The 114,883-nt window shown below is 47.2% G+C and carries 104 protein-coding genes, 2 pseudogenes and 1 other annotated feature; of the genes and pseudogenes, 70 read left to right on the top strand and 36 right to left on the bottom strand.

Features of this window, described 5'->3' with window-relative positions; all coding sequences use genetic code 11:
- Positions 1-105: 105 nt before the first annotated feature.
- Complete coding sequence (locus AC1DN5_RS16200) at positions 106-348, top strand: DUF2651 family protein (protein WP_016936891.1); 243 nt, start codon at positions 106-108, stop codon at positions 346-348.
- A gap of 54 nt (positions 349-402) precedes the next feature.
- On the opposite strand, the gene hpaB is transcribed toward AC1DN5_RS16200, so the two are convergent.
- The 6 genes from hpaB to AC1DN5_RS16230 form a co-directional block, all read right to left on the bottom strand.
- Positions 403-1,848: a 4-hydroxyphenylacetate 3-monooxygenase, oxygenase component gene (gene hpaB, locus AC1DN5_RS16205; protein ID WP_016936890.1), complete on the bottom strand. Its 1,446-nt coding sequence runs from the start codon at positions 1,846-1,848 to the stop codon at positions 403-405.
- Between the two features lie 150 nt (positions 1,849-1,998).
- A complete protein-coding gene (locus AC1DN5_RS16210) occupies positions 1,999-2,424 on the bottom strand; it encodes a hypothetical protein (protein WP_045926326.1) in 426 nt (141 codons plus the stop codon).
- 72 nt (positions 2,425-2,496) lie between these two features.
- On the bottom strand, positions 2,497-4,671 hold the full coding sequence (locus tag AC1DN5_RS16215) for a glycoside hydrolase domain-containing protein (RefSeq protein WP_366970016.1): 2,175 nt from the start codon (positions 4,669-4,671) through the stop codon (positions 2,497-2,499).
- Positions 4,672-4,771: 100 nt separating this feature from the next.
- Entirely contained in the window at positions 4,772-5,773 is a 1,002-nt protein-coding gene (locus AC1DN5_RS16220; RefSeq protein ID WP_016936887.1) for an ADP-ribosylglycohydrolase family protein, read from the bottom strand.
- 142 nt (positions 5,774-5,915) lie between these two features.
- Positions 5,916-6,314 carry a ribonuclease toxin immunity protein CdiI gene (cdiI, locus tag AC1DN5_RS16225; RefSeq protein WP_016936886.1) on the bottom strand — a complete coding sequence of 133 codons (399 nt, stop codon included), beginning with the start codon at positions 6,312-6,314 and terminating at the stop codon, positions 5,916-5,918.
- 13 nt (positions 6,315-6,327) lie between these two features.
- Positions 6,328-8,304, bottom strand: a complete 1,977-nt coding sequence (locus AC1DN5_RS16230) for a T7SS effector LXG polymorphic toxin (protein ID WP_441397070.1) — start codon at positions 8,302-8,304, stop codon at positions 6,328-6,330.
- 146 nt (positions 8,305-8,450) lie between these two features.
- Here AC1DN5_RS16230 and AC1DN5_RS16235 point away from each other — a divergent pair, with 146 nt between their 5' ends.
- From AC1DN5_RS16235 to trhO, 8 genes are all read left to right on the top strand, one after another.
- Positions 8,451-8,921 carry a helix-turn-helix transcriptional regulator gene (locus AC1DN5_RS16235; protein WP_016936884.1) on the top strand — a complete coding sequence of 157 codons (471 nt, stop codon included), beginning with the start codon at positions 8,451-8,453 and terminating at the stop codon, positions 8,919-8,921.
- A 72-nt stretch (positions 8,922-8,993) separates the two neighbouring features.
- Positions 8,994-10,061, top strand: a complete 1,068-nt coding sequence (locus AC1DN5_RS16240) for an iron-containing alcohol dehydrogenase family protein (RefSeq protein WP_366970014.1) — start codon at positions 8,994-8,996, stop codon at positions 10,059-10,061.
- 82 nt (positions 10,062-10,143) lie between these two features.
- The gene (gene purT, locus AC1DN5_RS16245; RefSeq protein ID WP_095241839.1) at positions 10,144-11,298 is read left to right on the top strand and encodes a phosphoribosylglycinamide formyltransferase 2; all 1,155 of its coding nucleotides are present in this window, start codon (positions 10,144-10,146) and stop codon (positions 11,296-11,298) included.
- Between the two features lie 478 nt (positions 11,299-11,776).
- The gene (gene pssA, locus AC1DN5_RS16250; protein WP_269775384.1) at positions 11,777-12,310 is read left to right on the top strand and encodes a CDP-diacylglycerol--serine O-phosphatidyltransferase; all 534 of its coding nucleotides are present in this window, start codon (positions 11,777-11,779) and stop codon (positions 12,308-12,310) included.
- Complete coding sequence (locus tag AC1DN5_RS16255; protein WP_016936880.1) at positions 12,301-12,789, top strand: DedA family protein; 489 nt, start codon at positions 12,301-12,303, stop codon at positions 12,787-12,789. Before pssA ends, AC1DN5_RS16255 begins: the two co-directional genes overlap by 10 nt.
- A complete protein-coding gene (locus tag AC1DN5_RS16260) occupies positions 12,782-13,597 on the top strand; it encodes a phosphatidylserine decarboxylase (protein WP_016936879.1) in 816 nt (271 codons plus the stop codon). The genes AC1DN5_RS16255 and AC1DN5_RS16260 overlap by 8 nt, the downstream gene beginning before the upstream one ends.
- Positions 13,598-13,639: 42 nt before the next feature.
- Complete coding sequence (locus tag AC1DN5_RS16265; protein ID WP_366970012.1) at positions 13,640-13,915, top strand: hypothetical protein; 276 nt, start codon at positions 13,640-13,642, stop codon at positions 13,913-13,915.
- Between the two features lie 106 nt (positions 13,916-14,021).
- Positions 14,022-14,990 (top strand): oxygen-dependent tRNA uridine(34) hydroxylase TrhO, encoded by a 969-nt coding sequence (gene trhO, locus AC1DN5_RS16270; RefSeq protein ID WP_016936877.1) that lies wholly within the window; start codon positions 14,022-14,024, stop codon positions 14,988-14,990.
- A 36-nt stretch (positions 14,991-15,026) separates the two neighbouring features.
- Here the strand turns inward: trhO and gltP are convergent, their stop codons facing one another.
- Positions 15,027-16,277, bottom strand: coding sequence for a glutamate-aspartate/proton symporter GltP (gene gltP / locus AC1DN5_RS16275; protein WP_342007325.1), 1,251 nt, complete (start codon positions 16,275-16,277; stop codon positions 15,027-15,029).
- A gap of 367 nt (positions 16,278-16,644) precedes the next feature.
- Here gltP and AC1DN5_RS16280 point away from each other — a divergent pair, with 367 nt between their 5' ends.
- A complete protein-coding gene (locus AC1DN5_RS16280; protein WP_016936875.1) occupies positions 16,645-17,712 on the top strand; it encodes a branched-chain amino acid aminotransferase in 1,068 nt (355 codons plus the stop codon).
- A 40-nt stretch (positions 17,713-17,752) separates the two neighbouring features.
- Here the strand turns inward: AC1DN5_RS16280 and AC1DN5_RS16285 are convergent, their stop codons facing one another.
- The 4 genes from AC1DN5_RS16285 to AC1DN5_RS16300 all read right to left on the bottom strand — a co-directional run bounded on the left by AC1DN5_RS16285 (position 17,753) and on the right by AC1DN5_RS16300 (position 22,778).
- On the bottom strand, positions 17,753-19,156 hold the full coding sequence (locus AC1DN5_RS16285) for an amino acid permease (protein WP_366970011.1): 1,404 nt from the start codon (positions 19,154-19,156) through the stop codon (positions 17,753-17,755).
- Positions 19,157-19,269: 113 nt separating this feature from the next.
- Complete coding sequence (mmuM, locus tag AC1DN5_RS16290) at positions 19,270-20,217, bottom strand: homocysteine S-methyltransferase (RefSeq protein WP_045926318.1); 948 nt, start codon at positions 20,215-20,217, stop codon at positions 19,270-19,272.
- 116 nt (positions 20,218-20,333) lie between these two features.
- Positions 20,334-21,770, bottom strand: a complete 1,437-nt coding sequence (locus AC1DN5_RS16295; RefSeq protein WP_045926317.1) for an alanine/glycine:cation symporter family protein — start codon at positions 21,768-21,770, stop codon at positions 20,334-20,336.
- Positions 21,771-21,794: 24 nt separating this feature from the next.
- Positions 21,795-22,778, bottom strand: a complete 984-nt coding sequence (locus tag AC1DN5_RS16300) for a glutaminase (RefSeq protein WP_016936871.1) — start codon at positions 22,776-22,778, stop codon at positions 21,795-21,797.
- Positions 22,779-23,022: 244 nt separating this feature from the next.
- Here AC1DN5_RS16300 and glnK point away from each other — a divergent pair, with 244 nt between their 5' ends.
- The 4 genes from glnK (at position 23,023) to AC1DN5_RS16320 (ending at position 27,030) form a co-directional block, all read left to right on the top strand.
- The gene (gene glnK / locus AC1DN5_RS16305) at positions 23,023-24,315 is read left to right on the top strand and encodes a two-component system sensor histidine kinase GlnK (protein ID WP_327816027.1); all 1,293 of its coding nucleotides are present in this window, start codon (positions 23,023-23,025) and stop codon (positions 24,313-24,315) included.
- Entirely contained in the window at positions 24,315-25,262 is a 948-nt protein-coding gene (gene glnL / locus AC1DN5_RS16310; RefSeq protein WP_366970010.1) for a glutamine utilization two-component system response regulator GlnL, read from the top strand. Before glnK ends, glnL begins: the two co-directional genes overlap by 1 nt.
- Before the next feature lie 296 nt (positions 25,263-25,558).
- Entirely contained in the window at positions 25,559-26,479 is a 921-nt protein-coding gene (locus tag AC1DN5_RS16315) for a macrolide 2'-phosphotransferase (RefSeq protein ID WP_366970009.1), read from the top strand.
- A 48-nt stretch (positions 26,480-26,527) separates the two neighbouring features.
- Positions 26,528-26,777 (top strand) — a binding site (T-box leader).
- A gap of 88 nt (positions 26,778-26,865) precedes the next feature.
- Positions 26,866-27,030: a tryptophan RNA-binding attenuator protein inhibitory protein gene (locus AC1DN5_RS16320; RefSeq protein ID WP_016936867.1), complete on the top strand. Its 165-nt coding sequence runs from the start codon at positions 26,866-26,868 to the stop codon at positions 27,028-27,030.
- Positions 27,031-27,398: 368 nt separating this feature from the next.
- Here AC1DN5_RS16320 and AC1DN5_RS16325 read toward each other — a convergent pair whose 3' ends face one another.
- Complete coding sequence (locus AC1DN5_RS16325; RefSeq protein ID WP_016936865.1) at positions 27,399-28,292, bottom strand: cation diffusion facilitator family transporter; 894 nt, start codon at positions 28,290-28,292, stop codon at positions 27,399-27,401.
- Positions 28,293-28,720: 428 nt separating this feature from the next.
- Here AC1DN5_RS16325 and AC1DN5_RS16330 point away from each other — a divergent pair, with 428 nt between their 5' ends.
- The 4 genes from AC1DN5_RS16330 to AC1DN5_RS16345 all read left to right on the top strand — a co-directional run bounded on the left by AC1DN5_RS16330 (position 28,721) and on the right by AC1DN5_RS16345 (position 31,341).
- Positions 28,721-29,341: a nitroreductase family protein gene (locus AC1DN5_RS16330; protein ID WP_016936864.1), complete on the top strand. Its 621-nt coding sequence runs from the start codon at positions 28,721-28,723 to the stop codon at positions 29,339-29,341.
- Between the two features lie 24 nt (positions 29,342-29,365).
- Positions 29,366-30,304 (top strand): ring-cleaving dioxygenase, encoded by a 939-nt coding sequence (locus AC1DN5_RS16335; protein WP_047476121.1) that lies wholly within the window; start codon positions 29,366-29,368, stop codon positions 30,302-30,304.
- A 129-nt stretch (positions 30,305-30,433) separates the two neighbouring features.
- Positions 30,434-30,823, top strand: coding sequence for a DoxX family protein (locus AC1DN5_RS16340; protein ID WP_007609195.1), 390 nt, complete (start codon positions 30,434-30,436; stop codon positions 30,821-30,823).
- A gap of 179 nt (positions 30,824-31,002) precedes the next feature.
- Positions 31,003-31,341: a thioredoxin family protein gene (locus AC1DN5_RS16345; RefSeq protein ID WP_045926308.1), complete on the top strand. Its 339-nt coding sequence runs from the start codon at positions 31,003-31,005 to the stop codon at positions 31,339-31,341.
- A 64-nt stretch (positions 31,342-31,405) separates the two neighbouring features.
- On the opposite strand, the gene AC1DN5_RS16350 is transcribed toward AC1DN5_RS16345, so the two are convergent.
- Positions 31,406-31,789 carry a YndM family protein gene (locus tag AC1DN5_RS16350; protein ID WP_045926307.1) on the bottom strand — a complete coding sequence of 128 codons (384 nt, stop codon included), beginning with the start codon at positions 31,787-31,789 and terminating at the stop codon, positions 31,406-31,408.
- A 151-nt stretch (positions 31,790-31,940) separates the two neighbouring features.
- Here AC1DN5_RS16350 and AC1DN5_RS16355 point away from each other — a divergent pair, with 151 nt between their 5' ends.
- From AC1DN5_RS16355 to tatC, 4 genes are all read left to right on the top strand, one after another.
- Positions 31,941-32,369, top strand: coding sequence for a cell wall hydrolase (locus AC1DN5_RS16355; protein WP_029575244.1), 429 nt, complete (start codon positions 31,941-31,943; stop codon positions 32,367-32,369).
- A gap of 261 nt (positions 32,370-32,630) precedes the next feature.
- The gene (locus AC1DN5_RS16360) at positions 32,631-34,382 is read left to right on the top strand and encodes an alkaline phosphatase D family protein (protein ID WP_016936858.1); all 1,752 of its coding nucleotides are present in this window, start codon (positions 32,631-32,633) and stop codon (positions 34,380-34,382) included.
- A gap of 12 nt (positions 34,383-34,394) precedes the next feature.
- Positions 34,395-34,592: a twin-arginine translocase TatA/TatE family subunit gene (locus AC1DN5_RS16365; RefSeq protein WP_003156681.1), complete on the top strand. Its 198-nt coding sequence runs from the start codon at positions 34,395-34,397 to the stop codon at positions 34,590-34,592.
- Between the two features lie 61 nt (positions 34,593-34,653).
- The gene (gene tatC, locus AC1DN5_RS16370; RefSeq protein ID WP_047476126.1) at positions 34,654-35,382 is read left to right on the top strand and encodes a twin-arginine translocase subunit TatC; all 729 of its coding nucleotides are present in this window, start codon (positions 34,654-34,656) and stop codon (positions 35,380-35,382) included.
- On the opposite strand, the gene pcp is transcribed toward tatC, so the two are convergent.
- Positions 35,379-36,026, bottom strand: a complete 648-nt coding sequence (gene pcp / locus AC1DN5_RS16375; RefSeq protein ID WP_016936856.1) for a pyroglutamyl-peptidase I — start codon at positions 36,024-36,026, stop codon at positions 35,379-35,381. The two genes, tatC and pcp, sit on opposite strands and share 4 nt — an antisense overlap.
- 71 nt (positions 36,027-36,097) lie before the next feature.
- Here pcp and AC1DN5_RS16380 point away from each other — a divergent pair, with 71 nt between their 5' ends.
- The gene (locus tag AC1DN5_RS16380; protein WP_327816015.1) at positions 36,098-37,225 is read left to right on the top strand and encodes an aminotransferase class V-fold PLP-dependent enzyme; all 1,128 of its coding nucleotides are present in this window, start codon (positions 36,098-36,100) and stop codon (positions 37,223-37,225) included.
- Between the two features lie 34 nt (positions 37,226-37,259).
- Here the strand turns inward: AC1DN5_RS16380 and lmr(B) are convergent, their stop codons facing one another.
- Positions 37,260-38,699: a lincomycin efflux MFS transporter Lmr(B) gene (gene lmr(B) / locus AC1DN5_RS16385; protein ID WP_032864767.1), complete on the bottom strand. Its 1,440-nt coding sequence runs from the start codon at positions 38,697-38,699 to the stop codon at positions 37,260-37,262.
- Between the two features lie 37 nt (positions 38,700-38,736).
- Entirely contained in the window at positions 38,737-39,303 is a 567-nt protein-coding gene (gene lmrA / locus AC1DN5_RS16390) for a transcriptional regulator LmrA (protein ID WP_016936853.1), read from the bottom strand.
- 176 nt (positions 39,304-39,479) lie between these two features.
- Between lmrA and AC1DN5_RS16395 the strand changes: the two genes are divergently transcribed.
- From AC1DN5_RS16395 to AC1DN5_RS16410, 4 genes are all read left to right on the top strand, one after another.
- Entirely contained in the window at positions 39,480-40,595 is a 1,116-nt protein-coding gene (locus tag AC1DN5_RS16395) for a type II asparaginase (RefSeq protein WP_327816012.1), read from the top strand.
- A gap of 195 nt (positions 40,596-40,790) precedes the next feature.
- The gene (locus tag AC1DN5_RS16400) at positions 40,791-41,435 is read left to right on the top strand and encodes a lipase EstA (protein ID WP_016936851.1); all 645 of its coding nucleotides are present in this window, start codon (positions 40,791-40,793) and stop codon (positions 41,433-41,435) included.
- A 136-nt stretch (positions 41,436-41,571) separates the two neighbouring features.
- A complete protein-coding gene (locus AC1DN5_RS16405) occupies positions 41,572-42,642 on the top strand; it encodes a helix-turn-helix domain-containing protein (protein WP_366970005.1) in 1,071 nt (356 codons plus the stop codon).
- 130 nt (positions 42,643-42,772) lie between these two features.
- Positions 42,773-43,705 (top strand): aldo/keto reductase, encoded by a 933-nt coding sequence (locus AC1DN5_RS16410; RefSeq protein WP_327816010.1) that lies wholly within the window; start codon positions 42,773-42,775, stop codon positions 43,703-43,705.
- Between the two features lie 43 nt (positions 43,706-43,748).
- Here the strand turns inward: AC1DN5_RS16410 and AC1DN5_RS16415 are convergent, their stop codons facing one another.
- On the bottom strand, positions 43,749-44,744 hold the full coding sequence (locus AC1DN5_RS16415; RefSeq protein ID WP_198698331.1) for a DUF5105 domain-containing protein: 996 nt from the start codon (positions 44,742-44,744) through the stop codon (positions 43,749-43,751).
- 128 nt (positions 44,745-44,872) lie between these two features.
- Between AC1DN5_RS16415 and AC1DN5_RS16420 the strand changes: the two genes are divergently transcribed.
- Both AC1DN5_RS16420 and AC1DN5_RS16425 read left to right on the top strand, forming a co-directional pair.
- Positions 44,873-46,273 (top strand): YcdB/YcdC domain-containing protein, encoded by a 1,401-nt coding sequence (locus AC1DN5_RS16420; protein WP_366970035.1) that lies wholly within the window; start codon positions 44,873-44,875, stop codon positions 46,271-46,273.
- 200 nt (positions 46,274-46,473) lie between these two features.
- Positions 46,474-47,832 carry a YcdB/YcdC domain-containing protein gene (locus tag AC1DN5_RS16425; protein WP_366970004.1) on the top strand — a complete coding sequence of 453 codons (1,359 nt, stop codon included), beginning with the start codon at positions 46,474-46,476 and terminating at the stop codon, positions 47,830-47,832.
- Here AC1DN5_RS16425 and AC1DN5_RS16430 read toward each other — a convergent pair.
- Positions 47,829-48,332 (bottom strand): M15 family metallopeptidase, encoded by a 504-nt coding sequence (locus AC1DN5_RS16430; RefSeq protein ID WP_045926298.1) that lies wholly within the window; start codon positions 48,330-48,332, stop codon positions 47,829-47,831. The two genes, AC1DN5_RS16425 and AC1DN5_RS16430, sit on opposite strands and share 4 nt — an antisense overlap.
- A 110-nt stretch (positions 48,333-48,442) precedes the next feature.
- Here AC1DN5_RS16430 and AC1DN5_RS16435 point away from each other — a divergent pair, with 110 nt between their 5' ends.
- Together AC1DN5_RS16435 and AC1DN5_RS16440 are read left to right on the top strand one after the other, a co-directional pair.
- Positions 48,443-49,564, top strand: a complete 1,122-nt coding sequence (locus tag AC1DN5_RS16435; RefSeq protein WP_016936844.1) for a response regulator aspartate phosphatase — start codon at positions 48,443-48,445, stop codon at positions 49,562-49,564.
- Between the two features lie 113 nt (positions 49,565-49,677).
- Entirely contained in the window at positions 49,678-50,454 is a 777-nt protein-coding gene (locus AC1DN5_RS16440) for a glucose 1-dehydrogenase (RefSeq protein WP_366970003.1), read from the top strand.
- 3 nt (positions 50,455-50,457) lie between these two features.
- Here AC1DN5_RS16440 and AC1DN5_RS16445 read toward each other — a convergent pair whose 3' ends face one another.
- The 4 genes from AC1DN5_RS16445 to AC1DN5_RS16460 form a co-directional block, all read right to left on the bottom strand.
- Positions 50,458-51,696: an MFS transporter gene (locus AC1DN5_RS16445; protein ID WP_045926295.1), complete on the bottom strand. Its 1,239-nt coding sequence runs from the start codon at positions 51,694-51,696 to the stop codon at positions 50,458-50,460.
- Positions 51,697-51,770: 74 nt separating this feature from the next.
- Complete coding sequence (locus AC1DN5_RS16450; RefSeq protein ID WP_016936841.1) at positions 51,771-52,028, bottom strand: hypothetical protein; 258 nt, start codon at positions 52,026-52,028, stop codon at positions 51,771-51,773.
- 15 nt (positions 52,029-52,043) lie between these two features.
- Positions 52,044-52,667, bottom strand: a complete 624-nt coding sequence (locus AC1DN5_RS16455; RefSeq protein WP_029575243.1) for a dTDP-4-dehydrorhamnose 3,5-epimerase — start codon at positions 52,665-52,667, stop codon at positions 52,044-52,046.
- Position 52,668: 1 nt separating this feature from the next.
- The gene (locus AC1DN5_RS16460; RefSeq protein ID WP_029575242.1) at positions 52,669-53,310 is read right to left on the bottom strand and encodes a dTDP-4-dehydrorhamnose 3,5-epimerase family protein; all 642 of its coding nucleotides are present in this window, start codon (positions 53,308-53,310) and stop codon (positions 52,669-52,671) included.
- Between the two features lie 222 nt (positions 53,311-53,532).
- Between AC1DN5_RS16460 and AC1DN5_RS16465 the strand changes: the two genes are divergently transcribed.
- The 4 genes from AC1DN5_RS16465 to AC1DN5_RS16480 all read left to right on the top strand — a co-directional run bounded on the left by AC1DN5_RS16465 (position 53,533) and on the right by AC1DN5_RS16480 (position 57,896).
- Entirely contained in the window at positions 53,533-55,215 is a 1,683-nt protein-coding gene (locus tag AC1DN5_RS16465) for a glycoside hydrolase family 13 protein (RefSeq protein ID WP_095241802.1), read from the top strand.
- 180 nt (positions 55,216-55,395) lie between these two features.
- A complete protein-coding gene (locus tag AC1DN5_RS16470) occupies positions 55,396-56,349 on the top strand; it encodes a metal ABC transporter substrate-binding protein (RefSeq protein WP_045926294.1) in 954 nt (317 codons plus the stop codon).
- A gap of 54 nt (positions 56,350-56,403) precedes the next feature.
- On the top strand, positions 56,404-57,099 hold the full coding sequence (locus AC1DN5_RS16475) for a metal ABC transporter ATP-binding protein (RefSeq protein WP_045926293.1): 696 nt from the start codon (positions 56,404-56,406) through the stop codon (positions 57,097-57,099).
- Positions 57,057-57,896 carry a metal ABC transporter permease gene (locus tag AC1DN5_RS16480; RefSeq protein ID WP_016936837.1) on the top strand — a complete coding sequence of 280 codons (840 nt, stop codon included), beginning with the start codon at positions 57,057-57,059 and terminating at the stop codon, positions 57,894-57,896. The genes AC1DN5_RS16475 and AC1DN5_RS16480 overlap by 43 nt, the downstream gene beginning before the upstream one ends.
- A gap of 43 nt (positions 57,897-57,939) precedes the next feature.
- Here the strand turns inward: AC1DN5_RS16480 and AC1DN5_RS16485 are convergent, their stop codons facing one another.
- Complete coding sequence (locus tag AC1DN5_RS16485; RefSeq protein ID WP_099744970.1) at positions 57,940-58,935, bottom strand: LLM class flavin-dependent oxidoreductase; 996 nt, start codon at positions 58,933-58,935, stop codon at positions 57,940-57,942.
- A gap of 275 nt (positions 58,936-59,210) precedes the next feature.
- Between AC1DN5_RS16485 and AC1DN5_RS16490 the strand changes: the two genes are divergently transcribed.
- The 10 genes from AC1DN5_RS16490 (at position 59,211) to AC1DN5_RS16535 (ending at position 69,297) form a co-directional block, all read left to right on the top strand.
- Positions 59,211-59,807 (top strand): TerD family protein, encoded by a 597-nt coding sequence (locus AC1DN5_RS16490; protein ID WP_003156649.1) that lies wholly within the window; start codon positions 59,211-59,213, stop codon positions 59,805-59,807.
- Positions 59,808-59,830: 23 nt separating this feature from the next.
- Positions 59,831-60,412, top strand: a complete 582-nt coding sequence (locus AC1DN5_RS16495) for a TerD family protein (RefSeq protein ID WP_016936834.1) — start codon at positions 59,831-59,833, stop codon at positions 60,410-60,412.
- A gap of 32 nt (positions 60,413-60,444) precedes the next feature.
- Positions 60,445-61,023 (top strand): TerD family protein, encoded by a 579-nt coding sequence (locus AC1DN5_RS16500; protein ID WP_003156645.1) that lies wholly within the window; start codon positions 60,445-60,447, stop codon positions 61,021-61,023.
- Positions 61,024-61,061: 38 nt separating this feature from the next.
- On the top strand, positions 61,062-61,835 hold the full coding sequence (locus AC1DN5_RS16505; RefSeq protein WP_003156644.1) for a TerC family protein: 774 nt from the start codon (positions 61,062-61,064) through the stop codon (positions 61,833-61,835).
- Positions 61,836-61,908: 73 nt separating this feature from the next.
- Positions 61,909-63,531, top strand: coding sequence for a YceG family protein (locus tag AC1DN5_RS16510; RefSeq protein ID WP_366970000.1), 1,623 nt, complete (start codon positions 61,909-61,911; stop codon positions 63,529-63,531).
- Positions 63,532-63,537: 6 nt separating this feature from the next.
- Positions 63,538-64,626, top strand: a complete 1,089-nt coding sequence (locus AC1DN5_RS16515; RefSeq protein ID WP_064777966.1) for a toxic anion resistance protein — start codon at positions 63,538-63,540, stop codon at positions 64,624-64,626.
- 114 nt (positions 64,627-64,740) lie between these two features.
- Positions 64,741-65,943, top strand: a complete 1,203-nt coding sequence (locus AC1DN5_RS16520; RefSeq protein ID WP_099744968.1) for an MFS transporter — start codon at positions 64,741-64,743, stop codon at positions 65,941-65,943.
- Positions 65,944-66,310: 367 nt separating this feature from the next.
- Positions 66,311-67,567, top strand: coding sequence for a glycine/proline betaine ABC transporter ATP-binding protein OpuAA (gene opuAA / locus AC1DN5_RS16525; RefSeq protein ID WP_016936830.1), 1,257 nt, complete (start codon positions 66,311-66,313; stop codon positions 67,565-67,567).
- A complete protein-coding gene (opuAB, locus tag AC1DN5_RS16530; protein ID WP_003156639.1) occupies positions 67,568-68,416 on the top strand; it encodes a glycine/proline betaine ABC transporter permease subunit OpuAB in 849 nt (282 codons plus the stop codon).
- Positions 68,416-69,297 carry a glycine betaine ABC transporter substrate-binding protein gene (locus tag AC1DN5_RS16535; RefSeq protein ID WP_099744967.1) on the top strand — a complete coding sequence of 294 codons (882 nt, stop codon included), beginning with the start codon at positions 68,416-68,418 and terminating at the stop codon, positions 69,295-69,297. The genes opuAB and AC1DN5_RS16535 overlap by 1 nt, the downstream gene beginning before the upstream one ends.
- A 34-nt stretch (positions 69,298-69,331) precedes the next feature.
- Here AC1DN5_RS16535 and AC1DN5_RS16540 read toward each other — a convergent pair whose 3' ends face one another.
- A complete protein-coding gene (locus tag AC1DN5_RS16540; RefSeq protein ID WP_366969999.1) occupies positions 69,332-70,453 on the bottom strand; it encodes a M20 peptidase aminoacylase family protein in 1,122 nt (373 codons plus the stop codon).
- Positions 70,454-70,586: 133 nt separating this feature from the next.
- On the opposite strand from AC1DN5_RS16540, the gene AC1DN5_RS16545 reads away from it, so the two are divergent.
- The 4 genes from AC1DN5_RS16545 to AC1DN5_RS16560 all read left to right on the top strand — a co-directional run bounded on the left by AC1DN5_RS16545 (position 70,587) and on the right by AC1DN5_RS16560 (position 75,989).
- Complete coding sequence (locus tag AC1DN5_RS16545; protein ID WP_016936827.1) at positions 70,587-72,020, top strand: YfcC family protein; 1,434 nt, start codon at positions 70,587-70,589, stop codon at positions 72,018-72,020.
- 92 nt (positions 72,021-72,112) lie between these two features.
- The gene (locus tag AC1DN5_RS16550) at positions 72,113-72,601 is read left to right on the top strand and encodes a DUF6773 family protein (RefSeq protein WP_016936826.1); all 489 of its coding nucleotides are present in this window, start codon (positions 72,113-72,115) and stop codon (positions 72,599-72,601) included.
- A gap of 215 nt (positions 72,602-72,816) precedes the next feature.
- Positions 72,817-74,796 carry an alpha-amylase gene (amyE, locus tag AC1DN5_RS16555; protein WP_045926285.1) on the top strand — a complete coding sequence of 660 codons (1,980 nt, stop codon included), beginning with the start codon at positions 72,817-72,819 and terminating at the stop codon, positions 74,794-74,796.
- 239 nt (positions 74,797-75,035) lie between these two features.
- The gene (locus AC1DN5_RS16560) at positions 75,036-75,989 is read left to right on the top strand and encodes an L-lactate dehydrogenase (RefSeq protein WP_016936824.1); all 954 of its coding nucleotides are present in this window, start codon (positions 75,036-75,038) and stop codon (positions 75,987-75,989) included.
- A gap of 41 nt (positions 75,990-76,030) precedes the next feature.
- On the opposite strand, the gene AC1DN5_RS16565 is transcribed toward AC1DN5_RS16560, so the two are convergent.
- On the bottom strand, positions 76,031-77,563 hold the full coding sequence (locus AC1DN5_RS16565) for an MDR family MFS transporter (protein ID WP_016936823.1): 1,533 nt from the start codon (positions 77,561-77,563) through the stop codon (positions 76,031-76,033).
- A gap of 113 nt (positions 77,564-77,676) precedes the next feature.
- Between AC1DN5_RS16565 and AC1DN5_RS16570 the strand changes: the two genes are divergently transcribed.
- The 3 genes from AC1DN5_RS16570 (at position 77,677) to AC1DN5_RS16580 (ending at position 79,654) form a co-directional block, all read left to right on the top strand.
- Complete coding sequence (locus AC1DN5_RS16570; RefSeq protein WP_016936822.1) at positions 77,677-78,138, top strand: MarR family transcriptional regulator; 462 nt, start codon at positions 77,677-77,679, stop codon at positions 78,136-78,138.
- Between the two features lie 63 nt (positions 78,139-78,201).
- Positions 78,202-78,831 carry a LysE family translocator gene (locus tag AC1DN5_RS16575; protein ID WP_014469715.1) on the top strand — a complete coding sequence of 210 codons (630 nt, stop codon included), beginning with the start codon at positions 78,202-78,204 and terminating at the stop codon, positions 78,829-78,831.
- Between the two features lie 67 nt (positions 78,832-78,898).
- Complete coding sequence (locus tag AC1DN5_RS16580; RefSeq protein ID WP_016936821.1) at positions 78,899-79,654, top strand: YqcI/YcgG family protein; 756 nt, start codon at positions 78,899-78,901, stop codon at positions 79,652-79,654.
- Here AC1DN5_RS16580 and AC1DN5_RS16585 read toward each other — a convergent pair.
- A complete protein-coding gene (locus AC1DN5_RS16585; RefSeq protein WP_016936820.1) occupies positions 79,649-80,977 on the bottom strand; it encodes an amino acid permease in 1,329 nt (442 codons plus the stop codon). The two genes, AC1DN5_RS16580 and AC1DN5_RS16585, sit on opposite strands and share 6 nt — an antisense overlap.
- A gap of 123 nt (positions 80,978-81,100) precedes the next feature.
- Here AC1DN5_RS16585 and AC1DN5_RS16590 point away from each other — a divergent pair, with 123 nt between their 5' ends.
- Positions 81,101-81,697 (top strand): DUF1989 domain-containing protein, encoded by a 597-nt coding sequence (locus tag AC1DN5_RS16590; protein ID WP_011996295.1) that lies wholly within the window; start codon positions 81,101-81,103, stop codon positions 81,695-81,697.
- A gap of 134 nt (positions 81,698-81,831) precedes the next feature.
- The gene (nadE, locus tag AC1DN5_RS16595; RefSeq protein WP_016936819.1) at positions 81,832-82,650 is read left to right on the top strand and encodes an ammonia-dependent NAD(+) synthetase; all 819 of its coding nucleotides are present in this window, start codon (positions 81,832-81,834) and stop codon (positions 82,648-82,650) included.
- 47 nt (positions 82,651-82,697) lie between these two features.
- Here the strand turns inward: nadE and AC1DN5_RS16600 are convergent, their stop codons facing one another.
- Complete coding sequence (locus AC1DN5_RS16600) at positions 82,698-82,982, bottom strand: antimicrobial peptide LCI (RefSeq protein ID WP_016936818.1); 285 nt, start codon at positions 82,980-82,982, stop codon at positions 82,698-82,700.
- Between the two features lie 131 nt (positions 82,983-83,113).
- Complete coding sequence (locus AC1DN5_RS16605; protein ID WP_016936817.1) at positions 83,114-83,902, bottom strand: sugar phosphate isomerase/epimerase family protein; 789 nt, start codon at positions 83,900-83,902, stop codon at positions 83,114-83,116.
- Between the two features lie 214 nt (positions 83,903-84,116).
- On the opposite strand from AC1DN5_RS16605, the gene AC1DN5_RS16610 reads away from it, so the two are divergent.
- The 9 genes from AC1DN5_RS16610 to AC1DN5_RS16650 all read left to right on the top strand — a co-directional run bounded on the left by AC1DN5_RS16610 (position 84,117) and on the right by AC1DN5_RS16650 (position 94,886).
- On the top strand, positions 84,117-85,427 hold the full coding sequence (locus AC1DN5_RS16610) for an MFS transporter (RefSeq protein ID WP_016936816.1): 1,311 nt from the start codon (positions 84,117-84,119) through the stop codon (positions 85,425-85,427).
- Positions 85,428-85,521: 94 nt separating this feature from the next.
- The gene (locus AC1DN5_RS16615) at positions 85,522-86,082 is read left to right on the top strand and encodes a shikimate kinase (protein ID WP_099744958.1); all 561 of its coding nucleotides are present in this window, start codon (positions 85,522-85,524) and stop codon (positions 86,080-86,082) included.
- Between the two features lie 177 nt (positions 86,083-86,259).
- Positions 86,260-87,216 (top strand): cephalosporin C deacetylase, encoded by a 957-nt coding sequence (cah, locus tag AC1DN5_RS16620; RefSeq protein WP_016936815.1) that lies wholly within the window; start codon positions 86,260-86,262, stop codon positions 87,214-87,216.
- Between the two features lie 65 nt (positions 87,217-87,281).
- On the top strand, positions 87,282-88,067 hold the full coding sequence (locus tag AC1DN5_RS16625; RefSeq protein WP_366969998.1) for a nucleotidyltransferase domain-containing protein: 786 nt from the start codon (positions 87,282-87,284) through the stop codon (positions 88,065-88,067).
- A 187-nt stretch (positions 88,068-88,254) separates the two neighbouring features.
- The gene (locus tag AC1DN5_RS16630) at positions 88,255-89,166 is read left to right on the top strand and encodes a proline dehydrogenase family protein (RefSeq protein ID WP_099744976.1); all 912 of its coding nucleotides are present in this window, start codon (positions 88,255-88,257) and stop codon (positions 89,164-89,166) included.
- A gap of 17 nt (positions 89,167-89,183) precedes the next feature.
- Positions 89,184-90,731: an L-glutamate gamma-semialdehyde dehydrogenase gene (gene pruA / locus AC1DN5_RS16635; RefSeq protein WP_366969997.1), complete on the top strand. Its 1,548-nt coding sequence runs from the start codon at positions 89,184-89,186 to the stop codon at positions 90,729-90,731.
- A gap of 91 nt (positions 90,732-90,822) precedes the next feature.
- Positions 90,823-92,277 (top strand): sodium/proline symporter PutP, encoded by a 1,455-nt coding sequence (putP, locus tag AC1DN5_RS16640; protein ID WP_016936811.1) that lies wholly within the window; start codon positions 90,823-90,825, stop codon positions 92,275-92,277.
- A 157-nt stretch (positions 92,278-92,434) separates the two neighbouring features.
- Positions 92,435-93,670: a proline utilization transcriptional regulator PutR gene (gene putR / locus AC1DN5_RS16645; RefSeq protein WP_016936810.1), complete on the top strand. Its 1,236-nt coding sequence runs from the start codon at positions 92,435-92,437 to the stop codon at positions 93,668-93,670.
- A 205-nt stretch (positions 93,671-93,875) separates the two neighbouring features.
- Positions 93,876-94,886, top strand: a complete 1,011-nt coding sequence (locus AC1DN5_RS16650; protein ID WP_366969996.1) for an NAD(P)/FAD-dependent oxidoreductase — start codon at positions 93,876-93,878, stop codon at positions 94,884-94,886.
- A gap of 33 nt (positions 94,887-94,919) precedes the next feature.
- On the opposite strand, the gene cobA is transcribed toward AC1DN5_RS16650, so the two are convergent.
- The 4 genes and pseudogenes from cobA to AC1DN5_RS16670 all read right to left on the bottom strand — a co-directional run.
- Positions 94,920-96,359 carry a uroporphyrinogen-III C-methyltransferase gene (gene cobA, locus AC1DN5_RS16655; RefSeq protein WP_366969995.1) on the bottom strand — a complete coding sequence of 480 codons (1,440 nt, stop codon included), beginning with the start codon at positions 96,357-96,359 and terminating at the stop codon, positions 94,920-94,922.
- Positions 96,360-96,406: 47 nt separating this feature from the next.
- Positions 96,407-96,727 carry a nitrite reductase small subunit NirD gene (nirD, locus tag AC1DN5_RS16660; protein ID WP_064777951.1) on the bottom strand — a complete coding sequence of 107 codons (321 nt, stop codon included), beginning with the start codon at positions 96,725-96,727 and terminating at the stop codon, positions 96,407-96,409.
- A gap of 20 nt (positions 96,728-96,747) precedes the next feature.
- The gene (gene nasD, locus AC1DN5_RS16665) at positions 96,748-99,165 is read right to left on the bottom strand and encodes an NADPH-nitrite reductase (RefSeq protein ID WP_064777950.1); all 2,418 of its coding nucleotides are present in this window, start codon (positions 99,163-99,165) and stop codon (positions 96,748-96,750) included.
- A gap of 119 nt (positions 99,166-99,284) precedes the next feature.
- Positions 99,285-99,413, bottom strand: a pseudogene (locus AC1DN5_RS16670) (hypothetical protein); the annotation flags it as partial.
- Between the two features lie 147 nt (positions 99,414-99,560).
- On the opposite strand from AC1DN5_RS16670, the gene AC1DN5_RS16675 reads away from it, so the two are divergent.
- The 5 genes and pseudogenes from AC1DN5_RS16675 to AC1DN5_RS16695 all read left to right on the top strand — a co-directional run.
- Positions 99,561-100,763, top strand: coding sequence for a GTP-binding protein (locus AC1DN5_RS16675; protein ID WP_366969994.1), 1,203 nt, complete (start codon positions 99,561-99,563; stop codon positions 100,761-100,763).
- A 63-nt stretch (positions 100,764-100,826) separates the two neighbouring features.
- Entirely contained in the window at positions 100,827-101,963 is a 1,137-nt protein-coding gene (locus tag AC1DN5_RS16680) for a zinc-dependent alcohol dehydrogenase (protein ID WP_029575240.1), read from the top strand.
- A gap of 16 nt (positions 101,964-101,979) precedes the next feature.
- On the top strand, positions 101,980-102,414 hold the full coding sequence (locus AC1DN5_RS16685) for an RDD family protein (protein ID WP_016936803.1): 435 nt from the start codon (positions 101,980-101,982) through the stop codon (positions 102,412-102,414).
- 117 nt (positions 102,415-102,531) lie between these two features.
- On the top strand, positions 102,532-102,810 hold the full coding sequence (locus tag AC1DN5_RS16690) for a YckD family protein (RefSeq protein ID WP_436627812.1): 279 nt from the start codon (positions 102,532-102,534) through the stop codon (positions 102,808-102,810).
- Between the two features lie 54 nt (positions 102,811-102,864).
- A pseudogene (locus tag AC1DN5_RS16695) lies at positions 102,865-103,008 on the top strand (family 1 glycosylhydrolase); the annotation flags it as partial.
- Between the two features lie 153 nt (positions 103,009-103,161).
- Here AC1DN5_RS16695 and comJ read toward each other — a convergent pair.
- The 4 genes from comJ to hxlA all read right to left on the bottom strand — a co-directional run bounded on the left by comJ (position 103,162) and on the right by hxlA (position 105,565).
- The gene (gene comJ, locus AC1DN5_RS16700; protein ID WP_047476185.1) at positions 103,162-103,560 is read right to left on the bottom strand and encodes a competence protein ComJ; all 399 of its coding nucleotides are present in this window, start codon (positions 103,558-103,560) and stop codon (positions 103,162-103,164) included.
- Positions 103,561-103,581: 21 nt separating this feature from the next.
- Positions 103,582-104,019 (bottom strand): NucA/NucB deoxyribonuclease domain-containing protein, encoded by a 438-nt coding sequence (locus tag AC1DN5_RS16705; protein WP_047476187.1) that lies wholly within the window; start codon positions 104,017-104,019, stop codon positions 103,582-103,584.
- A 356-nt stretch (positions 104,020-104,375) separates the two neighbouring features.
- A complete protein-coding gene (hxlB, locus tag AC1DN5_RS16710) occupies positions 104,376-104,933 on the bottom strand; it encodes a 6-phospho-3-hexuloisomerase (RefSeq protein WP_366969992.1) in 558 nt (185 codons plus the stop codon).
- Positions 104,930-105,565, bottom strand: coding sequence for a 3-hexulose-6-phosphate synthase (hxlA, locus tag AC1DN5_RS16715; RefSeq protein ID WP_016936796.1), 636 nt, complete (start codon positions 105,563-105,565; stop codon positions 104,930-104,932). Before hxlA ends, hxlB begins: the two co-directional genes overlap by 4 nt.
- 232 nt (positions 105,566-105,797) lie before the next feature.
- Here hxlA and hxlR point away from each other — a divergent pair, with 232 nt between their 5' ends.
- Together hxlR and srfAA are read left to right on the top strand one after the other, a co-directional pair.
- Entirely contained in the window at positions 105,798-106,160 is a 363-nt protein-coding gene (gene hxlR, locus AC1DN5_RS16720; protein WP_016936795.1) for a transcriptional activator HxlR, read from the top strand.
- A gap of 591 nt (positions 106,161-106,751) precedes the next feature.
- Positions 106,752-114,883: surfactin non-ribosomal peptide synthetase SrfAA (gene srfAA / locus AC1DN5_RS16725; RefSeq protein ID WP_476961513.1), on the top strand; the 8,132-nt coding region annotated here is incomplete at its 3' end.

The following is a 114,883-nucleotide window of genomic DNA, read 5'->3' on the forward strand; positions in this document are numbered from 1 at the left end:
GAAGGGAATATCAGCGTGAGAGCGAAAGGATTTGAAGTACTTGTTTTTGTACTCAGGCATAAGATGTGGTAGGCCGATTTAAGAAAAGGGAAAGGAGTGCCTCTGTTGATTGATGAATTGGATTTTGCGTTCGGTGTTCTGCCGCTTTGTATTATCATCTTGTCAGTCGCCGGAACATATCTGTTTAAAAACGCGTTTATTATGCCGGCTGCCGCTTTGGCCGTTTGCCTTATATGCACTTTTACTGTATTGAATTTCTCGTTTATCGGATGGGCCGCTGTGTACACGCTTGTCTCTTTCGCGTTATCGCATATTACGATGGTGGTGATCAGTCAAAATAAAAAATAGGATCGGCGGCAGCCGATCCAGCTATGATAAGCAGAGATGAGGCTCTGCTTTGTTTTATTTATGAATGTTCAGGAAGTCCTTGATGACAGCGGTCTGTTCTTCTTTCGGATAGCTATTGTACAGATGGCTGGCTAAGCGGACGGGGTCACCGAAGAAGTACCGCTCATATTGTGTCTGTCTTGTTCCGAAGGGGCTCATGGTCAAATCCCATGCCAGACGGAACACTTTCACCCGATCCTCGGCATTCAATTCAGTTGCCTGTAAATATTGGTCAAGGTCTCCTCTGATGTCTGAATGAAACGCTTTTTCAGTCGGCAAAGTCACCATTCCGCTTGCCCCGATCAGCTGAATGATCTCTGTGAAGCGCGGGTAGATGTCAGGGAAAATCGCGCTGACCACACGAAGCGGAGTGACACTCGGCCGCATATATCCCCATTCATCTGTTTCGGCATCATTCTCCGACTTTTCCAATAGAGCTTTCATCGTTTCCAGACCGGTGATGATTTCAGCCATCTTAGCCTGAATATGCTGAAACTCGCTGACATCTATCGCATCGACGAGCGTTTGGGCGAGACCCAGGAGAAACTCCGTCTTTACAATTTGTCTCGTGATGACTTGGTGAAATGCGAAAGCGTTAAAAGAGCTTTTCATATTGAAATCATAAGCCGCCTCGTAATTATCATAAAAAAATACGCGTTCCCAAGGGACTAAAACGTTATCGAATACAACGATGGAATCCATTTCTTCATATCTTGAGCTGAGCGGATAATCAAATGATGATTTTCCCAGTACGAAAGATTCCCTGCAGATGAATTTTACGCCCTTTGTATTGGAAGGAATGGAAAAAGCGAACGCTTCATCTGATTCAAAATACATCTTAGGCAGGGAAACCACGAGCACTTCATCCGTCAGGCCGCCTTGTGTGGCCAAAATCCGGGCGCCGTGAATGACGAGGCCTTTTTCATTTTTTTCGACGACTTTTGCGGAGATCGGTGTTGGTGATACGTTTACATCCATTTGTGAACGATTCACCTGAGGGGTGATAAACGTGTGCGTAAAAGAAAGATCCTGTGTGACAGCGCGTTCGTACAGCGCCTGAACATGTTCCGGAAAACAATGCTCCCGGTCTTTCAAAAGCGCGGCAGAGGAGGCGAAGCTCATCAGGACAGTATTCATGTAATCCGGGCTTCGTCCCATCATTCCGTGCGTATGCCTGGCCCAATGCTCGAACATCTTTCTTCTTCTTTTAACGTCTTCTTTCGTTTTCGGCTGCAGGTATGAAAGCCCGGCCCGCTCTTTTTTACCGGGGAGACTGTATGTCATCTCGTCTTTCATGCCCGGTTTCGTTTGCAAATCATAAAGAGAGCGCTTCGTTTCCAGAAGGCCCTTAAATGCGGGATGTTCAGAAATGAGTCCCTCGATCTTTTCACCGTCAAGCCAAATCTCATTTTTAAGCTGGTTCAATCGGTCAATATACATTTTGCCATTAATGATACCCATCATGTAGCCCTTCTTTCTTTACAGATCCACTACCACATTATATTGAGAATGAAATTGGGTGTTCCGGTTATTTCCAGTGGGGAAGAGCCTTTTTTGGCAAGGGGGATGAAAGGATTGCATAATAAAAAACCCCTTAAGCGGAGGGGTTTCTTAACTGATCATGTCTTTGTATCTTTGTTCGAGGACGAAGTCTATCATTCCGGTAATACGGGTGTTTTCAGATTTTTGTCTGAAACGGTCAGACACTTGGATTTTCCTTGAAAACGGGAATACGGCAAAAATCCAAACAAGGCCGGCCAGACCAAAAACCATTTGCAGCGCCATTTCAATCAAATCATTAAAATGAGTGCTGAAAAAAAAGATATATAACGTGATGAAAGTGACTGTGCATACAATCTTGACTGTATGGTTGAAGGTGAGCTGCGGTTCAGTGAAACACATTTTCATTTGATTGAGTGTGAGCGAATCTTGTGTCGTTAAATATGTAAGCAGTTCTTTGTCATTTTGACTTCGCGGAAGCAAATCGCTTTCTATTTTTTGAACGGTTTCCTTGTATGTCTGCATGTCAATCTTCATACGAATCCTCCTTAAAAAATAACTCCAAGAATACTCATTGAGCATTCCCGGAGCAAGGAGCTGCCTGTTCAATTATAGAAATAGTGATAAAACCGTGCTGAACAAGGCTGCAGCTCCCCCTAATTCAGGCGCTAAAACGACTAAAGCACCGATACCTACAATAACAATAATTCCTGCGCCTGCAATGGCCATGGTATTCACGACAGAATCCCAATCCGGAGAGTAAACCTCTTCGGAATCCGGCAGTCTGAAGCTCTTTTGTTTTATTTTAAATGTAATGGTCGTTGTTAGTCCAGTTGTAGCACTGTCACCGACCGGAATATCAGGTGTATAGATTTTAAATTGAATATTCAGCGATCCCGCAGCCGGATTGACGTATACTTCTAAATAACCGTTGCGGACTGACAAGCTCAGACTATTAAGCAGGTTTTGATAGGAATCAATTTGTGATGCTGTAAAAGAGACTTGTGAATCTCCCATCAGACCGGTAATATAAGCTCCCGGTTTGCCATTTGTAATGGTAACTGTGTTGGGAGAACCTTCACTCGGCACTGTTGCCAAAAGTGAAGTTGATAAAAGAATATCCATTTCAGGTGATGCATAAATGGTTTCAGTCTTGTCGAATTCAAACATGGCATTCGCAAGATTCGGTACATTTTCTAAAGCGGGAATGGTTGTTAAAATGTCCGTCAGTGTACGCAGTCTTGCGTCATACACAGGATCAGAAGGCGGATGGACGCTGCTTACACCTGAATCTTTTCCGGAGTAACCGTCTTTGTCAATGGCGACTTTTCCCGCTCCGCTTCCGATCGTTCCTTCATAAAATTGATCAAAAGCCCAGTTTTTCGGCATCGGGTATCCGAGGTTGCCGCTGAATCCGGTCGACATGTTAGCTGTAAAGCTATATTTGGTCAGACCTGCTTCTGCCGTTCGGATACAAATGTTTCTCGGTCCGTATACCCCGATTTCATATTTCGGCGCAGTTGAAAACGCCTGCATTTTCATAAAAGCTGACTTGATTTCTTGAAAGTAAGGGATGATTTTATTTGTGACTTCATAATCATACGCATCGAAATCGACGGCAAAGTAGATGGTCGTGCCTGACGGAAAACCTAATCTTCGGGCGGCTGATGCAGCGCTGTACGCATCTCTCGTTCCTTGATCTTTTACAAAATAAGAAGATTCATAGCCGCCGTCCTGATAAATCGGAAAAACGCTTAAGCCGGCATCGAAAATAGTGGAAAGCTCTTTTGACGTCAAGGCTTTCGATGTCAGTCCGCTGCTTGTCCGCACATTCCCGGTCAAATATCTTCCCACGATTTTATAGCCATTCTCACGTAAAGTTTTAGCGGTATCTGCCGTTATAATTGCAGCAGTGTCACAAGCCGAAGCAGCCCGCGTTGTGTCGCCTGAGCTTGATAATAAAGCTTTAATCGTCGGCATGTCCGCATAACCTGTTTGCGGCAGGCACATAAACGCTTGGAAAGCTTTCACTGCCGATACAACGCCGACGCCGTATTTTCCGTCGAATTCACCGGGGTCAAATGATTTCCCATTACAGTAAAGCGCGTATTGAACAATCAAAACAAAGCCTGTCCGTGAATCGCCGGGAGTCAGGGTAGGACATAAGCTGGTCGTTCCGTTCCCGAAAAATCCATTGGCGACGCTTGTGCTCATGCCTTCTTCTTTTTGGAGGGCATAAATGAGAGCCTTGTTTGTATCGCGGGCATATAAGCCGTCACAAGGCATCAAGCCGATGTAGTCATTGTAATCCCTGTTCAGGTTCTGCTGGATTTGGCGGATTTTTTTGTCGCCGCCCGCTACTAACCGAAAAGCGCTCATATCCAGCAAGGCTTTCATAATGAGTGCCGTGACGATGCCGTCTTGCTTAGTGAGCCCGGCCGCTTTTTGAAACTCTTTCACAGCGCTTTCGGTATTTTCATAGAAAACGCCAGAAAATCCGCCCGGGTTAAATCCTTTACACCACAGCGCCCCTTGCAGAATGTAATTCATGTTTGTCGGCTTAGAATCGGGAGCCTGCTTTTTCAACGGTTTAAACAATCTTTGTGTCGTCGGTCCGAAGTTATCGGCAGGTTCAGAAATACCAAGCTCGATTTGAAGCGCCCGTGTCAGACCGTAAATGGTATCCCAGCCCGTTTTTCCGTTTTCCGGCACTTTGTTGTACCCGTGTCTGCCTTTGTACGTCTCATTCAGCCATTGCTGTGTTTCCAGGACCATTTCGTCCATTGCAATCCCTCCATTACATGTAGTGTGCGTTCATTAATAGGTGGCAAACGTATGACGAGAAAAAAACAGATCGCCATCACGATCTGTTTATTGCTTAAATCTATTGAGCCGCTCTCTTATAACAATATTGAAAAAATCTTTCACATAGGTCTAAAATATCTTGTTTTCTTGTCAGTTTATTAATCCACTCTTCTGGAATACTATTGATCTCATAGCACATGCCGGCTAACGTACCTGTAAGAAAAGCGATAGTATCTGTATCTCCTCCCAGGTTAACTGCTTCTAAGACTGCATCCCTATAGTTTGTATGTTTAAAGAAACACCACAATGCAGCCTCAAGAGAATGCACAACATAGCCGTCAGAGATAATATCTTCTTTTTTCGCATCTAAAATAGATTGATCAAACACGCGTCTGTAATGTACCAATTCATCTCTATATTTTATATCCTTGGATAGTTCTGACCTGCAGGTTCCTGTTGCTCGTTCAAATGCCCGAGCTGGAGTATTATTATTAAATAAATGGATGAGAAATTGTATATAAACAATACAGGCTAGTGTAGATCTTGGATGCGCATGTGTTAATTCCGCCCACCGTTCAATTTCCCTTTTTCTTGTCGTGAAGTCTTTCTCATTGCATAAGATAAAAACTAAAGGAGAAATGCGCATTAACGCGCCGTTGCCGTTATCAAACTCAGTGATTCCGCCGCATTGACGAACGTTTTTCTCTTTTAAAAAGCGCTCAATGGCTTCATCAGTTGTTCGACCGATATCAAACATATGGCCGTGCGGTGTCCAATAACCATCTTCCCGGTATGAGGTGAATTTTTCCATCAATTCAATTTCGCCATTTTCCTCAATTAAATTTTCTATCAAGCATAATGTCAATGATGAATCATCTGACCACGTCCCCGGGGGCTGATTGTAAGTACCGTATCCGGTCATGCCGTTTACTTCTAAATTCCTGTCCTTGAATTCCACGGGTACACCCAGTGCATCCCCGACAATACCTCCCAATATCGTTGGGAAAAGTTTCTCTTTTATAGATAAGCCTAGGTAAATACGGTCATCGTCGTTCCATCTGTCTTTCATTTTTCTTCTCATTGGTTTGCACCTACTTTTTAAATAGATCTAATGCGAGAAGTAAGAGAATTTATTCACTTGTCATAAGCTTTTCCCAAAAATGTGTGCTGTTTTAGATTATCTAGTTTACTAGTGCTTGATTTAACTATATCACCAACAGTTTTCATGACTCTTGATATTTTGCTTTTATTTGTAACAAGAGATTTTCAGTATCTGCAGATTGTTCGGGATGTCTTTCAATATAAAATTCACATGCCGCTTTTACGTATTTGTATAGTTCTTCGTGTGTTACGATATCTTCTCCATCTTCGTCTGTACCGTAGTAGAATAAGACTTTATTTTCACCGAAGTACTCTTCATCATCTTTATCGAACTCACTTGAGAAGACCACTCCGATTGTATCTCGCCTTACGACATCTTCTTTAAGAAAACCTTTAAGAATGTTTTGAAAATCGTAAAGGAAAATAAATTCTACCAAAACATCTATTACATGACTTTTATGTAGATTTCGTTTTTTGAAGTATTCAATACATAATTTGCTATCCTGAAAAATATGGTCCACAGTACTTGCTCCTTTATTTTTCGAATTCGATTACTGGAAAAAAGTTATCAATTTCTCCAGTTTCAATATTTCTAATCCCTTCAAATTTAAGCCCTTCGCTTGAAATTCCATATATTTTCTCTTTTTTTTGTGTTGTTAAAGCTCTTTTTCGATTATTGTTTAATCCTTCTTTCATTGCTTCCTTCCCTAACCTCACGATTTCCTCGTTAGAAATTACTTTCGGGTCGTAAACGGTTTTTTTAAGGGGCGTGACCCCTTCTTTAGGAACAAATTTAAAATCACCAGTACCTTGTCCCCGATAATCTTTTATTTCAACTTTCAACCTGTATTCAATATCATATACACCTTTAATTTCGGGGTGCTCAAGTTTTCGAATTTCCTCTAATCTGTATTGTCCATTGTTGTGGAAGTACTTTTTGAATTCATCATAGTTATGTCCGCCGCTTACACCATGGCGTTTGGTGCACTTTTTTACTTCTCCGGTTAGATGTTCTACATAATACCCCTCTTTATATGCAAGGTTTCCATTCTTTTTAAACCCATCCATACCGCCATCAATCCGCATAACACTTTCCTGCTTCTTATCCAATCCATTTCCCATCTTCAGAACTGAAGACTCAATACCTCCTGCTCCTTGTGAAACCATGTTCAGTTGAAAGACATTTGGTTCTTTGAGGTAGGGTTTTGTTTTTTCAGCAACAGTTTTAAACGTTCTTTTCTGATCCGCAATAAAGGTCTTCGCTTCCTTCGTCACAAATCTCCCGGCCCTTGTCACTCCGGTGACTTCTCCGGCGCCTTTTGCTCCTAAGAGGGAGACAGCAGCGTAAGCGATATAGTGGGTGCGGCTGTAGGTGTCACCGTGAATGATGTTTTCATTCCATGAAGTTTTGAAGGATTGAACCATATAATCGAATGTTTCCGGTGCATTGTAAATGGCGCCGATGAGTTCTTGTCCGGCTTTGGCCTGTTCTATTGTTCCTGCGTGTCCTTGTGCTCTTTGCAGCCAGATTGCGAAATCGTAAGCGCCGATGACGGCGTCTTTTCCTGCATCCCATATCCCCAGCGTAATGCCTTTTGCCCCGTCGACGAGCATTTGTCCGGCTTGGCGCATGACTTTTAGCTGGACGAGGCTTGAGTAATATTGTAATTGTTCGGCGCTCATGTTGTCAGCCCCGAGTTTTTCTGCAATGTTTATATATTCATCCGGGTCAGAAATGCGGTCCAGTTTTTTCTGTAAAAAGGCGGTTTCTTCCTGCTGTTTCATTTTGATGTATTGATGGGCTTGTTTTTGTATGCTGTCTTTTCTTTTATATACGTCAGTATCGTGAAATGCTTTGGTGTTAAAAGATTGCGGACCTCCTGCCTTACTTGTTAAGTCGGCCAGCGCCCGGAAGAAGGCTTCAACTTCGTGTTCAAGCGCTTCAGATTGAGCGTACTCGTGAACCAGTTTTGCGTCGAGTTTATGTAAGTGTTCTGCTGTTTGCCGTTTTTTGTGATCGGAGGCATCAAGTTTGCCGGTAACCGAAGATTTGTCAAACGGTGATAAGGACAAAATGTCGTCAATTGATCCTAAAATTCGGCTGATCTCATCATGCTGGCCATCAATGATATGGTAAGCTCTTTGCCCGGCATGCTTAAGCTCACTATCAAGAAACGATTCTTCCAGCAAGTCATGCCGGCCGAAGCCCGCCTGTTCTATTTCTCTTGGGATGCTTTTGAAAAAAGTAATTTTCATGTCGCAGAGATCAAGCCAAAGCTCTGCTCCGGCGGCCTGTTCAGTATAGAAGGCTTTAATGGCGTCCGCGCCTTTCCCTGACATGGCGTCCGTATTTGCAATGCCGTGAAACTGCTGTTTTAAAGCAATCATGTCATCTTTCGTTTTTTGATAAGCTTTCAGACGGCTGTTTGCTGATTGAATGAGAGTATTGGTTTCGAGTAATTTCATATACAGTGTCCTTTCGCCTGATTTTCTCCGACCGTATTTTACCATGAGGATGCCAATTTCTGTTCGTAAATTGAGAAAAAGAGGAAAATGGTACTTTTTTACCACTTCTTTTGATTCATTTAAAAATGTACCGATATAAAAAAGGCGTCACGCGGTGTAAAATGGCTATATTGATAAATATGGAGGTTGAGATGGATCAAGATTATATGACTGAGCTTGTCTCGGTCCAGCTGAAGAAAATCCGGTCGGAGAGAGGCTATACGCAAGAGAAAATGGCGGATGTGATCGGTCTTTCCAAAAAGGCGCTGGTGCAGATTGAGAAAGGGCGGGCGCTTGCGGAATGGCCGCATGTTGTGGCGGTTTGCGCGCTTTTCAGATCAAGTGAAACACTGCAATCCGTATTAGGAGATGATCCGCTGGAGGTCATTGAAGCGGTTGCCCATCGCACAATTGACAGGCCGAAGGGGAAGACGATGGGCGGCAAGGTGTGGTGGAAAACCATCGAGAAAAAAGGTGAGTTCCGCTTGCAGCAGCATTTGATTTCCCACCATTACCGCATCCTGGATTCTTATGATGATCTGTGGTTCAGCAGTTTTGAAAAGGCAGAGGCTTTGGAGCGGCTTGATGAGCTGTTTTTGGAGGCGGAGGAAGCGAAGCGCTGATGCACCTCCGGTTGATGTATTTTCTGACAAGTGAGAAAATATATATAAATTCCAGCCAGAGGAGAGATTCGAATGAAGCCTGAAGATATCGTGCGAAGCGGCCCGAATCAATATATATGTAAGGAAGGAATCGCAAAAGAGCTTCCGGGGCTGCTGGAGATATTCAGAAAACCCGTGATTGTGACCGGAATCAAATCCTATCAGGCGTTCTCCGATTACAGCGGCGGTTCTTCCTGGGATGTGATTCAGCATAAAGGATACTGTTCACCTGAGGCGGTGCGTAAGGTCTGTGAGCAGGCGAAAGATGCGGATGTGATCATCGGTATCGGAGGCGGCACGATGTTGGATTTGGCAAAAGCGGCGGCAGACCGGCTTGATATTGAGACTGTGATGGTTCCTTCCATCGCGGGAACGTGTGCCGCAAGTACGCCGTTAAGTGTCATGTATGATGAGAGCGGCAATTTTATCAGAGTGGATTATCATAAGCGTTCAAGCTATTTGACGCTTGTTGATCCGCTGTTTTTACTTTCCTCTCCCATTGAATATATGAAAAGCGGGATCGGTGATACGCTGGCGAAATGGTATGAGGCCGAAGCGGTCATCAGAAATACGGGGACGGCGCCGCTGATGGCTCAGGCGGGGCTGAGGCAGGCGGAATATATTCGTGATCTGTTATTGCGTTACAGTGAAGCAGCCGTCGTAAGCATGGAGAAAGGTGAGCTGTCAGTACCGTTCATCCAGACGGCGGAAACGATTATTATGCTCGCGGGAACGGTCGGCGGCTATGGGGGCCGTTTGTGCAGGATGGCAGGGGCGCATGCGGTGCACAACGGACTCAGCTTTATTCAGGAGACACATCAGGTGCTGCACGGTCAGAAGGTTGCTTACGGCATATTGGTGCAGCTTGCGCTTGAGAATCGGAGACATGAGATTGAAGAGCTGCTTCCGTTTTACCGCCGGCTCGGATTTCCCGTCAGTCTCCAAGATCTCGGCATCCGTGACATGCATGAGGAAGCCAAGCGCCGCATCTCTTCTCACGCCTGCCGGGCGGAAGAATCGTTATGCTTAATGGGGCAATATGGCGAGAAGGACGTGTCAGCGGCGATTGAATCGCTCGAATCAGCGCAAAAGACAGGATAGAGCTTGGTTATCTGTCTTGTCTTTATTTTTTGAATATTTCCGTTATAATGAGGGAGGTATAGAAAGGGAGGGGCCAAAGGACATGTATCAGGCGAAAAAGATGTTGTTATTGGGATCAGGCGAGCTGGGGAAAGAAGTCGTCATTGAAGCGCAGCGGCTCGGGGTTGTCACTGTAGCCGTTGACAGCTATGAGCATGCCCCTGCCATGCAGACCGCGCACAAAAGCTATGTCATCGATATGCTCGATAAAGCGCAGGTCAGAGAAGTCATTGAAAAAGAAAAACCGGACTTGATCGTACCGGAAGTGGAAGCCATTGCGACGGATGAGCTGCTGAAGCTTGAGGAAGAAGGCTTTCACGTCATCCCGAATGCGCGTGCGGCGAAGCTGACGATGGACCGTGAAGGCATCAGACGGCTTGCGGCAGAGAAGCTGCACCTTCCGACTGCCGGCTATGAATTCGCGAATACATATGAAGAATTTAAAGAAGCGGCGGAAACAATCGGCTTTCCGTGCGTGGTGAAGCCGCTGATGAGCTCTTCCGGAAAAGGGCAAAGCGTGTGCCGCTCGGCTTCCGGGCTGGAAAGCTGCTGGAATATGGCGATGGAAGGCGGCCGGGTGAAAAACGGCCGGGTCATCGTTGAGGAATTCATTCCGTTTGAATCCGAAATCACTCTTTTGACAGTGCGCGCGGCGAACGGTACATCCTTTTGCGCACCGATCGGACATGAACAAAAAGACGGTGACTATATTGAATCGTGGCAGCCTCATCATATGACAGAACAGCAGATTGAAGAGGCGAAACACATTGCGAAAAGCATAACGGACTCACTCGGCGGATACGGTTTGTTCGGGGTTGAGCTTTTCCTTACTAAAGATAAGGTATATTTCAGCGAAGTGTCTCCCCGTCCGCATGATACGGGCCTCGTCACACTTGTGACGCAAAATTTGTCAGAGTTCGCGCTGCATGTCCGTGCGATAATGGGATTCCCGATTCCGGAAATCACACAGCTGTCGCCGGGGGCAAGCCGTCCGCTGAAGGCGCCCAAAGAGCTTGCTGATTACGCGGTTGAAGGTGTGGAGAAGGCCTTGGCGGTAAAAAGCACTCAGGTCCGCATATTCGGAAAACCTGTCACGAAAGCCGGACGCCGGATGGCGGTTGCGCTTTCTGCAGCCGAGACGGTTGAAGAGGCGAGAGAAAGAGCGGCCGAAGCACTCAGTCATTTATCTGTTACATAAACCTATCTTAAGAGGCGTTTTTACCGTAATGGTAAGGCGCCTTTTTTGTGTGGGCAGACTATATACTGGAAAACGGGGTTGTGAGATAATGTATGAGGCCGTTTTGTGCCGGCTTTTTCATTCATGAAACTTTTTATGTCCGCAATCGTTATATGTAATGTTCTCATTTAACGGAGAAGGAAATAACTATACATCATACGGCTTTTCATTCGTGAAGCGCAGACAGACCGTATCATCGGCATGGAATATTTAAGCAGGGTAATCCGGAATAGAGATAACCCTGATTGCTTACCTTAATATGAACGGAGAAAAAACAAAAATCACCAGATTAGATTGTTCAAATAACACCAAATGCTGTATAATAAAAGAATTTGAATGATAGCATTGAAAGAATTTCATTTTATGTTTCCGTAAAATGGAGTCTTTATGCATACGCAGTCCGATTTGATATGGTTTTAATTGGAGGTTTGTGTAAACTGTGAATTATATACCTAGTATGATTACAATTGGAAATTTTATTTGCGGGCTTCTATCGATTCATTCCCTTTTGTATCATAATATTCACTCCGCGGTGATCTTTATTTTCATCGGGATGTTTCTCGATTTTTTTGACGGTTTGGCCGCCCGTAAGCTGAACGCGGTATCGGAGATGGGAAGAGAGCTTGATTCTTTTGCTGATCTCGTGACGTTCGGCGTGGCGCCGTCTATGCTTGCTTACACTGTTTCACTATATACGCTTCCGTTCATCGGAATTTTAATCGCGCTTTCCTACAGCATCTGCGGAATGATCCGGCTCTCGAGATTTAATATCGGACAAAGCAAGCTGCCGACGTTTATCGGGATGCCGATTCCGTTTGCGGGGATGTGTCTTGTCATTTTGAGCTTCATCAATAACGCTTTTCTTCTGGGGGCGGGAACGATCGCGCTCGGTTATTTAATGGTCAGCAATATTAAATTTCCCCACTTTAAAAAACAGGCGCCTGAAAACCTGGAGAGCAGAAGATGGAATTAGTTCAGCAATTAATCTCCGATTACGGATATATCGCGATTTTTCTCATGCTGACACTTGGTATTATCGGATTGCCTATTCCGGATGAAGTCATGATGACGCTTGTGGGCTACTTCGCCCATATAAAAGTGCTGAATTATGAGCTCTCCATTCTGATCAGCTTTATCGGAGCTCTCCTGGGGATGATTATCAGCTACTTCATCGGCAGAAAAGCCGGCCGGCCGTTTATTAATAAGTTCGGAAAATGGGTCGGCCTGAAGGAAAAGAGGATGGAGAAAGTAGACAGGTGGATGAAAAAGTACGGGCCGTACACCATTATTTTGGGTTATTTCATCCCAGGCATCAGACACGTGACCTGCTACTTTTCCGGAATCGGCAGAATGGATTTCAAAACCTACTTATGCTTCGCCGCCATCGGAGCGTTTTTATGGTGTTTTATTTTTATTACTATAGGAAAATTCATAGGAGTAATCAATGTTTAATACTGCTGCTAAAGTTCTTTATCGTTCATTGATTGAACTGACTAATAATCGATTGACGTCCCATCTCATTAAAAACTTCTGTGAATCGAAACTGAGCAAGCCGATGATTCCGCTGTTTTCCAAACACTATCGCATCAACTGGAATGAAACGGAACGGACAGCCTCTGACTTTGATTCACTGGCGTCATTTTTCATTCGTGATATTAATTTGAATCTCCGCCCCGTGGCAAAAGAGAAGAACGCCATCGTCAGTCCTGTGGATGGCGTCGTTCAGACGGTGGGCATGATTAATCCGAATCAAACCTTCATGGTAAAAGGGAAGGATTATTCGTTCGCTGAACTGACGGGGTTTAAAAGCGCCGATCACAAATACAACGGCGGCCGTTTTGCCGTGCTTTATCTGAGCCCGAGACATTACCACCGCTTCCATTCCCCCATCAGCTGTACGTATCAGAAGCTGGCCGAGCTGGGGAAACGCTCCTATCCCGTCAATACGATGGGATTGAAGTATGGGAAAGACGTGCTCTCAAAAAATTACCGTTATGTGTACGAGCTCACCCGTGGTAACCAGCAGATGCTCATGATTCCGGTAGGTGCGATGAATATTAATTCCATCGTTCAGACAAACACCGGAAACAGGCTTGAAACGGGTGAAGAGCTGGGCTATTTTTCATTTGGATCGACCGTTATTTTAGTATTTGAGAAGGATATGTTTACCCCTTCGGATAACCTCATTGAAGGCCGGGAGTTACAGGTCGGCCAGATCATCGGTTATGCGGAGTCACAGGAGGAGGCGTCCGCTTTATAAAAGCTGCTCCTCTTTTTTATATGGTGTAAGGAAGTGAACAATATGGAAGAAAAGGATTTGGCAAAGCTGATAGAGCAATACCGGCTTACAGGCAATCAGCAAGCTTTGGAAGCCGCGCGGGATGTCTGCTGGCCTGTCATCGAATCGCTCATCTCGGAACTGGGTGAAGACAGCGCCGATGTCCTGCGCGAAAAAGGCCGTGATCGTTTTCCGTTTATCATCGGCAAGTATCAGACTGCCGCCGGCCTTTCACTTGAAATCTTTTTGCGCAATACGTATCGGTTTTATTTTCAGCAGGTAATAAAAGGAGAAGCGTGACTGGAAGAAAGAGTCCGGACGGAAATGTTCATCTTTCGCCCGTTTTCCTGTATGATATAGTATAGTGTGCGTGATCATTAATATAATTGAACAGGGTGTATAAATCATGGAAAAACAATATAGAGTTTTACTTTATTATAAATATGTAAAGATTGATGAGCCTGAGGAATTCACGGCTCAGCATTTGAAGTTTTGTAAGGAGCTCGGTCTGTTAGGCCGTATTTTGATTTCTGAGGAAGGCATTAACGGTACGGTGTCCGGAACGGTTGAACAGACGGATCAATACATGAATGCGCTGAAAGCTGATCCGCGATTTGCCGACATGCCGATCAAAATTGATGAGACTGACGGACATGCGTTCCGCAAAATGTTTGTCCGCCATAAAAAAGAGCTGGTGACACTTCGTCTCGAAGATGATGTTGATCCGAATACCACGACGGGCAAACACTTAAAACCGAAAGACTTTTATGAGCAAATGCAGGATCCTGACACGATCGTGATTGACGCCAGAAACGACTATGAGTATGACCTCGGTCATTTCCGCGGAGCGGTCAGACCTGATATTGAGGCGTTCCGTGAGCTGCCGGACTGGATTGAAGAGCACAAAGATATGCTCGAAGGCAAAAAAATCCTCACGTACTGCACAGGCGGCGTACGCTGTGAGAAATTTTCCGGCTGGCTGCTGAAGCAGGGCTTTGAAGACGTGTCCCAGCTTGACGGCGGTATCGTCACTTACGGTAAAGATCCTGAAGTCCAAGGCAAACTGTGGGACGGACAGTGCTACGTATTTGACGAAAGAATCAGCGTACCGGTCAACCGCGTAGAGCATGTCATTATCGGAAAAGATTATTTCACGGGCGAGCCTTGCGAGCGTTATGTGAACTGCGCAAATCCGGCATGTAATAAAAAAATGATCTGCACACCTGAGAATGAATACAAGTACATGCGCAGCTGCAGTCACGAATGCCGTACAAACGAACGCAATATGTATGTGAAAGAGCACGAAATGACTCAAGAAGAAATCAATGAACGCCTTGCTTTGATTGAAAAAGAAGATCATGCGGCGATTGATTAATAGAAAAGACCACCAATGAGGTGGTCTTTTTTGTGTTTACATACTTTCTGTCCGGGCGGTCTGGTCCGCCGTGACGGACCCTTTATATGTGAAGGCTTTTTCCCACTTGGATACGACGATACAGGCGACCGCATGGCCGGGCACGTTGACGCCGGTTCTCGCCATGTCCATGACGCGGTCGACACCGGCAATGATGGCGACGCCTTCCGCGGGGAGACCGACGGCATTCGCTGTCGCCAGAAGCACGACGAGTGAGCCTGACGGGACGGCGGCAATGCCTTTGCTTGTCATGACGAGCACAAGCATCATCAGAAGCTGCTGAGAAAGCGGCATCTCCACATGAAAAGCCTGCGCCAGAAAAATACATGACACCGATAAATAGAGACTGGAGCCGTCACAATTCAGCGATAAGCCTGACGGAACCACAAAGGAGACGACCCGCTTCGGGCAGCCGTATTTCTCCATCCGATCCATCAGCTGAGGCAGAATGGTTTCTGTGCTTGTCGTGGAAAAAGCAATCAAAAACAGATCCCAAATCATTTTCAGCACTTCAAAGTACTTGATTTTAAAGATAAGCCCGACAATCGGAAACAGAATGAAGAGTATCAAAAACAGCCCGAGAAACACAGTGCCGATCAGCTTCAGCATCGGGAGCAAAAGCGCGATTCCGAATTGTCCGACTGAGGCGGCCATAAGGGCAAGAACGCCGATCGGAGCGGTGACCATCACCATTTGCGTCAGCTTGAACATAATATTTGCCGTTGATTCAAAGAAATTCATGACAGGTGCGGAGGCTTTGCCAATGCCGGCTGCGGCAACACCGAATAGGATCGCGAAAAAGATGACGGCGAGAAGATCGTTTTTCGCCATAACGTCAATGATATTAACGGGGATAATATCAAGAAGCATTTGTTTCAGGTCGACTACTTTTTCCGTATAGCCGGAAAGCTCGTGAATGTCTTTTTTAGCAAGGTGAGAGAGGTTAAGGCCGACTCCCGGCTTCAGCACGTTTGCCAATAGGAGGCCGAGCCCCAGAACAAGCGTCGTAATGACTTCAAACCAAATAATTGTTTTGATGCCGAGACTGCCCATCTTTTTCATACTGCCGCTGCCGGCGGCTCCGATGACAATGGTCGAGAACACGATCGGCACGACAATCATTTTAATCAGGCGGATAAATCCGTCTCCCACGGGCCGCAGCGCCATCCCGAAATCCGGGAAGAAATGGCCGATCAGTGCTCCGATGACTAAGGCGATCAAAATCTGAAATGCGATAAATTTTTTCAAGCGAATCCCCCTTTTACTTGCGCATTTCTTACGTAATTCGTGAAGCAGGCGGCAACCACCTTCCTCTCCGCCATAAATTTGTCACAAAATTGACTTTGCGAAAGAGAGGATTTCTTTACATTATGTAAGCGCAATCATTTAATATGACAGAAAGTCCTCATTGAAAAAAATGAAGGAGAATAAAATAAAGTTAGATTTTCGCTTGAAAATATCAAAAATTTTGATAATTATCCTCTTATAAGTGGTATATTTGATATGATACGGTCAACTGCATCCTCATATATCTGTGCACACGATTCAGGCAGAGAAAACAGGCAGCTTATAAAAGACTGAAAATTTAAACAATTACAAGAAAGGTGTGCTTTTGTTGAATCAACTGATTGAAAGACGTAAGGTCACAGCTAGAAAAGAAAAACCGGATTCCGCTTCATTGGGATTTGGCAAGTACTTCACTGATTACATGTTTGTCTTGGATTACGAAGAAGAAAGAGGCTGGCATGATCCGAGAATCACACCATATGAACCGGTTCATCTTGATCCGTCCGCATCCGTTTTCCATTACGGGCAGGCCGTATTTGAAGGGCTGAAAGCTTACAGATCAGAAGACGGTCGGGCATTGATGTTCCGTCCTGACCAAAATATAAAGCGGCTGAATAAATCGCTGCGGCGGATGAGCATGCCGCCTCTCGATGAGAAGCTTGCGCTGGAAGCATTGGTACAATTGGTGGAGCTGGAGCAGGAATGGATTCCGAAAGAAAAAGGAACTTCTTTATATATCCGTCCGTTTGTGATTGCGACCGAGCCTTCTTTAGGCGTCCGGCCTTCCAAGCGGTACAAATTCATGGTTGTCCTGACGCCGGTCGGTTCGTATTACGGCGATCAGCTGAAACCGATCCGTATTTATGTCGAGGATGAGTATGTGCGTGCCGTCACCGGAGGAGTGGGCGATGTCAAAACGTCCGGAAACTATGCGGCCAGTTTACAGGCTCAGCGGAAAGCCGAAGAACTGGGTTATGATCAGGTGCTTTGGCTCGACGGAGTGGAAAAGAAATATGCCGAAGAGGTAGGCAGTATGAATATCTTTTTCATTATAAACGGAGAGGCTGTAACGCCGGCGCTAAACGGAAGTATCCTCGGGGGCATCACCCGCGCATCTGTGATAGAGCTGTTAAAAAGCTGGGGCATCCGCGTCAGGGAAGAACGGGTTGCCATTGATGACATCTATCATGCCGCGATGAGAGGCGAGGTGTCAGAAGTATTCGGTACGGGAACCGCAGCTGTCATCTCACCGGTCGGCGAGCTGCACATTCACGGAGAAACAATTGAGCTGAATAACGGCTTGATCGGTGAAGTGTCAGAAAGGCTCTATGAAACCATTACCGGCATCCAGGTCGGGAAGGTGCCGGATTCGTTCAGATGGGTGGTTGAAGTATAAACAAAAAAAGAACCCTTGCGCGGCAGGGTTCTTTTTTTGTTTATTGAGATTTTGCGGCTTGAACACGGGTGCGGCTGTTCCGGTTTTTTAAGTAATAAACGCTGTAACAGACGGCCATAAAGGCAATTCCGCAATAAAGGGCAATGGCCTGATTCGGATCAAAAGCAATGCCGATACAGGAGGAAAGGCACAGGATAAAGGCCGCTATCGGCACGGCCGGATATCCCGGTGTCCTGTATGTTAAGTCTGAAAGCTGATGGCCTTCTTTAAGAAACCGTCTTCTGAACAAAAATTGTGATGCGGCAATGCTCATCCACACCGCCACTACCGCAAATCCTGAGACAGAGACGAGAACAAGATACACTGTATCCGCTGCGAACACGCTTGACAGCAGTGACAGAATGCCGCCGATCATACTGAAAATCAGGGCGTTAAAAGGGATGCCTTTAGACGTCAGCCTGGCAAAGGCGGGATGAAGCTCACCTTCTTTAGACAGGGACCACAGCATTCGTGATGAGGCGTACAGCCCCGAATTCGCCGCAGACAGAAGCGCCGTCAAAATGACGAAATTCATCAGATCGGCCGCATACGGCACGCCGATTCTGTCGAATACCGTGACGAACGGGCTTTCAATCACACCCGCTTCTTGGATGGAGATCATGCCCGACAGCACAAAAATCGTTCCGATAAAGAAAAGCGCCAGCCGCCAGACTGTAGTCTTAATGGCGCGCGGAACGGTTTTTTCCGGATCAGCGCTTTCCCCGGCGGCAATTCCGATCAATTCCGTCCCTGAAAAGGCGAAGTTTACTGACAGCATCGTCATCAGTATCGGAAAAAAACCATTTGGAAAAAGACTGCCGCCATCCGTAAAGTTCGACAGCATAGGTGCCGCCTCACCGCTTTTCATCGGGACGATGCCGAACATCGCCGCTCCGCCCAATAAAATAAACAGCAGGATGGCTAAGACTTTAATGCTTGAGAACCAAAACTCCGATTCAGCAAAAAATTTCACGGAGAAGGCGTTTAATAAAAAGATGAAAAGAGCGAATACTGCACTCCACATCCAAACCGAAGTATGCGGGAACCAGCGCTGCATGAAGAGCCCGGCCGCCGTGAATTCAGAGCCAAGCGCCACCGCCCACGTCAGCCAGTACAGCCATGCGACCGTAAAACCCGTCGCCGGCCCGATATAGGTTTTCGCATAGGTGTGGAAGGAACCCGTGACCGGCATGGCCACTGACAGTTCACCGAGGCAAAGCATGACAAGATAGACGATGCCCGCGCCCAAAAGGTATGCAAAAATGGTACCCGCCGGACCCGCCTGATGAATGGTATACCCCGAGCTTAAAAACAGCCCCGTTCCGATTACACCTCCGAGTGAGAGCATAAAGAGGTGCCTGCTTTTCATACTTCTCTGAAAATTTGTCTCGTTCTTGTTGTTCATTGTTTTCCAACTTTCTGCGAGAGCCGTTCTAATAAAAAATCTCATGCCGGCGAACGGCACGAGATTCCGGCGAACCGGCTTTTTGAATAGAATATACAAACTATTCCGATTAGTCAAGTTGTTTTTATGGTTTTGGCCCAAGCGGCAATGGCCTGAATATCCGCGGGTTTCGTCCGGCAGCAGCCTCCGATCAGGCTTGCGCCGTTTTCGTACCAGCTTTGCGCGCTCTTTCCGAAATGTTTTGCGCACGCTTCACCTTTCCAGGTTTTTGTTTTCGGGTCATATTGTTCGCCTGAGTTCGGATAGACGATAATCGGCTTGGACGCTGCCCGTTTGATTTCTTTTATCAGCGGCGGAATATGTTCGATCGGTGTGCAGTTGATGCCGATCGCTGCGATTTGGCTGCAGGAGCCAAGCAGGGCCGCGCATTCGGAAATAGGCGTGCCTTCGCTGATATGCCGCCCGTCTTTGGCGCTGAAGCTCATCCACGCATAAGTGCCTGGGAATTCCTCCAGCAGCCTTACGATCGCTTTTGCCTCTGACAGGCACGGAATGGTCTCGCACGCCAAAAGATCGGCGCCGGATTCTATAAGGGCTTTCATCCGGGGACGGTGAAAGCTGATCAGCTCATCCTCCGTCAGTCCGTAATGCCCGCGATATTCAGAGCCGTCGGCAAGGCTCGCGCCGTAAGGTCCGATAGAAGCGGCGATCAAAGGTTTGGGACGGTCTGAACGGTTTTCTTCATGCGCCCAAAATTCATCGCGAGCTTGGACGGCGAGCTCAACTGATGTCTGAATCAGGCGGATCGCATCGGTTTCTGAGATGCCGCGAGCCGCAAATCCTTCAATCGTTGATTGATAGCTGGCGGTGATCGCGCAATCAGCGCCGGCGGCAAAATATTCGGTATGCACCTGTTTGATCAGTTCGGGTTTTTCCAAAAGAATTTTGGCCGACCACAGATCGTCATGTAAATCACAGCCCATCCGCTCAAGCTCGGTTGCCATCGCTCCGTCTATGATCATAACCGGGTATTCATTTAATATTTGTGTAATGGGATTCATAGGCCTTCCTTTCTGACTTTACTGAAAATATATAAAAAGGGTAATCGACAGTATCCTCTTTGTCAATCAACCGGCAGAAAAAAAGATGTTCAGGACGCTGCCCGAACACCTTTTGTTTAGGAAATATGTTTGCCTTTCGCACTTTTTGCGATGTCTGAATACTCCCAGCAGTCGATCCCGTCATCATCAGGGAGCACATCTCTGTAAAAGATGGGGTCCTTTCCGGCTTTCTTTTGCCGGGCATAATCGCTCAAAGCGGCAAACGCTTTTTTCGACAGAAGGAAAATCGCAATTAAATTCACGACCACCATTAAGCCCATGAACAAGTCAGCCATATCCCACACAAGCTGGACTTTGGAAATACATCCGAACAGAACCATTCCGAGTACACAGATGCGGTAAATGAACAGCCATTTTTTGTTCTGGCTTAAAAATCCGATATTGGTTTCTCCGTAATAATAGTTGCCCATCAAAGCGCTGAAGCCGAACAAAAGCATTAAGACGGCTAGGAAACCTGATGCCCACGCGCCGACATGGTCGCTCAAGGCAGCCTGAGAAAGCGCGATGCCGCTCAGTCCCGGCTGGTGATAAGCGTCTGAAAATAAAATGATAAGTGCCGTGCTTGTACAAATGACGAGCGTATCCGTCAGGACGCCGAAGGCCTGAATGAGCCCCTGTTTCACCGGATGGCTCGTCGTAGCTGTCGCCGCCGCGTTCGGAGCGCTTCCCATTCCCGCTTCATTTGAGAAAATTCCGCGTCTCACACCTTGCATCAAAGCCGCACCTAAAGCGCCGCCCGCTGCCTGATCAATACCGAACGCATTTTTTACGATAAGCGACAGAACGCCGGGCAATTGGGTGATGTTCGTCAGAATGACAAAGAAAGCGACCCCGATATATAAAACGGCTAAGACGACTACGATGTATTCCGCCATTTTCGCAATTCGTTTGACGCCTCCGAAAATCACGCCGCCGAAAACCAAGATTAAAATAATGCCAAGTGTAAGCCGGCTGGTGCCGAATGCGTTTTGAAAGGCGACGCTGATCGTATTGGACTGAACGGAATTAAAGACGACTCCGAATGACAGCGTGATTAAAACGGCGAACAGCGCGCCCATCCAGCGTTTCTTCAAGCCTTTTTCCATGTAATAGGCCGGGCCGCCGCGGAATCCGTTTTGATCTTTTACTTTATAAATTTGGGCCAGCGTGCTTTCAACAAAGCTTGAAGCCGAACCGATGACTGCGATAATCCACATCCAGAAAATAGCGCCCGGGCCGCCGAGTGCGATCGCAATGGCGATTCCGGTAATATTCCCGGTTCCGACACGCGCCGCCATGCTGATGCAAAATGCCTGAAACGGGGAAATGCTGTTTTTTGACCGGGCGGCCGCGCCTTCTTTCAAAACCCGGATCATTTCCCTCAGCATGCGGACTTGCAGACCCTTTGATCTGAACGTAAAAAACAGTCCCAGAGAAAGAAGCAGTACGATTAACAGTTTTGACCATAAAAAATCATTTGCCGAGCCGATTACATTTTCAAGGAATTCCTGCATCCAATCACCTCTTGATTCGTTTGATTAAAAAATACTGAGCTCCCACTCCTGTGCGATATGTTTCAGCAGCATGCCGCCGGTCAGGCTGTTGCCGTATTCATCAATGGCCGGACCGTAAATGCCGATGCCGCAGCCGTTATGAAAAGGCTGTTCTCTTCTGGCGCTTGGGGGAACCAATGCCATAATGCCGCCGGATACCCCGCTTTTGGCCGGGACGCCGACGAAAGCCGCATATTTTCCTGACGCATTGTACATCCCGCACGTCAGCATCAGGGCTTTGGCGAGTTTCGCGACATCTTTCGGAATGACCTGTTCCCGGCGGATCGGATGGTAGCCGTCATGCGCAAGAATCAATCCGATCAAAGCGATGTCCTCGGTTGTCCCCTCCATGGCGCATTGCTTTAAATACACTTCAAGCGTTTCTTCGACATCCGCCTCGAGAAAGTTCGTTTCTTTTAAATAGTAGGCGAGCGCTCTGTTCCGGTGTGCGGTCTGCCATTCAGAGCGGAAGACCTCCTCGTGTATGTGAGGCCGTTTTCCTATCAATTTTTCAAAAACGGAAAAGAGATATTCCAATTTATCATGCGCCGTTTCACCGGGAAGAAGCGAGGCGACGGTAATGGCGCCGGCATTGATCATCGGGTTGAACGGCTTCCCGGGTTTATGGATTTCAAGCCGGATGATAGAATTAAACGCATCACCTGTCGGCTCCACGTCGACACGATCGAGCACATAAGGAATGCCCCTGGACATGCAGGCGGCAATAAAGCTGATGACTTTTGAGATGCTCTGCAATGTGAACGGCACATTCCATTCACCGGCATGAATCATTGAGCCATCCGGCTCTAATATGCAAATGCCCAGCTGAGAGTCGTTGATTTCTCCGAGGGCGGGGATATAATTTGCGCTTTTTCCATTGACGGAAAACGGTCGGTAATGTTCGACCCAATCTTGTAAAAGTGAAGCCAGTTCCTCTTTTTCAAGGCGCTCTCTGACCATATCTTTCATAACATTCCTCCTCTATTACAAGCCTGTCCGCAAGCGGAAATCGGTCTTGGAAAACGTTTTCAAATATAGCGTGTTCCATGTTAATGTATAATGACATCTACAGAATCATATAAAATACGACAAAATCATTCTTAAAATAAGCCGATAGATTTATAAATCAGCAGGAGCGTCCCGCCATACGGGTCTAAAGAAATTTGCGGACTCACTCGGTCTTATTCAAAATAGATAGAAGAAGGAAGTGATTGTGATCAGGCTCGACTATTTACTAAAGAAAGACGGCTATCTTTTCGCACTTATGCTGATCACCGTGCCGCTAGCGGGGGAACTAAAATTTTACCCCCTGAATGAGGTGTACCGGATCAGCTTCGGCGCCCCGGCTTTTTTCTTTTTTCTGCTGCTGCTGCGGCATGTGCCGGCAGTATTGTCAGGGCTGTTGACAGGTGCAGCCGTTGTGGCATTCCGGATCGGCCTGTCGTGCTGGGGAGGAGAGCATGCCGGCTTTACGGAGGCTTTTTTCAGCCAATATCCCAGTTTCTTTTTTTACTTTACATATGCCTGCTTGTTTTATGTGCTGAGGGTCAGGTTCTTTCGGGATCGGCCGCTCATGATCGGATTCCTCGGCTTTCTCATTGAAATCGCTTCCGACACCGTTGAAATGGCGGTTCAGTTTTCAGGAGGCCGGCTGATTATGATGCCGGGCAAACTGGCAGATATTGCGGTCATCGCCGTTTCTCACACATTTATTGTGCTGAGTTTTTTCAACGTGATGAAGCTGCACGAATCCCAGGTCAGGGAAAAGCAAACGAGAAAGCAGCACGAGCACATGCTGATGATTGTGTCTAACTTATACGAAGAAACGATTCATTTGAAAAAAACGCTGAAAACGACGGAGCATGTGACGAAAGAATCCTATCAGCTGTATCGGGAAATGAGCGGGAACGACCGGGAGCTCGGCAGCCGAATGCTGCGCCTTGCGGGAGAAATCCATGAAGTGAAAAAAGACAATCAGCGGATATTCGCCGGCCTGTCGAAGCTGATTTCAAATGAGAGATTCCGGGATTACATGGATGCCGCCGCTCTGATCGGAATCGTCATCCGAATCAATGAAAAATACGCCGAATCTTTAGGCAAGGATATTCAGTTCCGGAGCGTGATTGAAGGAGAACATCCCGATTATCACGTCTTTACCGTCCTGTCGATCTTGAATAACCTGACCGCCAATGCCGTAGAGGCCATGGGGGACAGAGGTGAGATCCGCCTCACGCTGCGCAGGGCGGAGGGGGAGATGGCCGAATTTCAGGCGGAAGATGACGGTCCCGGCATTCCGGAAAAAATCGGAGAGGTAATCTATGATCCCGGATTTACGTCCAAATACGATGAATTCGGCACCCCTTCAACAGGCATCGGGCTTTCATACGTGAAGGAAATCGTAACCGAACTTGAAGGCGGCATCTCCTTTCACAACAAGCCAAAAGGCGTCATATTTAACATTCAGCTGCCGGTGAGGCATTTAATTGCAGAAAGGGTGAGTTCATAATGCGCTTTTTTATAGCTGATGATGACCGGGCGATCCGTTCCATTTTAAGACAGATCATTGAAGATGAGGACTTAGGCGAAGTCGTCGGCGAGGCGGAGGACGGAAGCCAGATTGAAGGGCATTATCTCCATTTTAAACAAGTCGATATTTTATTAATTGACCTGCTGATGCCGGGGCGGGACGGGATTGAGACGATACGGCATCTTCAGGATTCGTACACCGGAAAAACGGTGATGATATCACAGGTGGAAGCGAAGGAAATGGTGGGAGAAGCCTATTCTCTCGGTATTGAATATTTTATCCACAAACCGATCAACAAAATTGAAATCATCACCGTGCTCCGAAAAGTGAAAGAGCGGATCGAACTGGAAACCTCGATCGGCGACATCCAAAATTCGCTAAGACGGCTTGTTCAGCGCAATGAACCGCAGCAAAGCCGCTCTTTTAAATCCTGCGAAAAATCCGTGAAAGAGACCGGGAAATTTCTGTTATCAGAACTAGGGATTGTGGGAGAAAGCGGCGCGCACGACCTGATGGCCGTGCTGCATTTTTTATTTGAGGATGAGCAGGCGCAAAAAAGCGTCCCGTCGCTGAAGCGTGTGTTTACAAACGTCGCGCTGCGGAAACTGGGACCCGCGGCGTCGGAAGCAGACGTCAGCAGGGAGACAAAAGCCTCCGAACAGCGGATCAGAAGAGCGATCATTCATTCGTTAAACCATTTCGCCTCATTGGGCACAACGGATTTTTCAAACCCCAAATTTGAATATTACGCCTCGAAATTCTTTGATTTCCCTGCCGTCAGCAAGAGAATGAAAGAAATGCAGGCGAAAGAAACCGCTCCGCTTTCTCCGGTTAAAGTGAATATGAAAAAATTTATTCACGTCTTCTTTTTGGAGGCGAAAGATTTACGCGAAGGATCGAAGTTTGTCAGCGGAGGGAGCAGGTAAGCTGATAAATGGGGTTTACTTATATAAGGTCTTTGTGTAAAATAATGTTAACTAAGAAGGGACGGAGGGATCCTGATGGCTGATCAAATTCCGGTTTTCGCACTAATGAAATAGTGTCAAAGTCTCTGCCTTGAGTGCGGAGGAAACCGGGATTGTCTGCCTGAATAAAGGAACCTGACAGCAATAGTGAGGGGGCGGCGATTATGCCGCCCTCTTTTTGGCGTCTTCACATATCTCTTTCTCCTCCGCCTCAGGCGAAGCTCTGTGTCAGTAAATAAGGGAAATGGGGAAACAAGATGACAAAACAAAGGGAAATAGAATCCGTTCTGAACATCGCAAAGGAAAATGGCTTACGGTTAAAACATGAAGGGGCGGACATAAATGAAACGGGTATGGACTTCCAAGTCGTATTTGCTGAAGATGACAGCGGCGTGACATGGGTGCTCCGAAAGCCGCGCCGTCCCGATGTTATCGAAAGAGCGGCTGCAGAAAGCGCGGTTCTCGTGTTTCTCCGCAGCCATGCCGCGGTATCAGTGCCCGATTGGCGGGTTCATACACCGGAACTGATCGCTTATCCGAAACTGGACGGAAAACCCGCTGCCGCAATCGATCTGGATAAGAAACAGTATGTCTGGAACATGGAACACGAGCCGCCTTCAGACGGTTTTGTCGGCTCGCTTGCCGTGGCATTAGCCGGGCTGCACGGGGCAGACCCGGATGCGGCCTCCAGATCCGGAATTGAAATTATAAAACCGGATGACGTCAGGCAAAGGGCGGCGGAATCAATGGATCATATAAAAAAAGAAATCGGGGTTTCAGAACAGCTTTGGAAAAGATGGCAAACGTGGATAAATGACAGCTCGCACTGGCCTGATTTTTCCGCGCTGATCCATGGAGACTTGCATCCTCCGCATATTTTGATCGGCGAAAATCAGCGTGTGACGGGTCTCCTCGATTGGACGGAGGCAAAGGTTGCCGATCCGGCCAAGGATTTTGTTCTTTATCAAATGATATTAGGAGAAAAAGAAACGAAACGTCTGATGAAGAGCTACGAGGCTGAAGGCGGGCGCGTCTGGCCGAAAATGCAGGAGCATGTAACAGAATGGCAGGCCGCCTATCCTATGGAAACAGCGAAGTTTGCGCTTCAAACGGGGCAAGAGGAGCATATGCAAATGGCGCGGGAAATGCTCGGCCTGTCCGATTCGAAAGGTTATTGACTTCGCCCGGAAGACAGCGTATGATAGATGTTAAAATAAACGAACGGATGAACAATGCTGAGGAAGAGTAAGTACGCATCAGCGCGCGGGGTTCAGAGAGTCGGTGGCCGCTGTGAACCGATCCCCGTCCGGTGCCGAATGGGCTTCTGAATTGCTGCGCTGAAATGACAGTAGGCGGTGCCGGGATTCTTTCCCCGTTATCAAGAAAGGAGTATTGAAACCGTGTGTTTCTGTACTTTTTGAGTGAAGGCTTTACAGCCGTTAATAAAGGTGGCACCGCGAAAACCTCGTCCTTTGATGGACGGGGTTTTTTTGTATCGTTAAGGAGGTGATGGCCATGGAAAGTGACTGGAGACGGACAAACAATCAAAAAAGGAGGGATATTCATGGTGATCGCCACCGACGATCTTGAACTCACCTGTCCGCATTGTGAAGGAACCGGGGCGGAGAAGGAAGGCGCGCCCTGCCCGAAGTGCGGCGCGAAGGGGGTCATTTTGACGGCTCAGGGAAACACGCTGCTGTATTTTATCAAAAAGCATCTTGATCAGTGAAATCAAACGAAAAAGGCCGTTATCCGGCCTTCAGGCTGTCGAGAAAATCTCGATAGCCTTTATTTTTCCCTTAAAATATCCTGTCATAAAATAAAAGAAAGACTGAAAAGAACGGTGTCTTTCTCATGTTCCACACAAGAAATTCATTCGTTCTGCTTGACCAACTCGTCGAAGAAGATCATCTGCTTTGAAAAATTGATATAAAACATAATCTTTTTCATCGTTGAAAAGTTGCCACATACCCAGCTAAGCAAGGCCAGGCATGCGGGAGTGCTTTTTCTGCACCTGAAATCAAATGAATATGGAAAGAAACAGCACAAAAGAAAAAAGCTTGTAGAGAAACATCATTTTCTCTACAAGCTGCTTTTTCATTCTTCAAAATAAGGATTCACATGAATGAGCACTTCTTCAACATCTGAAAAATGTCTTTTGATTTCATTTCGGATTTCGCGGGCTATATCGTGTCCCTGCTTAATCGTCAAATCATGATCCAAAGATAACCGGACATCAAGCAATTTATAGTGGCCGTGTTCTCTCGCTCGGATTTTATCGAGCCGTTTGACTTGAGGACAATGCAAAATAACCGCTTTATATTCCTCTATCAGTTCGGGATCAACACTTTTTTCCATGAGAACGTCAACAGACGGCCTGATTAATTCCATTGAAATCTTAAAAATGAGGTACGCCACGATGACACTGGCAATTGCATCGGCGTACAACAGATAGGACCATCCGCGTGTGTTCCCGATAATCGCCAATAGGACGCCGATAAAAGCGGCAAGAGAGGCAACGATATCGCCTTTATGATCGTATGCAATCGCTATAATCGCTTTACTGTTCCATTTTTCTCCTTGTTTGATCGAATAACGATATAAGATCTGCTTAGCCGCGTAGGATATCAGAGCCGCAAACAATGCGCTGTATTGCGGAACGCTTGGACCTTCAACAAAGGACGAAATCGCTTCTATTAGAATATACACAGAAACGAGCACTAATATGATTCCTACAATTGCTTCGCTGATGACCTCAGCTTTGCCATGCCCGAAAGGATGGTCTTGATCGGGCGGCTTATTAGAAATGCCGATGACGGCCAGGACAGCAATCGAAGCCACGACATCCGCTGCAGAGTGTATACCGTCGGCAAAAACGGCTTCACTATCGCCTATCAGTCCAAAAAAGATCTTTCCTGCCATTAAGATCAGATTGGCTATCAATGCAATCAAAGCGACCTTTTTGCTTATTTGTTCTCTTTCACTTGTCATTTTGTCCTCCTATAAAACTGCGCAAAAAAAGAGGAGCGCTTTTGATTCGCTCTCCGTATCCTTTCTTGTGTAATCACTTTGCTTATCATACCAATTCAGTTTCGAGTGGGTCTATAGCAAGGTTTTTTCCTGTTTACTAATAAATAAGGTGACAGAAAAAAAGTTGGAGCAGGGCTAAACAGTACACAGACAAAATGGCGCTGAATTTAAAAATGAACTGTTGACATTTAAGTATTTATCCTTTATTATTATCTCGAAGTCAAGATATTTTAATTCAAGATAATTTAATTAGAGTGCAGGATAAGAACCTGCCGATCGTTTGAATCGCGAAAAGATCAGTAAGAGAATGTTTCGTTTTTTGATCATATGTTATTTGATTTTTTATACCATAATATCTCGAATTCGAGATAAAAAGGAGTGCGAGAGAAATGGCTGAATTTGTACAGCTGGTGAATGAAAGAAGATCTGCAAGCAACTTTCTTCCAGATCATCCAATCACAAGAGATGAACTCAACGAAATGTTTGAATTGGTTGCGTTGGCTCCATCAGCTTTTAATTTGCAGCATACAAAATATGTGACAGTTCTTAACCCGGATGTAAAAGAAAAGCTGAAGCAGGCCGCAAACGGACAATATAAAGTGTTTAGCTCATCAGCGGTTCTTTTGGTTTTAGGGGATAAGCAGGCATATCAGCAAGCGGCTGACATCTATGAAGGGTTGAAGATGCTGGGGGTATTAAATAAACAAGAGTATGATCACATGGTTCAAGACACCGTTTCGTTTTATGAAAACAGGGGAGAACCATTTAAGAGAGATGAGGCGATAAGAAATGCTTCACTTTCTGCGATGATGTTTATGCTGAGTGCTAAGGAAAAAGGCTGGGACACCTGTCCGATGATAGGGTTTGATGCTGAAGCCGTGAAAGAGATTTTGAATATAGATGATCAATTTGAGGTTGTCATGATGATTACAATCGGGAAAGAAAAAACAGAAAGCAGAAGGCCGCGCGGCTACCGAAAGCCTGTGAATGAGTTTGTGGAGTATATTTAACTATTTGTAAAGGGGCGGATAAAAATGGCTAAAAAAACGATGGGAATCCATCATATTACAGCAATTGTCGGTCATCCTCAAGAGAATGCTGATTTCTACGCTGGAGTGCTGGGGCTGCGATTGGTCAAGCAAACGGTCAATTTTGATGATCCGGCTACGTATCACCTTTATTTTGGGGATGAAGGCGGGAAGCCGGGAACAATCATCACCTTCTTTCCGTGGGCGGGCGCCCGCCAAGGCATCATTGGAGACGGACAGGTCGGCGTGACATCTTACGTCGTGCCGAGGGGTGCTATGGCATTTTGGGAAAAGAGACTTGAAAAGTTCAACGTGCCATACACCAAAATCGAGCGTTTTGGAGAACAATATATAGAATTTGATGACCCGCATGGCCTGCATTTAGAAATCGTGGAAAGAGAAGCAGGGGACGCCAATACGTGGACTTTCGGAGATGTAACCCCGGATGTTGCCATTAAAGGCTTTGGCGGTGCAACCCTGTTATCAGCACAGCCTGAAAAAACAGGTGAATTGTTAGAAAACATCATGGGGCTTGAGCGGGTCGGCAAAGAAGGAGACTTCGTTCGTTATCGTTCTGCCGGTGATATCGGAAATGTGATTGATCTGAAATTAACGCCTATCGGCCGCGGACAAATGGGTGTCGGCACGGTCCATCACATCGCTTGGCGGGCTCAGGATGACGAAGATCAATTAGATTGGCAAAGATTCATTGGTGCGCACGGATATGGTGTAACTCCTGTTCAGGATAGAAACTATTTTAATGCGGTTTACTTCAGAGAACATGGGGAAATCTTATTTGAGATCGCAACTGATCCGCCGGGCTTTGCCCATGATGAGTCACAAGAAACAATGGGCGGAAAATTGATGCTCCCTGAGCAGTATGAACCGCACCGGGCACAAATTGAACAAGGGCTGCTGCCGTTTGAAGTAAGGGAACTAGATTAGTCTTAATGACTGCTGACGCATGAAGAAAAAGAAAGAGACATATATTCAACAGATGTTTGCTGGAAGCGGCTGTTGGTAAACAGCTGCCTTGCAGACATCATATAATATGAAAAATAAGGAGAGATAAAAATGGAAGATGCAGGACTATTACTTATTCGAATCATGATTGGTGTGGTGTTTCTGTTTTATGGATCACAAAAATTATTCGGCTGGTTTGGCGGATACGGGATTAAAGGAACCGGACAATGGTTCGAGTCAATTGGAGTTAAACCAGGTAATGCCGCGGCCGCTTTATCAGGTCTCGGGGAACTCGCAAGCGGGATTTTATTTATTTTAGGTGTATTCCTCCCGCTTGGAGCTGCTATCATAACAATCATCATGTTAGGTGCCATCGTAAAAGTTCATGGAGCGAAAGGGTTTGCGAACGGTGCCGGCGGCTTTGAATATAACTTGGTGCTGATTGCAGTTTCCATCGGAGTTGCACTCATCGGTTCAGGAGCTTACGCTTTGCATTTTTAATATAAGGATCTAAGAACAGTTACTGAAAAGCGGTAACTGTTCTTTTATTTTTCAAGCACAACGTTAAGGTGCTCTGAATAGCAAAAAAGCGGATATGTTCAATATAAATGTGTATAGTGAATGTACGAGTATTGATGGGCTTGGTCATGAAAGACGAGCCGATTTGAAGGAGGGTTTTGATGAAAGAGCTGACAGACTTACATTCATTAGATTCTATCGAGAATTTTATTAAACAGCATCAATTCAGTTTTATCTACATTTCAAGACCCGCCTGTACAGTATGTCACGCTGTTCTGCCGCAGCTCAGAAAGGTATTGGATCAGTTTCCGAATATCAAATTGGGGCATATCAATGCTGACGAGGCAGAAGAGGTTGCCGGCAGATTTTCAGTCTTCACTGTCCCCGTGCTTCTTTTGTTCATTGATGGGACTGAGTTTCTGAGAGAAGCCCGCTTTGTTCATTTTGAACAGCTCGAAGAAAGGCTGAAAAGGGTTTATCAGTTATATCAAGATGTATAAAGCGTTTATACCTTTACAAATAAAAAGCCCCCTTTAAGGGGGCCGTTATCCGGCCTTTTTTGCGTTATTCGGACCGAGGCTCTAAAAATCGGGACCCGCCCAAGTCTTTTCTCATCAGATAAATATGGAAAAAATATTCTCCGACAGCGATGATGACGGCGGAAATAAGAGCGGCAAACGCCAGTCTTCCTCCTGAAATGCCCATGGACAGCGGCATTCCCATCAGCCAGACAACAAGAAACGCGATTCCGAAATCAGCGGACGCCGCCGTGATATTATTCCATCTCGGAAGCACGTACAGATCGCCCGTAAAGTAGGAAACGGCTCCCAACACAATGGTCATCAGCAGCACGTCGCCGAATGTAAAGCGAAAACCTAAGCCGAGTACGAGATACAGAATAATGATGGTCATGATGCCTTTAATGGCAAGCGCTTTAATATGTTCCATGCGAATTCCTCCTTATGGAAATCATGTTAGTATGTTTCCTCATCACGTGAAATATAAACCTTTTTTTGTGAACATTTGTTTTCTGGCTTTTGGCTGTCATCACTGGGCAACGGCTGAATATGATGAAGGGAGAAAAACGGGAGGTGTCATGATGGCAGTCGTAAAAGCGTCGAGCGCCGATGTCGATCTAATGGCAAGGCTGCTCAGGGCGGAAGCGGAAGGCGAAGGAAAGCAGGGAATGCTTTTGGTCGGCAATGTAGGAATCAATCGGGTGCGGGCGAATTGTTCTGATTTTAAAGGCCTGCGCACCATCAGGCAGATGGTGTTTCAGCCGCACGCGTTTGAAGCGGTGACTCACGGATATTTTTACCAAAGGCCGCGCGAATCTGAGCGGAGGCTTGCCCGCCGGAATATTAGCGGAGAACGGTTTTGGCCGGCTAAATTCAGCCTGTGGTATTTTAAGCCGCCGGGAAACTGCCCGCCGACATGGTACAATCAGCCGTTTGTCGCCAGATTCAAATCCCACTGCTTCTATCAGCCGACAGGGGAAACGTGCGAAAACGTGTACAATACATTTTAATCCCGGAGCACCGTTCTTAGAATGAACGGTGTTTTTTAATTTCTTGTGAAGAAAAATAGGAACAAAGTGCGCTTGACGGATGAAAAGCCAAACAGAAACAGAGGGGGTTTTCTCCCGGACGGGAAAGATTTGTCGAAACAATGTGAAAAATGTCTCCCGCCGATCACTTTCCGCCCTTACAAATCCTTCACACTTCTTCATAACGGTTTAACATTTCTTTTCTATAATGGGGGCGATCAATGAGACGAAAGGGGAACTGACATGACACATGACGGCCGTTTAGATGAATGGATCAAGGAATTGGAGAACAAAAGCTTTCAAAACAATACGTTTGACCGCCGCGCATTTATACAGGGCGCCGGGAAAATCGCAGGCCTTTCCCTCGGGCTGGCGATCGCGCAATCCATCGGCGCGTTTGAAGTGAATGCCGCTCCGACATTTTCAAACTATCCGTTCACCCTCGGCGTGGCCTCCGGTGATCCGCTGTCTGACAGCGTCATTCTCTGGACACGTCTTGCCCCGGACCCGCTCAATGGGGGAGGAATGCCGAATCAGGCCGTTCCGGTTAAATGGGAAATCGCCGCAGATGAACATTTCCGCCATGTCGTCAAACGCGGAACGGAAATGGCAAAACCGAATCTCGGACATTCCGTCCATGTTGAAGCGGACGGGCTTAAGCCCAATAGAGTGTACTATTACAGGTTTAAAAGCGGACATGAGCTCAGCCCCGTCGGCCGGACGAAAACGCTGCCCGCTCCCGGTGCTGACGTATCCGCCATGACGTTTGCGTTTGCCTCTTGCCAGCAGTATGAACACGGCTATTATACGGCGTATAAACATATGGCGAAGGAAAAGCTTGATCTCGTATTCCATCTCGGAGATTACATTTATGAATACGGGCCGAACGAATATGTGGCAAAGACGGGGAATGTCAGGACGCACAGCAGCGCCGAAGTATACACGCTGTCAGATTACCGCAACCGTCACGCCCAATACCGCTCAGATGCCAATCTGAAAGCCGCCCACGCCGCATTTCCGTGGGTCGTGACTTGGGACGATCATGAGGTGGAGAACAATTATGCCAATGTCATTCCCGAAAAAGGCCAATCGGTTGAAGCGTTTGTGCTCAGAAGGGCTGCGGCTTATCAGGCTTATTATGAACACATGCCGCTCAGGCGCATGTCGCTCCCGAACGGCCCTGATATGCGGCTGTACAGGCAATTTTCTTATGGCAATTTAGCGTCGTTCAATGTGCTTGATACAAGACAGTACAGAGATGATCAGGCCAACGGCGACGGGAATAAACCGCCTTCTGATGAGTGGAGAGATCCGAAGCGCACATTGATGGGGACAGAGCAGGAGCAATGGCTCTTCGACAACTTAGCCGCTTCAAAAGCGAAGTGGAATGTGCTGGCCCAGCAAATCTTTTTCGCGCAATGGAATTTCGGAACAACCGACAAGCCGATATTCAGCATGGATTCATGGGACGGCTACCCGGCGCAGCGGGAGCGGGTCATCAATTTTATAAAAAGCAAAAACCTGAACAATGTCATCGTGCTGACGGGTGATGTTCATGCAAGCTGGGCGTCAAACCTGCATACCGATTTTAATCAAACGAATTCAAAGATCTTCGGAGCCGAATTCGTCGGGACTTCCATCACATCAGGAGGAAACGGGGCGGATAAACGGGCTGATACGGATCAAATCTTAAAACAAAACCCGCATATTAAGTTTTTTAACGACTACCGGGGCTATGTCCGCTGTACGGTGACGCCTGCCCAATGGAGGGCGGATTACAGAGTGGTGCCTTATGTGACGGAGCCAGGGGCTGAGGTTTCCACGCGGGCTTCATTCATTTATCAAAAAGACCAGACGGGGATTCGGAAGGTCTCACAGGCAGCGGTTGCAGGCGGCTTAAAGCAGTCAAATGAGGTGGAAGAGGATCGTTTCTTCGCCCATAACAGTGCGCATGAAAAGCAAATGAGAAAGAAACGGGCCAAAATTTCACAATAAGGGGGCATACTTATGTTTTCAAATATCGGCATTCCCGGGTTAATCTTGATTTTTGTCATCGCTCTGATCATTTTCGGGCCTTCAAAGCTTCCGGAAATCGGCCGTGCCGCCGGCCGCACGCTGCTTGAATTTAAAAGCGCCGCAAAAACACTGGTCTCAAATGAAGAGCCGGACAAGCAGACGGCTGAGAAAGACAAAACGGCAGGCTGAATCCTGACACGGGGGCAGAGATCCGTTTCTGCCCCTTCTTTGATATAAGGAGGAAGTACGATTGGATAAAAAAGAAACCCACTTGATCGGGCATTTAGAGGAAGTCCGGCAGCGTCTCATTAAAACCGTTATCGCCTTTCTCGTGTTTTTTATCGGCGCATGCTGGTTTGTGCAGGATATTTATGACTGGCTGATCAAGGATTTGCATGGAAGGCTGGCCGTTTTAGGGCCGAGCGAGATTTTATGGGTGTATATGATGATTGCGGGAATATGCGCCATTACGGCAGCGATTCCGGTTGCGGCCTTTCAGCTCTGGCGTTTTACGGCGCCGGCTTTGACCTCGTTTGAACGCCGCGCCGCTTTGCTTTACATTCCGGGGCTTTCGGTTTTGTTTATTATCGGAATTTCCTTTGGGTATTTTGTACTGTTTCCGATTGTGCTCGGATTTTTAACACAATTATCCGCCGGCCATTTTGACATGGTATTTACGGCGGACAAGTATTTTACTTTTATGCTTAACATGACATTGCCGTTCGGGTTTTTGTTTGAAATGCCTCTGGCCGTCATGTTTCTGACGCGGCTCGGGATCGTGAACCCATCCCGGCTGGCAAAGGCGAGGAAGCTTTCGTATTTCGTGCTGATCGTCGTCTCGGTGCTGATTACGCCGCCGGATTTTATGTCTGACTTTCTCGTCATGATTCCGCTGCTCGTCCTCTATGAAATCAGTGTGACGCTGTCCCGCATCGTTTACCGAAAGAAGAAATGGGCCGAGACGGCGTCAGCGGCTTAGTGAAGTTCGCCTCCGCCGGTCTCAATATCGTCCTCATGCGCCGCGGCGGTCACCGCGGCGATTTTGAGCGCTTTTGTGATGTGATCCAGGCTGAGGCTCGGCGCGGACTTCTGCAAGGTTTGCTCCGGAATGTACGGGATGTGAATAAACCCGCCCCGGATGTGCGGATGATGGCGGCTGATTTCATCCATCAGCCCGTAAAAGAGATGATTGCATACAAACGTCCCCGCCGTGTAGGATACAGCCGCGGGAATGCCTTCCTTTTTTATTTCTTCAACGATCCGTTTGATCGGAAGGCCGGTCCAGTAGGCCGCGGGACCGCTTTGAGAAATGTCTTCCCCGACAGGCTGATTCCCTTCGTTATCCGGTATGCGCGCCTCATTCAGGTTGATCGCGACCCGTTCCGGCGTGATCTGCATTCTGCCGCCTGCCTGTCCGGCACAGATGATAATGTCGGGCTGATGTTTCTTGATTGCCTCCCGAAGCACGGCAAGGGACTTATAAAAAACGGTCGGCACTTGTTCAGATACGATAGCAGCGGGGCCTTCAGCGGCACCGTCCAGCCGTTTGACCGCTTCCCATGAAGGATTGACCGTTTCCCCGCCGAAGGGGTCAAAGCCTGTCAGCAATACTTTTTTCTCCATCCAAAACCCTCCTTTTCTTTTTACCATACTCTATAATGGACATATATTCCTGCCGAAGGGGGAAACATGCCTTGAATTCGTCTTTGGTGCCATACCGATCTTTATTTCCGGCGCTCCGCACACATACGATGCTCGCCAGCTGCTCCCAAAGCGCTCTTGCCCGGCCGGTTTCAGAAGCGATCAATGACTACCAGGAAAGCCTGCTTCAGAACGGCGGGAACTGGGATGAAGCCATGGGCCGCACGGAGCAGGCAAGGTGTGAATTTGCGAAATTAATCGGCGCTCAGCCTGAAGAAATCGCCATTTTACCTTCAGTAACGGCTGCCGCCTCTGCCGTCGTCTCAGCTTTACCGGATTGCCGAAAGAAGCAGGCGGTGTATACGGAATTGGATTTTCCGGCAATCGCCCACATTCTGAAGGCGCAGACTGAGATGGAGCTTTCAGTCATCCCGTCTGAAGAAGGAATGATCCCGTTAGAGCGTTATGAGACGTATATCACGGAGCAGACGCGTATCACCTGTGTTCCGCATGTGTCCTATACATCCGGTTTTGTCCAGGATATGAAGCGCATTGCCGAGATATCCGCAAAGAAGGGATCGCTTCTTTTTGTCGATGCTTATCAATCGGCTGGGCACATCCCGATTGATGTAAAAGAATGGGGAGTTGATATGCTTGCCGCGGGCGCGAGGAAGTATATGCTCGGCATACCGGGAATAGCGTTTCTCTATGTCAGAAAGGAACTTGCCGAACGGCTGAAGCCGAAAGTCACCGGGTGGTTCGGACAGCAGCGGGAGTCGATGCTGGATTTGACCCGTTTTTCTTATGCGGACGGAGCCAAACGCTTTGAAACCGGAACCCCGGCATTTATCAGCATATATGCGGCACAGGCGGCTTTATCCCTTTTAAACGATGTCGGCACAGACCGCATTCATCGGGAAGTAAAAAAACTCAGCGCATTTGCGTATGAATACGCTTCTGAAAAAGGACTGACTCTCACAGGCCCCCCGTCTGCCGATGACAGACCCGGCATGATTTCTATACGGGATGAAAAAGCGGCGGAGACCGCTGCGCTTTTGAAGCGAAAAAACATCATATGCGCACCCAGGGGACAACTCATCCGACTGGCGCCTCATTTCTATAACACGGCAGATGACCTTATCTTTGCGATTGATGAATTGGCTGAAGCGCTCATGATATAAAAAACAGCAGACCCGCGGGGAGTCTGCTGTTTTCTTATGAGTGATTCACTTTGACCCGTTTCATAAAGAAAGCGCTGATCAGACCGATAACGGCGACAATCATCGCGAAGATAAAGGCGTGCTGGACGCCCGCAATCAGCGCGTGAGAGTATGCGGAAGGATCATTCGGGTTTTTCGCGGTGCTCATATAATTCTTCTGGCCGGCAGCCATGATGCTGACTGCCACCGCAGTGCCGATTGCGCCGGCCATCTGCTGGAGCGTATTCATAATGGCTGTTCCGTCCGGATAAAATTCCGGCGGCAGCTGATTTAAGCCGTTCGTTTGCGCCGGCATCATGATCATGGAAATTCCGATCATCAGGCATGTATGAAGCGCGACAATCAGAAGCGCCGTTGAAGCGCCGTTAATGTTTGAGAAAAACGAAAGCACGGTTGCCGTGATGACAAACCCGGGAATGACAAGCCACTTCGGTCCGTATTTATCAAACAGACGTCCCGTTATCGGAGACATAAATCCGTTTAAAATACCGCCCGGAAGCAGGATGAGCCCGGACGTAAATGCCGTCAGCAGCAATCCGCTTTGTAAATACATAGGCAAGAGAAGCATTGTTGATAAGATAACCATCATACAGATAAATACAATCACGACACCGAGAATAAACATCGGATAGCGGAAAGCGCGCAGATTCATCATCGGCTGCTTCATTTTCAGCTGCCTGATGGAGAATAAAATGAGCGCGATCGCACCGACAGTAAGCGAACCGATAACCGTCGGGCTTGACCAGCCGCCTGATCCTTCGCCCGCATTGCTGAAACCGAAGACGATGCCGCCGAATCCGATCGTAGACAGAATAATGGAAAGCACGTCAATTTTCGGCTTTGTAATGTCGGATACGTTCTGCATGTAGGCGATGCCGAATAAAAGAGCCAAGACAAGAAACGGCAGGGAAATCCAGAAAATCCAATGCCAGTTCAAATGCTCTAACACAAGCCCTGAAAACGTCGGACCGATTGCAGGAGCAAACATGATGACAAGCCCGATCGTCCCCATCGCCGCTCCGCGCTTATGCGGCGGGAAGATGACGAGGATCGTATTAAACATCAGCGGCAGCAGCAGTCCGGTTCCTAAAGCCTGCACGATTCTTGCCGCCAAAAGAAACGGAAAGCTCGGTGCAAGCGCTGCAATCAGCGTGCCGATAATGGAAAAAGCGAGTGAAACGATAAACAGCTGTCTCGTCGTAAACCATTGCAAAAGCAGACCTGAAACCGGGACAAGAATACCGAGAACGAGCAGATAGCCCGTCGTCAGCCACTGGACGGTTGCGGGAGTGATATGCAGCTCCTTCATCAGGTCGGTCAGGGCAATATTCAGCGCCGTTTCACTGAACATGCCGATAAATCCTGCCATCAGCAAAGAAATCATGATCGGCATAACTTTATATTGTTTGGAAGGCTGAGCGTTTTCCAAAAACATTCTCCTCTCTTTCTATACGTAACATGTCTCTTGTATTTTATGTCTTCAGCAGGTTGGGGATTTGTTTGGAAATATGGATGATCGGCATTTTGTCTTTTTTTGCTAAAGACAAAATGATGCCGCCTTCTATCATGGCATTTAAAACAGTGCTGATTTCCGCCGCTTTCTCATCGGAAAAACCGGCTGATCTCAATTTGCCGGCGAACAGATTCTCCCATTCCTGATAAGCGCATTGACAGGCCTGCTGGAGCTTTTCGCTCGTTAAAGCCGTCTCGGCAGCCAGTAAACCGACAGGAAACCCTTCAAAATTCTCCGGACATGTGAATTGGCTTGATAAGTCCTGTAAAAACGCTTGAATGCTTTCCGCAGGGTCGGGATAGGCATCAAGGCTTTCTTTTATTTTCATACGGATATAATGGCTCATTTCTTTGACAGCCTCAATGGCGAGCTGCTCTTTGCCGTCCGGAAAATGATAGTAAAGAGAACCTTTCGGCGCGCCGCTTTCTTTAATAATCTGATTCAGTCCCGTGCCGTAATACCCCTGAAGCTGAAACAGCCTGGTTGCCGCAGCGAGGATTTTTTCACGAGAATCTCCATAACTCATAATGTTCCCACCTTACTGATTGATGACAAATTTAAAATATAGTGACTGGTCTATTATCTTGGTTTCCCATGACGGTGTCAAGGGTTTTTACAGTTATTTTCTTCGGAAGATTGCCTGACAAGCGCGTTGACCGATAAGAGGGAAATCTTCATAAATAAAGAAAAGGAGAGAAAAGAATGAAAAAACAATTCATGCCATTCATTACATTTATCACGGCTCTATTCTTTATAGCGGCCGGCTGCTCCCAATCTCCTCAGGCGAAAGAAACACCGCACCAGATGGCAGCCGCAGCCTCAGCAAAAAAAGACGGACTGCCGAATATTAAAATTCTTGCCACCGGCGGCACAATTGCAGGCGCTGCTCCTTCAAAGACGTCCGCCACGGAGTACACCGCAGGGGCAATCGGAGTTGATGCCCTGATTCAGGCAGTCCCGGAGATGAAGGAGATCGCGCATGTCAGCGGAGAACAGATTGTGAATATCGGCAGCCAGAATATGAATAACGAGACCCTGCTGAAACTTTCAAAACGGGTAAACAAGCTGCTCAAGTCTGATGATACAGACGGCATTGTCATTACACATGGAACAGACACACTTGAGGAAACCGCCTATTTTCTCAATCTGACGGTCAAAAGTGACAAACCCGTCGTGGTCGCCGGGTCAATGAGGCCGTCCACGGCGATCGGAGCTGACGGGCCGTCCAACTTATATAACGCGGTAAAAACCGCGGCTGCGCCTGATGCGAGAGGCAAGGGGACGCTTGTCGTATTAAATGACAGAATCGCTTCGGCGCGATATGTGACAAAAACTAATACAACCGCGACGGACACATTCAAATCGGAAGAAATGGGTTATATCGGTACGATTGCTGATGACATCTATTTTAATAACATCATGACCCGAAAGCATACGAAAGATACAGATTTCCAGATCGATAAACTTGATAAACTGCCGCAGGTCGATATTATATACGGCTATCAAAATGACGGAAGCTATCTCTTTGAAGCAGCCGCAAAATCAGGAGCGCAAGGCATTATTTTTGCAGGCCCGGGAAACGGCTCAATGTCTGATGCGGCGCAAAAAGGCGCCGTAAAGTCGGTCAAAAGCGGGCTGGCGGTCGTCCGCTCCACAAGGACGGGAAACGGGGCGGTAACACCTAATCGAGAGTATGAAAAAGACCATCTGACAGCTTCAAACTCTCTCAACCCTCAAAAAGCGCGGATTCTGCTGATGCTCGCGCTGACAAAAACGCATGACCCTAAGCGGATTCAAACCTATTTCAATGAGTACTAGGAGAAGAGAACCAGGTGTTCTCTCCTTTTTTTGTTTGCCGTATTAAAGTATAAGTGTGCTTTCGGGAAAGGGGCGTCTTCCTCATTTTTCCGCCTCTTTTTCAATTGTTGAAAACAGGAAAAAATACTCTATTTTTCCCTTTTCTTCTCTAATAGAATGAAAATTGCAAAAAATTACATAACAGGAGGAAAGTTCATGAAACAAATCAAAAGCAAAATCCTAGCGATTCTTACAGTCTGCATGCTGTCCGTCATTTCCGTATTTGCCTTCCAGCCGACCGTATCGAAAGCCTCCTCAGAGCATAACCCGGTTGTCATGGTCCACGGAATCGGCGGGGCGTCCTTTAATTTCGCGGGAATCAAAACGTACTTGGCATCCCAAGGCTGGTCAAGAAATGAGATGTACGCCATTGATTTTCTGGACAAAACCGGAAACAACAGACACAATGCACCGAGACTGTCAAATTACGTGAAAAAAGTGCTCAGCGAAACGGGCGCGAAAAAAGTCGATATCGTCGCGCACAGCATGGGCGGCGCCAACACGCTCTATTACATTAAAAATCTTGACGGCGGGGACAAAATCGCAAACGTCGTCACACTCGGCGGAGCGAACGGTCTTGTGACCAACAGAGCGCTTCCGGGAACTGATCCGAACCAAAAGATTTTGTATACATCGATTTACAGCTCAGCGGACTTAATCGTCATGAACCCGCTGTCACGGCTGATCGGCGGGAAAAACGTGCAGATTCACGGTGTCGGGCACATCGGACTTTTAATGAACAGCCAAGTAAACGGGCTGATTAAAGAAGGTCTGAACGGCGGCGGACAAAATACAAATTAACCGTTTCAAAGCCCCGGAGAAAGAGAATCTCCCGGGGCCTTTTTTTCTTCCAAATTCTTTTTTAGCCGTAAACCAAGCCCTCTGAAGTTATTTTTGTTAAAATAATAAAGTTATATCAGAATTCGGAGGGTTTATTGTGGGAAAAGTGAAAAGAAATGCCCCTTGCCCATGCGGCAGCGGGAAGAAATATAAAAAATGCTGCGGAAGTAAAGCAGCTGCCATTCCGGCAGACATCGCGGCAAAAGAAGCGAAACAGATTCAGGAAAGCCTAATGGAGTACGCCTTTACAGCACATAGAGACGGCATATCATCATTTATTAACCAGCACGAGTTCATTGCGGAGCTGGACAGACAGACAAAAGACATCGGAGTCTTCAACCTCGGCATCTGGGGCATTTTCTTCCGACCGCTGGCAGGCGGCAAGACGATTTTTGAAGAATACCTTCAGAAAAAAGCCGGCGGCATCAACCGTCCGAAAACACGGGAAATCGTTGAATCATGGAAAAGCATGACACCAGCGGTTATGGTGCTTGAAGATGTGAAAGAAGGAATGATTCACTTTGAAGATGTGATGACGAAAAAACAATTCAAAGTGGAAATGGACGTCAGCCAGCAGGATCTTCCGCCGGAGGGAAGCCTGATTCTCGGCTATCCGATCCACGAAGCGGAAAAAGCGGAGTTCTTCATGCAATTTACGATCTTCCCTGTGAAGCGGACCGAAGCTTTGATCAGCAAAGTGAAAAAAGCGGCGGCCCCGGCCCTTGCAGAAGGAAAATCGCCTGAGCGCTTTATGGAGGAAAACTTCGACACTGTGCTGGCCGCTCTTTTAGGAACTGCGGAAGAGCCTGAGCAGGCTGCTGAAGAAAAACAGACAGAGTGGGCCAACGACATGGAGAAGGAAACGGCAGACGCCATTGAAAAAGGCCTGACCGGGGATGAATACCCGGCTGAGCTGGTTCCGGCCGTTATTGATCTGTGGAAAACGTTCTGTGTCAAAAAAGCACCGACGATCAGAAAGCCGGAAGCTTTCGCGGCGGCGGTCGAATATTATGTAAACAGCATTTCTCTGAACGGCGCGTCCGTTTCTCAAGCGAAGCTGGCGAAGAAGTACGGCGTCAGCGCCTCAACGATTTCCAGCCGCTATAAGGAAATCGAGGGTGCTCTCACGGATGAAGCCGAACGCTTCGCCGCAGCTCTGACATCTTAATACACGGCAAAAAAACCTTGAAGGGCAAACGCTTTTCAAGGTTTTTTCTGTAGATAGGCTCTCGGGCAGGATAATTCTTACCGTCTATCTAATACTAAACAGAGGTATAAAAAGGAAGGGGACTTGAGCCATGGAGGACACACGTACGCTGGGCAGGACGGATTTACGGGTAAAGCGTATCGGTTTTGGCGCAAATGCGGTCGGAGGACATAATCTGTTTCCTAATCTCAATGATGAAACGGGAAAAGAACTCATCCGCACAGCATTGGATGGCGGCGTCAATTTTATTGATACGGCGTTTATATACGGTTTGGGGCGGTCAGAAGAGTTAATCGGTGAAGTTGTCGCAGAGCGCGGCGTGCGGGACAGCCTCGTCATTGCCTCAAAGGGCGCGCCCAAAGAAGTCAACGGGCAGATCGAACTGGACAACAGCCGTGAATTTCTTCGAAGTGAGGCGGAAAAAAGCCTGAAGCGGCTGAAAACAGATGTGATTGATCTGTACTACGTTCACTTCCCTGACGGAAAAACACCGCTGTCCGAGGTGGCGGGTACGTTAAAAGAACTGAAGGACGAAGGGAAAATCAGAGCAATCGGCGCGTCCAATCTCAGCTTCGGACAACTGCAGGAGTTTAACGCGGACGGCTATTTAGAGGTTTTTCAGTCGGAATATTCACTGATTCAGCGTGAGGCGGAGCGCGATCTGCTGCCTTACTGTGAAAAGAACGGCATTTCCTTTATTCCTTATTTTCCGCTTGCTTCCGGCTTGCTGACGGGAAAGTTTACAAAAGACACAGTCTTTGAGGACAGCCGAAAGAACAGGCCGCCGTTTCAGGGAGAAGCTTTTCACCAAAACCTGGAGAGAGTGGATAAGATGCGGGCCGTTGCTGAAGAAAAAGGCGTGCATACAGCGCATATCGCACTCGCGTGGCTTCTGTCGCAGCCTGCGGTGGATGCGATCATTCCCGGAGCCAAACGCCCCGGCCAGCTGAAACACAATCTGGACGCGCTTGATGTGCAGTTAACCGAGGACGAAGTTCAATATATCAGTGATATCTTTAAGTGAAAATAAAAAAAGGAAATAGCCTGCGCTATTTCCTTTCTTGTTGTCAGGACGTTTTCAAAAACGCTTCCGTCAATCCTTCCAGATCGGCATCTGTATCCAGATACCACTGGCCGCGGGAGTTTTTCTTCATTTCAATTTCTTTTGTCACTGAAGAAGAAGCCGGTTTCAGGCGCATAAACTCTTCTGGGTAGACAGAAAGCAGGTGGCTGACAATTTCGTTTTCATCAGCATCGGGGTGCTTTCCGGCATAGTCTTGCACGCGGTCTTGCAGCCGGCCCGCAAGCGGAGACATATCAAGCGGCGTCACATTGGCTTCAAGGACGGCTTTTTTGCCTGACATGGATTTGGTATGCACCTTGAGCTCTGTATTATCCCGCAGCGCTGATGACATGGCGTCAATAATAGCGGAAATGGCTTTTGAATCCGCCTGCTCCTGTGAAATGCCTGCTGAAGCGATAAAGCTGGCTTTCGCCGATTCCTGATATGCGGCGGCCGTCATTTTTTCATTTACACCGGTCAGGCGGGTGAAATCTTTATTGTGCTTGCCGTACAGCATCACATCAATGTATGCGGATAATGCGTCCGCCGGTTCAGGTTTTGCTTTTGAGGCTGTGCCTTTGACTTTCAGTTTATAAGATAAAGGCTTCGCGTCTTTTGCCTGCGGCTGATATACCAATTCATATGATTTGCCTTCGTCAGCCGTGAAGTACAGGTTGCCCGTCACTGTCTTGCCCGCATGAAGCGTGCCGCTCTGCATCTGGTCTTCCTTATCGGCCGCCGCTGTTTTCGCGTCATCCTGGTAAAGCGAGAAGTCGCTGCTTTTGACGGTAAGCGGGTCTTTGCCCGTATTTTTGACAGTGACCGTTACTTTAAGTACGGCCGGATGTTCGGTATCGTCTGAAGCGGCCCACGCCGTATCTTTTATATTCACTTTCGCCGTGCCGCTTTCCTGGCCGCTGCTCGTTTCGCTGCTGCATGCGGCAGTAAATGCCGTGAGAAGCAAAATGAAAAACACGGCGCTCATTTTTTTGATGGACATCTGGTTAACCCCCTGTTGTTGTAATGGTTGATTCAATAGTCATGAAGAAAGGCAGGTTAATTATACTAGATTTGTTTAAAAGAGTCTTGGTAATCATTAATCTTTTTGGAAGAAAAGGAAGTGTTATGATGAAAAAAGAAGAATTGAAACAGCTGGCTCTCAGAATCGGAAACGTACCTGCAGGCTACGAGAGTAAGGTGGAAGAACACCAGGAAGATGAGGTTCTGTTTTGGTGGGAAGACAAGAATGATCCGGAAGCCGGCATCATGGTCGAATTGGACGGGGACGGAAAACTGAAATCCTTATCCCGTCCGGCTTTTCGGACTGATCTGCCGCCTCTTTCGGAATCGGACATAGAAGAACGGATGCGGGCGTTTGCAGAAACCCACCGTCCGGGGGCATTGGCTGAGTTCGAATGGGAGAAAAAAAGCTCCGTAAATGATGGTGATGTGAGATATTCCTATGTTCAGATGGCTGACGGTCTGCCGCTTCCGATGACCGGGTTTTACGTTGACCTGGCTGTGACAGGGGAAGTAACCGGCTTTTCTTATCATGGGAGGGCGGATGAGCTGTTAAGACCCGGGACAATTGCGGACAAGCGGGATGCATTGGCTCACTTTGTCAAACAAATAGAAGCAGAGCTATTGTTCACCGTACTGCATCAGTCCGTCTATGTGCAAGGGGATGACAAGCCCCATCTCGTCTATGCAATCGTGTCTCCGACGCGGCCGATATCGGCTGACCTGAAGGAAGAGAATAAAGAAATAGAAGAGTATGAAGAGCTGGAGGAGGACACGCGGCCGTATGTCCCGATTTCACGCCCTGCACCTGAAGCGGAAAAGATGAGCATCAATGACATGATCGGGCTGCATGACGGTTTTTATAAAGAGAGGGAAAGCGATCTTGGAGAGGGCAGTATCGGCATAGCGTGGCGTTCTGAAAAAACAAAATCCGTACGGGAAGATAAAAGCATAGAAAGTCTGTTCAAAGAGCGGAGTGAACATGTATTGAAAACAAGGTATGATAAAGAATCGGGCCGGCTCACCGGGGTAATGTCATTTATACAAAGTGAAGGCGAACCGGAGTTTTCCGAGGAAGAATGCCATCACATGGCCATCCGCTTTTTATTCGCCATGTTTCCGGAAGCGGATCAGTATTTCCGGGTTCAATATGATGAGCCGGATGATGAAGGAGAAAACGTGGGACTTACATATAAGGCTTGTTCGGGCGGCGTTGATTTGCGATTCGGAGAGGGGAGAATCTGTGTCAGCAAAATGACGGGTCTTGTCACTGTATATATGCCGCCGGAAATTGATCCGAAAGAGCTTGATCATATTGATCCCGCTCCTTCATTGACAATGGAAGAGGCGAAGGACGCGATCCGCCGGAATATCAAAGCCGAGCTCGCTTGGGATCGCTGTTACGATGACGACAGCGGCAGAAAAGTGTACAGGCTCGTATACAAGCCGGTTTTCCCGCGGTTTATTGAGGCGCATACGGGAGAAGCGATTATGAGTTTAATAGGCTGAAGGGCATAGGCATTCGTCCCGGGACTTTCGCGGGAAGCATGACATTTGTATGAAAAACAGCCGCTTTGAATACGGCTGTTTTCCCTCTTTGCTAAAAATAGACACATAAAAGGCACTTTCTTCCCTTTAAAAGGATAAGGACGTTTTTATATAATAAAAAACAGTTCTTTTTTATACACTCTTCTGAAAGGATGACCCCATTGCTGAAAGAACATCTGAGAAAAAAAGCGCTGGAGATCGGGAACATACCGCCGCACTATGAGCTTGAAATAGAAGATTTTGATGAAAAACAAAAAACGAGAGCCTATTATATATGGAAAGATCGCAACCATCCGGACAAAACGGTAACGATTGAGCTGGGCGGCGACGGATCTTTGCTTGCATATTCGCGCAATGACCGTCCGGATTCAGACATTCAGCTGTCAGATGCCGAATTAAAGCTGACGGCTCTTCGGTTTGCGGCCAGACACCGCCCGCTTACTTTTATGAACTTCACTTTTCAGGCGAGGGAAGAACGCAATGGGTGCATCCGTTTTAACTATACAAAAAAAGTGTTCGGCAGGCCGCTTCCCGATTCGGGTTTTTTCGTTGATGTAACCGAGAGCGGCTTCGTCGTGCAGTTTATCTATTATGGGGATAAGGGTGAAGCGCCCGTCCCGGAAACATTCGTCGATCAGGAGAAAGTGATCTCGCATTATATGAGCGGGCTGTCATTCAGTCTCGTCTATGACGTTGTCAATTTTGAGAAAACGCCGCGTCTCGTCTATGAACCGATCCTGCCGGCCTACAGCTATCCTGCCGGAGAAGATGAAATCGTTCCGGATCAGCCGCTTTGCGAAGACAGAAACGAACCGGCAAAACCGCTTCCCGCGCTTAAATATAAAGGGGAAGCCAGCATCTATGAATTGATGGGGTTTACCGCGGATATGATTCAGACACGCCGCCGCGGCCTCGGAGATGAGATCGGAACGACATGGCGGAAAGGGTCAGTTCCGGAACGGAAAGATTTGAGTATAGAAAGCTATTTTGAAAGCAGCAACAAAAATACAATGAAGATGAAAACGGACAAAAAGACAGGGAAAATGACGGCCTTTAAATCTTTTATTGAGCATGCGGGCCCGGCCGTTTATTCAGCAGAAGAGTGTGAGGAAGTCGCACTTCAGTTTTTATACAAGCTTTATCCGAGAGCGGACGAGTTTTTCAAAATGAATCCGCTGAAAACGGACGGCAGGGGCCGGTTCCGCTTCCATTTTTCCGTATGGTATCGGGATATTCCGCTCCGTTTCGGCGCTGCGAGGATCATTGTCAGTCCCGTAACCGGGCTTGTGGAAGCTTACATGGCGCCTGATATTGATCCGGAGCAGCTGGAGCGGATCAATCCGGTGCCGGCCGTTACCCTTGAAGAAGCAAAGGCCGCTTTTTTATCTGATTTCCATCTGCAGCTGGAATGGCAGCGCGATTTTACGCCGTCCGGCAGTGAAGGGTATAAGCTTGTGTACAGGCCTGTATATCCTCCGTATATTGATGCGCAAAAGCGAAAAAAGAAAAGGTTTTATTAGCCAGGGATCATTTGTAAATGAGGATAATCTTTAAAGCCTCTCCAATCGCCTCCCCAATCAAAACCGAGCGTTTTGGCAATCGATACGACCTCAAGCCAATCGGGCGTGCCGTTTCGGTTTCCGTCATACGTCATATCCCAAATCAGGCTGCCATCCTTTTTCTGCAGGGCGAAGTCGATGGCAAGGCCGTAATTGTGGTATGATTCTCCGCCTTTTGCGTAGGTGACGATGTTTCCTTTTTTTGAACGTCCTTGACGGTACAATTCGTTTTGTTCCTCAATTGATCTGAAACCCTCTGTGATAACGACGGTGATGCCTTTTTTCAGTGCGGCCGTCTGCAATAACTGCGCATTCTGTTTAACGAGCGGATGAAGATCGCTTGGTATATCTCTTTCCTGTAATGCCGTTTGCGGCCTCAGTTCTTTCTGCACATAGGAAAAACATAGGTCTGCGGAAAAGAAGAGGATGAAAAGCAGCGCTATTCTGGCTGGTAATCTCATGGCGGAATACTCTCTTTCTTTAATTGGTTAAAATCTTTGTTTGCTCACTGTTATAAATTTGCTATGATAAAATATAACATAATTAGTAGCCGGAGGAAGGAGGCAAATCTATGAAATCCAAGATTCCATCTGAAGAAGTAGCCGTAAAGATGAATGAATGGTATAAGCTGATCCGCGCGTTTGAAGCCGATAAAGCTGAAGCGCTGAAGCGGGAGATTCAATATGAACTCGAAGATATGGAAGAGAACCAGGACTTATTATTGTATTTTTCATTGATGGAATTTCGGCACCGCATCATGCTGGATAAATTAAAACCCATGAAAGACTGCGACGGCCGGCCTCCGTTCTCTGAAATGCTCACTGAGATTGAGATGAACCAGCAAAAGCTGACCGGTTTACTGGAATACTATTTTTACTATTTCAGAGGAATGTATGAATTTAAGCAGAAAAACTTCATCTCAGCGATTTCTCATTACAAACGGGCTGAGGAAAAGCTTGAATATGTGGAAGATGACATAGAAAAAGCCGAGTTTTTGTATAAAATTTCTGAAGTGTACTATCATATCAAGCAGACTTTCTTTTCGATGAATTACGCGGGACAGGCGCTTGATATTTACAAGAAATATGAATTATACGGAATGAGAAGGGTGCAGTGCAAGTTTATCATTGCCGGAAATTTGATGGACGCCCAGCAGCATAAAAAAGCGCTGGAATACCTCGAATGCGCCTTGGAGCACGCGGAGCGGCTTGATGATCAATATATGATTGCTGCGGCCTATTATAATATCGGGCACTGTATGTACAGTCTGGGTGACTTTTGCAAGGCTGCCGATGACTTTGAACGTGCGGCTGCCGGCTTTGAAGCGCACAGCTTCCAACAGGTCATTCAGGCTGTTTTTTCACTCACACATATATACTTTAAAATGGAAAAATACAGTGAAGCCGCCGCCAGCTGCGCGCGGGGCATGAAAAGCGCGGCGGAGTGGGAAGATGAGATCTATATGACAAAATTCCGTCTGATTAAAGAGCTTTATCAGGGGGAAGGCGGGCAGGACTCGCTCAAAGAGTATTTTGATATTCTGGAATCTAAGGAACTGTTGGCTGACACGGAGGAGCTGCTTCAGGATGCGGCCCATTTCTTTCATAAACGGGGGAACTACAAAGCGGCATCTTATTTTTTCAGCCGGCTTGTCGGCGTGCAAAAAAGGCTGCAGATGAACAACTACGCATAATGAAAATGAACGGTGGAGCTTCGGTCTCATCGTTCTTTTTATGATTCCTTCTGTTTTCAGCCGATCAAAACCGGGTACATGCCCTGTATCAACATCAGGGAGGAAATGAGACAATGTATCACGATTTACAGGAAAAAACGGCGATTGTAACAGGTTCTTCGAAAGGAATCGGAAAAGCCATTGCCGAACGCTTCGGCAAGGAGCGGATGAATGTGGTTGTAAACTACCTCGGTGATGCTGCCGGAGCAGATGAAACAGCGGCCATGATTGAGAAAGCGGGAGGCAGAGCCGTCACCGTAAAAGCCGATGTATCCTCAGAGAATGAGATTCAGGCGCTGTTTGATGCCGCACAGGAGCATTTCGGCGGAGTGGACGTGATGGTCAACAATTCCGGCTTTAACGGTGCCGAAGCGATGCCCCACGAAATGAGTCTGGAGGATTGGCAAAAGGTCATCGACGTCAACGTGACCGGCACCTTTTTGGGGGCGAAAGCGGCCCTTAAACATATGCTCGATCGCGGGAAAAAAGGAACGGTCTTAAACATATCGAGCGTCCATCAGCAAATACCCCGCCCTGAAAACGTGCAGTACTCAGCATCCAAAGGCGGGATCAAAATGATGACGGAAACGATGGCGCTCAATTATGCACCCAAAGGCATCCGGGTCAATGCCATCGCTCCCGGCACGATCGCCACGGAGTCTAATAAGGATCTGGAAGATGAAACACATAAACAGGCCCAGCTGAAAAAAATTCCGATGAACGCCTTCGGAAAACCGGAAGAAGTCGCAGCCGCCGCCGCATGGATGGTGTCGGAGGAAGCAAGTTACGTGACCGGAACGACACTTTTCGTCGACGGCGGCATGACGCTTTATCCGTCTCAGCTGGAGTGAACATTACACTAATTTCTTATTTTTAATGTCACTTTCTTCTTTTAGGAGACGCCAGTCTTCGTTTCGAAGTGAAGTAAACAGAAAAACAATATTTGTCAAGATAATAATAAATGAGCCTGCTTGGAACACATGCAAAGTGCCAAGCTTATGAGAAAAATAGCCTGCGGCTAAAACGCTGAGGGGAGCCAGTAATGTTGAAATGAGCCTTGAACCGCTAAAAACGCGTCCTAAATAGTCAGCAGGGACATGAGTCTGAAAAAGCAAACTTACAAGTCTGGAATTTAAACCTATGCTCCCCATTAAAATGGAATTAAGAATCCCGATTATAAGCCAATGATCGCTGTATGCAAGAATCAGTAAAGACAATGCAGTCATGAAAGATGAAATAAATAATGCATGTGCTGACTTGAAAAAACGGTGCACGTAGGGAAGAATAACTCCGCTAATGATTCCGCCTGCAGCACTTAGCGTATAAATGAAACCGATTTGTGTTTCCGTGATATGAAGCTCTTCTTTTAGTTTGAACATAATCATAAGAACCGCCCCTGTTAACCCTAAATTTATAAATAGGTTCCATAACGTCAGCAGCTTGTAAACTTTAATCGAGAGGGTATATTTAAGACCTTCAAAACTTTTCCTGAGAATTTCCTTAGGAGTTGCAGCGGCTGTTATCTCTTTATCTGAGTAGTTTATTAATTTAAGCGAGAAGATAAGGATTAAAAAACCTAAAAATGTAAACCATAGGCTGTTAAACAATCCAAATATAGTTAATGATAAACCGGCTATTGAAGGGCCAATTGATGTGGCTATTGATAAAGCGATCTGAGAAAAAGAATTAGCTGAGGGCAGATCACTCTTTTTCACGATTTCAGGAATGATAGATATGTCAGTTAAACCATACATTGCGATTAGCAGATCAATAAAAAAGGCAATGAATAAGACAAGAGGTGCTGTTAGGATCTGCAATTCATGGAAGATCGGAATTAAAGAAATGAGGAATGCCTGCGATATTGAAATGAAGATAAGTACCTTTTTCCTATTATATGAATCAATAACAGCGCCGCCAAAATAGGCTGCAAGAAAATCTGCCAGAAAACCTAGAGCGTAGCAAACCCCCATTAATATTGGAGAGTTCGTGAAATAAAGTATTAACAAGGGGAGAACAAGGTCATATATATTTTCAGTTAATTTGTGTATAAAATTACTGCTGACTACGAAAAGAAACGCTCTGTTTTTAATCATGATTTAATCCTTTCCCATAATGTTAAATACAATAAAGAGAAGAACTTAGGACAGCTAAGTTCTTCTCGATTACTCTACTCAATCGTAACTTCGTAATTGTCCCCTATTTCTTTCAGTAAATCTTTAGCGCTTTTTGCTTCAATTGAGGCAGCGCCATAAGGTGTTTGAGCGATTTTTCCAAGCAATGCAATCGAGGCTTCATCCATAAGCTGAGGAGTAATACAATTGATGAATGCCTTTAGCCCTTCTTTTTCTAAAGGATTATCAATTTTGTTTACTAGATCTTCCAGCTCATGCAGGGAAGTATATATATCTTCCATTACAGTTGTCATTTATATCACCCCCTTTCAATTTCCCGTTGGTTTCATTTGTATTCGTCTCAGTTCCCCGTCAATATAAGCTTTATAAGAAAATGGAGGTGTTTTACCAGTTTTCAGGACTTCTTGCTCCTTTTTTAACAGGAATTGCAACGCCTCTTTGGGCAGAGGGAGTTTATTGATATTTACTTTAGGGAATTCCTCCGCATTTGTATTTTCAGAAAAAATTAGGCGGTCATTTCCTACGATATAACCATTATTTTCGTTTGTTGCAAAAAGTATTGGTTCGGAACGTATTGTTGTATTTTTCAATCCAAGGAATCTCTTTGCAATGCCTCTTTCTATAACTAAATGTTTTCGGGGGTCAGGTGTGAATTCCATTGTTAATTTTTGATGAAGTGTAGGGGAGTTCTCTCTGCAATCAATAAATTCAGCTGTTATCATTTGATTTTCGTTTCCGATAAAAGTGAATCTGTCAATTTGTCCAATATGCAAATAAAAGTTTTTATAATGGGTATCATCCTCAAAAAAGAATACATCAGTAACAATCGGCCCCTCATTTGCCACCAAAGTATAACTGCGGATTCCAGTTCCTACATAATAATTTTTTTTCCAATACAGTCCCTGTATATTAGTTTTTTCGATTGTATTCATGCTACACCTCACTTCTTTTTTTAGGTTTTAAATTTACATAGCGCATTTCGCCATCTAATTGAATTTGAAATCTATGAGGGAATTCTTGGAGATCTTTCATATTGTGTTGTTGAACTTTAAGAGCGAATTCATAGGCTTGTTTTGGGATAGGATATTTGTTCACTTCTAAAATGGGGAAATTTTCAATGCTTTCATTTCTATCTACATTGACGACGTCATTTGCCATATTATAATGAATGTTTCCAGTTGAGAGATACCAAATAGGCTCGTCTCTAGTTAAGACATTTTCCAGTCCATCAAAAGTGTGTGCAATGCCTCTGTCAATATAAAGCATTTTTTTAGGATCTGGATAATATTCAAGTACTACTTTTTTATGAAGTGTTGGTGAGTCCTTTCTGCAATCAACAAAATGACCGATGATTTTTTGTGTTCTGTCACCAAAAAAAGTTAATCTATCTACCTGGGCTATGTGAATGCCGTAATGTTGATAGGAGAATTGATTACTATGAGTAACCATATCAGAAATCCCGGGCCCATCGCTTGCTATTACGTGAGAGTATTTTTCATCAGGAGAACAAGTATATAGATTCTTTTGGAAAAACAATCCTTCAATTTCGGTTTTCTCGATCTCTTCCTCTTTCATTAGTATCCTTCCTCTCATTTGATTTAAATACTGATTATTTTGAATAAACTAATAATAACCAATTTTTAGAATGTTGTAAACATATTTTGTAATAATTGGATTTTTTTATTTTTGGTCTGTGACTCAAGTGGTCATATCATGTTTGGAAATATAGGGAAGACCTTGTTTACATTTAATAAAAATAAGGAAATAATCTATTAAAAATAAAGGAGATTAGACTTTATGCCGAATGACTGGTGGAAAGACGCCGTTGTCTACCAAATCTACCCGCGGAGCTTTCAAGACACGAATGGTGACGGCATAGGTGACTTGCGGGGAATTATCGCGCGTCTCGATTATATAAAAGAGCTTGGCGCCGATGTGATATGGATCTGCCCGATTTACCCGTCGCCAAACGTTGACAACGGCTACGATGTGACAGATCACCAAGCGATTATGGAATCATACGGAACGATGGAGGATTTTCACGATCTGCTTGCGGAATGCCGCAGCCGAGGATTAAAGCTTGTGATGGACTTCGTCTTAAATCATACATCCACAGAGCATCCTTGGTTCAAAGAGGCGGAAATGAATCCCGACAGCAAATACCGCGATTATTATATTTGGCGGCCGGGCACCGCGGACGGCCCGCCGACCGATTGGGTGTCGGCTTACGGACAATCCGTCTGGCAGTACGAAGAACATACGGGCGAATATTATCTGCATATGAACGCCGTCAAACAAGCCGATCTGAATTGGGAAAATCCCGAAATGCGGCAATCCGTGTACGAGATGATGAGATTCTGGCTCGATAAAGGCGTGGACGGCTTGCGTATAGACCAGCTCCATTTTCTGTCCAAAAAAGAATACTTGCCGCCGTATGAAGATTATATCGCTCGCCGGGCCGATCCGAAGCCTTTCCGGCCAAACGGAGCACGGATACATGATTACTTAAAAGAAATGACGAAAGAGGTATTTTCCAAATATGACGTGATGTCGGTCGGCGAGGCCGGATCAGTGACGCCTGAGGAGGGGCTAGTTTATACGGGAAGCGATGAGCATGAGCTGAATATGATTTTTCATTTTCAGCATATGGAGCTTGACCAGAAGCCGGGCCAAGAGCATTGGGATGTAAAGCCGCTTGAGCTGACCGATTTGAAGAAAGTGCTCACAGACTGGCAGAAAACACTTGAACATCAGGGCTGGAATACGCTGTATTGGTGCAATCATGACCAGCCCCGGATCGTATCCCGCTTCGGAGACGAAGGCAAATACCGAAAGGCATCAGCCAAAATGCTTGCCGCCCTGCTTTATTTCATGAAAGGCACGCCGTACATTTATCAGGGAGAAGAACTCGGCATGACAAACGCCCCGTTTGACAGGATTGAGGATTATCAGGATATTCAGACCGTCAATATGTATCACAAAAGGGTATTTGAAAAGGGCTGTGACAGAGAAGAAGTCATGGCGTCCATTATGGCGAAAAGCCGTGACCATGCCCGTACACCGATGCAGTGGGACGGCAGCAAGAATGCCGGGTTTACAAAGGGAGAACCGTGGCTGAAGGTCAATCCCAATTACAAAACCGTCAATGCAGCCGAGGCTCAGGATGATCCCGATTCTGTATTGAACTTTTACAAAAAACTGATCCGCCTGCGAAAACAGTATGCTGATGTCATAAAAGGCAGCTACACGCTGCTGCTTCCTGATGACCCGCAGCTGTTTGTGTATGAAAGACAGGCAAACGGACAAAAACTCATCTCCATCAGCAACGTATCGAAAGAAGAAGCCGTTTTTTATTGGCCGGATGGCTCCAAACCTGAAAGCGCCGAGCTTCTTCTCAGCAACTATGAAAATGGCGGCGGCGCGGAATCCCGCATCACATTCCGCCCTTATGAAACAAGAGTCTATCTGCTGGCCTGCTAAGAGTTAGACCCCCCTGTCCTTACCTGACGGGGGCTTTATAGGTAAATCGAATATCAATTTAGAAAAAATATCTTGCAAAACGTAATTACTTCGTTTTATTATGGTAAAGGTAACAAATGAGCGAGAAAGTACGATTCGGAAATCGTCATCATTCTGATTTGCAGAACAGGGGGAAACGGCTTGTTTAAAAAATGGAGCGGAATCATCGTCATTGCGGCATGCTTTTTAATCGCGGCGGGCTGCGGCAATTCATCTTCAAAAGGTTCGTCAGGTTCTTCGAAAAACGGCAAACTGCACGTCGTGACGACCTTTTATCCTATGTACGAATTCACAAAACAAATTGTAAAAGACAAAGGCGATGTAGACATTCTCATCCCGTCTTCGGTCGAACCCCATGATTGGGAGCCGACGCCGAAGGATATCGCCGGCATTCAAAACGCCGATCTTTTCGTATACAACAGCGAATATATGGAGACATGGGTTCCGTCAGCGGAAAAAAGCATGAGTTCTAATCATGCGAAGTTTGTAAAGGCGTCAAAAGGAATTGACCTGCTCAAAGGCTCGGATGAAGAGGAAGAAGAGCATGAACACGGCGGTCATGACCGCAGCATGGACCCTCACGTCTGGCTGAGCCCGGTTCTTGCGCAAAAAGAGGTCAAAACCATTACGGAGCAGATCGTAAAACAGGACCCGAAGAATAAGGCATACTATGAGAAAAATAGTAAAGAATATATTGCAAAACTGAAGGATCTTGATAAACTATACCGTACAACATTAAATAAAGCGGCGAAAAAAGAATTGATCACACAGCATGCGGCGTTCAGCTATCTCGCTAAAGAGTACGGCTTGAAACAGGTCGCGATTGCAGGCCTTTCTCCTGAAGAAGAGCCGAGTGCGGCCAAACTGGCAGATCTCAAAACGTTTGCCAAACAGCATGATGTGAAGATCATCTACTTTGAAGAAGTCGCATCGCCTAAAGTTGCAGATACACTTGCCGGTGAAATCGGCGCGAAAACGGAAGTGCTCAATACACTGGAAGGTTTAAGCCAAAAAGAACGGGATAAAGGCATCGGATATATCGACATTATGGAGAAAAACCTCGATGCACTGAAAGATTCGCTATTGGTTAAATAACATAGTGTGCGCCGCAGGGTGCACACTATTTCTATGCGGGAAAGGAAGGTCAGCATGAATCTCGTTACATTAAAAGATATCGTTTTTGGTTATTCGCATACACCGGTGCTTGACGGCGTGTCGCTGGAAATCAAAAGCGGCGAATTCGTCGGCATTACAGGGCCGAACGGCGCGTCAAAATCGACGCTCATGAAAGTCATGCTCGGCATGCTCAGACCTTGGGAAGGAACGGCCGAGATCAGTAAAAAAAACGCAGCCGGAAACCGCCTGACAATCGGCTATGTTCCGCAGCAGATTTCTTCATTTAACGCGGGGTTCCCGAGCACGGTTCTTGAGCTTGTGCAATCCGGCCGTTATACGAAGGGAAAATGGTTTAAACGATTGAACGAAACGGATCATCACGAAGTAGAAAACGCGCTGAAGATGGTGGAGATGTGGGATTTCCGCAATCGGAAAATCGGCGACTTATCCGGCGGACAGAAGCAGAAAATCTGCATTGCGAGAATGCTTGCGAGCAATCCGGATCTGCTGATGCTTGATGAGCCTACAACAGCGGTTGACTATGAAAGCAGACAGGGCTTCTACGAATTTATGCACCATCAGGTGAAAAATCACAACCGCACCGTCGTCATGGTGACACACGAACAAAACGAAGTACAGCAGTATTTGGATAAAGTCATACGGCTTGAGAGGGGGGAAAAAGGCGGATGGAAATGTTTGACTTGGAATTCATGCGACGAGCTTTTCTAGCGGGAAGCATGATCGGAATTATGGCGCCGATATTAGGCGTATATCTCGTGCTGAGAAGACAGGCGCTGATGGCGGATACGCTGTCTCATATTTCATTGTCGGGCGTCGCCATCGGTTTTTTTCTCAGTACCAATATTACGGCGGCGAGCATCGTTGTCGTCACGATCGGGGCCATCGGCATCGAATACATGCGGCGGGCATACCGTACATATTCAGAGGTTTCTATCGCAATCTTAATGGCGGCCGGGCTGTCGTTTGCGATGTTTCTGATCAGCCTGTCAAAAGGCGGCGCGTCGATGAGCATTGATCAATATTTATTTGGATCGCTTGTGACGGTCAGCCAGCAGCAAGTCTATATTATCGGCGGAATTACCCTGCTGATCCTGCTTTATTTCATTATTTTAAACAGGCCGCTCTATCTGCTTACCTTTGATGAAGCGACGGCGAAGACATCCGGCATTAACACCAATCTTCTGTCAATGTCTTTCAGCATCGTGACGGGGCTTGCGATTTCGGTCATTATTCCGATTATCGGCGTGCTGCTTGTTTCCGCGCTCCTCGTATTGCCCGCGGCTTTTGCGATTCGTATCGCCAAAGGATTTAAATGGGTGTTTACGGCCGCCATTGCCATATCTCTGTTCAGTGTGTTCACGGGGCTGACGTCTTCATACCAGCTCGGAACGCCTCCGGGGCCGTCAATCACTTTACTGTTAATCATTCTGCTTCTGCTCGGCTTTACGCTGCAGGGGATTTGGAATGCGTTTAAAAAAGGAAAAGAACGAAAAAACCGCCGTTAAGCGGTGCAGCAGGCTCATCTGCTGCTCCGTTTGACGGCTTTTTTTACAGAAATAAATCAGCGAGACGTTCATATGACTCTTTTTTGGCTTCGAAATCAAAGACGTTGCACAGCACCATCATCTCTTTTGTCTGATAACGTTCGGAAAGTTCAAGCAGACGGCGTTTGACTGCGGCGGGAGAGCCGATCACCATCCGCTTCCTGTTTTCTTCAATCTGTTTACGGTCCTCCGGCGAATACAGGTAAGCCTTTGCTTCTTCCACACTCGGCACGCGGCTGTCGGCACCTTTCCCGACACGAAGCAGCCATAAATCCTGGCTTAACGCGAGTTCTTCCGCTTTCTCATCCGTAGCCGCGCATATGACGAAAATGGCACAGAGCGAGGCGGGAGCGGAGAAATGGGCGGAGGCCCGGAAATGGTCCCGATAGATCTGAAAAGCTTTTTCCCCGCGTTCCGGATTAATGAAATGGCCGAAGACATAGCCCGCACCCTGAAGAGCGGCGCGCCTGGCGCTGTTTTCCCCGAGGCCGAGCACCCAAAGCTGCGGGGCTGTTTCAATCAAAGGCGCTGTTTTTATTCCTGCATAAGCATGGTCCGAGGGAACGGAATCTGTCAAAAAGGATGACAAATCCTGAAGCTGCCTGTTGAACTCGGTCATGCTTTTCTTTACCCCGTCTGTGAGGGCGAGCCGGATTTTCGTCGTGCCGCCCGGTGAGCGTCCGACCCCAAGATCAATCCGGTTCGGATGGAGCGCCTCAAGCTGGCGGAATGTTTCCGCGACTTTATAGGGACTGTACTGCGGCAGCAGAACGCCGCCTGAGCCGACCCGGATAGTCGTTGTGGCTGCGGCGGTATGAGCGATCATAATTTCCGGCGAAACGCTTGCGAGCCCTCTTGTGCCGTGATGCTCGGCAAACCAGTACCGCTTATAGCCCCATCCTTCGCTGAGGCGGGCGAGCTCCGCGGAATGGCGGAGCGTCTCGTGCGGCCCTTTTCCTTTGGATACTGGCGCCTGATCAAGTATGCTTAAATCAATCACTCGTCTGCCCCTTTCCTGACATGTTTTGATACAAGGATAGGAAAAATGTTCAGTCCCCGTCAATTTCTTTGTTTTTTCTATTCTCTCCGGAACGAAGGAGAATATAGGAAGTGATTTTTCGCCGATTTTCGTCAAAAATTCTTATGTTTTATGAAACTTTGATATAATAAAAGACGTATATCTTAATAAATACCGGGATTCATGTCCCGACATTTTGTGAAAATGCGCACTTGCGGCGTGCTTAGCGGCACCCTTACAGAATAGGAGTGAATCATATGGCGATCTCTTTACAAAAAGGCCAGCGGATTGATTTAACAAAAGGAAAAGCCGGCCTGTCAAAACTGCTGGTCGGACTCGGCTGGGACCCTGTATCATCCGGAGGCTTTTTCGGAAAACTGTTCGGCGGAGGCGGTGCTAATATCGACTGTGACGCTTCCGTACTGATGCTTGAAAATGATAAAATGACAGACAGTAAAAACGTCATCTATTTCGGCAATCTGAAAAGCCGATGCGGCGGTGTCGTACACACGGGTGACAACCTGACGGGAGAAGGCGACGGCGATGATGAACAAATTCTCATCGATTTGGCGAAAGTGCCCGCTCAGATTAATAAACTTGTGTTTGTCGTCAATATTTACGACTGCGTCAGACGAAAACAGGACTTCGGCATGATTCAAAACGCGTTCATCCGCGTCGTTGATCAGGCTAACCGAGAAGAACTGGTGACTTACAATTTAAGAGATAACTATTCAGGCAGAACGAGCCTGATCGCGGCTGAAATCTACCGCGAGGACGGCGAGTGGAAATTCGCTGCGGTAGGTGAAGGCACAAACGATACGAAAATCGGCGATATCGTTAACCGATACGCCTAAACGAAAAAAAGGAGAGTGCACACATGGCAATTTCATTGGCAAAAGGACAAAAAGTAGATTTGACTAAAACAAATCCGGGGCTTACTAAAGTCGTTGTCGGCCTTGGCTGGGATACAAACAAATACGACGGCGGACATGATTTTGATTTAGATTCCAGCGTCTTTCTATTAAATGAAGCAGGAAGATGCGCGTCGCCCGATGATTTCATTTTCTACAATCAGCTTGAAGGCGGAAACGGCTCTGTCGCACATTCAGGCGACAACCTGACAGGCCAGGGCGAGGGCGATGATGAAAGCGTAAGAGTCAACCTGAGCGCAGTGCCTGCCGCTATTGACAAAATTTCATTCGTCATCACGATTCATGAAGCGGAAGCGCGCGGCCAAAACTTCGGACAAGTTTCCAACGCGTTTGTGCGCATTGTCAATGAAGAAACAAATGAAGAGCTGATCCGCTATGATCTGGCTGAAGATTTCTCAATTGAAACAGCCATTATCGCAGGGGAGCTTTACAGACATAACGGCGAATGGAAATTTTCCGCGATCGGATCAGGCTATCAAGGCGGACTGGCCCGTATTGCGACAGATTACGGTCTGCAAATCGGCTGAACCATATCAAACACAGAAGGGAGAGACGGCACATGGCTATTCAATTGGCGAAAGGACAGCGTGTTGATCTGACAAAAACGAACCCCGGCCTTACAAAAGCGGTGATCGGCTTAGGCTGGGATACGAACAAGTACTCCGGAGGGCATGACTTTGACCTTGACGCGTCGGCTTTTCTGGTCGATGCCCATGACAACTGTGTAAATGATCTTGATTTTGTTTTCTACAATAACCTGGAACACCCGAGCGGCGGCGTCATCCATACGGGAGACAACCGGACGGGCGAGGGCGAGGGAGACGATGAACAAATTATCGTCGACTTCTCAAAAATACCCGCAAATATTGAAAAGATCGGTATTACCGTCACGATTCATGATGCGGAAGCGCGCGGCCAAAATTTCGGACAAGTTTCCAACGCGTTCGTGCGCGTCGTCGATGAAAACAGCCAGAATGAACTGCTTCGTTTCGATTTAGGGGAAGACTTCTCGATTGAAACGGCGGTTGTCGTTTGTGAGCTTTACCGCCATGGGGCTGAGTGGAAATTTAACGCCATCGGCAGCGGGTTTTCCGGCGGTCTGGCATCACTTTGCCGGAATTACGGCTTGCAGGTGTAAGCAGGAAATTACCGTTTTACTAAATAGGAGGAAAAAACTTGGATTTTCTACATCATATTATGTCGACCTACGCTTCCTTTTTTGATTGGAAAATGTGGGGTGAGGTGCTGACTGACCCTGTATCATGGGGGCTGATCGGTTCTCTGGTTCTGCTGGAAGGGCTGCTGTCGGCCGACAATGCATTAGTGCTTGCGGTTATGGTAAGGCATCTGCCGGAAAAACAGCGGAAGAAAGCATTAACGTACGGATTGTTCGGAGCATATATTTTCCGTTTTATCTTTATCGGAATCGGAATGCTGCTCATTAAGTTCTGGTGGATCAAAGTGCTTGGCGCGCTGTACCTGGCTTGGCTCGTCATTAAGCATTTCTGGATCGGAGAAGGTGATGACGATACGGAAGGCATGAAGAAAAATTCATGGATGGTCCGGACGTTCGGGATTTTCTGGGCCACTGTCGTTTCAGTGGAACTGATGGACCTTGCTTTCTCTGTGGACAGCATTTTGGCCGCGTTTGCGGTATCTGAAAAAGTGTGGGTGCTTTTGATCGGCGGTATGCTCGGTATTCTCATGATGCGTACAGTCGCAAAAGTATTCCTTGTTTTAATTGATAAAATTCCTGAGCTTGAAAACACAGCTTTCGTGCTGATCGGGATTATCGCCGTGAAAATGGCGGCGAGCGCTTTTGATTATGAAATGCCGCACGTGGTGTTCTTCGGAATCATCATCGCTGCGTTTGTGGTGACGTTTATCATCCACTATTTCAACAAACAAAAGCAGGTTCAGGAGCAGACGGCTGCATCTAAAGAAGAATAAAACCAAAAAAGGAGGGAGAGTTGATTTCCTTCCTTTTTTGTACCGATTATCATGAAGAGAAAGGAGGAAGATCATGAGGCAGGAAGAATTGGTGATCCGAAAAGCCGAGCCGGAAAACGATGACTGGGAAACGTTTTTGATGCAGCCGCTTCCGGAACGCCCCGGTTACGAGCGGCAAAACGGGCTGGCGTTTACCCGTCTAGCCGTCCGGATTCTAGGCACTCCTTATGATGAGACGGAGTACTACAATAAGCTTTTCGAGCTGTCTTCTCATGAAAACATTCATGTGTTGAGCGAGACACTGGATAAGACCATCGCGCCGGAAACGTTTCAGGCGCTGCAGCACATTCATTCGGTCAATCAAAAGGAAAAAGGCCTTTCTGTTTCCAGATTTGTCGCGTTTCTCGACGGGGGCAGGCTGCTTGCCAAACATGCTGATCCGCATATGCACCGCCGGCTGAGAACCGCATTTATGACGCTTTTGGAAACTTTTGCGGACCGGCATGAAAACGGGCTGAATCATCCCGATTTCAGGCGGGTGCTTTTAGATGTGTCAAAGTTTTCGCTGAACCACCTGAATCCATGGCTCGAACAAGCCGATATAGAGCGTGAGATGCCGAAGGTGGTGTGGTATGGAGACGCGACCAAAAGCCAGCTCTATTTTCTCTATTATCTCATGCTGATCGGCTGTGATGTCTTATTGTTTCATCCGTCAGCGGAAGATCCGTTCAGCATGATTGATCCGGATGAGGAGCTCAGCTTTGTGATAAAGCTTCCCGCAACAGGCGGCCTTGAGCCTTTTCCGAAAGAAAAGCCGGACAGAACGTCCACGACGGCCTACCGGTCAACGAAAGAAATTGAGCATGTGCTGAACCATGAGGAATCCATGATGTATAAGCCTTGGCAGTTCAGGGAGCATACCCCGCAGTCCGTAACCTTAAAAACGACGTATGATGAGTTATTTCTCATTGCGAAGGAGCGGGCATTTATCCGGCCGCAATTTAAAGCGGACAGGGAGCGGGTGGCCGTTCCGAACCTTTTTGCGAAGGTGATGGGGGTTTCCAAAGATACGAAGGAATACTGGAACAGACTCCATACCGCCGCGGACTATCAGGAGACACACATGATCCGCAGTTTTCCGTTTACGGAAGAGCTGAAAGCCAACTACCAGTATCACTACAGTCAGGTTTTGAACGAAGAAGGAGCGATTGACGCGGACAGGCTGAAAAGGAGCAACATCTGGCAGTACAAGCATCTGCCTTCAGGTGTGCAGAGCGCGATCGCCAATGTGATTTCTGACATGTGCAGAAACCCCGGACTGAAGGCTTTGCCCGGGGAGCAGGCAAGGGATGCTGCTATCTATTTGTTCCGCCAGGCGACGAACCTGCCCGCCTCGCTGCTGCAATTGATTCAGACATTTGATTACGCCCAAACCGTTCCGAAACTCGTTTTATATCATACCGAACAAAATGGCGAACTCACACGTTCGGACGCAGCCGCTCTTTTGTTTTTAAATAAATTCGGCGTTGATATCATCTTGTATAATCCGCCGGGGCATCAAGACATTGAGCATTATATAGAAGAAAGCCAATTCGATGTCCATTGGCTGGAGGACATGGTGTTTCGGCAGGAATATAAAGAGCCGTCACTCGTAAGAAAGCTGTTTAGAACCATTACGCAAAAGCAGGGAGAGTAAATAAACATGACAGAAAATCAAAATCCGCTTGTTCTTGATAAAAATGAAGAGATTTCTGAACAAAAAGCAGATGACATCAGAGTGCAGCTGCGCCAAGACCCTGAGGTGCAGCGCATTGCGCAGCAGATTGACGTGAAAAACCAAATGGAGCTGCTGGAGTACGGAAAAGAACCGGCAGTTGAGATCTCGAAGTTTTCCGACCGCATCTTAAATATGATGAAAACAACAAGTGTCACAGATTCAGGCACAATGCTGACGCAGCTCGGAAAAATCATGGACCGTTTCGACAAAAATGATTTCGATGAACCAAAAGGTTTTCTCGCTAAAATGTTCAAACGCGGCAACAGCATGATTGAAAAGATTTTTCAGAAGTACCGCACCCTGGGCGGAGAAATTGAAAAAATCCATGTTGAAATTTCGAAATACAAAGATGAAATGGCAAAGACGAACCATACACTTGAAGAGATGTACGAAAACAACATTAACTACTACATGGAGCTTGAAAAATATGTCGTTGCCGGGCAGATGAAGCTTGAGGAAATGCAGGCGCTCATTCCTTCTTATGAAGAAAAAGCGGCCGGCGGGAACCAGCTTGCGCAAATGCAGCTCGATACGCTGCGCGACGGGCTTCAAGCGCTTGAGGAACGTGTGTATGATTTAGATATGGCGCGGATGGTGGCGCTGCAAACGGCACCGCAGATCCGCCTCCTTCAGCGCGGGAATACGAAGCTCATCGGGAAAATCAATTCCGCATTCGTCATTACGATTCCGATTTTCAAAAACGGCATCATTCAGGCTGTCACCGTCAAACGCCAAAAGCTTGTGGCTGATTCCATGAGCGAACTGGACCGACGCACGAATGAAATGCTGAAGCGCAACGCTGAAAATATTTCAAACCAAAGCGTGGAGATCGCCCGTATGGCAGGCCGTCCGAGCATTGACATTGAGACGATCGAAACGTCTTGGAATACGATTGTCAGCGGTATGCAGGAAACAAAACAGATCGAGGAAGAGAACAGACGTATCAGAGAAGACGGAGCGAAACGGATTCAACAGCTCCAGGATAATATTAAAAACGCAGTCTTAAAGAATTAATCTGCACCCCGCTTGCTTACGGTAAGCGGGATTTTTTTGTGAAAAAGATAATGACAATGTGTAAAGACAGATGTAAACTTATACGGTAATCATTTTCGATTTGAGGTGCTGCTTATGAACAAACAACCTGCCGTTACTCCGCGCAAACTTCTGGCCATCGCCGGAATGGGCTGGCTGTTTGATGCAATGGATGTCGGAATTTTATCGTTTATTATCGCCGCGCTTCACGCTGATTGGAATTTAACGCCTGATCAAATGAAATGGATCGGAAGCGTCAATTCCATCGGTATGGCAGCGGGCGCCTTTGTATTCGGAATGCTGGCTGACAGGATCGGCCGGAAAAAAGTGTTTATGATCACGCTGTTGCTCTTTTCTGTCGGAAGCGGCATATCCGCTTTCGCAACGGGATTGACGGTTTTTCTCATATTGCGTTTTCTGATCGGAATGGGGCTTGGCGGGGAGCTGCCTGTCGCCTCGACACTCGTGTCAGAAGCGTCTGCCCCTGAAAAGCGGGGGAGGATCATCGTGCTGCTTGAGAGCTTTTGGGCGGCGGGCTGGCTTCTTGCGGCGGTTATTTCTTACTTTGTCATACCGGCATTCGGGTGGCAGGCCGCGCTGCTCTTAACGGCGCTGGCGGCGTTTTATGCGCTGTATTTGCGGAGAAGCCTTCCGGAATCACTGGCGCATCAGGCTTTATCGCAGAAAAAAAGTATACGCGGCCAGGCGGGAAGTGTCTGGGCGAAACCGTATATCCGGCCGACGGTGCTGCTGTCGATCGTTTGGTTCTGCGTCGTCTTTTCCTATTACGGCATGTTTTTGTGGTTGCCGAGCGTGATGCTGATGAAAGGCTTCAGCATGATTGAGAGCTTTGAATACGTGCTGCTGATGACACTTGCCCAGCTTCCCGGATATTTTTCAGCGGCGTGGCTGATCGAAAAAGCGGGGCGGAAGACCATCTTAGTCATCTATTTGCTCGGAACGGCGGGCAGCGCTTATTTCTTCGGTGCCGCAGATTCATTGGGTATGTTATTGGCGGCCGGCATGCTGCTGTCCTTCTTCAATCTGGGCGCGTGGGGCGTGCTTTACGCCTATACACCGGAGCAGTATCCTGCGGCGATCCGTGCGACCGGCTCCGGGACAACGGCGGCCGTCGGCAGAATCGGCGGTATTTTCGGCCCGCTTCTCGTCGGATCGCTTGCAGCCCGGAACGTTTCGTTTACAGCTATTTTTACCGTCTTTTGTGCGGCCATTCTGATTGCCGTCATCACCATTCTTATTCTCGGTAAAGAAACGAAACAGACAGAGCTTGCAGAATGAGCACCCTTTTGGGGTGCTTTTTTTTTGGAGACCTATATTTTTCCTTGATATTCCTTATTTTTAGGAGGAGGAAACTCCTTTAACTAGGACAATGTCTCAAAGAAATTCTTGTAATTGTAAAAAAAGGATAGGAAATCAGTTTGCAGCAGATTCGATGGAAACGTTCTCAAGCCTGATAAAAGCCCGGTTTCCTTTGTAATTTATCCTCATTAAGGAGGATTAGAGAGTATTTAGAAGCATACCAGAGGAAAATCAGACACATGGATGTTTTTAAAGTAATGATACAAAATAACAGGGATTATGATGTTTGTTTGACTTATTACAAACGTGTTACGGTATTAAGGATTGCTTATTATGGAGGGAAAATATGAGTGTAGATGAGAAACCAATTAAGATAAAAGTCGAAAATGTATCCAAAGTTTTCGGAAAACAGACAAAAAAAGCCATTCAGATGCTGTCCAGCGGAAAAAACAAAAAAGAGATCCTGAAAGCGACCGGATCAACCGTTGGTGTCAATCAAGCAAACTTTGATGTTTATGATGGGGAGATATTTGTCATCATGGGTCTATCGGGGAGCGGTAAATCAACTTTAGTTCGGCTGTTAAACCGGCTTATTGAACCGACTGCCGGGAATATCTATATTGATGGTGACATGATAACAAATATGTCAAAAGACCAGCTCCGGGAAGTGCGCCGGAAAAAAATCAGCATGGTCTTTCAAAAATTTGCGCTGTTTCCGCACAGAACGATTCTTGAAAATACGGAATACGGTTTGGAGCTTCAAGGCGTTGACAAAAAAGAGCGTGAGCAAAAAGCGCTTGATTCGCTTAAGCTTGTCGGTCTTGAAGGCTTTGAACACCAATTCCCCGATCAGCTCAGCGGAGGAATGCAGCAGCGTGTCGGCCTTGCCCGCGCATTAACGAATGATCCTGACATTCTTCTGATGGATGAAGCTTTCAGTGCGCTTGATCCGCTGATCCGTAAAGATATGCAGGATGAGCTTTTAGACCTTCATGACTCTGTCGGCAAAACGATCATCTTCATCACGCATGACCTTGATGAAGCATTGCGCATCGGCGACAGAATCGTGCTGATGAAAGACGGTAATATCGTTCAGATCGGGACACCTGAAGAAATTCTGATGAGCCCGTCCAATGAATACGTTGAAAAATTCGTTGAAGATGTAGATTTATCAAAAGTTCTGACAGCGGGCCATATCATGAAGCGCGCTGAAACTGTGCGGATTGACAAAGGGCCTCGTGTAGCGCTGCAGCTCATGAAGAATCTCGGTATTTCTTCCATTTACGCCGTTGATAAACAGAAACAGCTTCTCGGCGTCATTCATGCGGCGGATGCGAAAAAAGCGGTGGAATCCGACTTATCGCTTCAGGATATTTTAAATACTGAATTTACGACTGTGCACGAAAGCACCTACTTGACGGAAATTTTCGATGTCGTGTCTGATGCGAATATTCCGATCGCCGTCACGGACGATAAGGACCGCATGAAAGGCATTGTCGTAAAAGGTGCATTAATCGGCGCGCTTTCAGGTAATAACGATTATATAAATGTTGAAGATTCTGCTGAACAAGCTCAGGATTCTTCTGTTCAGGGGGTGAAGTAAATGGACAGATTGCCTAGAATTCCGTTAGCAGATATCGTTGACCGGTTTGTTGACTGGCTTACCATGACGTTCGGAGGTTTCTTTGACGGAATCTCAAATGGTTTGGCCGCTTTCGTAAACGCGATTGTGAGCGGTTTGGGTTTCATCCCGTCTATTTTATTGACTGTTATTTTTGCAGCTCTCGCTTGGTGGATCAGTACGAGAGGAATTGCACTCTTTACGTTAATCGGATTCCTTGTTATTGATTATTTGGGTTATTGGTCGCCGATGCTGCAAACGCTGGCGCTTGTCGTTACATCTGTTTTGATTTCCATTATTATCGGGGTTCCGATCGGCATATGGGCGTCTCAGAAAGAAACGGTCCGCCGCATTGTCACACCGATTCTGGATTTAATGCAGACCATGCCGGCTTTCGTATACCTGCTGCCTGCCATTTTCTTCTTTAATATCGGGGTTGTGCCAGGCGTTGTGGCATCTGTTATTTTCGCGATGCCTCCGACGATCCGCATGACGGTTCTCGGTATTAAACAAGTTCCGGCTGATCTGATTGAAGCGACGGAAGCATTCGGTTCAACGACGTCTCAGCGTCTGTTCAAGGTTCAGCTTCCGCTTGCCACCAAAACCATTCTTGCCGGTATTAACCAAAGCATCATGCTTGCTTTGTCAATGGTCGTTATCGCGGCCATGGTCGGAGCGCCGGGTCTCGGTTCTGAAGTATACAGCGCCGTGACACAATTGAAAACCGGTGTCGGAGTGGAAGCGGGTATCGCGATCGTCATCGTAGCGATTACACTCGACCGTATCACGCAAAACATTAAAGTGAAGAAAAAGAGCAGGGGGAATGCCTGATGCTTAAGAAAATCATCGGTGTCGGCGTTACCGCTGCGCTGGCTCTTTCTTTGGCTGCCTGCGGTTCGCAGACTGATGGTCAGGCAACGGCTGCGGATCAGGTGAACAAAACCATTATCGGTATTGATCCGGGCTCGGGAATCATGGCCCTGACGGATGAGGCCGTGAAGGATTACGGATTGAAAGACTGGAATGTCGTCACAGCATCAAGTGCCGCCATGACGGCGACATTGAAAAAATCATATGACCGGAAAAAGCCGATCATCGTAACGGGCTGGACGCCGCACTGGATGTTCTCCAGATATAAGCTGAAGTTCCTTGATGATCCGAAAAAGACGTACGGAACTGCCGAGCAGATTCATACGATTACAAGAACCGGCTTCAGTAAGGAACAGCCTAACGCGGCCAAGGTTCTCAGCCAGTTCAACTGGACGCAGGACGATATGGGAGAAGTCATGATTGCCGTTGAAGAAGGCGAAAAGCCGGCCAAAGCCGCTGCTGAATATGTGAAAAAACATAAAGATCAAGTAGCTCAATGGACAAAAGGCGCTCATAAAGTAAAAGGTGATAAAATCAACCTGGCTTATGTGGCGTGGGACAGTGAAATCGCAAGTACGAACGTGATCGGAAAAGTATTTCAAGACCTCGGCTATGACGTGAAGCTGACGCAAGTGGAGGCAGGCCCGATGTGGACTGCGATTGCGACAGGCAGCGCGGATGCGTCACTGTCTGCTTGGCTTCCGAACACTCATAAAGCATATGCGTCTAAATATAAAGGCAAATATGAAGATGTGGGAACGAGTCTGACAGGCGTCAAGATGGGTCTGGTCGTTCCTCAGTATATGAAAAACGTCAATTCAATTGAAGATTTGAAGAAATAACGAAGAAAAGCAGCCCTGTAACGGGCTGCTTTTTTTATGCTTCAAACGATGCGAGGACGGCGGCTGTTAATATCTCAACACCTGTAAAGATGGCGCTTCGATCAAATGTCATATGAGGATGGTGAAGCCCCGGCTGAAGCCCGCACCCAAGGCCGAGCATCGTCGTTTTCAAGTTCGGCACCTTCAGTCCGTAGAAATGAAAATCCTCTCCTCCGGTTGTCACGAGAGGCTCATCCACATGTTCTTCTCCGAGAATGCTGCTTATCGCAAACGCCATGATGGCTTCCGCTTCTTTGTTTCGCTCGGCTGCCGGGAGGCTGTGTTCTTTTTGCAGTTCGATTTTTGCGCCGAATGCGGCAGCCGCCGCCTCGCAGGCTCTTTCGGTTTCGGCAGTTAATTTCTCCATGGCGGCATTGGTTTGCGCGCGGAGATCAAGGCTGAAGGAGGCTTTTCCCGGGATGATATTGGAACTCTCTCCGCCTGCTTGAAGCTTTGTCATCTTCACCGAATGCGGAATGCCGGGATCGAGATGAATGAAGCTGAGTTTCTGCACGAGAAGGGCGGCGATTTCAATACTGTTAAGCCCGAGATGCGGTCTCGCGCCGTGGGCTTCTTCTCCGATAATCAGGCCTTCAATATGCTGGCTTGAGCCATGCAGAATGGAGGGGGCGCATCGGCCGTTTGCCGTTTCCTGTACGGGGCGTACGTGCACACCGTATAAGTAGTCAACATCATCAAGCACGCCTTTTTCAATCATTTTCAGCGCCCCGCCGCCTTTTTCTTCTGCCGGCTGAAAAATAAAGCGGATGGTTCCCTTCGGAAGCTTCAGCTGACTCTTTAAAAGCATCATCGTGCCGAGCGCCATCGTCATATGTGAATCATGTCCGCATGAATGGTTGGCCTGAAAAACACCGTCCACTTCCTGCCACAGCGCGTCAATATCCGCCCGGACAGCAACAACGGGGGAGCCTTCTCCGATTTCGCCGACAACTCCGGTACAATCATCAAATGTGCGGGTCCGGCAGCCGGCCGCTTTCAGTTTTTCAGCCAGATATTCAGTCGTTTGATATTCTTTCCAGCTTACTTCGGGATGGGCGTGCAGGTGGTTAAAAATATCCATAATGACTTGTTTGTCATGCTCTGTGAGTCTGTTCATGCCGTAAGTCCTCCTTCAAAAGCTGTCTGTTTTTTATTTTTGATATTGAAAACAGGCAATCGGTCTGTATATAATATAGCACATATCTGTATTTTCTGAATAGTTTATAAATTTAAAGCGGGATGGTGATGTTATGGCTGTGCCGAAGACCGAACCTGTATTGAAAAAGAAAAAAATGTTTGTCATGCCCGATGCTTATGTGCTGCTGTTCATTGTCGCTTTACTTTGCGCGATAGCGTCGTACATCGTTCCCGCTGGAGAATTCGACAGGGTGACAAAGGGCAGTGTGACGTCTGCCGTCCCTGGAAGTTATCATTCTCTGGATCAGTCCCCGGTCAGCCCGATCGCCTTTTTTACCGCGATTCAGGAAGGGATGACAAGTTCCGCACCGATTATCTTTCTGATCCTGTTTACGGGCGGCACCATTGCGATTTTAGAGAAAACGGGCGCCATCAATGGATTGATTAATAACGTGATCAGTACGTTCCGCACAAAACAGCTGCTGTTTATTGCGATTGTCGGATCTCTATTTTCGATTCTCGGCACAACCGGCATCGTCGTCAATTCCGTGATCGGTTTTATTCCGATCGGCCTGATCGTCGCCCGTTCGCTGAAATGGGATGCCGTGGCCGGAGCAGCCGTCATTTATATCGGCTGTTATGCGGGGTTTAACGCGACGATTCTATCACCTTCACCGCTCGGGTTATCACAAAGCATCGCGGAGCTGCCGATGTTTTCCGGCATCGGCCTGAGGATTGCCGTCTACATTTGTTTTCTGCTATCATCTATTTTATATATTTATCGGTATACGAGAAGACTCAGAAAAGCAAAGGACGCCAGTCTGCTGGGGAACGATTGGTTTCCGGCGGCAGGCTCAATCCGGCAGGTTTCTGATCAGGAGGACAAGCATGTCCCGTTTACCGTCCGTCATAAATTGATTCTGGCTGTTGCGGCTTTGTCGCTTGCCGGCTTTTTGTACGGTGCGCTAACCCTTGGCTGGTCTGATTCAGAAATGGCCGCCGTGTTCATTTTCATCTCGATCGTCTCCGGACTGATTGCGGGGATGGCGGCAAATGATATCGCAAAAACGTTTATCACAGGCTGCCAAGGTCTCGTTTACGGCGCGCTGATCGTCGGAATGGCGAGAAGCATTTCCGTTATCCTGGAACACGGAAAGCTGCTTGATACAGTAGTCAATGGACTTGCGTCACTGCTCCACGGTTTCAGCCCGATGGCAGGCGCAATCGGAATGTATATTTCCAGTGCTCTGCTTCATTTTCTGATTTCATCAGGATCGGGGGAGGCGGTTGTATTTATACCGATTTTGGCTCCGCTTGCCGATCTGATGGGCATCACGAGACAGGTGGCAGTTGAAGCGGTCATGCTCGGAGAAGGCGTTGTAAACTGTGTCAATCCGACATCGGGCGTATTGATGGCCGTACTGGCCGCAAGCGGTATTCCGTACGTAAAGTGGCTTCGCTTTATGGTTCCGCTGGCGCTGATCTGGTTTGTGATCGGCCTGGTGTTTATCTGCATAGGCGTTTTGATCAAATGGGGTCCTTATTAAACGTTTTTGTCAATGATATTTCGGTTTATCATTATGAATCGGCAAGATATAATGGGAGTTGTAAGCCATTCTTAAAAGTACGGGAGGAAGTCATGAATCAGCATCGGAACCGACTTTCAAACGTGAATGGAAAGAGTGAGAGTGTGAAAGAGAAAGAACGAATGATTTGGTCAGAAGTCGGAATGCTTGTGGGGACACTGTCTTTGCTTGATATCATCGTTCGCGGGCTTGTCCTGAACTGTCCGTTTAGGGAATGGGCCGGAAGCTTGGCGGTTTTCTTCATTATAATTGTTTATTATTGTATCAGAGCAGGAGCGGCGGGAATGCTCATGCCGAGAATAGACACCAAGGAAGAACTGCGAAAACGAGTGAAGCAGCAGCGGATCGATTCAATTGCGGTTGCTTTTGCGGCAGCTGCGCTTACGATGTACGACAGGGGGCTGCCCCATACATTCTTTGCTTGGCTGAAAATGATCTTTCTTTTTATCGTCTGCGGAGGCGTTTTGTTTTTGCTTCGGTATGTCATTGTGAAGCTGTCTTACAGAAGAGCGATAAAAGAAGTGAAAAAGAAATCATCTTGATAGGTGGTTTCTTTTTTTGTTGATCTGATAGGAATATAGATTTGATTTCACTCTGACACGTTGCTTTGATAGAGAGTGTGTGATAAGTTGAAATGAAAGCGTTAACAAAATTCTCCAGTCTTCACAACATTCGAAAGGAGGAAGCTGAAGAAAGGGTAAGAGGAATTTTTGACTCCGCAGTCAGTCTTCAAAAAATCAAATAAGGAGTGTCAAAAATGTTTGAAAAACGATTCAAAACCTCTTTACTGCCGTTATTCGCCGGATTTTTATTGCTGTTTCATTTGGTTTTGTCAGGGCCTGCGGCTGCAAACGCTGAAACCGCTGACAAATCAAATGAGGTGACCGCATCTTCAGTCAAAAGCGGAACCATCCTTCATGCCTGGAATTGGTCATTCAATACGTTAACACAAAATATGAAAGATATTCGTGATGCAGGCTATGCAGCCATTCAGACGTCTCCGATTAACCAAGTAAAGGAAGGGAACCAAGGAGATAAGAGCATGAGGAATTGGTACTGGCTGTATCAGCCGACATCGTACCAAATCGGCAACCGTTACTTAGGAACTGAACAAGAGTTTAAGGACATGTGCGCAGCCGCAGAAAAATATGGCGTAAAAGTCATTGTCGATGCGGTCATCAATCATACGACCAGTGATTATGGCGCGATTTCTGACGAGATTAAGCGTATTCCAAATTGGACCCATGGAAACACACAAATTAAAAATTGGTCGGACAGATGGGATGTCACTCAAAATTCACTATTGGGGCTGTATGATTGGAATACTCAAAATACTGAGGTGCAAACCTATCTGAAACGCTTCTTGGAAAGAGCATTGAATGACGGAGCGGACGGATTCCGTTATGATGCTGCCAAGCATATAGAGCTTCCGGATGACGGGAATTACGGCAGCCGATTTTGGCCGAATATCACAAATACAGCGGCGGAGTTCCAATACGGAGAAATCCTGCAAGACAGCGCGTCCAGGGATACTGCTTATGCGAATTATATGAATGTGACCGCTTCAAACTATGGACATTCCATCAGGTCCGCCTTGAAGAACCGCAATCTGAGTGTGTCGAATATTTCCCATTATGCATCTGATGTGTCTGCGGACAAATTGGTCACATGGGTGGAATCCCATGATACGTATGCCAATGATGAGGAAGAGTCTACATGGATGAGCGATGACGATATCCGTTTAGGCTGGGCAGTGATCGGTTCCCGCTCAGGAAGTACACCTCTTTTCTTTTCCAGACCTGAGGGCGGAGGAAATGGTGTAAGGTTTCCCGGAAAAAGTCAAATAGGCGATCGCGGGAGTGCCTTATTTAAAGATCAGGCGATCACTGCGGTCAATATCTTTCACAATGTAATGGCCGGGCAGCCTGAGGAACTCTCGAATCCGAATGGAAACAATCAAATCTTTATGAATCAGCGCGGCTCAAAAGGCGTTGTGCTGGCAAATGCAGGATCGTCTGCCGTTGCCGTCAATACTTCAACGAAATTACCTGACGGCAGGTATGATAATAGAGCCGGCACCGGTTCATTTCAAGTAACGAACGGTAAACTGACAGGCACGATCAATGCCAGATCCGCGGCTGTTCTTTATCCTGACGATATCGGAAATGCGCCTCATGTCTTCCTTGAGAATTATCAAACGGGAGCAGTCCATTCTTTCAACGATCAGCTGACGGTCACCCTGCGTGCAAATGCGAAAACAACAAAAGCCGTTTATCAGATCAATAATGGGCAGCAGACGGGATTTAAGGACGGAGACCGATTAACGATCGGAAAAGGAGATCCAATCGGCACGGCATACGACATCAAGTTAACCGGAACGAACAGCGAGGGTGCAGCAAGAACCCAAGAATACACGTTTGTCAAAAAAGACCCGTCTCAAGCCAACATCATTGGCTATCAGAATCCGGACCATTGGGGCCAGGTAAATGCTTATATCTATAAACATGATGGAGGCAGGGCCATAGAATTAACCGGATCGTGGCCGGGGAAAGCCATGACTAAGAATGCAGATGGAATTTACACGCTGACGCTGCCTGAGAATGCGGATACGGCCAACGCCAAAGTGATTTTTAACAATGGCAGCGCCCAAGTGCCCGGACAGAACCAGCCCGGCTTTGATTATGTGAAGAATGGTTTGTATAACAATTCTGGTTTGAATGGCTATCTTCGGCATTAATGAATAGAGAAATCAGGATTTCTCAGAATGCCTGACTAAGCGCCGCCTTCAATGATTTAATCAAGCTGAAAAGATGACAGAATCCTAAAACCCAACCGTTTTAGGATTCTGTCAAAAATCTGGGGGGTTTTCAAGACAAAACTTTTCTCTTGCAAAAGTTTGTGAAATAGTGCACAATATAAATGTGAAATACTTCACAATAAAAACAGACACCACGAAACACTGGAGGATAAGCATACATGATGAACGAACGAGTGAACAAAGTAGCATTAATCGGAGCAGGTTTTGTTGGAAGCAGTTATGCATTTGCGTTAATTAACCAAGGGATCACAGATGAGCTTGTGATCATTGATGTAAATAGAGAAAAAGCCATGGGAGATGTCATGGATTTAAATCACGGAAAGGCATTTGCGCCTCATCCGGTGAAAACGTCTTACGGAACGTATGAAGATTGCAAGGATGCCGATATCGTGTGCATCTGTGCCGGAGCCAACCAAAAGCCGGGCGAAACAAGACTTGAGCTGGTCGAAAAAAATCTCGCCATTTTCAAAGGCATTGTCGGTGAAGTCATGGCAAGCGGATTTGACGGCATCTTCCTCGTTGCCACAAACCCGGTCGACATTCTCACTTATGCGACATGGAAATTCAGCGGTCTGCCGAAAGAACGCGTCATCGGCAGTGGCACGACACTGGATTCTGCGAGATTCCGTTATATGCTGAGTGAATATTTCGGAGCCGCTCCGCAAAACGTACATGCCCACATTATCGGCGAGCACGGCGATACCGAGCTTCCTGTATGGAGTCACGCCAATATCGGCGGAGTGCCGGTGCAGCAATTGCTGGAGAAAAATGCAGCTTACAAACAGGACGAGCTGGATCAGATCGTGGACGATGTGAAAAACGCCGCCTATCATATTATTGAGAAAAAAGGCGCGACATATTACGGAGTGGCGATGAGCCTCGCCCGCATCACAAAAGCGATTTTGCGTAATGAAAACAGTATTTTAACCGTCAGCACATATCTGGACGGGCAATACGGTGTAAACGACGTCTTTATCGGCATTCCGGCCGTCGTCAATCGGAACGGCATCGCCGGTGTGACGGAACTTGAACTGAACGAAACAGAACAGCGTCAATTCAGTCATAGCGCAAACGTGCTCAAAGACATTCTCGCTCCGCATTTCGCGGAGTAAACAAAAAAGCAGTACATGGCAAATGCCATGTACTGCTTTTTTTAATTCGCTTTTTTCGCCATTTCCTGAGAGGTTTTCACTCTCGCTTTTCCCATAAACAAAATGGTGATGGCTGCGATGACGATCGGCGCCAGAGCAAGCGTGAATACATACGTGATGCTCTGCGACATTGCGTCAATAATTTGATCCAGAATGTGCGGCGGAATATGAGCGCGCGTGCCGGCCTGGAAAATGTCCTGAGGATTTCCGATGTTCTGCATCGCGCCGCCCGCTCCTTTCATGCCGCTGAATGAATCGGTCAGCTTGTTGGTAAACACATTCGTCTGGATGGTTCCGAAAATCGTCACACCGAGCGTCATGCCGAATGATCTCAAAAACGAGTTTGTTGAGTTGGCGCTCCCGCGGTAGCGCGGCTCGAGATCGTTCATGGACGCGGCCGGCAGCAGTGAGAAGTTGAAGCCGACGCCGAACCCTGAGATCAGCATGAATACCGTCAGCATCGTGCGCGCCGTATCCGGAGTCATATTGGAAAGCAGCAGCATTCCGATAAAGAAAGCGACCACGGAAATCAGCATTAAATTACGGAACCGTACTTTCGTCTGGAAAATTCCGCCGATCATACTTCCGATAACAGAACCGATCATCATCGGCGTCAAAATAAAGCCCGCGCTTGTCGCGGTGCTGCCGTATACAGCTTGAACGAAAATCGGGATAAATACCGCTAAAATCACAAATGTGGCTCCGTAAAGGAACGCCAGAATCTGTGCCGTGGCAAATAAACGGTTTTTAAACATCCAAAAAGAAATAATCGGTTCTTCCGCTTTTCTTTCTACAATGAAAAAGGCGATAAAGAACACGGCGAACACAGCGAACAGACCGATGATCTGGACGGAGTCCCAATCATACGTTTTTCCGCCGAGCTCAAGAGCGAACATCAGACCGACAATGGAAACCACCAGCGTAATTGCGCCGGCCCAGTCGATTTTCTGTTTCTTGTGCTCAAGTGATTCTTTATAATAACGAAGAATGAAAAATAACGATAGAATGCCGATCGGCACGTTGATGTAAAATACCCAGTGCCAGCTGATGGAGTCGGTAATAAGCGCGCCTAAAAGCGGACCGAGAACGCTGGACAGGCCGAAAACGGCGCCGAACATCCCCGACATTTTTCCGCGTTTTTCCGGCGGAAATAAATCAAAAATGATGGTGAAAGCGATCGGCATCAGCGCGCCTCCGCCGATTCCCTGAATGACGCGGTAAATAATGAGCTGGTCCATTGTTTGGGCGATTCCGCATAATGCCGATCCGATTAAGAAAAGAATGAGACCGAATAAAAAGAAACGTTTCCGCCCGTACATATCGGACAGTTTGCCGTAAATCGGCATACCGGCCATTACGGCTACCATGTATGATGCCGTCACCCATGCGAACTTATCGAAACTTCCGAGGTCCGCCACGATATTTCCCATCGCGGTGGCAACGATTGTATTGTCCATAGCCGACATTAAAATGCCCAGCAAAAGGCCGATGACGACAAACTTCGTCGAGGCGTCCTTCGCGGCTGTTTGTTCCATGCTTTTTCCTCCTATACTTACTTTTGATCATCAAATTTGCTATGATCATATTAGATTTGCCGAAAATTATCTTGATCGTCAAGATAAATTGATTTTATAGGGAGGCCTGTCAGTTGTCAACAAGAAATACCAGAAGCGAGACGGAGGAAACCGCGATACAGTTATTCCGGAAGATGGCCACAAGGACGATCCTGTTTCATCAGGCGGCCGCTCAATCTCTCGGTCTGTTTCCGACCGATTTGAAATCAGCTGATATTTTAAATGAAGCAGGCCCGATGACCGCGGGCGAGCTTGGGAAAAAAACCGGCCTCAGCACAGGTTCGGTAACGGCGCTCATTGACCGGCTCGAAAAAGCGGGATATGTCATGAGGAAAAAAGATCCTGAAGATAAACGGCGGGTGATCATTGTGCCGCTGACAGCCGGAAAAGCGAACGTGAAACAATTGTTCAGCTCCTTATCCCAGTCCACCATCAGCCTTTGCCGGCAATATAAAGAAGAAGAACTGCACCTGATATTCGATTTTCTCAAAAAAGTGACGGACATAATGGAAGATGAGCTTGAGAAATTAAAATAATATATCATAGCCCGGCCCATTCATGAATAATTTGTACAAGTTGCATGAATGAGGGGGAAGCCAATGAACATCTTTTTAAGCTACATCGTTCTCGGGCTGTCATTGTCAGCACCTGTCGGCCCGGTCAATGCGGCGCAGATTGACAAAGGCATCAAGAACGGCTTTTGGCATGCATGGATTTTCGGTCTTGGCGCCATGGCGGCAGACGGGCTGTATATGATTCTGATCTATTTCGGGCTGTCTCAATTTTTGACGGCGCCTTTCGTGAAGACGTTTTTGTGGCTTTTCGGTTTTTTCGTGCTGACCTACACGGGCGTCGAAACGTTAAAAAATATAAGGGAAGCCATGAACGTCAGAAGCGGAAAAGGAAAACCGGCTTTTTACAAAACATTCGGTGCGGGATTTTTTATTTCTCTTTCCAATCCGCTGAGCATTTTATTCTGGCTCGGCATATACGGCAGCATTCTCGCCAAAACCGCTGAATCCTTCGATGCAAACCAGCTTTTGATTTACAGCTCCGGCATTCTTCTCGGCATTTTGATCTGGGATTTCTGCATGGCGATTGCCGCAAGCACTTTCAGAAATCTTCTCCACGAAAAAGCGCTTCGCTGGCTGACGGGAGCGGCAGGTGTGTCTTTGATCGTTTTTGGTTTTTATTTCGGATGGCAGGGGATTCAAATGCTCATCTCATAAATAGAAGGACTGTCACCCATCGCCTATCCCCATCATAACGTATCATGACGATACTGGAGGTGGGCCGATGGCAAGCGGGCTGTACACAAAAAGTTGCCTTGAGGAAAAGTTATTGGATCTGCCAAATTGGCAGAGAATCGCTTTTGAGCTTCTATCAGAAAAAGTAGGCGATGAAGCGGACACCTTTCCGTGCATACCCGGACGTCAGGGATTTCTGACAGATCAGCTTCGGATATCCTTTGCGGGTGATCCCCGCGAAGAGGGAACCCCGGAGGAAGTGGGGATGCTGCTGTCCGAATACGGAAAAATCTCAAGGGAAACCGGAAGATACGCGTCGCTGCTTGTGATTTTTGATACGCCTGAGGATTTAGCTGAGCATTATTCCATTGAGGCGTATGAAGAGCTGTTCTGGTCTTTTTTAAACCGGCTGAGCGGCTGCGACCCGAAAGACTGGCCGGAAGATATGCCGGAAGATCCTGAACATTATAAATGGGAGTTCTGCTTTGACGGCGAGCCGTATTTTATTCTGTGCGCAACGCCTGCGCATGAAGCGAGACAAAGCAGAAGCTTCCCGTTTTTTATGCTGGCGTTTCAGCCGAGATGGGTTTTCGAAGGGTTAAATGATTCAACCGCGTTCGGACGCAATATGAGCCGGCTGATCAGAAAACGTTTGGAGGCATACGACGAAGCCCCTCTTCATCCCCAATTGGGGTGGTACGGAGGAAAAGATAATTTAGAATGGAAGCAATATTTCCTCCGTGATGATGAGACGCAAGTGTCAAAATGTCCTTTTTCCTATTTGAAAAGATTGTTTAAGCTATGATCCGGCAGGGCTGTGTCCCTGCTTTTTTTGTACGATCCATGTCACGATCGCAATGACGGCGAGAAAACAAAGGCTGACCAGAAAACCGGGCCGGCTCGATTTCTCAAACAGCGTCCCGGAGACGGCGGCCGCAATCAGCACCAGGGCGATAAAAATCTGTGCCGTTCCCACTTTTGTCGGTTCGATCAGTTTCTTGCCTGAGAACAAAATGAACACCCATGTATACAGAAGCATCAGGCCTGCCGCGGTGGTCATGTGTTCATATATATTTTTCGGCAGCACCAAAGACAGGATGATGGAGACGATGAGTCCGGCGAATGTCAATCCGAGCGCAGGCCAGCAGATTTTTTTATTTTCCTTCAATCTGAAGCATTTCGGCGCATCTCCGTCATCAGCCATCGTACAAAGCAATGTCGTCACGGCAAACAGCGAGGCGACGAGCGTAGAAAACCCCGCAATAATAAAAATCCCGTTAAAAATATCAAGAATGATATCTAAATGAAAGCCTTTCAGAGATGTAATAAACGGGCTGTCCTGTTCGGTGAATTTACCCAGCGGCACTAACAATAACGCCAGGCCGAGAGAAATGACGTAAATCACCGCAAGAACGATAAGCATCAGTCTGCCTGATTTTGAGGCTTCCTCCGGCTTTTTCAAATGTACGGTCATCAGCCCCAAGACTTCAATTCCCCCGAAAGCGTAAAACGCATAAATCAGCCCCGTCCACAAACCCATCGCTCCGTGCGGGAACAAATCCTTTGAGTCATTCGGCACCTGAACATCCGGTTTATGAGAAAATATACCGCACAGCGCCAAAATGGCGATGACGATAAACATAAAAATGGCCGCCGTCTTGACAACAGCGAGCACATTCTCCGTTTTTTGAAAAACGGACAGCCCCGTAAAAATAATTAAAAGACCGAGCACCGCATAGATGGAGGCGAGGATCCACAGCGGCATATTCGGAAACCAATGCTTCGTAAACAGCGAGATGGCTGTCAGCTGGCTTCCCGTAATCAGCATTTCAGACGACCAGTACACCCAGCCGTTGCTGAAACCGGCCCAAGAGCCGAAAGCCTTTCTCGCATAAGCGCAAAAAGACCCCTTTTCGGGCTGCTTAGCCGAAAGCTTCGCGAGCTGCTCAAAGACAAAATAGGTGCCGAGCCCGGCAATAAGAAATGAGATCAGCGCGGAATATCCGCTTTTAACAATAGCAATACTGGACCCGAGAAAAAAGCCCGTCCCGATCGTGCAGCCGACGCCGATTAAAGAGAGCTGCCACCAAGCGAGATTTCCTTTAGGCTGGTCCTGTGATTTACCCATGTAATTCAACCCCTTTATTAAAGCTTAGATTGCGGCCGGCAGAACGGGAATATACATCCAATAAATTGCTTTACATGAAACAAACGGCCGGAGTTCATAATAGAAGAAAAAAGGAGCAGTCTGATGACACAGCAATTTATCGTACCGCCGAAAAAAGGGCTCGGCCTGAAGGTTCACAAAGGGCAGATTATAAAAGTAGTCGATGTGGAAGGACAGCAGGTGGCTGATTTTACGGCGTATCATGCCAAAGACTTTTATGAGCATCTTGATCAGGGCGCGACGATTGATGCCAATCAGTCCATTCATGTAAAAACAGGCGATCATATTTATTCAAATTTATATAAGCCGATGCTGACGCTGATTGAAGATACTGTCGGCAAGCATGACCTGCTGCTTCCCGCCTGCCGCCCGGATATGAACAGGCTTTTATACGGAAAGCATAAAGACGAGCTCCAGGATACGTGCTATGACAATATGAGCGGGGCGCTTGAACCATTCGGGGTGCCGCGGCCGCATATGCATTACCCGTTTGCCATCTTTATGAATACGGTGCTTGATGAGAAGGGGAACTTGTCAGTCGAAACGCCTCTGTCTGACGCGGGTGATTACGTACGGCTCCGTGCGGAAATGGATCTCGTCGTCGCGTTTTCATCCTGCCCGATCGAAAAAGGAAAATGCAACGGAGACAGCATTACGGCGCTGCGGGTGGAAATCAGCTGATCCCGGTGTATTTGATTCACTTAAAAACTGCACCTGTGCTATATTTAACAGAGAGTCGTACATAGTGGCATGATTCATTTTCAGCATGAACGGGAAATGAATCATAAAGAAACAATGCAGGAGGAGTGATTGGGATGAGCATCCAGAAACAAATTATGAATGATCTCCACGTAAAACCCTCAATTGATCCGAAACAAGAAATTGAGGACAGAGTGAACTTTCTGAAACAATATTTGAAAAAAACAGGTGCCAAAGGCTTTGTGCTCGGCATCAGCGGGGGGCAGGATTCCACGCTTGCGGGACGCCTCGCCCAATTGGCGGCTGAACGCATCAGAGAGGAAGGCGGAGACGCGGAGTTTATCGCCGTCCGTCTTCCGCACGGCGCACAGCAGGATGAGGATGACGCCCAATTGGCACTTAAATTCATTAAGCCTGATAAATCATGGACGTTTGATATTAAGTCCGCTGTCAGCGCGTTCGCCGATCAGTACAAAAAAGAAACGGGCGATCAGCTGACTGATTTTAACAAAGGAAATGTAAAAGCCAGAATGAGAATGATCGCGCAATATGCCATCGGCGGACAAGAGGGGCTGCTTGTCATCGGTACCGACCATGCGGCTGAAGCGGTGACCGGTTTCTTCACGAAATACGGTGACGGCGGAGCTGACCTGCTGCCGCTGACCGGATTAACGAAACGACAGGGCAGACGTTTATTAGAAGAGCTCGGCGCACCGGAACGCCTGTATTTGAAATTACCGACGGCCGATCTGCTCGATGAAAAGCCGCAGCAGACGGACGAGACAGAGCTCGGCATCACATACAATGACATTGATGATTATTTAGAAGGCAAGGACGTTTCTTCCGAAGTGATTGAGGCGCTGGAAAAACGCTATCTCAGTACGGAACATAAGCGTCAGGTGCCGGCATCAATGTTTGATGATTGGTGGAAATAGAAATAAAAAAACCTCCCTTTTGAAAGGGAGGTTTTTGTTTATCGTTTTTATTTATCTACACTTTCATAAATGCCTACCCAATACCCCTTGCTGCTGTCATAGTATTTGTATTTAAAAATCCATGTTGTACCATTCAGTTCGAAAGAAGCAGCGAAAATACCGTTAGGGCTTGGAACGGGCTTGATGGCATTAATGCCGGCATCTGCTTTCGTTGAGATTGGGCTATTTTCCACGGATGACGTTGCTGTTGGTGATGAGGCAAAGGCAGGAGCGGCAGACATCAGTAAGGCAAGAGACAGCGCAGAACCGGTTAACACTTTTTTGAATTTCATTTCGAACACTCCCTTTTCAAAAGAAATGTATTACAGTGTTAATAATTAGACTATTATCCATAAAATTCCTTCTCTGTTTCTAAAATTTTTTTCTTAATTTGAAAAAAACCTCCCTTCAAAGGGGATGTTTTTTATTTCTTAAAGCAGTGTCTGATCTCATTCAGAGATTCTTTCATATGCGCTTCAGCATGACGGCCGAAGTATTCGAGTGACACGAATCCGCCGTACTGCCTGTTCAACAGTTCTTTCAGAAAGGGTTCCTGCCGTAAGTCGCCCTGCAGAACAGACACCGGCCTGCTGAGATACCAGTTGTCAAAATTCCAGTGATAGTTTTTCAGGTGGATATGGCTGACGGTATGATACAGTTTTTCTAAAGCGGACATTTGGTCCACGTGATTGACGTGAAGGTTGGAGCCGTCAAAAATGATGCGGACCCGCGGATGTCCGACATCCTCTAAAAATGCCAGCGCCGCTTCCGGTGTATCCGCGTACGTATCGTAATGAATCTCAAGCCCGATATTGACGTCATAGTCATCTGCGAGCAGTGCCGCCTCCTGAAATTGATCAACGGCGCTCTGCCACTTCTCTGGTGATGTGCGGCGAGAAGCCAGGTTGCCCGCAAAGACCCTGATCAGGGGACTGTGAAGCTGCCGTGCCGCGCTTAATGCCCTTTGAACATCCTTTAACGCCTGCCTTTCATCCTGAGTGGCAAAGTCAGTGTACAAGCTGACAGCGGGCACCTCGAAGCCTTCCTCCTGAAGCTGTTGATCAAGCCTGTCGAGCGGGCCGATTTCTTTTATATATTGTTGGGCGTGGCCGTACCACAGTTCGATTCCGTCAAAGGAGTGCTCTTTTGCGAAAGAAATGACATCGAGAATATGCTTTTTTTTAAACCCTGTCGTGCAAAAGCTCAGTTTCATCGGTAATCCTCCCGTTAACTGTCTATCCTATATGTGTTTTTTCCCCGGATAAGCTGCGGATAAACAGACGAAAAGGGTAAACACTTTTTTTATGGAAGCGGTGCATCCGGTCAGTATTGAACACAAATTGTTTAGCGCTTTTTTGCGTCAAAGTATTAAATAATTGCTCGAAGTGTTGTACAATTAATTTCATTCGAGTAAGGGGGAGAAGCCATTGAAAAATGAAACGGAGCTGACGGACTTCAGGCCCGTCCGCAATAAACCGACTCGCGCTCGTTATGTGATACTGATTCTTTTGTTTTTTATCACTGCGATTAATTATATAGACCGTGCAAGTGTATCCATCGCCGCCCCGTCCATTCAGACTTCGCTGAACATAAGCCCCGCTCTTTTGGGCGTCGTATTTTCCGCATTCAGCTGGACCTATACGGGTATGCAGATTCCCGGCGGGCTCATTTTGGACAAATTCGGGTCAAAACGGACGTACGGAGTTTCTTTATTTGTCTGGTCGGTTTTCACCGGAGTGCAAGCTTTTGCGGCCAGTTTCGGATTTTTATTCGGCTGCCGCCTGATTATCGGACTGGCTGAATCGCCTGCCTTTCCCGCAAACAACCGGATTGTCACGACATGGTTTCCGAGGAGGGAACGCGCCTTTGCGACTGGGGTTTACACAGCGGGGGAATATGTCGGGCTGGCATTCGCCACACCGGTTTTATTTTGGGTGTTAACGGCATTCGACTGGCGAGCCGTCTTTATTTCCTCAGGGCTGCTCGGGCTTGTTTTCTCCGTTTTCTGGTTTAAGATGTATCAGGAGCCGAACCGGTATCGAAAAGTGAACCGGGAAGAGCTTGAATATATTAAAGAAGGCGGCGGGCTGACAGAGGTGTCTGAATCAGCCGGCAGGATCACGTGGCGGGATTTCGTCCAGCTTCTTAAATACCGCAAGCTTGTCGGCTTGTATATCGGCCAATTCGCCGTAGCGTCCACGCTGTTCTTCTTTTTGACATGGTTTCCGACTTATCTGGCGGAGGCAAAGCACATGGCTTTCTTAAAAGTCGGCTTCGCCGCATCAATCCCGTATATCGCCGCCTTTTTCGGCGTATTGTTCGGCGGATTTTGGTCTGACGGCATGATGAAGCGGGGCGTATCGGTGAACGTTGCCCGAAAGACGCCCGTTATCCTCGGTCTTCTGCTGACGGGCTCCATCGTGCTCGCGAATGTTACGGATTCTTCCCCGGCGGTTTTGGCGATCTTATCCATTGCTTCTTTTGCGCAGGGCATGTCCAATATTTCCTGGACGATGCTGAGTGAAGTGGCGCCAAGCGAGACAATCGGATTGGCAGGGGGCGTGTTTAACTTTTTCGCCAATATGGCCGGTATTATTACGCCGCTTATCATCGGGTTTATCGTCTCTGCGACCGGTTCATACAACGGAGCGATTCTGTTTGTCGGCGCTGTCGCCTTTATCGGGGCGTTTTCTTATATTTTCATTGTCGGAAAGGTGGAACGCATTACGCTCCGGTAGATCGAAAAACTCATCGCATTATCTCTATATTTCAATATGGAGTTATCATATAATAAACATAACTTTTTCATTCCTTAGGAGGATTACGCCGAAGATGAACGCAAAACGTGCCATTCCCGTAAGAGAAAGAAATATCGTCCTGATCGGATTCATGGGTGTCGGTAAGACAACAATCGGCCAGCTGGTCGCTAAAAAATTATACAGAGACTTCATTGATATTGATTTGCAGATTGAGAAAGATTTCAATATGTCCATTCCGGAAATGTTTGAGAAAAAGGGTGAAGCCTTTTTCCGTCAGACTGAAAAGGACTATATATTAGATATTTGCCGCAATACGAGATTCAAGATCGTGTCTCTTGGGGGCGGTTCGTTTAAACAAGAGGAAATCAGACAGTGCTGCTTGGAAAACTGTCTTGTGCTCCATCTTGATTTATCATGGGAGAATTGGAAGCAGCGGGCTGACCTGCTGATTGAAAGCCGTCCCGTGCTGCATAACCGTTCAATGGATGAAATGCAGCAGCTCTTTAACGAGCGCCAAAGCATCTATGATAAACATAATTCAAAAGTGGCAACGGATAATCTGGAACCTGAAGAAATTGCCGATTATATCGTTGAAACGTTAAAAATCGGCTGGGACCTGTATCAGCCGATGTAAAAAGAGCTGTGCCGCTGTGAGCGCACAGCTCTTTTTTGTTTTCTGTTAAACAAACGTTTGATAAAAAGTGAAAGCGTCCGCCGATCATTTATAAAAATTTTTAGAAAATAAGTGTAAAATCGTGTTAAGATAGAGTCAGAAAATTAAGTCTTATAAAACAAAGGAGAATAATCGGATATGCAATTATACGACTTGCCGCTTGACCAACTGCAAACCTATAAACCAAATAAAACCGCTCCTCATGACTTTGCGGATTTTTGGGCATCATCATTACATGAGCTTGCAAAGGAAGAGGCAAAGCCTGATTTGACGCCTGAAAGCTACCCGGCTGACGGCGTGAAAGTATTCCGGCTGAAATACCGAAGCTTCGGCAAGGCGGAAATTGAGGGATGGTACGCCGTTCCCGACCGAAAAGGCCCGCATCCGGCCATCGTGAAATACCACGGCTACAACGCAAGCTATGACGGGGACATACATGACATCGTAAATTGGGCGCTTCACGGATATGCCGCGTTCGGGATGCTTGTCCGCGGCCAGCACAGCAGCACAGATACAAGCGTCTCACCGCACGGACACGTTCCCGGCTGGATGACGAAAGGGATTTTAGACAAAGATACATATTATTACCGCGGTGTGTACTTAGACGCAGTAAGGGCTCTTGAAGTCATCAGCAGCTTTGATGAAGTGGATGAAACGAGAATCGCTGTCATCGGGGGGAGCCAGGGAGGCGGGCTTTCCATCGCCGCGGCGGCGCTTTCCGACATTCCGAGAGCGGTTGCGGCTGATTATCCGTACTTAAGCAATTTTGAGCGGGCGATTGACGTCGCACTTGATGAGCCGTATCTTGAGATTAACTCCTTTTTCAGAAAAAACGGCAGCCCTGAAACGGAGAAAGCCGCGATGAATACACTGGCCTATTTTGATATCATGAATCTGGCGGACCGCGTAAAGGTGCCGGTTCTCATGTCCATCGGGCTGATTGACCGGGTGACTCCGCCGTCGACGGTATTTGCCGCTTACAATCATCTGGAAACGGAAAAAGAATTGAAGGTTTACCGGTATTTCGGCCATGAATATATACCTTCTTTCCATACGGAGAAGCTGGCCTTTCTGAAAGCGCATCTGAAAGGCTGACAGCAGTGAAAAGCCCAAGTACTTGGGCTTTTTTCATGAATGATGACGGAAAAGGACGGATACAAATGAAACAAAGGATCATCGAAGAATTAAAACGAATTGAGGCAAAGCACGACGTTAAGGTGCTTTACGCCGTAGAGTCGGGAAGCCGCGCATGGGGATTTCCGTCAAGCGAAAGCGACTACGATGTACGGTTTCTCTATGTGCCGAAAAAAGAATGGTACTTTTCCATTGAACCGCATAGGGATGTCATAGAGGAGCCGATCCATGACATGCTTGACATCAGCGGCTGGGAACTGAGAAAAGCCCTGAGGCTCTTTAAAAAATCAAATCCGCCTCTTTTGGAATGGCTTTCTTCTGAGATGATCTATTATGAGGCTTTCACAGCGGCTGAAAAGCTCCGGAAACTGAAAACCCGCGCCTTTTCGCCCGAAGCATGCCTCTATCATTATCTCAATATGGCAAAGCGGAATGAAAAAACGGAATTGCGGGGCAGTGCAGTGAAGATTAAAAAGTATTTTTATGTCCTGCGGCCTCTCCTTGCCTGCAGGTGGATTGAGACGTTCGGCACCGTACCGCCGATGTCATTTCCCGTACTGGCAGATGCCCTATTGACGGATGAAGCGCTCATTTCTGAAATCAGCACACTGCTTACAAGGAAAAAAAGCGGACAGGAACTGGCTCCGGAACCCGGAAATACGATTATTCATGCCTTTATAGAAGAGGAAATAGAACGCATCGGGCAGTATGCCAAAACGGTCAAAACACCGAAACCGGATATAACGGACGAACTGAATCAGCTTTTGATTCAGACTGTCGAAGAGGCTTGGGAAGAAAAAGGCGGGAATTGACGATTTCTGTCATTTCCGCCCGCCTTTTTTCGGCATGATCCGCCTGCTCTCTAAGAAGCTGATTGTGGAAAAACCACAAAAATTTATCAGAATCTTTGTATTTTTAGAATATTGTGAGAGGATGTTTTGTCCATTTACAATAGACTCATACAAATACTTCTTAGATTGCGGGGTGTTAAGGTTGGAAGTGATTACAAGAGATTTTTTCTTATTTTTATCCAAGAGCAGCTTTCTCAATAAGATGGCGCGAGGCTGGGGAAGCCGTGTGGCAGCCGGCAAAATCATCGGAGGAATGGATATCCGCAGTTCTATCCCGACAATCCGACATTTGAACAGCCAAGGGCTGTCAGTTACTGTCGATCATTTGGGTGAATTTGTCAACAGCGGTGATGTCGCGAAAGAACGCACCGAGGAGTGCATGCAGACCATCGCTTTAATCGCTGATGAACAGCTGAATTCCCAAGTGTCATTAAAAATGACGTCTTTAGGTCTTGATATAGATCTCGATCTCGTCTATGAAAATATGACGAAAATCCTCCAGACAGCGGAAAAACATAAAGTCATGGTGACGATTGACATGGAGGATGAGACGAGATGCCAGAAAACGCTGGATATCTTTAAAGACTTCCGAAGCCGGTATGAATACGTAAGCACCGTGGTGCAGGCTTATCTGTACAGAACGGAGAAGGACCTTGATGATCTTGACCCGCTGAATCCGTTTCTGCGCCTTGTCAAAGGAGCCTATAAAGAATCGGAAAAGGTGGCCTATCCTGAAAAAAGCGATGTAGATGAAAATTATAAAAAACTCATCCGCAAACAGCTTTTAAAAGGACATTATACGGCAATTGCCACGCATGACGACAAGATGATCGAGTTTACAAAGCAGCTTGTCAAAGAGCACGGCATTCCAAACGACCGCTTTGAGTTTCAGATGCTGTACGGTATGCGCTCGCAAACCCAGCTCAGCCTAGTAGAAGAAGGATACAACATGAGAGTCTACCTGCCTTACGGCGATGATTGGTACGGCTATTTCATGAGACGGCTCGCTGAACGCCCCTCAAATATCGCATTCGCCTTTAAAGGGATGACTAAGAAGTAAAAAAGGGAGAGATGACAATGACTACACCTTATAAACACGAACCATTCACGAATTTCCAAGATCAATCGAACGTTGAAGAATTCAAGAAAGCGCTTGTGAAGGTAAGCGAGTATCTGGGAAAAGATTATCCTCTTGTCATTAACGGTGAAAGAGTGGAAACAGAAGCGAAAATCGTTTCAATCAACCCGGCTGATAAAGAAGAAGTTGTCGGCAGAGTGTCAAAAGCTTCTCAAGAACACGCTGAGCAAGCGATTGAAGCGGCTGCGAAAGCGTTCGAAGAGTGGAGATACACATCTCCTGAAGAAAGAGCGGCTGTCCTGTTCCGCGCGGCTGCCAAAGTCCGCAGAAGAAAACATGAATTCTCCGCTTTGCTTGTAAAAGAAGCAGGAAAGCCTTGGAACGAGGCGGATGCTGATACAGCTGAAGCGATCGACTTCATGGAGTACTATGCGCGCCAAATGATCGAACTGGCAAAAGGCAAACCGGTCAACAGCCGTGAAGGCGAGAAAAACCAATATGTCTACACACCGACAGGCGTAACGGTCGTCATTCCGCCATGGAACTTCCTCTTTGCAATTATGGCGGGAACGACGGTGGCACCGATCGTAACGGGCAACACGGTCGTTCTAAAACCTGCGAGCGCTACACCTGTTATCGCAGCGAAATTTGTTGAAGTGCTTGAAGAGTCCGGTCTGCCGAAAGGTGTCGTCAACTTTGTCCCCGGCAGCGGAGCGGAAGTCGGCGACTACCTTGTTGACCACCCGAAAACAAGCCTGATCACATTTACAGGATCAAGAGAAGTTGGTACGAGAATTTTCGAACGCGCGGCGAAAGTTCAGCCGGGCCAGCAGCACTTAAAGCGTGTCATCGCTGAAATGGGCGGTAAAGATACAGTTGTTGTTGATGAGGACGCGGACATTGAATTAGCGGCTCAATCCATCTTTACATCAGCATTCGGCTTCGCAGGACAAAAATGTTCTGCAGGTTCACGTGCAGTTGTTCATGAAAAAGTATATGATCAAGTATTGAAGCGCGTCATTGAAATTACGGAATCAAAAGTAACAGCTAAACCTGACAGTGCAGATGTTTATATGGGACCTGTCATTGACCAAGGTTCCTACGATAAAATCATGAGCTACATTGAAATCGGAAAAGAAGAAGGCCGTTTAGTAAGCGGCGGCACCGGAGATGATTCAAAAGGCTACTTTATCAAGCCGACGATCTTCGCTGACCTTGATCCGAAAGCCAGACTCATGCAGGAAGAAATTTTCGGGCCGGTCGTCGGGTTTTCTAAAGTATCAAACTTTGATGAAGCGCTGGAAGTGGCAAACAACACTGAATACGGTTTGACAGGAGCGGTCATTACAAATAACCGCAAACATATTGAACGGGCGAAACAGGAATTCCATGTCGGCAACCTGTACTTCAACCGCAACTGTACGGGAGCGATTGTCGGATACCATCCGTTCGGAGGCTTTAAAATGTCCGGCACTGATTCAAAAGCGGGCGGCCCGGATTATTTGGCCCTCCACATGCAGGCGAAAACAATCAGTGAAATGTTTTAAGAGGGACTGAATGGGCATCCTCCTCGCGGGGGGTGTCCATTTCACCATAAACATATAAAGCGGAGGAGGAAATGCCATAGCAAACATTCAGTTGATTATATCCATTTGTATTTATATGGCGGGCATGCTGTTTATCGGTTATTTCGCCTACAGACGGACGTCAAATCTGACGGATTACATGCTCGGGGGGCGTTCTTTAGGTCCTGCCGTCACAGCGCTCAGCGCGGGAGCGGCGGATATGAGCGGATGGCTCTTGATGGGGCTTCCGGGCGCCATGTTCTCGACGGGATTAAGCGGCGCTTGGATTGTCATCGGCCTTGTGCTCGGAGCATGGGCGAACTGGCTTTTCGTGGCGCCGAGACTGAGAACGTATACTGAAAAAGCGGGGAATTCCATCACCATTCCGGGTTTCCTTGAAAATCGTTTCGGTGATCATACGAAGCTTCTCAGACTGTTTTCGGGTCTTGTCATTCTCGTCTTTTTCACATTTTACGTATCATCGGGCATGGTCTCAGGAGGCGTCTTATTCAACAGCATTTTAGGGTTGGACTATCACACCGGCCTGTGGGTTGTGACAGGCGTCGTTGTCGCCTACACCTTGTTCGGGGGCTTTTTGGCGGTAAGCTGGACGGACTTTGTCCAAGGGATCATTATGTTTGCGGCGCTTATTCTCGTGCCGATTGTGACGATTTTTCATACGGGCGGCCCGGGAGAAACCGTTGCCGATATCCGTTCCGTCAACCCGGAACTGTTTAACATGTTCAAAGGAACGACCGTCCTTGGCATTATTTCTTTATTTGCGTGGGGGCTCGGCTATTTCGGGCAGCCGCATATTATTGTGCGCTTTATGGCGATCACATCTGTGAAAGAAATCAAACGCGCCAGACGGATCGGCATGGGATGGATGATTTTGTCTGCACTAGGCGCGCTGTTTACAGGTCTTGCGGGAATCGCGTATTACCATCAGCACGGACTGAAGCTGGCTGATCCGGAAACCATTTTTATTCAGCTCGGCAACATTCTGTTCCACCCGATTATTACGGGATTTCTCATTTCTGCGATTTTAGCGGCTATTATGAGTACGATTTCGTCTCAGCTGCTCGTTACGTCCAGTTCTTTAGTAGAGGATTTGTATAAGTCCATGTTCAGGCGTTCGGCTTCTGATAAGGAACTCGTATTTCTGGGGAGAATGGCAGTGCTTGCGGTGTCAATCATCGCCTTGGTGCTCGCCTGGGAGAAAAACAACACGATACTAGGTCTTGTCAGCTATGCATGGGCGGGATTCGGCGCGTCATTCGGGCCGGTCGTACTGCTCAGTTTATTTTGGAAACGGATGACGAAATGGGGGGCACTCGCCGGCATGATTGCGGGAGCGATTACTGTAATCATTTGGGCGAATGCCGGTCTTTCAGACTTTTTGTACGAAATCATTCCGGGGTTTGCTGTAAGCCTTGCCGCTGTATTTGTCGTCAGCTTGTTGACACAGGCTCCGTCAAAAGATGTCACAGATCAGTTTCATGAGTACCGTGATACACTTTCTCAATAAAAGCAAGGAACGAGAGGAAGAAGGGACCGCCCTTTTTCCTCTTTTCACGATACAGAATTCCGGATTATGCCGTTTTGGGAATATATGAATTTTTTTCTATACAAAAAGTCACCCCTCAGAGTATGATAAAGATAAAAAGAGCATAGGAGAAATAGGTATGGAAGAGCTTTTAGAGAGAGTTTTTTCATTTACGGACATTGATAAATTAATTGATTTCATCAGTTACGAATTGCAGAAGCCCGTCATTCTGGAAAGTGCGGATTTCTTTTTGCTTGCCTATAATTCTTATTACATTAATCACTTCGACTCCGCCAACCAGCAGACGATATTTTCAAAAAAATGCCCCGTGCAGATTTTTGAGAGGTTTCTGAAGGACGGGGTGATCGAAAAACTGAAAACCGTTCCTGAACCGTTCCGTGTTGAAAAAATAGACAGTATCGGGCTGAATCAGAGAGTGGTCGTAAGCGCAAAACATAAAGGGGAAGTGATGGGCTACATCTGGATTCAGGAGCTCGACCGCGATTTGACGGACGAGGAGCTCGACTTTTTATATGAAACCTCATTCCATGTCGGAAAAATCATCTATAAAACGAACCGGCTGAAACAGGAAAAGGAAGAGAGAGCGGAAGACCTGGTGAAACGGGCAATCTTTCAGCAATTCTCCTCTGAAAAGGAGTTCAGGCGGGAGGCGGAAAAGATGAACGCCGTGCTGCCGTCGGTTTTCTCGGTGGTTGTCCTGCATGCCGCAAATGGGGATGGGGAGGCAGTCGAAGATTTGAAGGAAAATATCAAATCGTACTTGAATTTGCGGGATAAAGTCAGTCACGTCTTAACCATTGATTCCAATATTGTCATCGTCGTCGCAAGCTTCTCGCAAAAAAGCTCCGGCACTTCGGCAGCATCTGAATTCATCCACAAACTGCTGACTCATTTTCACTTTCAGAAGATCCCCACTCCCATCTATATCGGAATCGGCAATGAATACAGCAGCATCCTGAAGCTCGGGAAAAGTTATATAGAAGCCCTTGAAGTCATAAAGGCCGCAGAAATTACCGGAAACCAGGAAAATATCCCGTATGAATACAGCAAGCTCGGGATCTACCGCTATCTTGAAAGCATCGAAGAAAAAAACGCCTCACTGGAATATGTAAACCATGATCTAGCTTTATTAAAAGCCAAGGATAGAGAAAGCAGCACCGAACTGCTGAAAACGTTAGAAATCTATCTCCTCAATAACTGCAAAACAAAACCAGCCGCAGAACAGCTTTTTATTCATCAAAACACATTGAACTACCGTATCAAACAGATTCTTGACATGACATCAATTAATTTAAACGACTTCAGGACAAGGTGCCAGCTGTATCTTGATATCATGCTGATGAAAAAGAAATAAAAAAGAAACCAGTCGCCGTACTGGTTTCAGCTTTAATACCCTCCTCAATCTCAACATCTCATTGGGCCGTGCTTCTTGAATCTCCATCCTTTTCCGCAAGATGAGAACTGAACAAACACTGTTTTCCGATGTATGGTATACTTTTATTGATATTGATTCTCAATTAAAAATGTTTGAAGTATAGATATAAACGGGAGGCAGAATAATGGCGGAAAATCATGAGGTGTATGACGTCACGATTATAGGCGGGGGCCCGATCGGCCTGTTTACGGCTTTTTATTGCGGGATGCGCGAGCTGAAAACGAAAGTGATTGAATTTTTGCCGCGGCTCGGGGGGAAAGTGTCTATGTTTTTCCCGGAAAAAATCATCCGTGATATCGGCGGAATTCCGGGGATCGCCGGGGAACAGCTGATTAAGCAGCTGAAGGAGCAGGCGGTGACATTTGAGCCGGATATCGTGTTGAATCAGCGGGTGACCGGATTTGAGCGGCTGAATGACGGGACCATTGTGCTGGAAAGTTCCGAAGGGGAAAAGCACTATACACGCACCGTGATTTTGGCTGTCGGCATGGGAACGCTTGAGGTCAATGAACTCAACAGCGCGGATGCGAGCCGTTATTCAGGGAAAAACCTTCATTATAAAGTGGAGAAGCTGGATGCGTTTGAAGGTAAGCGTATCGTGATCTCCGGAGGGGGAGATACCGCGGTTGACTGGGCGAATGAGCTGGAACCGATTGCGGCGTCTGTTACCGTCTTGCACCGCCGTGAGGAGTTCGGCGGTTTAGAAAGCAGCGTGGCGAAAATGAAGCGGTCTTCCGTGCGGGTGTTTGCGCCGTATCGTTTGAAGCATCTCAACGGCACCGGGGAACGGATTGAGAGCGTCACCGTTTGTCATACCGAGTCTGGCCTTTCTGAAGACATCAAGGTTGATGAGCTCATTATTAATCACGGGTTTAAAATTGATCTCGGCCCGATGAAGGATTGGGGGCTTGAGATAGAAGAAGGCCGGATTAAAGCCGACAGACATATGCGGACCAATCTTCCGGGCGTGTTTGTTGCAGGTGACGCCGCCCATTATGAAAGCAAGCTCAGATTGATTGCCGGCGGTTTCACGGAGGGACCGACCGCCGTGAACAGCGCCAAAGCCTATTTGGACCCGCAGGCGGATCAGATGGCGATGTATTCGACTCATCATAAGAAATTGGTGACACAATAAAAAAGGGAATGGCCCCCGATGTTGAGCCGGGGGTCAGCTGTGAACGAGCACGTCTTTCATTTCATTTCGTATAAACGCAAATAACTGTTCCTGATTTTTCACGGCGGTAAATCCGTAACCGGCGGGTATGTCTTCACCGATGCAGATGACGGGAGGGCGGTTTGCTGTCGGATTCGGTGATATGCCGATCTGTTTTCCGGCGCTGAGCAAATGCTGAGCGGATTCTTTGCCCGGACAGATAATCATTTGCAGAGGAGACTCACTGATTGTGCGTTCGATCATCGAAGTGAACCGCTCATCTGCGATATGTTCATGAGTGATATAAAACGGGCATGATACTGAGTCTGGCATGTTTTCTGCCGCTTGACGGCTTCCGACAATGAGCGAATGCGGAGAATCACCTTGATGGCCGGATAGGCGGAAGCCCCGTTTTGTCAGTTCCGTCTTTGCCGCTTCAGTCGCTGCATTCAGGCTTGCTGTCACCCGGCGGATGTCAATCTGCTTGAAAGCCAGTGTGTCAAAAAATTCACAGACCGCGTGGCGTGATGTGAAAAAGATCTGTTCAAAAGTGCTGATCCGCTTCAGGATGTTTTCGTTAGCGGGCATTTTTTTAACAATCCGCTTCGGCCATTCGATAACATCAGCGCCATACTCGCGCAGCCAGCCTGTCAATGTATGTTCATCATCGCCATGAGTGACCACCATGATATGCCGCCCGATGAACGGTTTGCTTTCAAACCAGCTATATGTTTGAAGATTTACGATATCTCCGATGACGATAATGGCGGGGTTGGTGATGTTTTGGCTTTGTACTTTTTCATAAATATCCTGAAGCGTTCCTTTTACGCTGCGCTGCCGCCCCCATGTTCCCCATTGAATGACGAGTACGGGGACGGAGGGGGATTTCCCGTGCTCCATAAGCTGCCGGCATATAAATGACAGATTTTTAACCCCCATGTAAAACACAAGCGTTTGAACGCTTCGAGCCAGCCCTTCCCAATCGAGATTCGGCCGGCCTTGTAATGATGTATCATGAGCAGTGATCATGGCGAAGGACGAAGCGCAATCACGATGGGTGACGGGGACGCCCGCATACAGCGGCGCCGCGATTCCCGAGGTGATGCCGGGCACCATCTCGTAGCGGATGCCGTGCCGATGAAGCGCCTCCGCTTCTTCGCCGACTCTGCCGAACACGCTTGGGTCTCCGCCTTTCAAGCGGACTACGGTGAAGCCTTCCGCCGCTTTTTCAATCAGCAGGGCATTTATCTCCGACTGTTTCATAAAATGGCGGTCGGGCAGTTTTCCGCAATAAATGAACCGGCAGTCTGGAGAGGCATATTCAAGAAATGTTGGGTTTGCAAGCCGGTCATACAAAATGATATCCGCTTTCTCCAGAACCTGTTTCCCTTTTACGGTAATCAGCCCCGGGTCTCCAGGTCCGGCACCGACAAAATATACAATTCCGTTTCTCATGATGACGTCATCCCTTCATCTGTTTAAAAAGTGATCCGACCCTTTGATCAATACAGGAGGTATACATTCTCTCCTTCGATCAGTGTTTCGTATGTTTTAATACAGCCATGATCCGGCTCTTGGACTTTTCCGTCTTCTAAGGAAATTTTCCAGTCATGCATCGGGCAGAAGACGTATTCTCCGCTGACGATGCCTTCAGCCAGGACGCCCCCTTTATGAGGGCAGCGGTTTTCGACGGCGCGGACGCTTCCGTCAGAAAGCTTAAATACAGCAAGCTCTTTCTCTTCTATATATACGGTTTTTCCTAACTCCTCAGGAAATTCGTTTAGCCTGCCTAAGCAAACCTTTGTCATATCTTTATTAACCATGTCCGTTCCTCCTTACTGTTTTATGAAGTCGTGACGACATTTTCAAATAAATCTTTAGAAGCTTTTTTATCTTTAAGGAAATATTGCCACGGATCTTTGTGAACAGAGAGTGTTTCATTCATTCTGCCGTTGAGCTCCTGCCGTTTTTCCGGATCGTTCAACACAGATTGGACATGGGATAAACCGATGCGCTCAAGCCATGCGGATGTGCGCTCCAGATAGTTAGCCGTTTCTCTGTAGTACTGAAGGTAAGCGCCCGCGTATTCTAAGACTTCTTCATTCGTTTTCACTTTCATCAGCAAATCACCGGCGCGCAAATGAGTTCCGCCGTTCCCGCCGGCATAGAGCTCCCAGCCTCCGTCGATGCCGACAACACCAAGGTCTTTAATGCCGGACTCCGCACAGTTCCGCGGGCAGGCAGACACGGCCATTTTGACCTTATGAGGCGTATTGAGCCCTTCGAATTTTTTCTCTAGCGCAATGCCCAGTGCCATGGAGTCCTGCGTGCCGAAGCGGCAGAATTGTTCGCCTACACACGTTTTTACCGTGCGGAGTGTTTTTCCGTACGCGTAGCCTGAAGGCATATCAAGCTCGGCCCATACTTTCGGCAGGTCTTCTTTTTTGACGCCGATGAGATCAATTCGCTGGCCGCCTGTCATTTTAACGAGCGGGATCTCATATTTGTCGACGACATCGGCGATCTTGCGGAGATCCTGAGAGTTGGTCACGCCGCCGTACATCCGGGGCACGACAGAGTATGTTCCGTCTTTTTGAATATTGGCGTGCATCCGTTCGTTCACAAAACGGGATGTTCTGTCATCCTCGTATGTAGACGGATTGATCATGCCTAAGTAGTAGTTGAGGGCAGGCCGGCATTTGGAGCAGCCCTCCGGCGTTTTCCAGCCGAGCACGTTCATGATTTCTCTCGTATGTGATAGCCCTTTGGCTTTGATTTCTTCTACGACTTCATCTCTCGAAAGCGAGGTGCAGCCGCAAATCGCTTCTTTTTGCGCGGATGCGTCAAATTCTGAGCCCAGTGTATATTGAAGAATGTCTTCTACGAGCGGTTTACAGCCTCCGCAGGAACGGGATGCCCCAGTGCATGCTTTGATTTCGTCCGTTGATGTGCAGCCTTTTTCCTGAATGGCTTGAATAATCGCGCCTTTTGATACACCGTTGCAGCCGCAGATGATTTCATCGCCGCTCATCGCCGCGGTCATGCTTGCGCCTGCTTCCTGGTCAAGAGGCTGTAAGATTGATATCTTGGAAGTTTCGGAGATATCGGCTTCTTTTTGAATCATTGAAAACAGGCGGCTGCCCTCGCTGCTGTCGCCGAATAAAACAGCGCCGACAATTTGATTGCCTCTCAGAACGATTTTTTTATAGATGCCGTCCTGCTCATCGAAAACTTTAATCGCTTTTTTCTCCTCTGATTCGTTAAAGTCACCGGCAGAGAATACCTCGACGCCTGATACCTTTAATTGAGTGGAGAGAACGGAGCCTTCATACGGTTTTGTTTCAATGCCGCAAATATGTTTGGCCAGCACTTTTGCCTGTTCATAGAGCGGCGCCACAAGACCGTATGCGATTCCGCGGTGCTCGGCACATTCACCGACAGCGTAAATGTGCGGGATTTCAGTCTGCATATAATCGTTCACAATGATTCCGCGGTTAACCGGAATGCCGCTTTCCGCGCCAAGCTGTGTATTCGGGCGGATGCCGACCGCCATGACGACTAAATCAGCTTCGATGCTTGTGCCGTCTTTAAAGCGTACGCCTTCGACACGGTCAGTACCGACAATTTCTTCGGTTTGCTTTTCAAGTAAAAAGGTCATGCCTTGTTTTTCTAATTCGTTTTGCAGCAGGCGCCCTGCAGTTGGATCAAGCTGGCGTTCCATCAGGTATGGAGAGAGGTGGATGACAGACACGTCCATTCCGAGATTCAGCAGCCCGCGAGCGGCTTCTAAACCAAGCAGTCCTCCGCCGATGACGGCTGCTTTTTTATATTGTTTCGACGCGGCGAGCATTGTGTCGGTATCTTTTATGTCCCGGAATGCCGTGACGCCTTTTTTATCTGCGCCCGGAATCGGAAGGATAAAAGGGACAGAGCCTGTCGCCAGGATGAGTTCATCATAGGGCTGGATTCTGTCTGCATCTGTAATGACTGTTTTGCTATCCTGGTCCACTTTGATGACTGTTTCACCGGTATGCAGCTGAATGTTGTTTTCTTTGTACCAGTCCCAATCGTTTAACGTAATATCTTTAATATCTGTATCGCCTTGAAGCACTTTTGACAGAAGGATTCGGTTATAGTTGGGATGAGGTTCGGCCCCGAATATTGTAATCTCGAATTCGTCTTTTGAAACACGCAGTATTTCTTCAATCGCTCTTACCCCGGCCATTCCATTTCCAACAAGGACTAGCTGTTTTTTTCCCATCAGATGATCCGCTCCTTATCTATGTTTTCTTTAGCGTAGCACAGCGAAAACAGATATTTAAGATACATGTTATGAGATGTAACAAAAAATACTAAAAAATCTAAAAATTTTATGAAAAATTATATTAGGCTGATACGTGCAGCGCACATCTTAAAACCGGGCATTTTACAGTCCGGATCCAAGGCTTCACCAATTAAATCGTTGACGTTTTGCGTGTCAGACCAATGGAAGGGGGCAAACAGTGTATGATGTCTGACTTTTACTTGATTTTAAATAGAGAATGCATCAGAATAAATAGTAACGATTACGATTTAATACACTGTACATATTAGTTGAACAGAGACAGTCACAGATAATAAATCGTAATCATTCTATTTTGTTGGGAGGCTATTTTTATGGTGAAAATTCCGGTTACAGTATTGAGCGGCTATCTTGGTGCTGGAAAGACGACAGTTTTGAATCATATTTTACAAAACCGCAACGGTTTAAAAATTGCCGTCATCGTTAATGACATGAGCGAAGTAAACATAGACGCTGGCCTGGTGAAACAGGGAGGGGGCTTATCACGGACAGACGAAAAACTCGTAGAATTATCGAACGGCTGTATCTGCTGCACGCTGCGTGAGGATCTATTAGTCGAAGTTGAGAAACTCGCCAAAGACGGCAGGTTTGATTATATCGTGATTGAATCAACAGGGATCAGTGAACCGATTCCCGTTGCCCAGACATTTTCTTATATAGATGAAGAAATGGGCATTGATCTGACAACATTCTGCAGGCTGGACACAATGGTTACCGTGGTAGATGCAAACCGCTTCTGGTATGACTTCCAGTCCGGTGACAGCCTCCTTGACCGGAAAGAAGCTGCGGGAGAAGAGGATGAACGGGAGATTGCCGACCTATTAATTGATCAAATTGAGTTTTGTGATGTGCTTATTTTAAATAAGTGCGACATGGTGGGCGAAAAAGAGCTTGAACAGCTTGAAACAGTTCTTCGCGCATTACAGCCCCGTGCCAAGCTGATCCGATCCGTCCGCGGAGAAGTGCCTGCCGAATGCATTTTGAATACCGGTTTATTTGAGTTTGAAGAAGCGAGTTCATCAGCAGGATGGATAAAGGAGCTGACGGCAGGCCATGAAGCGCACACTCCGGAAACAGAAGAGTATGGAATCACTTCGTTTGTGTATTCACGGCGTCTGCCGTTTCATACCGTTCGTTTTGACAGCTGGCTGCATCACTCAATGCCTGACAGCATTGTGCGCGCAAAGGGAATTGCCTGGTGCGCAACCCACAACAGCTTCGCGCTGCTGATGTCTCAGGCGGGTCCGGCGGTCTCAGTTGAGCCTGTCTCTTATTGGGTGGCGGCGATGCCGAAACTTGAGCAGGAGCAGATCAAACAGCAGGAACCGGAGATTCTGGAGGATTGGGACGCTCAATTCGGAGACCGTCATACGAATCTGGTATTTATCGGGATTAATTTAGATGAAGCAGCCATTACAAAGGAATTAGATCAGTGTCTGCTCACGCCGTCTGAGTTCGATTCTGACTGGTCTCAATTTGAAGATCCTTTTCAATGGGACATTCAGCGGGCTGAATAACATACCAGCCAAGTTTAGAAGCATGTGAGAAGGGAAGGAGTGATGAAAAAGGAGCTGAACAATGTGAAAGCACTGACATACCAAGGAAAAGAACATATGGAAGTGAAAGAAGTCCCTGCACCCGTCATTCAAGATGAGAGGGATGTCATCGTTCGAATCACCGCAACCGGAATTTGCGGTTCAGACCTTCATTTATATAAAAACGGAATACCCGCTGATCCGGGTTACATCGTTGGACACGAGCCAATGGGAATTGTTGAAGAAACGGGCAGTCAAGTGAAAAAGCTGAAAAAAGGCGACCGGGTCGTGATTCCTTTTAACATCGGCTGCGGAGAATGTCATTATTGCAAGCACCAGATGGAAAGCCAGTGTGATGAATCAAATCCCAATCCTCATACAGATGCCGGCGGCTTATTCGGTTTCTCAGAGTTTAACGGTAATTATCCCGGCGGGCAGGCTGAATATTTACGAGTGCCCTATGCTGATTTCTCTTCTTTTCTGGTTCCGGCAGACAGCGAGCTAGAAGATGAACAGGTACTGCTTCTGTCAGATGTCATGCCGACCGCCTTTTGGAGCGTTCAGCACAGCGGAGTGAAAAAAGGAGACACAGTCGTTATTCTGGGCTCAGGTCCGATCGGTTTAATGGCGCAAAAATTCGCTTGGAAAAAAGGCGCAAAGCGGGTCATCGCAGTCGATCAAGTCCCGCACCGCCTTGAACATGCGAGACGCATAAACGGAGCAGAGACCTTCAATTTTTCAGAGCATGAAGAGATCGGGAAACTGCTGCATGAACAAACGTCAGGGGGCGCGGATGTTGTGATTGATTGTGTCGGAATGGACGGCACGCCGCTTTCAAAAGAAAAAGAAAAGCAAAAACCGAATCAGTTCGGAACCATCAGTCCGATTCTGACAGCGTCAGAAGCCGTTAAGAAGTTCGGTACTGTTCAGCTCACAGGCGCATATATTTCCGAAGCGGACGGTTTTCCGATCGGTGATTTTTTCACGCGCAACGTTTCTCTAAAAATGGGCCAGGCACCCGTTATCCATCTGATGCCGATGCTGTATCAAATGGTCGAACAAAATGAAATTGATCCGACGGATATTATTACGCACAAAATGAGTCTTGCGGAAGCCCCTGCTGCATATGATATATTTGACAAAAAAGAAGATGGCAACATTAAAGTGATTTTGAAGCCATAGAGCGAGGGGAAACACAATGAATATTTACAGACCGGCGGGATTTTGGATCAGATTGGGAGCCGCAGTACTCGACTATTTAATTATTTCAGTGCCTTTGGCGATTATTTATATGCTGGCAACGGGAAAAGATCCGGAGGAGAGCGCAATGATCAGCATCATTTTGACTCTTTATTCTATCTTGCTTCCTGTATACTGGAACGGTTATGTTATCGGCAAAAAGATCTGCGGTATCCGCATCGTCAAAAAAGACGGCACTCAGGTAGGCTTTCTCACTATGATTTTAAGAGTGCTTGTGGGCGCCTTAATTTATGGTGTGACGTTAGGAATCGGTGTGATCGTGAGCGCATTTATGGTCGGAATGAGAGAAGACAAACGGTCGATCCATGATTTTGTGGCAGGAACGTATGTTACATACGCATTGCCGGACGAATCGATTGAAAAGAGCGAATAATTTCGCTCTTTTTTTTGCATAAAAACTGGATGGAGGCACAACATATAACAAACGCTAAAGGAGGAAAAAGTCATGAAAAAAGCTGCGTTATCATTGGCTGCGTTTTTCATTACGGCAATGGTTTTCATAATGCCGGCACATGCAACTGAAACAAAAATGCCTTCAACAATGTCACTTACGGTACAGCAGAAAAAAGAAATTGAATCTCTTGAAAAGGAAATACTCGAGAAACGTAAACATGTCATTTCCAAATATGTTGAATACGGTGTCCTGCCGAAAGAAAAAGCAGAGCATATTAAACAGCATATGGACAGGCGCTTTAACATGATGAAACAAAATGGCTTTATCCCCAAGCCTCCCCCTCATAAATTGGAGAAGCGGCATCATCATTCTTAAGCATCCGGCAAGATGGGTGCTTTTTTTGTTTTATCGGGATTGCTCTGGAACGCAAAAATAACAGGTAAAACGTTTAAAGGCTCAAACGGCGATACAGCAGCCGGCCGTTATGAACGTTATAAAGAAGATGTCGCCTTGATGGCAGAAATGGGTTTGAAAGCTTACGGCTTTTCTGTCAGCTGGCCGAGGATTTTTCCAAGCTTCGATTATTCACCGGCTTATCCGCTTACAAGTCACCCTGAAGACAAAATTGCATTTGAAGTTTTTACTGGTATCGGAACGTGATCGAAACAAACGGTAAGAGTTTATAAGAGTTCCCTGAGAGAAATATGTTTCTCTCAGGGAACTCTTTTACATTGCGGCCGCATCGATAATATACGTATCCGCATGCAAATCGGATAATTCGGCAGGCACTGAATAACAAGTAAGGCTGTATCGGCCTTTCGGAAGATCGAAGAAAAGCCGTTTTGACATCACGCTTTCAATCTCAATTCCATCTTTTACAGCTTCAAAGGAAACAGCCGCTTTTTTCTCATAGGATGGTACCGGTTCATTTGTATTAAGCCTGAGGACAATAAATGCCTTCGTATTTCTCCTTGCTTCAAATGAAACAGCTCCGTCAGCCTCCGCAAATCCTTTTTCAATGGCTTCATCCGTCCAATCGATAACAGGCGGTTCGGAATCTTTTTGGAAGATTGTAAATTGATGATAAGAAATGATAAGTTCTTGCGGTTTCCATGATTTAATCAATGCGCTGCTCCTCCTGTTTCGTTACTTGATTTTAAATAATACTCTCGTTCCGTCTGGATCATTGGTAAGCTGGTGTCCGACCCAAGAGCCGGCCCCGCGGTTGTCTGCCGGAGAAATATATTCTACGGAGGCATTGTTTCCGCCCTGTTTACAAACCGCCATGGGCCATTCATCTCTATCGTACCCCGTTTTTACAGGCACATGTTTAAGAGATTGCTCACGCCGCTTATGTACTCCGTCTCTGTCAATGGTGCATATGCTGGGATGTCCTTCTTTTATCGCGTCCTTAATATGCTTTGCTGTTTCCGGATATCGATCGGACGGAAATAGGATTACTTTGTCGTAATCGCTTTTCTGAACGGTCTGCTCGTTATCTGAGAAAATATCACCCTTGATCAGGGCCGCAACTGCTCCGGCAATGATGAGAAGAACAAGCAGCAGTGCTTTTAATGTTTTCAAGAGTATCAATCACCTCCAGTTTTAAATTGCTGTAAAGCTGGTCCAAGAATAAAGCAGAATCGGCCCGCTGTAAAGCTGTTAAAATATATTTTTCAGCCTCAATTCAACTGAATATCTGTAAAACCGTCTGCACAAATCAGTTTTATCCAATAAAAAATCGGTCAGAAAGTCTTTTTCGCAGTTTCTCTATTCAGAAATGAATGATTGCGGCCGTCTGAATAATTGGCTATTATAGCGATAAGCTCACCGGCAGGGTATCTTCGTCAGCGAGTTTCCGGGTGAAGACTTGGCCGGATGTAATCGAGCGCCGCAGGACGATAAAAAGACGGCCATCTGATAAGAAGGCCGCCGGTATATCATTCCAGATTTGCATGATTTGCAAACATGTCTGCCGAATTCAGTTCTTTTTTCTCCATGATTTTTAGAATAACCGCATCGTAAAACAGCAGGAGAGTCTGTTCAAATAAAGAACCCATCGGCTGAATCGTCTTTCTGTCTCCGCCGGTCTCATCCTTAGGAGAGCCGGGAATCGTTATCGTAAGATCCGCAAGTCTGCCGAGACTCGAGTCAGGATTAATCGTTAATGCAGTGATGATGCCATTAAGGCTTTTGGCTTTTTCAGCGGTATGAAGCAGGCTTTTTGTTTCGCCTGAGCCTGAGCCGATGATGACGAGACCGCCTTCTTTGAGGGGAGGGGCAAGCGTCTCACCGACGATGTAAGCGTTCAGCCCGATATGCATCATCCTCATGGCGAACGCTTTAGCCATAAAACCAGAACGGCCCGCTCCGGACGTGAAGATCTGATCTGCAGCTAAAATCTGATCCGCAAGCTTGTCAGCTTCATTGTCGGCTATTAACGCTGCAGTACGGGATAATTCATTTAGGATTTCATGTAAGTATTCCGTCGTTTTCATGATCCTTGTGTGATCAGCTGTTTCATTTTAGAAGCAGTATCCGCTTTATTGTCAGCTCCCGTAATGCCTCCGCCGACAATGATTAAATCTGGGTTTTGTTTGATGGCTTCAGGAAGCGTATCAAGTTTAATGCCTCCGGCAATTGCGGTTTTAGCGCTCTTGACTGCTTTTTTAATCGCCGTCAGTTCCTCGAATGAATTTTTTCCTTCTGCTTGAAGATCATAACCTGTGTGGACACAAATATAATCAACACCGAGTTGGTCAATTTCTTTTGCCCGTGTTTCAAGGTCTTTTACGTTGATCATATCGACGAGGATTTTTTTCTGTTGTTTTTTTGCTTCGGCAACCGCTCCTTTGATCGTCGAATCATCTGTCGCCCCTAAAACGGTGATGATGTCGGCGCCTGCTTCTGCCGCTTTCATAATCTCGTAACCGCCTGCATCCATGATTTTAAGATCGGCAAGCACTTTCAGGTGAGGAAAGGCTGTTTTCATTTCCTGCACGGCTTTCAGTCCTTCATTAATGACGACGGGAGTGCCGATTTCTACAACATCTATATATTGTTCGACCTCTTTCACAAGTTCAATTGCTTCAGGGATATTCACTAAGTCTAATGCCAGCTGTAATTCCACTGTATATTCACTCCTCTTCTTAATGTATCTACATTCTATAGAGTGCCCTGCATGTTGAAAAGTACGCACTTTAAAGTCTAATAGTTACTTTGAGGATACTGTCCCCCGCAGGCAATGTGTTTTGTCTCAGCAAAACTGCGTGGTAGTATAAATGGATGAAAGCTCTGTGAAAAAGTAAGCAAGTGTTTATAGATGATCAACGTACGAAAAGTAAGAGGAAGGAGAATGGCCCGTGAGCCGAATGGATAAGAAAACGTTTAATTGCGAAAAGGAATTGACGCTTGCCGTGATAGGCGGGAAGTGGAAAATGCTGATTATGTGGCACCTGGGAAAAGAAGGGACAAAACGATTTAATGAGCTGAAAGCTTTAATTCCTGATATTACGCACAAAATTCTTGTGAATCAGCTCAGGGAGCTGGAGCAGGATCTGATCGTTCACAGGGAAGTTTACCCTGTTGTTCCCCCGAAAGTGGAGTACTCATTAACGGAGCAAGGAGAGACCCTTATGCCGATTTTGGACGCTATGTATAAGTGGGGAAAAGAATATATGGAATTAATCAACATTGATAAAACTGCAATAAAGGAATCTTTTTGAAGCGCTCTATGGAAAATAGGGCGCTTTTTTTTGCGCGGTTTAATGAAATCATATTGCGAACGATTAAATCTCCTGTTTCGGTTCTTGCGCTGTTTTTTCCCCGTCAGCTAATATATGAAAACTATTTTCATTCTGCCATAACTGGATATTCGAAAGATTTATACTATAGTTTAAAGATTTTTAATTTTACATAAATAATATTTTTAAAAATAAATTGCGGGATGCCGCAAAATACCCTCTGGAATTGTCGGAATTTTTTTCGGTGTGCCGCATGAAACTTTTCACCCATTTTTCGGTGATAAAAACAATAATTTCATATAAAGTGAACGTAAGTAGATATATAGTAATTCATGAAGAAATAGGTAAACCCTGTTGCTTACAAACATTGGATTCTTGTCTTGATTTCTCATAAATTTGAGCCGAATTTCGGACTGTGCGGGTGAATGGATTGCGGATTTCGGCGGTGATTAAATCGGGATCGTTTTGGAGGTAAGTGGTTCTTTTGGCTTGATAATGAGTTAGGGACATTGAGGGAGGCTGTTTCTAAGGGAGAATTGACAAATTTATCTTAAAAAGGGGAGGCGCACACATATGGAAATAACTTTTTATCCTTTAACAAATGCACAAAAACGTATCTGGTATACAGAAAAATTCTATCCGAACACAAGTATTTCAAATCTTGCGGGTTTCGGAAAGCTCATTTCTGAGGACGGCGTACAAGCTCATATCGTTGAGAAAGCGATACAGGAATTCGTCCGTCGCCATGAGTCGATGAGAATCCGTCTTCGGCTTGATGATGAGGGGGAGCCTGTTCAATATGTGAGCGAATACCATCCGCTGACGATCGAGCATACAGACATCAGGCAAGCCGGCTGCTCTGCGGAAGAGCTGTCAAAATGGGGACGTGACGAGGCAAGCAAACCTCTGGCGTTATATGATCAGGATTTATTCCGTTTTTCCGTGTACACCATCAGCGAAAATGAGGTCTGGTTCTACGTTAATGTGCATCACGTTATTTCAGACGGAATTTCCATGACGATTCTGGGCAATACGATTACTGATATTTATTTGGAGCTTTCGGGCGGAGCAAGTGAGAACGAGGCGGAGATTCCTTCCTTTATCGAGCATGTGCTGACAGAGCAGGAATATGTGCAGTCGAAGCGGTTTAAAAAGGATCGGGATTTTTGGAACGGACAGTTTGAGACCGTACCGGAGCTTGTGTCTTTAAAACGGAGCCAGGCAGATGCGGGTCTTGATGCGAAACGGTTTTCTCAAGAAATTCCTCATGACCTGTACGGCCGGATTCAATCATTTTGCGGGGAGCATAAAGTCAGCGTTCTTTCCTTGTTCCAGTCAGCTCTGATCGCTTATCTCTACAAAGTGACAGGCCGGGATGACGTCGTCACGGGTACGTTTATGGGAAACCGGACGAATGCGAAAGAAAAGCAGATGCTCGGGATGTTCGTATCCACGGTGCCTGTGCGGACAAGTGTTGACGGAAGCCAGCCGTTCTTGGAATTCGTCAAAGGCCGGATGAAGGATCTGATGAAAATTCTCCGCCACCAAAAGTATCCATATAACTTGCTTGTCAATGATTTACGTGCTTCAAAAAGTTCGCTGAGCAGATTGTTTACGTTGGCTTTGGAGTATCAAGTGATGCAGTGGCAGAAAAAAGAGAATCTGTCCTTCCTGACAGACCCGATCTTCAGCGGAAGCGGAACAAATGATATATCGATTCACGTGAAGGAACGATGGGACACTGGGAAATTGACGATTGATTTTGACTATCGCAGTGACATATTTAAGGCGGACGAAATTGCTTCTGTTTCTGAACGTTTGATCACGCTGATTGAAGATGCGATATCATCTCCTGACCGTGTTATTGATGAGCTCGCTCTTCTTTCAGAATCGGAGAAAGAGCTGCTTCTGAAGCGTGCCTCCGGCAATCCGGTCGCTTATCGCAAGGAGATGACGATTCCGGCGCTGTTTGAAGAGAAAGCGAAGGCACTGTCTGACAAACCCGCGGTTGTATATGAAGGCCGGACATTGTCCTATCACACATTGCATGAACAGTCAGGCCGTATAGCCGGACGCCTTCTTAAAGCCGGGATATCAGCCGATTCTCCTGTCGCTGTGCTGCTTGGCCGATCTGACCGTGTTATTGCGGCAATATTGGGAATTTTGAAAGCGGGCGGCGCATATGTGCCGATTGATCCTGACTTTCCGGCGGATCGGATTCAGTACATCTTGGAGGACAGCGGAGCGAAGGCTGTTCTGACAGAGGCGGGAATACAGGCGCCTGAAACGAATGCCGAACAGATTGATTTTGATGAGGCCGTTCAATATGAGACGGCCGCTGACGGTGTCTGCACACAATCAGACCGGCTGGCTTACATTATCTATACGTCCGGTACAACAGGGCGGCCGAAAGGCGTGATGATTGAACACCGGCAAGTTCATCACCTGGTTCAATCACTGCAGCAGGAGATTTATCAGTGCGGTGAACAGACATTAAGAATGGCGCTTTTGGCCCCGTTTCATTTTGATGCGTCCGTTAAACAGATTTTCGCCTCGCTTCTTTTAGGTCAGACGCTTTATATCGTGCCGAAAACAACTGTTACAAACGGCTCGGCACTGCTGGACTATTATCGTCAAAACCGGATTGAAGCCACTGACGGAACGCCTGCGCATCTGCAGATGATGGTTGCGGCGGGAGATGTCAGCGGAATTGAACTGCGCCACATGCTCATTGGGGGAGAAGGCCTGTCCGCCGCTGTTGCTGAACAGCTGATGACGCTCTTTCATCAATCGGGCAAAGCGCCGCGGCTGACAAATGTCTACGGGCCGACGGAAACGTGCGTAGATGCGTCCGTGTATGAGGTGTCACAAGATAACGGAATGAATCAGCAGGCGGCGTACGTTCCGATCGGAAAACCGCTCGGCAACGCCCGGCTGTATATATTGGATAAGCACAAACGGCTTCAGCCTGACGGTACGGCCGGTGAGCTGTATATCGCGGGAGACGGTGTAGGCCGCGGCTATTTAAATCTTCCGGATTTGACCGCAGAGAAGTTTTTGCAGGATCCGTTCAACGAGAGCGGCCGCATGTACCGCACGGGTGATATGGCGCGCTGGCTGCCGGACGGAACAATCGAATATATCGGCCGAGAAGACGATCAAGTGAAAGTCCGCGGCTACCGTATTGAGCTGGGAGAAATTGAAACGGTGCTCAGAAAAGCTCCGGGCGCGGCGGAGGCCGTCGTACTGGCACGGCCGGATCAGCAGGGCAGCTTAGATGTTTGCGCATATATCGTTCAAGAAAAAGGAACTGAGTTTCACCCTGCCGAGTACCGGGAGTATGTGTCCAAACACCTTCCTGATTACATGGTGCCCGCTTACTTTACAAAAACGGATAAAATTCCGCTTACGCCGAGCGGGAAGGCAGACCGCAAAAAGCTGTTCGCGCTTGATGTGCAGGCTGTCAGTTCGTCAGAGTATGCGGCGCCGAGAAATGAGACGGAGAAAACGCTCGCCGTCATCTGGCAGGAAGTCCTCGGAATGGACAAGGCGGGTATTTATGACCATTTCTTCGAGTCTGGCGGTCATTCCTTAAAGGCAATGACGCTTTTGACGAAAATTCATAAGCAAATGGGCGTGGAAATCCCGCTGCAATACTTGTTTGAGCATCCGACAATCGCGGCGCTTGCCGATTATGCGGTAAGCCGAAACGAAGGGCCGGATTACAGTGCGATTAAGCCGGCTGAGAAGCAGGAGAGCTATCCGCTTTCGCTCGCCCAGCAGCGCATCTATATCGCGAGCCAATTTGAAGATGCGGGGGTCGGGTATAACATGCCGGCAGCAGCCGTTATCGAAGGCGCGTTAGACCGTGAAAAACTTGAGCGTGCATTTTCTGTCTTAATCAGCAGGCATGAAGCGCTCAGAACATCGTTTCAATCAGAGGACGGCACGCCGAGACAGGTGATTCACGAGCATGTTCCGTTTCATATTGAAATGATCGAAGCGAGCGGGAGAACGAATGAACAGGTAATGAAGGATTTTGTGCGCCGTTTTGAGCTGGCGGAGGCGCCTTTGTTCAGAATCGGCCTGCAAACGCTCGGTCACAATCGCCATATGCTGCTGTTTGATATGCATCACCTGATTTCAGACGGAGTATCAATTTCCATCATGCTGAAGGAACTGGCAGAGATCTATAGCGGAAAACAGCTGCCTGACTTGCATATTCAATATAAAGATTACGCCGTCTGGCAAGCGGAGCGGGCGGAAGAAGGCTACAAGAAAGAGCGGGCGTATTGGAAAGAAGTCTTTAGCGGCGAACTGCCGGTGCTTCAGCTGCTCCCTGATTACCCGCGGCCGCAGGTGCAAAGCTTTGAGGGTGACCGCGTATCAGTCAAGCTGCCGAAAGAGCTGCGGGACCGGTTGCAGAAGCTCGCCGGGAAAAACGGAGCCACCCTTTATATGGTGCTGTTATCGGCATATTATACGTTGCTTTCTAAGTATTCAGGACAGGAAGACATCATCGTGGGAACACCGTCGGCGGGAAGAAATCATTCCGATACCGAGGGACTGATCGGGATGTTTGTCAACACGCTTGCGCTGCGAAGCTCCGTGAAGCAGGATCAGACATTTACAGACTTGTTAGGTCATGTTCGCAAGCAGGTGCTGGACGCGTTTTCTCACCAGGACTATCCGTTTGAGTGGCTGACCGAAGAGCTGAATGTACCCCGGGATATGAGCAGGCATCCGATATTTGATACGATGTTCAGTCTGCAAAATGCTTCGGACGGAATTCCGGAGATCGGCAATCTTACACTGTCTCTTCATGAAACCAACTTCAATATCGCCAAATTCGATCTGACAATGCAGGCCCGGGAAACAGCAGAAGGCATTGCGCTCGATTTGGATTATTGCACGAAGCTGTTTAAGCGCTCGACGGCGGATCGCCTGCTTGCGCACTATGTCCGCCTGCTGGAGAGTGCGGCAGCTCAGCCGGATGCAAAAATCAGCGAATATGACCTGCTTTCTGAACGGGAGGCTTTGAATCAATTACAGCGGTTCAATCCGGAGCGCACGGCCTATCCGAAAGAGCAAACGATCGTGCAGATCTTTGAAGAACAGGCCCGAAAGAACCCTGACCGGACGGCTCTTCAGTTCGAAGGGGAAACCCTGTCGTATCAGCAGCTGAATGAACGCGCCAACAGGCTTGCGCGGCATATTCTTTCGGTCGGAGGCGGCGGGAAAACCGCGGCTGTTTTATGTGAACGGTCAATGGACATGATTGTTTCCATTATGGCTGTATTAAAAGCGGGGTCAGCCTATGTGCCGATTGATCCTGAACATCCGGTTCAGCGGATTCAGCATTTCTTCCGCGACAGCGGGGCGAGTGTGCTCCTGACTCAGCGAAGCCTCAAGCCGATTGCGGAAAAGGCCGGTTTTCAAGGCGTCATTGTGCTTGCTGATGATGAGGAAAGCTATGAAAAGGACTCTCATAATCCAGCATTGCCGTTTGACTCCAAGACGATTGCCAATCTCACTTATACATCAGGAACGACGGGAACGCCGAAAGGAAACATCGTCACACATGCCAACATTTTGCGGACGGTAAAGAACACGAACTATTTGACCGTTTCTGAAGAAGATACTGTGCTCGGACTGTCAAACTACGTCTTTGACGCCTTTATGTTTGATATGTTCGGTTCGCTGTTAAACGGTGCAAAGCTTGTGATCGTCCCGAAAGATACGGTGCTGGACATGACCCGTTTGTCCCGCGTGATCAAACGGGAGAATGTAAGCATTCTGATGATTACGACGGCCCTGTTCCACCTGCTTGTTGATATGGAGCCGTCCTGTCTGACGACGCTTCGGAAAATCATGTTCGGGGGCGAAAGGGCGTCTGTTGAGCATGTCAAAAAGGCGCTTGCGGCAGTCGGAAAAGGAAAGCTGCTTCATATGTACGGTCCGTCTGAGAGCACGGTGTTTGCGACATACCACCCGGTGGATGTGATTGAAGAGGATACGCTCTCCGTTCCGATCGGAAAACCGGTCAGCAATACGGAAATCTTCATCATGGACACGGCCGGACGAATGCAGCCGGCAGGTATCCCGGGCGAGCTGTGCGTCAGCGGGGAAGGTCTCGTGGAAGGCTATTACAACCGTCCTGAACTGACGGAAGAAAAATTTGTAAAGCATCCGTTTAAGGAAGGGGAACGGATGTATAAAACGGGCGACTTGGCCAGATGGCTGCCGAATGGCGATATCGAGTTTATCGGACGTATCGACCATCAGGTGAAAATCCGCGGCCAGCGGATTGAGCTTGGCGAAATTGAGCACCAGATCCAAAGCCATGACCAGATTCAGGAATGCATCGTGCTCGCTGTGGACCAGGGAGCGGGTGACAAACTTCTTTGCGCGTATTTTGTCGGCCTCCGAGAAATCTCTTCCCAGGAGCTGAGGGAGCATACGGCGAAGGATCTTCCGGCTTACATGATTCCGGCCGTCTTTATTCAAATGGATGAACTGCCTCTTACAGGAAACGGGAAGATCGACAGACGGGCGCTGCCGATGCCTGATGTTACCGCAGCGAATGCTGTGTCATATACGGCGCCGCGCAATGAAACAGAACAAAAACTGGCGGATATTTGGGGTGAGGTGCTGCAAATGGAGCGGGTCGGCGTGCACGATCAGTTCTTTGAGATCGGAGGCCATTCGTTAGCGGGAATGAAACTGCTTGCTCTCATCCAGAAGACCTTCAGCGTGCAGCTTACATTAAAGGATCTGTTCACTTCTCCGACGGTTGCGGGACTGACGCAGCTGATTGAAGGCGCTGAGCAGAAGACGGCTGAAAGCATCGTACCGGCGGCTGTGCAGGAAACGTATCCGGTTTCTTCACCGCAGAAGCGGATGTTCGTGCTTCAGCAGCTGGAAGGCGCCGAAACAAGCTATAACATGCCGTCTGTGCTCCGCTTAAAAGGAAAGCTTGATGCAGAAAAGCTGAAATCTGTCATGAAACAGCTGACAGAACGCCATGAAGCCTTCAGAACGACGTTTGACATAAAGGATGGAGAAACAGTTCAGCGTATATGGGCCGAAGCTGATATTGACATGGAATATTACGAAGCCTCTGAGGAAGACGCTGGACAAATTATTCAGAGCTTTATCCGGCCGTTCCGCCTGGATCAGCTTCCTCTCGTCAGAACGGGGCTGGTTAAGCTGGCTGAACATGATCACCTGCTGCTGTTTGACATGCACCATATCATTTCAGACGGCGCTTCAGTCGGCGTGCTGATAGATGAACTGTCCCGCCTGTATGGCGGCGAAACGCTTGAGCCGCCGCGGATTCATTATAAAGACTATGCGGTATGGCAGCAGAAATTTATTCAATCAGAGCAGTACCGCAAGCAGGAGGAGCATTGGCTTCGGGAGCTTAACGGCGAGCTTCCGGTATTGACGCTGCCGGCTGATTACAGCCGTCCGGCTGTGCAAACCTTTGAAGGAGACAAGCTGGTCTTTTCACTGACTGAAGAACAGACGTCGGCTCTTCGCAGTCTTGCGAAACAAACGGATTCTACCATGTACATGGTGCTGCTGGCATCATACAGCGCTTTTCTCTCAAAATTGAGCGGACAGCATGACATTATTGTCGGCTCTCCGGTTGCGGGACGGTCACATGCGGATCTCGCTAACGTCATCGGTGTGTTTGTGAATACACTCGCGCTTCGGTCGTATCCGGAAGCGGACAAAACGTTCACAGATTATCTTGAAGAAGTAAAACAAACCGCTTTACGTGCATTTGATGCGCAGGATTATCCGCTTGAGGACCTTCTGCAAAAGATTGAGGTGCAGCGTGATACGAGCCGAAATCCGCTGTTCGATGCGGTATTCTCCATGCAAAACGCAAATGCTGAAGATCTGGTCATGGAAGGAATTGAGCTGAAGCACCATCCGTTTGACAGAAAAACAGCCAAGTTTGATCTGACGATGACGGCTGATGACACAGACGGAGGCTTAACGTTTGTGCTTGAATATAACACTGCGCTGTTTAAACCGGAAACGGCAGAGACGTGGAAGCATTATTGGCTTCATCTGTTAGAAGCCGCCGCGGAAAATCCGGCCGCGAAGCTTTCTGAGCTTTCATTGGTGAATGAAACAGAAAAACAAGCCCTTCTTGACGCATGGAAAGGAAAAACAATTTCCGTGCCGCGGGACAAAACGGTTCACCGTCTCTTTGAAGAAACGGCCGCCCGCCACGCGAACCGTCCGGCTGTGGCATACAACGGCGCGAAATGGACGTACGGCGAGCTGAATGCAAGGGCGAACCGGATCGCGCGCATTCTCATGGACTGCGGCGTTACGGCTGACGAACGTGTCGGCATTTTGACGAAACCGTCCTTGGAAATGGCCGCGGGCGTACTCGGCGTCCTGAAAGCGGGCGCGGCATTTGTGCCGATTGATCCCGACTACCCGAAAGAGCGCATCAGCTACATTCTGCAGGACAGCGGCGCTAAGCTTCTTCTCACGCAGGAAGCGCTCGACGTGCCGGAAAGCTACACAGGAGATACGATCCTGCTTGACGGCAGCCGCTCCATTCTGAGCCTGCCGCTTGATGAAAACGATGAAGCGAACCCGCAGACGGAAACAATGGCGGATCATCTCGCTTATATGATTTACACGTCAGGAACGACCGGACAGCCGAAGGGTGTCATGGT

Source organism: Bacillus sp. 01N42_2 (genome assembly GCF_056399565.1).

Bases quoted from the DNA above. Each gene is read 5' to 3' on its own strand.
- hpaB (WP_016936890.1), bottom strand. From the start codon at position 1,848: ATGGGTATCATTAATGGCAAAATGTATATTGACCGATTGAACCAGCTT.
- AC1DN5_RS16210 (WP_045926326.1), bottom strand. From the start codon at position 2,424: ATGAAGATTGACATGCAGACATACAAGGAAACCGTTCAAAAAATAGAA.
- AC1DN5_RS16215 (WP_366970016.1), bottom strand. From the start codon at position 4,671: ATGGACGAAATGGTCCTGGAAACACAGCAATGGCTGAATGAGACGTAC.
- AC1DN5_RS16220 (WP_016936887.1), bottom strand. From the start codon at position 5,773: ATGAGAAGAAAAATGAAAGACAGATGGAACGACGATGACCGTATTTAC.
- AC1DN5_RS16230 (WP_441397070.1), bottom strand. From the start codon at position 8,304: ATGGTAAAATACGGTCGGAGAAAATCAGGCGAAAGGACACTGTATATG.
- AC1DN5_RS16235 (WP_016936884.1), top strand. From the start codon at position 8,451: ATGGATCAAGATTATATGACTGAGCTTGTCTCGGTCCAGCTGAAGAAA.
- AC1DN5_RS16240 (WP_366970014.1), top strand. From the start codon at position 8,994: ATGAAGCCTGAAGATATCGTGCGAAGCGGCCCGAATCAATATATATGT.
- purT (WP_095241839.1), top strand. From the start codon at position 10,144: ATGTATCAGGCGAAAAAGATGTTGTTATTGGGATCAGGCGAGCTGGGG.
- AC1DN5_RS16255 (WP_016936880.1), top strand. From the start codon at position 12,301: ATGGAATTAGTTCAGCAATTAATCTCCGATTACGGATATATCGCGATT.
- AC1DN5_RS16260 (WP_016936879.1), top strand. From the start codon at position 12,782: ATGTTTAATACTGCTGCTAAAGTTCTTTATCGTTCATTGATTGAACTG.
- AC1DN5_RS16265 (WP_366970012.1), top strand. From the start codon at position 13,640: ATGGAAGAAAAGGATTTGGCAAAGCTGATAGAGCAATACCGGCTTACA.
- trhO (WP_016936877.1), top strand. From the start codon at position 14,022: ATGGAAAAACAATATAGAGTTTTACTTTATTATAAATATGTAAAGATT.
- AC1DN5_RS16285 (WP_366970011.1), bottom strand. From the start codon at position 19,156: ATGAACAACAAGAACGAGACAAATTTTCAGAGAAGTATGAAAAGCAGG.
- mmuM (WP_045926318.1), bottom strand. From the start codon at position 20,217: ATGAATCCCATTACACAAATATTAAATGAATACCCGGTTATGATCATA.
- AC1DN5_RS16295 (WP_045926317.1), bottom strand. From the start codon at position 21,770: ATGCAGGAATTCCTTGAAAATGTAATCGGCTCGGCAAATGATTTTTTA.
- AC1DN5_RS16300 (WP_016936871.1), bottom strand. From the start codon at position 22,778: ATGAAAGATATGGTCAGAGAGCGCCTTGAAAAAGAGGAACTGGCTTCA.
- glnL (WP_366970010.1), top strand. From the start codon at position 24,315: ATGCGCTTTTTTATAGCTGATGATGACCGGGCGATCCGTTCCATTTTA.
- AC1DN5_RS16315 (WP_366970009.1), top strand. From the start codon at position 25,559: ATGACAAAACAAAGGGAAATAGAATCCGTTCTGAACATCGCAAAGGAA.
- AC1DN5_RS16320 (WP_016936867.1), top strand. From the start codon at position 26,866: ATGGTGATCGCCACCGACGATCTTGAACTCACCTGTCCGCATTGTGAA.
- AC1DN5_RS16325 (WP_016936865.1), bottom strand. From the start codon at position 28,292: ATGACAAGTGAAAGAGAACAAATAAGCAAAAAGGTCGCTTTGATTGCA.
- AC1DN5_RS16330 (WP_016936864.1), top strand. From the start codon at position 28,721: ATGGCTGAATTTGTACAGCTGGTGAATGAAAGAAGATCTGCAAGCAAC.
- AC1DN5_RS16335 (WP_047476121.1), top strand. From the start codon at position 29,366: ATGGCTAAAAAAACGATGGGAATCCATCATATTACAGCAATTGTCGGT.
- AC1DN5_RS16340 (WP_007609195.1), top strand. From the start codon at position 30,434: ATGGAAGATGCAGGACTATTACTTATTCGAATCATGATTGGTGTGGTG.
- AC1DN5_RS16345 (WP_045926308.1), top strand. From the start codon at position 31,003: ATGAAAGAGCTGACAGACTTACATTCATTAGATTCTATCGAGAATTTT.
- AC1DN5_RS16350 (WP_045926307.1), bottom strand. From the start codon at position 31,789: ATGGAACATATTAAAGCGCTTGCCATTAAAGGCATCATGACCATCATT.
- AC1DN5_RS16355 (WP_029575244.1), top strand. From the start codon at position 31,941: ATGGCAGTCGTAAAAGCGTCGAGCGCCGATGTCGATCTAATGGCAAGG.
- AC1DN5_RS16360 (WP_016936858.1), top strand. From the start codon at position 32,631: ATGACACATGACGGCCGTTTAGATGAATGGATCAAGGAATTGGAGAAC.
- AC1DN5_RS16365 (WP_003156681.1), top strand. From the start codon at position 34,395: ATGTTTTCAAATATCGGCATTCCCGGGTTAATCTTGATTTTTGTCATC.
- pcp (WP_016936856.1), bottom strand. From the start codon at position 36,026: ATGGAGAAAAAAGTATTGCTGACAGGCTTTGACCCCTTCGGCGGGGAA.
- lmrA (WP_016936853.1), bottom strand. From the start codon at position 39,303: ATGAGTTATGGAGATTCTCGTGAAAAAATCCTCGCTGCGGCAACCAGG.
- AC1DN5_RS16395 (WP_327816012.1), top strand. From the start codon at position 39,480: ATGAAAAAACAATTCATGCCATTCATTACATTTATCACGGCTCTATTC.
- AC1DN5_RS16400 (WP_016936851.1), top strand. From the start codon at position 40,791: ATGAAACAAATCAAAAGCAAAATCCTAGCGATTCTTACAGTCTGCATG.
- AC1DN5_RS16410 (WP_327816010.1), top strand. From the start codon at position 42,773: ATGGAGGACACACGTACGCTGGGCAGGACGGATTTACGGGTAAAGCGT.
- AC1DN5_RS16415 (WP_198698331.1), bottom strand. From the start codon at position 44,744: ATGTCCATCAAAAAAATGAGCGCCGTGTTTTTCATTTTGCTTCTCACG.
- AC1DN5_RS16420 (WP_366970035.1), top strand. From the start codon at position 44,873: ATGAAAAAAGAAGAATTGAAACAGCTGGCTCTCAGAATCGGAAACGTA.
- AC1DN5_RS16430 (WP_045926298.1), bottom strand. From the start codon at position 48,332: ATGAGATTACCAGCCAGAATAGCGCTGCTTTTCATCCTCTTCTTTTCC.
- AC1DN5_RS16435 (WP_016936844.1), top strand. From the start codon at position 48,443: ATGAAATCCAAGATTCCATCTGAAGAAGTAGCCGTAAAGATGAATGAA.
- AC1DN5_RS16440 (WP_366970003.1), top strand. From the start codon at position 49,678: ATGTATCACGATTTACAGGAAAAAACGGCGATTGTAACAGGTTCTTCG.
- AC1DN5_RS16445 (WP_045926295.1), bottom strand. From the start codon at position 51,696: ATGATTAAAAACAGAGCGTTTCTTTTCGTAGTCAGCAGTAATTTTATA.
- AC1DN5_RS16450 (WP_016936841.1), bottom strand. From the start codon at position 52,028: ATGACAACTGTAATGGAAGATATATATACTTCCCTGCATGAGCTGGAA.
- AC1DN5_RS16455 (WP_029575243.1), bottom strand. From the start codon at position 52,667: ATGAATACAATCGAAAAAACTAATATACAGGGACTGTATTGGAAAAAA.
- AC1DN5_RS16460 (WP_029575242.1), bottom strand. From the start codon at position 53,310: ATGAAAGAGGAAGAGATCGAGAAAACCGAAATTGAAGGATTGTTTTTC.
- AC1DN5_RS16465 (WP_095241802.1), top strand. From the start codon at position 53,533: ATGCCGAATGACTGGTGGAAAGACGCCGTTGTCTACCAAATCTACCCG.
- AC1DN5_RS16475 (WP_045926293.1), top strand. From the start codon at position 56,404: ATGAATCTCGTTACATTAAAAGATATCGTTTTTGGTTATTCGCATACA.
- AC1DN5_RS16480 (WP_016936837.1), top strand. From the start codon at position 57,057: ATGGAAATGTTTGACTTGGAATTCATGCGACGAGCTTTTCTAGCGGGA.
- AC1DN5_RS16490 (WP_003156649.1), top strand. From the start codon at position 59,211: ATGGCGATCTCTTTACAAAAAGGCCAGCGGATTGATTTAACAAAAGGA.
- AC1DN5_RS16495 (WP_016936834.1), top strand. From the start codon at position 59,831: ATGGCAATTTCATTGGCAAAAGGACAAAAAGTAGATTTGACTAAAACA.
- AC1DN5_RS16500 (WP_003156645.1), top strand. From the start codon at position 60,445: ATGGCTATTCAATTGGCGAAAGGACAGCGTGTTGATCTGACAAAAACG.
- AC1DN5_RS16510 (WP_366970000.1), top strand. From the start codon at position 61,909: ATGAGGCAGGAAGAATTGGTGATCCGAAAAGCCGAGCCGGAAAACGAT.
- AC1DN5_RS16515 (WP_064777966.1), top strand. From the start codon at position 63,538: ATGACAGAAAATCAAAATCCGCTTGTTCTTGATAAAAATGAAGAGATT.
- AC1DN5_RS16520 (WP_099744968.1), top strand. From the start codon at position 64,741: ATGAACAAACAACCTGCCGTTACTCCGCGCAAACTTCTGGCCATCGCC.
- opuAA (WP_016936830.1), top strand. From the start codon at position 66,311: ATGAGTGTAGATGAGAAACCAATTAAGATAAAAGTCGAAAATGTATCC.
- opuAB (WP_003156639.1), top strand. From the start codon at position 67,568: ATGGACAGATTGCCTAGAATTCCGTTAGCAGATATCGTTGACCGGTTT.
- AC1DN5_RS16535 (WP_099744967.1), top strand. From the start codon at position 68,416: ATGCTTAAGAAAATCATCGGTGTCGGCGTTACCGCTGCGCTGGCTCTT.
- AC1DN5_RS16540 (WP_366969999.1), bottom strand. From the start codon at position 70,453: ATGAACAGACTCACAGAGCATGACAAACAAGTCATTATGGATATTTTT.
- AC1DN5_RS16545 (WP_016936827.1), top strand. From the start codon at position 70,587: ATGGCTGTGCCGAAGACCGAACCTGTATTGAAAAAGAAAAAAATGTTT.
- AC1DN5_RS16550 (WP_016936826.1), top strand. From the start codon at position 72,113: ATGAATCAGCATCGGAACCGACTTTCAAACGTGAATGGAAAGAGTGAG.
- amyE (WP_045926285.1), top strand. From the start codon at position 72,817: ATGTTTGAAAAACGATTCAAAACCTCTTTACTGCCGTTATTCGCCGGA.
- AC1DN5_RS16560 (WP_016936824.1), top strand. From the start codon at position 75,036: ATGATGAACGAACGAGTGAACAAAGTAGCATTAATCGGAGCAGGTTTT.
- AC1DN5_RS16565 (WP_016936823.1), bottom strand. From the start codon at position 77,563: ATGGAACAAACAGCCGCGAAGGACGCCTCGACGAAGTTTGTCGTCATC.
- AC1DN5_RS16575 (WP_014469715.1), top strand. From the start codon at position 78,202: ATGAACATCTTTTTAAGCTACATCGTTCTCGGGCTGTCATTGTCAGCA.
- AC1DN5_RS16580 (WP_016936821.1), top strand. From the start codon at position 78,899: ATGGCAAGCGGGCTGTACACAAAAAGTTGCCTTGAGGAAAAGTTATTG.
- AC1DN5_RS16585 (WP_016936820.1), bottom strand. From the start codon at position 80,977: ATGGGTAAATCACAGGACCAGCCTAAAGGAAATCTCGCTTGGTGGCAG.
- AC1DN5_RS16590 (WP_011996295.1), top strand. From the start codon at position 81,101: ATGACACAGCAATTTATCGTACCGCCGAAAAAAGGGCTCGGCCTGAAG.
- nadE (WP_016936819.1), top strand. From the start codon at position 81,832: ATGAGCATCCAGAAACAAATTATGAATGATCTCCACGTAAAACCCTCA.
- AC1DN5_RS16600 (WP_016936818.1), bottom strand. From the start codon at position 82,982: ATGAAATTCAAAAAAGTGTTAACCGGTTCTGCGCTGTCTCTTGCCTTA.
- AC1DN5_RS16605 (WP_016936817.1), bottom strand. From the start codon at position 83,902: ATGAAACTGAGCTTTTGCACGACAGGGTTTAAAAAAAAGCATATTCTC.
- AC1DN5_RS16615 (WP_099744958.1), top strand. From the start codon at position 85,522: ATGAACGCAAAACGTGCCATTCCCGTAAGAGAAAGAAATATCGTCCTG.
- cah (WP_016936815.1), top strand. From the start codon at position 86,260: ATGCAATTATACGACTTGCCGCTTGACCAACTGCAAACCTATAAACCA.
- AC1DN5_RS16625 (WP_366969998.1), top strand. From the start codon at position 87,282: ATGAAACAAAGGATCATCGAAGAATTAAAACGAATTGAGGCAAAGCAC.
- pruA (WP_366969997.1), top strand. From the start codon at position 89,184: ATGACTACACCTTATAAACACGAACCATTCACGAATTTCCAAGATCAA.
- putR (WP_016936810.1), top strand. From the start codon at position 92,435: ATGGAAGAGCTTTTAGAGAGAGTTTTTTCATTTACGGACATTGATAAA.
- AC1DN5_RS16650 (WP_366969996.1), top strand. From the start codon at position 93,876: ATGGCGGAAAATCATGAGGTGTATGACGTCACGATTATAGGCGGGGGC.
- cobA (WP_366969995.1), bottom strand. From the start codon at position 96,359: ATGAGAAACGGAATTGTATATTTTGTCGGTGCCGGACCTGGAGACCCG.
- nirD (WP_064777951.1), bottom strand. From the start codon at position 96,727: ATGGTTAATAAAGATATGACAAAGGTTTGCTTAGGCAGGCTAAACGAA.
- nasD (WP_064777950.1), bottom strand. From the start codon at position 99,165: ATGGGAAAAAAACAGCTAGTCCTTGTTGGAAATGGAATGGCCGGGGTA.
- AC1DN5_RS16675 (WP_366969994.1), top strand. From the start codon at position 99,561: ATGGTGAAAATTCCGGTTACAGTATTGAGCGGCTATCTTGGTGCTGGA.
- AC1DN5_RS16685 (WP_016936803.1), top strand. From the start codon at position 101,980: ATGAATATTTACAGACCGGCGGGATTTTGGATCAGATTGGGAGCCGCA.
- AC1DN5_RS16690 (WP_436627812.1), top strand. From the start codon at position 102,532: ATGGTTTTCATAATGCCGGCACATGCAACTGAAACAAAAATGCCTTCA.
- hxlB (WP_366969992.1), bottom strand. From the start codon at position 104,933: ATGAAAACGACGGAATACTTACATGAAATCCTAAATGAATTATCCCGT.